The organism is Agromyces italicus DSM 16388 (genome assembly GCF_000421545.1).
Taxonomy (GTDB): Bacteria; Actinomycetota; Actinomycetes; order Actinomycetales; family Microbacteriaceae; genus Agromyces; species Agromyces italicus.
The window spans coordinates 112,513-225,456 of the sequence record NZ_ATXF01000009.1; the positions used below are offsets into that span (position 1 = coordinate 112,513).

111 protein-coding genes and 1 pseudogene (2 of these 112 cut by a window edge) are annotated in these 112,944 nt (G+C 70.0%); 43 read left to right on the forward strand and 69 right to left on the reverse strand.

All coding sequences use genetic code 11. The annotated features are described in order from the left end of the window. The 3 genes from H516_RS20295 to H516_RS0114205 form a co-directional block, all read left to right on the forward strand. On the forward strand, positions 1-309 hold the 3' portion of the coding sequence (locus H516_RS20295; protein ID WP_022890372.1) for a hypothetical protein. Its footprint begins 87 nt before the window's first position; only the last 309 of its 396 coding nucleotides appear in the window; its start codon lies off the left edge, out of view; the stop codon is at positions 307-309. 49 nt (positions 310-358) lie between these two features. Next, the gene (locus tag H516_RS0114200) at positions 359-961 is read left to right on the forward strand and encodes a hypothetical protein (protein WP_022890373.1); all 603 of its coding nucleotides are present in this window, start codon (positions 359-361) and stop codon (positions 959-961) included. 274 nt (positions 962-1,235) lie between these two features. After that, positions 1,236-2,591, forward strand: coding sequence for an HNH endonuclease signature motif containing protein (locus tag H516_RS0114205; protein ID WP_245561836.1), 1,356 nt, complete (start codon positions 1,236-1,238; stop codon positions 2,589-2,591). 308 nt (positions 2,592-2,899) lie between these two features. Here H516_RS0114205 and H516_RS0114210 read toward each other — a convergent pair whose 3' ends face one another. Beyond that, on the reverse strand, positions 2,900-3,061 hold the full coding sequence (locus H516_RS0114210) for a hypothetical protein (protein WP_157432272.1): 162 nt from the start codon (positions 3,059-3,061) through the stop codon (positions 2,900-2,902). A 98-nt stretch (positions 3,062-3,159) separates the two neighbouring features. On the opposite strand from H516_RS0114210, the gene H516_RS22890 reads away from it, so the two are divergent. Continuing rightward, complete coding sequence (locus H516_RS22890; RefSeq protein ID WP_211217100.1) at positions 3,160-4,434, forward strand: aminoglycoside adenylyltransferase domain-containing protein; 1,275 nt, start codon at positions 3,160-3,162, stop codon at positions 4,432-4,434. A 30-nt stretch (positions 4,435-4,464) separates the two neighbouring features. Here H516_RS22890 and H516_RS0114225 read toward each other — a convergent pair whose 3' ends face one another. Beyond that, complete coding sequence (locus tag H516_RS0114225) at positions 4,465-4,971, reverse strand: hypothetical protein (RefSeq protein ID WP_033197227.1); 507 nt, start codon at positions 4,969-4,971, stop codon at positions 4,465-4,467. A 214-nt stretch (positions 4,972-5,185) separates the two neighbouring features. Here H516_RS0114225 and H516_RS0114230 point away from each other — a divergent pair, with 214 nt between their 5' ends. The 4 genes from H516_RS0114230 (at position 5,186) to H516_RS0114245 (ending at position 7,598) form a co-directional block, all read left to right on the forward strand. Beyond that, positions 5,186-5,842, forward strand: coding sequence for a hypothetical protein (locus H516_RS0114230; RefSeq protein ID WP_157432273.1), 657 nt, complete (start codon positions 5,186-5,188; stop codon positions 5,840-5,842). Beyond that, positions 5,839-6,615, forward strand: coding sequence for a PspA/IM30 family protein (locus tag H516_RS20305; protein ID WP_022890378.1), 777 nt, complete (start codon positions 5,839-5,841; stop codon positions 6,613-6,615). Before H516_RS0114230 ends, H516_RS20305 begins: the two co-directional genes overlap by 4 nt. A 61-nt stretch (positions 6,616-6,676) precedes the next feature. Beyond that, positions 6,677-7,165 carry a hypothetical protein gene (locus H516_RS0114240; protein ID WP_022890379.1) on the forward strand — a complete coding sequence of 163 codons (489 nt, stop codon included), beginning with the start codon at positions 6,677-6,679 and terminating at the stop codon, positions 7,163-7,165. A gap of 10 nt (positions 7,166-7,175) precedes the next feature. Continuing rightward, positions 7,176-7,598, forward strand: a complete 423-nt coding sequence (locus H516_RS0114245) for an acyl-CoA thioesterase (RefSeq protein ID WP_022890380.1) — start codon at positions 7,176-7,178, stop codon at positions 7,596-7,598. Positions 7,599-7,659: 61 nt separating this feature from the next. Here the strand turns inward: H516_RS0114245 and H516_RS0114250 are convergent, their stop codons facing one another. After that, positions 7,660-8,010, reverse strand: a complete 351-nt coding sequence (locus H516_RS0114250; protein WP_022890381.1) for a metallopeptidase family protein — start codon at positions 8,008-8,010, stop codon at positions 7,660-7,662. A gap of 53 nt (positions 8,011-8,063) precedes the next feature. Here H516_RS0114250 and H516_RS0114255 point away from each other — a divergent pair, with 53 nt between their 5' ends. Continuing rightward, a complete protein-coding gene (locus H516_RS0114255) occupies positions 8,064-8,363 on the forward strand; it encodes a hypothetical protein (RefSeq protein ID WP_022890382.1) in 300 nt (99 codons plus the stop codon). A 1-nt stretch (position 8,364) separates the two neighbouring features. On the opposite strand, the gene H516_RS0114260 is transcribed toward H516_RS0114255, so the two are convergent. From H516_RS0114260 to H516_RS20310, 5 genes are all read right to left on the reverse strand, one after another. Continuing rightward, positions 8,365-9,261 (reverse strand): TerC family protein, encoded by an 897-nt coding sequence (locus tag H516_RS0114260; protein WP_022890383.1) that lies wholly within the window; start codon positions 9,259-9,261, stop codon positions 8,365-8,367. Between the two features lie 29 nt (positions 9,262-9,290). Continuing rightward, the gene (locus tag H516_RS0114265) at positions 9,291-10,166 is read right to left on the reverse strand and encodes an RNA polymerase sigma-70 factor (RefSeq protein ID WP_022890384.1); all 876 of its coding nucleotides are present in this window, start codon (positions 10,164-10,166) and stop codon (positions 9,291-9,293) included. Further along, positions 10,163-10,780, reverse strand: coding sequence for a carboxymuconolactone decarboxylase family protein (locus H516_RS0114270; RefSeq protein ID WP_022890385.1), 618 nt, complete (start codon positions 10,778-10,780; stop codon positions 10,163-10,165). Before H516_RS0114270 ends, H516_RS0114265 begins: the two co-directional genes overlap by 4 nt. Positions 10,781-11,417: 637 nt before the next feature. After that, the gene (locus tag H516_RS0114275) at positions 11,418-13,010 is read right to left on the reverse strand and encodes an ABC-F family ATP-binding cassette domain-containing protein (RefSeq protein WP_022890386.1); all 1,593 of its coding nucleotides are present in this window, start codon (positions 13,008-13,010) and stop codon (positions 11,418-11,420) included. A gap of 145 nt (positions 13,011-13,155) precedes the next feature. Beyond that, on the reverse strand, positions 13,156-13,848 hold the full coding sequence (locus tag H516_RS20310) for a hypothetical protein (RefSeq protein WP_022890387.1): 693 nt from the start codon (positions 13,846-13,848) through the stop codon (positions 13,156-13,158). 47 nt (positions 13,849-13,895) lie between these two features. Here H516_RS20310 and H516_RS20315 point away from each other — a divergent pair, with 47 nt between their 5' ends. After that, positions 13,896-14,657, forward strand: coding sequence for a TetR/AcrR family transcriptional regulator (locus H516_RS20315; RefSeq protein WP_022890388.1), 762 nt, complete (start codon positions 13,896-13,898; stop codon positions 14,655-14,657). A gap of 35 nt (positions 14,658-14,692) precedes the next feature. Here H516_RS20315 and H516_RS0114290 read toward each other — a convergent pair whose 3' ends face one another. Together H516_RS0114290 and H516_RS0114295 are read right to left on the reverse strand one after the other, a co-directional pair. Next, positions 14,693-16,042, reverse strand: a complete 1,350-nt coding sequence (locus H516_RS0114290; RefSeq protein ID WP_022890389.1) for an MFS transporter — start codon at positions 16,040-16,042, stop codon at positions 14,693-14,695. Positions 16,043-16,082: 40 nt separating this feature from the next. After that, a complete protein-coding gene (locus H516_RS0114295; RefSeq protein ID WP_026378816.1) occupies positions 16,083-17,111 on the reverse strand; it encodes an MBL fold metallo-hydrolase in 1,029 nt (342 codons plus the stop codon). 101 nt (positions 17,112-17,212) lie between these two features. Here H516_RS0114295 and H516_RS20320 point away from each other — a divergent pair, with 101 nt between their 5' ends. Further along, positions 17,213-18,124 (forward strand): LysR substrate-binding domain-containing protein, encoded by a 912-nt coding sequence (locus tag H516_RS20320; protein WP_084620715.1) that lies wholly within the window; start codon positions 17,213-17,215, stop codon positions 18,122-18,124. Between the two features lie 72 nt (positions 18,125-18,196). Here the strand turns inward: H516_RS20320 and H516_RS21425 are convergent, their stop codons facing one another. Continuing rightward, the gene (locus H516_RS21425) at positions 18,197-19,270 is read right to left on the reverse strand and encodes a winged helix DNA-binding domain-containing protein (RefSeq protein WP_022890392.1); all 1,074 of its coding nucleotides are present in this window, start codon (positions 19,268-19,270) and stop codon (positions 18,197-18,199) included. Between the two features lie 102 nt (positions 19,271-19,372). On the opposite strand from H516_RS21425, the gene H516_RS0114310 reads away from it, so the two are divergent. Beyond that, positions 19,373-19,834 (forward strand): hypothetical protein, encoded by a 462-nt coding sequence (locus tag H516_RS0114310; RefSeq protein ID WP_157432274.1) that lies wholly within the window; start codon positions 19,373-19,375, stop codon positions 19,832-19,834. Positions 19,835-19,893: 59 nt separating this feature from the next. Here H516_RS0114310 and H516_RS0114315 read toward each other — a convergent pair whose 3' ends face one another. Genes H516_RS0114315 through H516_RS0114330 form a run of 4 tightly spaced genes read right to left on the reverse strand, consistent with a single transcriptional unit; the run spans position 19,894 to position 23,465 of the window. Further along, complete coding sequence (locus H516_RS0114315) at positions 19,894-20,523, reverse strand: response regulator transcription factor (protein WP_022890394.1); 630 nt, start codon at positions 20,521-20,523, stop codon at positions 19,894-19,896. After that, entirely contained in the window at positions 20,516-21,781 is a 1,266-nt protein-coding gene (locus H516_RS20330) for a sensor histidine kinase (RefSeq protein ID WP_022890395.1), read from the reverse strand. The genes H516_RS0114315 and H516_RS20330 overlap by 8 nt, the downstream gene beginning before the upstream one ends. Positions 21,782-21,786: 5 nt before the next feature. Continuing rightward, complete coding sequence (locus tag H516_RS0114325; protein WP_022890396.1) at positions 21,787-22,494, reverse strand: ABC transporter permease; 708 nt, start codon at positions 22,492-22,494, stop codon at positions 21,787-21,789. Between the two features lie 53 nt (positions 22,495-22,547). After that, complete coding sequence (locus H516_RS0114330) at positions 22,548-23,465, reverse strand: ABC transporter ATP-binding protein (RefSeq protein ID WP_022890397.1); 918 nt, start codon at positions 23,463-23,465, stop codon at positions 22,548-22,550. 211 nt (positions 23,466-23,676) lie between these two features. On the opposite strand from H516_RS0114330, the gene H516_RS0114335 reads away from it, so the two are divergent. Further along, positions 23,677-24,948 (forward strand): glycosyltransferase, encoded by a 1,272-nt coding sequence (locus H516_RS0114335; RefSeq protein WP_022890398.1) that lies wholly within the window; start codon positions 23,677-23,679, stop codon positions 24,946-24,948. Here H516_RS0114335 and H516_RS0114340 read toward each other — a convergent pair. The 5 genes from H516_RS0114340 to H516_RS0114360 form a co-directional block, all read right to left on the reverse strand. After that, positions 24,923-25,240: an ArsR/SmtB family transcription factor gene (locus tag H516_RS0114340; protein ID WP_022890399.1), complete on the reverse strand. Its 318-nt coding sequence runs from the start codon at positions 25,238-25,240 to the stop codon at positions 24,923-24,925. The two genes, H516_RS0114335 and H516_RS0114340, sit on opposite strands and share 26 nt — an antisense overlap. Further along, positions 25,237-25,719, reverse strand: coding sequence for an SRPBCC family protein (locus H516_RS0114345; protein WP_051138849.1), 483 nt, complete (start codon positions 25,717-25,719; stop codon positions 25,237-25,239). The genes H516_RS0114340 and H516_RS0114345 overlap by 4 nt, the downstream gene beginning before the upstream one ends. A gap of 110 nt (positions 25,720-25,829) precedes the next feature. Next, a complete protein-coding gene (locus tag H516_RS0114350; protein WP_022890401.1) occupies positions 25,830-26,717 on the reverse strand; it encodes a LysR family transcriptional regulator in 888 nt (295 codons plus the stop codon). A gap of 303 nt (positions 26,718-27,020) precedes the next feature. Continuing rightward, positions 27,021-27,521: an FBP domain-containing protein gene (locus H516_RS0114355; protein WP_022890402.1), complete on the reverse strand. Its 501-nt coding sequence runs from the start codon at positions 27,519-27,521 to the stop codon at positions 27,021-27,023. Between the two features lie 224 nt (positions 27,522-27,745). After that, positions 27,746-28,234, reverse strand: a complete 489-nt coding sequence (locus H516_RS0114360; RefSeq protein ID WP_022890403.1) for a GNAT family N-acetyltransferase — start codon at positions 28,232-28,234, stop codon at positions 27,746-27,748. A 101-nt stretch (positions 28,235-28,335) separates the two neighbouring features. Between H516_RS0114360 and H516_RS22440 the strand changes: the two genes are divergently transcribed. Both H516_RS22440 and H516_RS0114370 read left to right on the forward strand, forming a co-directional pair. Continuing rightward, positions 28,336-29,019, forward strand: coding sequence for a TetR/AcrR family transcriptional regulator (locus tag H516_RS22440; protein ID WP_022890404.1), 684 nt, complete (start codon positions 28,336-28,338; stop codon positions 29,017-29,019). Positions 29,020-29,036: 17 nt separating this feature from the next. Beyond that, a complete protein-coding gene (locus H516_RS0114370; RefSeq protein ID WP_026378820.1) occupies positions 29,037-29,783 on the forward strand; it encodes an SDR family NAD(P)-dependent oxidoreductase in 747 nt (248 codons plus the stop codon). Positions 29,784-29,798: 15 nt separating this feature from the next. On the opposite strand, the gene H516_RS0114375 is transcribed toward H516_RS0114370, so the two are convergent. Together H516_RS0114375 and H516_RS0114380 are read right to left on the reverse strand one after the other, a co-directional pair. Next, positions 29,799-30,173, reverse strand: a complete 375-nt coding sequence (locus tag H516_RS0114375) for a cupin domain-containing protein (RefSeq protein WP_022890406.1) — start codon at positions 30,171-30,173, stop codon at positions 29,799-29,801. A gap of 62 nt (positions 30,174-30,235) precedes the next feature. Continuing rightward, entirely contained in the window at positions 30,236-31,606 is a 1,371-nt protein-coding gene (locus tag H516_RS0114380; RefSeq protein ID WP_022890407.1) for an NAD(P)/FAD-dependent oxidoreductase, read from the reverse strand. Between the two features lie 106 nt (positions 31,607-31,712). On the opposite strand from H516_RS0114380, the gene H516_RS20340 reads away from it, so the two are divergent. Then, positions 31,713-32,324: a TetR/AcrR family transcriptional regulator gene (locus tag H516_RS20340; protein ID WP_022890408.1), complete on the forward strand. Its 612-nt coding sequence runs from the start codon at positions 31,713-31,715 to the stop codon at positions 32,322-32,324. 19 nt (positions 32,325-32,343) lie between these two features. On the opposite strand, the gene H516_RS0114390 is transcribed toward H516_RS20340, so the two are convergent. Beyond that, a complete protein-coding gene (locus H516_RS0114390) occupies positions 32,344-33,216 on the reverse strand; it encodes a bile acid:sodium symporter family protein (RefSeq protein WP_026378821.1) in 873 nt (290 codons plus the stop codon). A 187-nt stretch (positions 33,217-33,403) separates the two neighbouring features. Here H516_RS0114390 and H516_RS0114395 point away from each other — a divergent pair, with 187 nt between their 5' ends. From H516_RS0114395 to H516_RS0114420, 6 genes are all read left to right on the forward strand, one after another. Continuing rightward, a complete protein-coding gene (locus H516_RS0114395) occupies positions 33,404-35,395 on the forward strand; it encodes a cell wall-binding repeat-containing protein (RefSeq protein ID WP_084620717.1) in 1,992 nt (663 codons plus the stop codon). 53 nt (positions 35,396-35,448) lie between these two features. Beyond that, the gene (locus tag H516_RS0114400; RefSeq protein WP_022890411.1) at positions 35,449-36,024 is read left to right on the forward strand and encodes a GNAT family N-acetyltransferase; all 576 of its coding nucleotides are present in this window, start codon (positions 35,449-35,451) and stop codon (positions 36,022-36,024) included. 136 nt (positions 36,025-36,160) lie between these two features. Continuing rightward, a complete protein-coding gene (locus tag H516_RS20345; protein WP_022890412.1) occupies positions 36,161-39,355 on the forward strand; it encodes a glycosyl hydrolase family 95 catalytic domain-containing protein in 3,195 nt (1,064 codons plus the stop codon). A 129-nt stretch (positions 39,356-39,484) separates the two neighbouring features. Continuing rightward, positions 39,485-39,796, forward strand: a complete 312-nt coding sequence (locus H516_RS0114410; RefSeq protein WP_022890413.1) for a hypothetical protein — start codon at positions 39,485-39,487, stop codon at positions 39,794-39,796. After that, positions 39,768-40,973 (forward strand): aminoglycoside phosphotransferase family protein, encoded by a 1,206-nt coding sequence (locus H516_RS21435; protein ID WP_022890414.1) that lies wholly within the window; start codon positions 39,768-39,770, stop codon positions 40,971-40,973. The genes H516_RS0114410 and H516_RS21435 overlap by 29 nt, the downstream gene beginning before the upstream one ends. A gap of 91 nt (positions 40,974-41,064) precedes the next feature. After that, positions 41,065-41,472 (forward strand): hypothetical protein, encoded by a 408-nt coding sequence (locus tag H516_RS0114420; protein WP_022890415.1) that lies wholly within the window; start codon positions 41,065-41,067, stop codon positions 41,470-41,472. A gap of 85 nt (positions 41,473-41,557) precedes the next feature. Here the strand turns inward: H516_RS0114420 and H516_RS0114425 are convergent, their stop codons facing one another. The 3 genes from H516_RS0114425 to H516_RS0114435 form a co-directional block, all read right to left on the reverse strand. Continuing rightward, positions 41,558-42,214 carry a response regulator transcription factor gene (locus tag H516_RS0114425; RefSeq protein WP_022890416.1) on the reverse strand — a complete coding sequence of 219 codons (657 nt, stop codon included), beginning with the start codon at positions 42,212-42,214 and terminating at the stop codon, positions 41,558-41,560. Then, positions 42,211-43,677, reverse strand: a complete 1,467-nt coding sequence (locus H516_RS0114430; protein ID WP_022890417.1) for a sensor histidine kinase — start codon at positions 43,675-43,677, stop codon at positions 42,211-42,213. The genes H516_RS0114425 and H516_RS0114430 overlap by 4 nt, the downstream gene beginning before the upstream one ends. Before the next feature lie 61 nt (positions 43,678-43,738). Next, positions 43,739-44,728 (reverse strand): ArsR/SmtB family transcription factor, encoded by a 990-nt coding sequence (locus H516_RS0114435; RefSeq protein ID WP_026378822.1) that lies wholly within the window; start codon positions 44,726-44,728, stop codon positions 43,739-43,741. 107 nt (positions 44,729-44,835) lie between these two features. Here H516_RS0114435 and H516_RS0114440 point away from each other — a divergent pair, with 107 nt between their 5' ends. Further along, on the forward strand, positions 44,836-45,222 hold the full coding sequence (locus tag H516_RS0114440; RefSeq protein WP_022890419.1) for a cupin domain-containing protein: 387 nt from the start codon (positions 44,836-44,838) through the stop codon (positions 45,220-45,222). A gap of 41 nt (positions 45,223-45,263) precedes the next feature. After that, positions 45,264-45,554, forward strand: coding sequence for a DUF4287 domain-containing protein (locus H516_RS0114445; RefSeq protein WP_022890420.1), 291 nt, complete (start codon positions 45,264-45,266; stop codon positions 45,552-45,554). Between the two features lie 9 nt (positions 45,555-45,563). Here H516_RS0114445 and H516_RS0114450 read toward each other — a convergent pair whose 3' ends face one another. Both H516_RS0114450 and H516_RS20355 read right to left on the reverse strand, forming a co-directional pair. Then, the gene (locus tag H516_RS0114450) at positions 45,564-47,345 is read right to left on the reverse strand and encodes a sulfatase (protein WP_022890421.1); all 1,782 of its coding nucleotides are present in this window, start codon (positions 47,343-47,345) and stop codon (positions 45,564-45,566) included. A gap of 54 nt (positions 47,346-47,399) precedes the next feature. Beyond that, the gene (locus tag H516_RS20355) at positions 47,400-48,674 is read right to left on the reverse strand and encodes an MFS transporter (RefSeq protein ID WP_022890422.1); all 1,275 of its coding nucleotides are present in this window, start codon (positions 48,672-48,674) and stop codon (positions 47,400-47,402) included. A 232-nt stretch (positions 48,675-48,906) separates the two neighbouring features. Here H516_RS20355 and ectB point away from each other — a divergent pair, with 232 nt between their 5' ends. Both ectB and H516_RS20360 read left to right on the forward strand, forming a co-directional pair. Beyond that, positions 48,907-50,181 (forward strand): diaminobutyrate--2-oxoglutarate transaminase, encoded by a 1,275-nt coding sequence (gene ectB / locus H516_RS0114460; protein ID WP_022890423.1) that lies wholly within the window; start codon positions 48,907-48,909, stop codon positions 50,179-50,181. 22 nt (positions 50,182-50,203) lie between these two features. Continuing rightward, positions 50,204-50,623 carry a CHY zinc finger protein gene (locus H516_RS20360; protein WP_022890424.1) on the forward strand — a complete coding sequence of 140 codons (420 nt, stop codon included), beginning with the start codon at positions 50,204-50,206 and terminating at the stop codon, positions 50,621-50,623. A gap of 48 nt (positions 50,624-50,671) precedes the next feature. On the opposite strand, the gene H516_RS0114470 is transcribed toward H516_RS20360, so the two are convergent. Continuing rightward, positions 50,672-53,263: an MMPL family transporter gene (locus H516_RS0114470; protein WP_022890425.1), complete on the reverse strand. Its 2,592-nt coding sequence runs from the start codon at positions 53,261-53,263 to the stop codon at positions 50,672-50,674. Positions 53,264-53,411: 148 nt separating this feature from the next. Here H516_RS0114470 and H516_RS20365 point away from each other — a divergent pair, with 148 nt between their 5' ends. Next, positions 53,412-53,969: a TetR/AcrR family transcriptional regulator gene (locus tag H516_RS20365; RefSeq protein ID WP_022890426.1), complete on the forward strand. Its 558-nt coding sequence runs from the start codon at positions 53,412-53,414 to the stop codon at positions 53,967-53,969. A 36-nt stretch (positions 53,970-54,005) separates the two neighbouring features. Here the strand turns inward: H516_RS20365 and H516_RS0114480 are convergent, their stop codons facing one another. From H516_RS0114480 to H516_RS0114495, 4 genes are all read right to left on the reverse strand, one after another. After that, the gene (locus H516_RS0114480; protein ID WP_022890427.1) at positions 54,006-55,451 is read right to left on the reverse strand and encodes an MFS transporter; all 1,446 of its coding nucleotides are present in this window, start codon (positions 55,449-55,451) and stop codon (positions 54,006-54,008) included. Between the two features lie 110 nt (positions 55,452-55,561). Beyond that, a complete protein-coding gene (locus H516_RS20370; protein ID WP_022890428.1) occupies positions 55,562-56,008 on the reverse strand; it encodes a recombinase family protein in 447 nt (148 codons plus the stop codon). Positions 56,009-56,084: 76 nt separating this feature from the next. Continuing rightward, positions 56,085-56,885 carry an alpha/beta fold hydrolase gene (locus H516_RS0114490; RefSeq protein ID WP_022890429.1) on the reverse strand — a complete coding sequence of 267 codons (801 nt, stop codon included), beginning with the start codon at positions 56,883-56,885 and terminating at the stop codon, positions 56,085-56,087. Positions 56,886-56,954: 69 nt separating this feature from the next. Then, complete coding sequence (locus H516_RS0114495) at positions 56,955-57,488, reverse strand: bifunctional nuclease family protein (RefSeq protein WP_026378825.1); 534 nt, start codon at positions 57,486-57,488, stop codon at positions 56,955-56,957. A 143-nt stretch (positions 57,489-57,631) separates the two neighbouring features. On the opposite strand from H516_RS0114495, the gene H516_RS0114500 reads away from it, so the two are divergent. Then, entirely contained in the window at positions 57,632-59,326 is a 1,695-nt protein-coding gene (locus H516_RS0114500) for a glycoside hydrolase family 13 protein (protein WP_022890431.1), read from the forward strand. Positions 59,327-59,357: 31 nt separating this feature from the next. On the opposite strand, the gene H516_RS0114505 is transcribed toward H516_RS0114500, so the two are convergent. After that, positions 59,358-59,717 carry a DoxX family protein gene (locus tag H516_RS0114505; protein WP_022890432.1) on the reverse strand — a complete coding sequence of 120 codons (360 nt, stop codon included), beginning with the start codon at positions 59,715-59,717 and terminating at the stop codon, positions 59,358-59,360. Between the two features lie 125 nt (positions 59,718-59,842). Here H516_RS0114505 and H516_RS0114510 point away from each other — a divergent pair, with 125 nt between their 5' ends. After that, a complete protein-coding gene (locus H516_RS0114510; RefSeq protein ID WP_084620719.1) occupies positions 59,843-60,271 on the forward strand; it encodes a winged helix-turn-helix transcriptional regulator in 429 nt (142 codons plus the stop codon). Positions 60,272-60,305: 34 nt separating this feature from the next. Here H516_RS0114510 and H516_RS0114515 read toward each other — a convergent pair whose 3' ends face one another. Next, positions 60,306-61,214, reverse strand: a complete 909-nt coding sequence (locus H516_RS0114515) for a lytic transglycosylase domain-containing protein (protein WP_022890434.1) — start codon at positions 61,212-61,214, stop codon at positions 60,306-60,308. A gap of 198 nt (positions 61,215-61,412) precedes the next feature. Between H516_RS0114515 and H516_RS0114520 the strand changes: the two genes are divergently transcribed. Continuing rightward, the gene (locus tag H516_RS0114520) at positions 61,413-62,591 is read left to right on the forward strand and encodes an acyl-CoA dehydrogenase family protein (protein WP_022890435.1); all 1,179 of its coding nucleotides are present in this window, start codon (positions 61,413-61,415) and stop codon (positions 62,589-62,591) included. Here H516_RS0114520 and H516_RS0114525 read toward each other — a convergent pair. Genes H516_RS0114525 through H516_RS0114540 form a run of 4 tightly spaced genes read right to left on the reverse strand, consistent with a single transcriptional unit; the run spans position 62,542 to position 66,435 of the window. Continuing rightward, positions 62,542-63,126 carry a TetR/AcrR family transcriptional regulator gene (locus tag H516_RS0114525; RefSeq protein ID WP_022890436.1) on the reverse strand — a complete coding sequence of 195 codons (585 nt, stop codon included), beginning with the start codon at positions 63,124-63,126 and terminating at the stop codon, positions 62,542-62,544. The genes H516_RS0114520 and H516_RS0114525 overlap by 50 nt on opposite strands. Position 63,127: 1 nt before the next feature. Continuing rightward, entirely contained in the window at positions 63,128-64,651 is a 1,524-nt protein-coding gene (locus H516_RS0114530; RefSeq protein ID WP_022890437.1) for a cytochrome b/b6 domain-containing protein, read from the reverse strand. Between the two features lie 6 nt (positions 64,652-64,657). Continuing rightward, positions 64,658-65,647, reverse strand: a complete 990-nt coding sequence (locus H516_RS0114535; protein WP_022890438.1) for an electron transfer flavoprotein subunit alpha/FixB family protein — start codon at positions 65,645-65,647, stop codon at positions 64,658-64,660. 11 nt (positions 65,648-65,658) lie between these two features. Further along, the gene (locus H516_RS0114540) at positions 65,659-66,435 is read right to left on the reverse strand and encodes an electron transfer flavoprotein subunit beta/FixA family protein (protein ID WP_022890439.1); all 777 of its coding nucleotides are present in this window, start codon (positions 66,433-66,435) and stop codon (positions 65,659-65,661) included. Positions 66,436-66,603: 168 nt separating this feature from the next. Here H516_RS0114540 and H516_RS0114545 point away from each other — a divergent pair, with 168 nt between their 5' ends. Next, a complete protein-coding gene (locus H516_RS0114545; protein WP_022890440.1) occupies positions 66,604-68,394 on the forward strand; it encodes an acyl-CoA dehydrogenase C-terminal domain-containing protein in 1,791 nt (596 codons plus the stop codon). 66 nt (positions 68,395-68,460) lie between these two features. Here H516_RS0114545 and H516_RS0114550 read toward each other — a convergent pair whose 3' ends face one another. From H516_RS0114550 to H516_RS20380, 8 genes are all read right to left on the reverse strand, one after another. Then, entirely contained in the window at positions 68,461-69,516 is a 1,056-nt protein-coding gene (locus H516_RS0114550; RefSeq protein WP_022890441.1) for an ABC transporter permease subunit, read from the reverse strand. Then, a complete protein-coding gene (locus H516_RS0114555) occupies positions 69,513-70,613 on the reverse strand; it encodes an ABC transporter permease (RefSeq protein WP_022890442.1) in 1,101 nt (366 codons plus the stop codon). The genes H516_RS0114550 and H516_RS0114555 overlap by 4 nt, the downstream gene beginning before the upstream one ends. Then, complete coding sequence (locus H516_RS20375; protein ID WP_022890443.1) at positions 70,610-72,253, reverse strand: sugar ABC transporter ATP-binding protein; 1,644 nt, start codon at positions 72,251-72,253, stop codon at positions 70,610-70,612. The genes H516_RS0114555 and H516_RS20375 overlap by 4 nt, the downstream gene beginning before the upstream one ends. Before the next feature lie 129 nt (positions 72,254-72,382). Continuing rightward, positions 72,383-73,381: an ABC transporter substrate-binding protein gene (locus H516_RS0114565; RefSeq protein WP_022890444.1), complete on the reverse strand. Its 999-nt coding sequence runs from the start codon at positions 73,379-73,381 to the stop codon at positions 72,383-72,385. Positions 73,382-73,575: 194 nt separating this feature from the next. Next, entirely contained in the window at positions 73,576-75,120 is a 1,545-nt protein-coding gene (locus tag H516_RS0114570; protein WP_022890445.1) for a sugar ABC transporter ATP-binding protein, read from the reverse strand. Further along, positions 75,117-76,145: a LacI family DNA-binding transcriptional regulator gene (locus tag H516_RS0114575; protein ID WP_026378829.1), complete on the reverse strand. Its 1,029-nt coding sequence runs from the start codon at positions 76,143-76,145 to the stop codon at positions 75,117-75,119. Before H516_RS0114575 ends, H516_RS0114570 begins: the two co-directional genes overlap by 4 nt. Before the next feature lie 162 nt (positions 76,146-76,307). Further along, positions 76,308-77,252, reverse strand: coding sequence for a LysR family transcriptional regulator (locus H516_RS0114580; RefSeq protein WP_022890447.1), 945 nt, complete (start codon positions 77,250-77,252; stop codon positions 76,308-76,310). 226 nt (positions 77,253-77,478) lie between these two features. Then, the gene (locus H516_RS20380) at positions 77,479-78,129 is read right to left on the reverse strand and encodes a TetR/AcrR family transcriptional regulator (RefSeq protein WP_211217101.1); all 651 of its coding nucleotides are present in this window, start codon (positions 78,127-78,129) and stop codon (positions 77,479-77,481) included. Between the two features lie 64 nt (positions 78,130-78,193). Between H516_RS20380 and H516_RS0114590 the strand changes: the two genes are divergently transcribed. Next, positions 78,194-79,003 carry an SDR family oxidoreductase gene (locus H516_RS0114590; protein WP_022890449.1) on the forward strand — a complete coding sequence of 270 codons (810 nt, stop codon included), beginning with the start codon at positions 78,194-78,196 and terminating at the stop codon, positions 79,001-79,003. A gap of 265 nt (positions 79,004-79,268) precedes the next feature. Here H516_RS0114590 and H516_RS20385 read toward each other — a convergent pair. Further along, positions 79,269-79,646 (reverse strand): annotated as a pseudogene (locus H516_RS20385) (LysR family transcriptional regulator); the annotation flags it as partial. Positions 79,647-79,723: 77 nt separating this feature from the next. Here H516_RS20385 and H516_RS0114600 point away from each other — a divergent pair. The 4 genes from H516_RS0114600 (at position 79,724) to H516_RS0114615 (ending at position 83,706) form a co-directional block, all read left to right on the forward strand. Further along, positions 79,724-81,472, forward strand: a complete 1,749-nt coding sequence (locus H516_RS0114600; protein ID WP_022890451.1) for an L-aspartate oxidase — start codon at positions 79,724-79,726, stop codon at positions 81,470-81,472. A gap of 115 nt (positions 81,473-81,587) precedes the next feature. Continuing rightward, positions 81,588-82,514, forward strand: a complete 927-nt coding sequence (locus H516_RS0114605) for a hypothetical protein (protein WP_022890452.1) — start codon at positions 81,588-81,590, stop codon at positions 82,512-82,514. Continuing rightward, entirely contained in the window at positions 82,511-83,278 is a 768-nt protein-coding gene (locus H516_RS20390; protein WP_022890453.1) for a hypothetical protein, read from the forward strand. The genes H516_RS0114605 and H516_RS20390 overlap by 4 nt, the downstream gene beginning before the upstream one ends. A gap of 20 nt (positions 83,279-83,298) precedes the next feature. Continuing rightward, on the forward strand, positions 83,299-83,706 hold the full coding sequence (locus H516_RS0114615; RefSeq protein WP_022890454.1) for a VOC family protein: 408 nt from the start codon (positions 83,299-83,301) through the stop codon (positions 83,704-83,706). Positions 83,707-83,709: 3 nt separating this feature from the next. Here the strand turns inward: H516_RS0114615 and H516_RS0114620 are convergent, their stop codons facing one another. Continuing rightward, entirely contained in the window at positions 83,710-84,723 is a 1,014-nt protein-coding gene (locus H516_RS0114620) for a helix-turn-helix transcriptional regulator (protein ID WP_022890455.1), read from the reverse strand. A gap of 103 nt (positions 84,724-84,826) precedes the next feature. On the opposite strand from H516_RS0114620, the gene H516_RS0114625 reads away from it, so the two are divergent. Beyond that, positions 84,827-85,288: a VOC family protein gene (locus tag H516_RS0114625; protein WP_022890456.1), complete on the forward strand. Its 462-nt coding sequence runs from the start codon at positions 84,827-84,829 to the stop codon at positions 85,286-85,288. Between the two features lie 131 nt (positions 85,289-85,419). Here the strand turns inward: H516_RS0114625 and H516_RS0114630 are convergent, their stop codons facing one another. Further along, positions 85,420-86,508 (reverse strand): sensor histidine kinase, encoded by a 1,089-nt coding sequence (locus H516_RS0114630; RefSeq protein ID WP_022890457.1) that lies wholly within the window; start codon positions 86,506-86,508, stop codon positions 85,420-85,422. After that, positions 86,501-87,196: a response regulator transcription factor gene (locus H516_RS0114635; protein WP_026378833.1), complete on the reverse strand. Its 696-nt coding sequence runs from the start codon at positions 87,194-87,196 to the stop codon at positions 86,501-86,503. The genes H516_RS0114630 and H516_RS0114635 overlap by 8 nt, the downstream gene beginning before the upstream one ends. A 33-nt stretch (positions 87,197-87,229) precedes the next feature. Between H516_RS0114635 and H516_RS0114640 the strand changes: the two genes are divergently transcribed. Further along, a complete protein-coding gene (locus tag H516_RS0114640; RefSeq protein WP_245561837.1) occupies positions 87,230-87,928 on the forward strand; it encodes a M15 family metallopeptidase in 699 nt (232 codons plus the stop codon). Between the two features lie 88 nt (positions 87,929-88,016). Further along, a complete protein-coding gene (locus tag H516_RS0114645; protein ID WP_022890460.1) occupies positions 88,017-88,280 on the forward strand; it encodes a hypothetical protein in 264 nt (87 codons plus the stop codon). On the opposite strand, the gene H516_RS0114650 is transcribed toward H516_RS0114645, so the two are convergent. The 7 genes from H516_RS0114650 to H516_RS0114680 all read right to left on the reverse strand — a co-directional run bounded on the left by H516_RS0114650 (position 88,277) and on the right by H516_RS0114680 (position 94,907). Continuing rightward, a complete protein-coding gene (locus H516_RS0114650) occupies positions 88,277-88,762 on the reverse strand; it encodes a nucleoside deaminase (RefSeq protein WP_022890461.1) in 486 nt (161 codons plus the stop codon). The genes H516_RS0114645 and H516_RS0114650 overlap by 4 nt on opposite strands. A gap of 56 nt (positions 88,763-88,818) precedes the next feature. Further along, positions 88,819-89,562 (reverse strand): formylglycine-generating enzyme family protein, encoded by a 744-nt coding sequence (locus H516_RS0114655; RefSeq protein ID WP_022890462.1) that lies wholly within the window; start codon positions 89,560-89,562, stop codon positions 88,819-88,821. Positions 89,563-89,934: 372 nt separating this feature from the next. Continuing rightward, complete coding sequence (gene nrdF, locus H516_RS0114660) at positions 89,935-90,957, reverse strand: class 1b ribonucleoside-diphosphate reductase subunit beta (RefSeq protein WP_022890463.1); 1,023 nt, start codon at positions 90,955-90,957, stop codon at positions 89,935-89,937. An 87-nt stretch (positions 90,958-91,044) separates the two neighbouring features. Beyond that, positions 91,045-93,171: a class 1b ribonucleoside-diphosphate reductase subunit alpha gene (gene nrdE / locus H516_RS0114665; RefSeq protein ID WP_022890464.1), complete on the reverse strand. Its 2,127-nt coding sequence runs from the start codon at positions 93,169-93,171 to the stop codon at positions 91,045-91,047. 5 nt (positions 93,172-93,176) lie between these two features. Further along, entirely contained in the window at positions 93,177-93,596 is a 420-nt protein-coding gene (nrdI, locus tag H516_RS0114670; protein WP_022890465.1) for a class Ib ribonucleoside-diphosphate reductase assembly flavoprotein NrdI, read from the reverse strand. 73 nt (positions 93,597-93,669) lie between these two features. Continuing rightward, positions 93,670-93,903, reverse strand: coding sequence for a glutaredoxin-like protein NrdH (gene nrdH / locus H516_RS0114675; protein ID WP_026378836.1), 234 nt, complete (start codon positions 93,901-93,903; stop codon positions 93,670-93,672). Between the two features lie 419 nt (positions 93,904-94,322). Further along, a complete protein-coding gene (locus H516_RS0114680; protein WP_022890467.1) occupies positions 94,323-94,907 on the reverse strand; it encodes an HhH-GPD-type base excision DNA repair protein in 585 nt (194 codons plus the stop codon). A gap of 82 nt (positions 94,908-94,989) precedes the next feature. On the opposite strand from H516_RS0114680, the gene H516_RS0114685 reads away from it, so the two are divergent. Beyond that, a complete protein-coding gene (locus H516_RS0114685; protein ID WP_022890468.1) occupies positions 94,990-97,245 on the forward strand; it encodes a transglutaminase domain-containing protein in 2,256 nt (751 codons plus the stop codon). Positions 97,246-97,351: 106 nt separating this feature from the next. Continuing rightward, the gene (locus H516_RS20395) at positions 97,352-97,756 is read left to right on the forward strand and encodes a VOC family protein (protein ID WP_022890469.1); all 405 of its coding nucleotides are present in this window, start codon (positions 97,352-97,354) and stop codon (positions 97,754-97,756) included. A gap of 79 nt (positions 97,757-97,835) precedes the next feature. On the opposite strand, the gene H516_RS0114695 is transcribed toward H516_RS20395, so the two are convergent. The 11 genes from H516_RS0114695 to H516_RS0114745 all read right to left on the reverse strand — a co-directional run bounded on the left by H516_RS0114695 (position 97,836) and on the right by H516_RS0114745 (position 111,889). Beyond that, positions 97,836-98,951 carry a substrate-binding domain-containing protein gene (locus H516_RS0114695; RefSeq protein ID WP_022890470.1) on the reverse strand — a complete coding sequence of 372 codons (1,116 nt, stop codon included), beginning with the start codon at positions 98,949-98,951 and terminating at the stop codon, positions 97,836-97,838. A 96-nt stretch (positions 98,952-99,047) separates the two neighbouring features. After that, entirely contained in the window at positions 99,048-100,403 is a 1,356-nt protein-coding gene (gene mmsB / locus H516_RS0114700) for a multiple monosaccharide ABC transporter permease (protein WP_022890471.1), read from the reverse strand. Next, on the reverse strand, positions 100,400-101,944 hold the full coding sequence (mmsA, locus tag H516_RS0114705; protein WP_026378837.1) for a multiple monosaccharide ABC transporter ATP-binding protein: 1,545 nt from the start codon (positions 101,942-101,944) through the stop codon (positions 100,400-100,402). Before mmsA ends, mmsB begins: the two co-directional genes overlap by 4 nt. Before the next feature lie 160 nt (positions 101,945-102,104). Then, positions 102,105-103,145, reverse strand: a complete 1,041-nt coding sequence (locus tag H516_RS0114710; RefSeq protein WP_022890473.1) for a LacI family DNA-binding transcriptional regulator — start codon at positions 103,143-103,145, stop codon at positions 102,105-102,107. A 272-nt stretch (positions 103,146-103,417) separates the two neighbouring features. Beyond that, entirely contained in the window at positions 103,418-104,875 is a 1,458-nt protein-coding gene (locus H516_RS0114715) for an MFS transporter (protein ID WP_022890474.1), read from the reverse strand. A gap of 63 nt (positions 104,876-104,938) precedes the next feature. Further along, positions 104,939-105,769, reverse strand: a complete 831-nt coding sequence (locus H516_RS0114720; RefSeq protein WP_022890475.1) for an aldo/keto reductase — start codon at positions 105,767-105,769, stop codon at positions 104,939-104,941. A gap of 27 nt (positions 105,770-105,796) precedes the next feature. Then, positions 105,797-106,759, reverse strand: a complete 963-nt coding sequence (locus H516_RS20400; protein ID WP_022890476.1) for a cyclase family protein — start codon at positions 106,757-106,759, stop codon at positions 105,797-105,799. Further along, a complete protein-coding gene (locus tag H516_RS20405; RefSeq protein WP_245561841.1) occupies positions 106,756-108,132 on the reverse strand; it encodes an APC family permease in 1,377 nt (458 codons plus the stop codon). Before H516_RS20405 ends, H516_RS20400 begins: the two co-directional genes overlap by 4 nt. Positions 108,133-108,210: 78 nt before the next feature. Continuing rightward, positions 108,211-108,996 carry a slipin family protein gene (locus H516_RS0114735; RefSeq protein ID WP_022890478.1) on the reverse strand — a complete coding sequence of 262 codons (786 nt, stop codon included), beginning with the start codon at positions 108,994-108,996 and terminating at the stop codon, positions 108,211-108,213. 218 nt (positions 108,997-109,214) lie between these two features. Beyond that, positions 109,215-110,390, reverse strand: coding sequence for a cystathionine gamma-synthase (locus H516_RS0114740; RefSeq protein ID WP_022890479.1), 1,176 nt, complete (start codon positions 110,388-110,390; stop codon positions 109,215-109,217). A 125-nt stretch (positions 110,391-110,515) separates the two neighbouring features. Continuing rightward, complete coding sequence (locus tag H516_RS0114745; protein ID WP_022890480.1) at positions 110,516-111,889, reverse strand: cystathionine beta-synthase; 1,374 nt, start codon at positions 111,887-111,889, stop codon at positions 110,516-110,518. A 311-nt stretch (positions 111,890-112,200) separates the two neighbouring features. Here H516_RS0114745 and H516_RS0114750 point away from each other — a divergent pair, with 311 nt between their 5' ends. Beyond that, a complete protein-coding gene (locus H516_RS0114750) occupies positions 112,201-112,896 on the forward strand; it encodes a thioredoxin-like domain-containing protein (protein ID WP_022890481.1) in 696 nt (231 codons plus the stop codon). Next, positions 112,893-112,944, forward strand: partial view of a DUF305 domain-containing protein gene (locus H516_RS20410; RefSeq protein ID WP_022890482.1) — the beginning only. Its footprint extends 683 nt past the window's final position; 52 of the gene's 735 nt are visible here — the first part of the coding sequence; its start codon is at positions 112,893-112,895; its stop codon lies beyond the right edge, outside the window. The genes H516_RS0114750 and H516_RS20410 overlap by 4 nt, the downstream gene beginning before the upstream one ends.

Below are 112,944 nucleotides of genomic sequence, written 5' to 3' on the forward strand. Positions count from 1 at the left end.
ATCGAGGGCATCTGCGCGATCATGGAGGGCGGTCGGGGCGCCGTCCACGTCCTCGTCGACGACGTCTCAGGAGCGAGGGCGGCGCTCGAAGGCGCCGGCATCACGGTCGACGCCGAGACCGACGTCATCGTCAGTCCGGCACTGCCTGATCCCGACTTGGACACACCGGGCGTGTTCGGCGGGATGGCGCGAGCCCTCGCCGACGCGGACATCAACATCTCGCTCGTCTACGTGGCTTCGCGCAACCGGGTCGTGCTCGCGACGAGCGACAACCAGCGGGCGACGCAACTGCTGCAGTCGATGATGTGACGGGCCGACCGCGCACCGACGGCACAGGAGCGCCTCGTAGGCTGAGACCGTGCCCCGTCTTCACACCGAACCCGATCGATCCAAGTGGGTGCCCGTCACGGACTCCCTCGGATTCCGCGGCCGCCGCGCCCGCAAGCAGGCGATCGGCATGCTGCTGTCGCAGGCCAAGGGGCCGGGCGCAGGGCCGGATGCCACGTCGTCGAAGCGCGGCGGCGGCTTCAGCGCGTGGGCGATGAGTCAGGCCGTGCCGTTCCTGATGCGCAAGGCTGCGGGGAGGGTGCTCGTGTGGGTCTGGAAGGCGGAGCCCGACCTGCTGGTGGTGATGGCCCAGGTGCAGGCGGCGACGCCCGAGATCCGGATCGCGCGAGCCTCGATGCCCATCGAGTACGACGACACCGAGGAGTTCCGCGGCACCTACCTCGGCATGGGTGAGAAGCTCGCCATGCCGCTCCCACCCGGCGGTCGCCCGCCGTTCGCCACGTACACGTGGGACCTCGGCACGCACCTCGTGACCGTCACGGCCGTGTGCCGCGATCGCGAGCGGTTCGGCACCGTCATCGGTGCGGTCGACGAGCTCGCACGCGACATCCGCATCGTGGACGACCTCACCGTCGGCGAATCGGCGCCGGTGCTGCGCATCGACCCCGCCTGATCCCGCCGCCCTGCCTCGGCCGCGGCTGGAGGAATCCGCGACGAGGCCCCGGGCGCGCCGGCGAGCGCCGGCCGCGGGAAGTGACCTCTCCTCCACAGGGGCCGTTCCACGCGAACTTTCCACAGGCAGAATCGCAGATCATCTCGGATTTCAGTCGAGATGGAATGTCGGTGGGTGCGTGCAGGATGGGGGTATGGAAGAACCCCGGCGACCGGCGCGGCCGACGCGATCGGCGCAGTCCGCGCTGCACGCGCTGGTTGCCCTCGATCGCGATGTGGCAACGCTCCGTGAGGCGTGGGCCGGCGCGATGCCGGCATGGGGCGCGATCGACGGCACGGCTCAGGTCGACCTCGAACAGATGAGCGACCCGGGTCTCATCCGTGTGACCGATGCCCTCGCGAAGACGCGACGCGAGGTCGACGCCATGCTCGCCCGGGTCGCTGCCGAGGTCGCGAGACGTTCCGGGCCCGAGTTCGGCGAGACCGGGCTCGCGAAGGCGCAGGGGTTCCACAATCCGGTACGGCTCCTCGCGGCATCCACCGGGGCGTCGCGCACCGACGCGCAGCGGCTGATCGCCGTCGGCACCGCCACCGCCGATCGGCAGACCTTCAGCGGCGAACGCGCACCCTCGCGACATCCGCATGTGGCAGCCGCTCTCGCGGCGGCGGCGATCGGGCTCGACGCGGCCTCCGCGATCACCTCAATGCTCGATCGGGCGTCGGCGCGGGCGACTGCCGCGCGAATCGACGTCGTCGAAGCAGCGCTCGTCGGCCTGGCAGCGCAGGTCCCGCTCGAAACCCTCATGCGCGGCGTTCGCGAGGCGGAGGCGCGGCTCGATCCCGACGGCGTCGAACCCCGCGACGACGACCTCCGCACCGAGCGCTCACTGACGATGCGCGAAGACCGTCACGGCATGGTGCACCTGCACGCCTGGCTCGATCCCGAGAGCGCCGCCCCGGTCAAGGCGGCGATCGAGGCCCTCGTCAGCGATGCACTGCGCCGACGCGATCCCGCCGACATCGGCCTCGCGCCAGTCGTGGAAGACCGACGATCGATCGCGCAGATCCAGGTCGACGCGCTCGCCGCGCTCGCACGCCATACGCTCGGTTGCACGCAGACGCTCACGCCACTCGCCAAAACCACCGTGATCGTGCGCGTCGACCTCGACACGCTCGTGAGCGGCCTCGGGCACGCCCGCATCGACGGGATCGAGCAGCCCATCTCGGCCTCCACGGCTCGACGCATGGCCGCCGACGCCGAACTGATTCCCGCCGTGCTCGGCGGCGAGAGCCTCCCGCTCGATCTGGGAAGGTCCGCCCGACTCTTCACCAGAGCACAACGCCTCGCCCTCGGCGAGCGCGACGGCGGCTGCGCCTCGTGCGGCCAGAACATCGGCTACGTCGAAGCGCACCACATCAGCTGGTGGGAGCGAGATGCCGGCCCGACCGACCTCGCGAACGGGGTGATGCTCTGCAGCTTCTGCCATCACAGGATCCACCGCGACGGGTGGAGGATCGACGCGGGCCCGACCGAAGTGTGGTTCATCCCACCGCCGCACATCGACCCCGATCGATTGCCGCGGCTCGGCGGGCGGGCGCGATTCGCGCTGCCGGTGGACCGAGTGGCGTGATCGCGGGCGGGTGCTGCCGAGAGCTCCATGAGCGCCGAGTGCGCTGGGTTCATGGCGCGCCGCGTTCCATCTGTCGCGCCCGCACCGCACGGGCTCGCCGAGCGACCTCAGTGCCCGGGTCCTTGCGCCGAGCCGGCCCCGACGCGTCCGCGAAGCGCTTCGGCAGGCTGTCGTTGACAGTCCGATCATCGCGCGTCGGACCGCTGCCGGCGCACGCGCTTTCGGCGGTCATCGTGGGCCCCGGCGGCCCAGGCTCGTACCCATCGCGGCGTTTCATCGCGAATGCGCCGGTAGCGCGGCGGGCGGCGTCAGCGCTTGCCGCCGTCGACCCACCTCGTGTGCGCACGGAGCCCGTGGAACACGCCCTGACGAATGACCAAGTAGAGAAGCAGCAGACCGATGATCGTTCCAAGAATGAATGCCGCCCATGAGGCGACAGTCGCCAGAATCATCTGCTGCCCGATATCCACAACTGCAACCGTACTGCCCGAAGACGCCACCAGGCGCGACGCCCGCGTGATCGAGCTCCACACGCACCGCCGCCGCCGCCGCTTGCTACCGTGGCCGGATGGAGGAGCAGCTCGCACCCGTCCTCGACCACCTCGACCGGGTAGACCCGGGCGAGATCGTCGGCGCCTACCTGTACGGCTCCGCCCAGTCGGGCGGGCTCCGCCCCGACAGCGACCTCGACCTCCTCGTGCTGACACGACGGTCGCTCACCCGCGACGAGCGCGAGGCGCTGACGCAGGTGCTGCTCGACGCCTCGAGCGGGTCGGCGCACTCCCGTACGCTCTCGGACGGCACGGCCGGCCGGCCGCTCGAACTCACGTGCGTCGTCATCGGCGCGAATCGCCGGTGGCCTGATCCGGCCGAGCACGACTTCCAGTTCGGCGAGTGGATGCGCGCCGACATCCAGGGCGGCCATACCCTGGAGCCGACCATCGACCCCGACGTGCCGATCCTGCTCACGACGGCGCAGACCGCGCACCGGGTGCTGCGAGGCCGCCCGCTCGCCGAGGTCGTCGACCGGGTTCCGCCCGGCGAGCTGCGCGAGGCGATGCTCGCGAGCATCCCCGACATCCTCGGTGAGATCGTCGGCGACGAGCGCAACACGCTGCTCGCGTTCGCGCGCATCGTCACGACGCTGCGCACGGGCGAGATCGTGCCGAAGGATGTCGCGGCCGCATCGGCGGCGACCACGCTGGCGCCGAGAGACCGGATGCTCCTCGAGCGCGCACGGGCGGGCTACCTCGGCGAGGTTGACGACGACTGGACGGGCTTCGCCGACGAGGTCACCGCGCTCTCCCACGCGCTGGCGGCGCAGGCGCACGAACTGGCGGCCCCGGGAGTGATGCCGAACGCCCCCATCGACCACGACGCCGCCCTCTCGATGTGGTCCGAGTACCGCGCCGCGCACCCGGCGATCGCGACCGACGCCGAGACGCCATCGGTCGAGCGGTTCGGCGATCACCCCGAACTGACCGACGGACTGCTCGCGCTCGTGCTCGACGGCACGAAGCGTGCGACCGCGACCCTCGTCGCCGAGTTCGCAGCCGAGCGTCAGCCGCTCCCCCGCATCGGCAGCCACTGGATCGCGTGCGACTCGACCGGCGCGCCCCGCGTCATCCTGCGCAGCACCGAGCTGCGCGTCGGGCCGTTCACCAGCGTCGACGCCGCCTTCGCGCACGATGAAGGCGAAGACGACCGCTCGCTCGACTCCTGGCGCGAGAACCACGCGAGATATTGGCAGCGCACCGCAGCGACGATCGGCATCGACTGGACCGAGCAGCACGAGGTCGTCTTCGAACGGTTCAGCGTCGTCTGGCCGCCCGAGGCCGTCTGAGACCGAATCGTCGAACCCGCGCTGACGACGTCACGCCCGCTCGAGCGGGGCTGTCCGGAGATCTCGAACGAGCCGCGGAGTGCGCCACTGCCCGATGGTCGCGATCCACGTGGCGACGGGGTATGCCAGGCGCACCACGAAATAGTTGACGTACTCGAGCAGGCCGAACAACCAGATGGCCGACACGACGAGCGCGGCGCCGACGGAATCGGGCCACCACGCGATCACTCCGAGGAGGCCCAGTGCCAGCATCACCGGATCCGCCGCCCGGAACACGCGGTACACCCCGGCCCATGCAGCGGGCATCGGCCGGTGTTCCACCCAGCTGCGTGCCGCGAGCCAGTACACGCCCGCCTGCACGAGGATGACGAGCAACGGGATGAGTGCCGACCACAACGCAATGGAACCCGAACCGCCCCCGAGTCCCGGCGCGACCACGAGCGCGGCGACGACCGCGAAGACGAGCGCGGCGGCCAGCTCACCCAGACCGAGGCTCAAGTACTTCCGGCGCAGCACTCGTCGCCGTTCGGTTGACACCCGGACAGGATACCGGCGCGCACCGCCCACGCTCCGAATTCGCAGTGAGGGCTAGGGCTTCCGGCGAGTCGCGCGTAGATTGCGTTATATCGCGTTTCAGGCCTGGCTGCGGCGCCAGGCCACGGCTCGACGAAGGCGGGGACATGAAGGTGGATCACGAACGACGGCTCGTCACGAACGACGCGCTCGGACGCGCCGACGGGAGGTGGGAACCGTGGAGGTACTGCTCTGGATGTTCATCGCGTTCCTGATCCTCGTCGCCGTCTCGATCACGACAGTCGTGCTCGCGCTGCGGGCGATCTCCCGGCGGATCCGCCGGAACCGCGCGGTCGCCGCGACGGCGCTGCGCACGCGGGCCGGTTTCAGCCGGGGTCCGCGCCGGAAGGTGCTCGCGCTGCGCGTGCAGCTCGCCGACACGCTCGACAGCGGGCGGGCGGCGATCGATCTCGCCGAGCAGAGCGGCGGCGCGCACGGCGAGCTCCCTCGGCTCTTCGCTCGCATCAGGGCAGAGGGCGGCGCGCTCGACCTCCAGCTCCGCCTGCTCGAGAGCGAGAGCGCACCGTCGGTGCTCGCGGTCGAACTGCCACTCGCCGCCGATCGCGTCGAGCAGGTGACGGCGCTCGTGCGCCGCCTGCGCGCCGCCGTCGCGTCGGGCCTCGCCGGCTCCACCGACGACACGCTCGGCACCCTCCACTCCGAGATGGAGCGCGAGGTCGCCGCCCTCGCCGCGGGGGTGCAGGAGCTGCAGCGCCTCAACCGTCGCGACGAGGTCGTCGCCCCCACCCGCTTGCCGGCACGACCGCAGACGCGTTCCGCGAGCGCCGTGCGCCGCCCGAATCCGACGTTCGACCTGAAGGAGAACCGACCATGAGCGACAACACCTCGCGCGTCCGCACCATCTTCCGCAGCAAGACCAAGAAGGCCCTCGACAAGATCGAGGACCCGCGCGAAACCCTCGATGACAGCTACGAGCAGCAGCTGAAACTGCTTCAGCAGGTGCGCCAGGCGGTCGCCGACGTCGCGACGGCGAAGAAGCGCGTCGATCTGCAGGGGCAGGAGATGGGCACCCGGTACCAGCGCCTCGGCGAGCAGGCCCGCGAGGCGATGGCGCAGGGGCGCGAAGACCTCGCCCGGGCGGCCCTCGAGCGGCGGGCCCTGCTCGAGTCCCAGGTCGCCAAGCTCCAGGACCAGTACAGCGCCATGCAGCAGCAGACCGCGCAGCTGCAACAGCGCGAGCGTCAGCTGTCCGAGCAGGTCGCCGCATTCCGCATCGAGAAGGAGACGATCAAGGCGACGTACACCGCCTCCGAAGCGCAGGTGAAGGCGAACGAAGCCGTCGCCGGCATCGGGTCGAGCATCGACGACGTCGGCGCCGGCCTCGAGCGCGCCCGCGACCGGGTCGCGCAGATGCAGGCGCGCGCCGCTGCGACCGATGAACTGCTCGCGAGCGGCGCGCTGAAAGACCTCACCGCCGCTCCCGACGCCGACATCGAACGCCAGCTCGCGGTGCTCTCGGCGAAGGCCGAGGTCGATCGCCAGCTCCAGTCGATGAAGCACGATGGCTCGCCGGGCGGCGGGCCGCAGCAGCACCGCGATGGCCCCGACGGGTGGCTGAGCATCGGGCAGGGATCGACGACGCCCTGAGGTAGCGGAGAAGCGTTGCCGACTGCCACGATGCCAGTACACCGAGGTGACGGGAGAATCGATGGCCGAGACGATCGACCGCCCAGCATCGCTCTCGACCCTGCCCGGCGCGACGGTCATCCGCCGCATCCGGAGGATGGCCTTCGCGGCGCTGGGCACGGCGCTCGTCTATTCGGTCATCGGCGCGGCGACCCGAGGCGGATGCGTGGGCGGCTCGACCGCCGACGGCTTCATGGAGGTGAACGGCAGCGCCGCCGACATCACTCCGACGTGCGTGCAACTCACCCTGCGGCCGAGCTGGATCGTGTTCGTCGCGATCGCCGTGACGGTCATCGTGGCGATCACCCTCATCCTCCGGCCCGGGCGGTCGGAGGCATCCGCCCTCCGCATCATCGACCGCGCGGTCGCCGTCATGATCGCCGGCACGCTCGCCTGGGCGGCGTTGACGATGGTCTCGTTCTTCGCGATCCCGCTCGACCCCCCGAGCCCAGGTGAACCCTTCATGATCCCGTTCACGCTCGGCCAGGTCGAGGTCGACCTCACTCCGTAGGAGGGTCATCATGGTGAGCGCGCCGATCATCTACGAGACCACGCACCAAGTGGGCTTCTCCGAGCTCGACCCCTTCCAGCACTTGAGCACGGGCAACTACGCAAGGTACTTCACCGACCAACGCATGGAGGGCCTGGCGAAGAACGCCGGCTGGAACCTGCCGACGCTCAGCACCCTCGGGTTCATGACCTGGGTGCGTCGCATGGAGGTCGACTTCCTGCGCCCCGTCGACGGCGACCAGTCGGTCACGATCACCTCATTCGTGCGCGAGTTCCGCGGGCACGACGCGATCATCGAATGCACGATGACGGATGCCTCGGGCACGACCGTCGCCACCTGCCTCATGATCGTGGCCTACGTCGACGCCCGCACGCGGCGCGGCGCCGACTGGCCCGCCGAGCTGCAGGCGCTGTTCTTCGAACCGGCAGAGTGACGGTGGCGCGACGCAACCGACGTGTCGCTCACGAAGGGGCATCGCTCCGGCTGGACCCGAACTACGCCCAGCCCAGCTCGCCCAGCCTGGTGTCATCGAGCCCGAAGTAGTGACCGATCTCGTGCACGAGCGTGATGCGCACCCGCGTGCGCAGCGCATCGAGGTCGGCGCTGTGCGCCTGCATGTTGTTCTTGAACAGGGTGATGCGGTCGGGCAGCTCGCCGTAGCCGTACACCCCGCGCGTCTTCAGCGGACGCCCGCTGTACAGGCCGTACAGCCGCGGCCGCTCCCCCGGCGGCTGGTTCGCGATGAGGATCGCGACGTTCTCGACGCCCCGCACCATGTCGTCGGGCAGCGCATCGAACACCTCGGAGACCATCTGCTCGAAGTCGTCGTCGGAGATCTCGACCATGCGGCAATTCTGCCCGGTTCGGTCGCCGAGCGCCCGCGGCCTAGACTCGCCGGATGACCGACGCCCCCGCCACCCGCCGCATCGAGCTGACGCTGCACAAGCCCTGGTTCGCGCTCTACTGGGGCGTCAAGCCGACCCTCGTCATCGACGGCCGCGGCCAGCCGAGCCAGTGGGGAGTCGGCACCTGGCAGGTTCGCGCCGACGAGCCGGCGGTCATCGGAGCCTACGTCTTCAACCGCGTGTGGCGCTTCGGCACGGCCGAGTTCGCGCTCGCCCCGGGGCATCCAGCAGCGCTCGTCTATCGGGCCCCCGCCCTGCCCTTCCTTCGCGGGCGCTTGCGCCCCGCGGCATAGCTCAGCCGAGCCCGGCGCGCTCCTCCGAGGCATCCCGCTCGCCCTCGACGGGGCGGTTCGAGAGGCCGACCGAGCCCGCCCCGGGTTCGCCCTTCGACAGCGCCGCCGACACCGCGACCGACTCGTCGACGTCGGGGTACTGCGGGCGCAGCTGCACGGGCTCGCGCCGGCGCTCCTCGCGCTTCGCCTTGCGCGAGGAGGCGATGAGGTTCAGCGCCTCGACGAGGATCGCGAACGCCATCGGCGCGTAGATGAGCGCCTTGTCGATGTGCACGCCGAAGCCCTCGGCGATGAGGAACACGCCGATCAGCAGCAGGAACGAGAGGGCGAGCATCTTCACCGTGGGGTGGCGGTTCACGAAGGTGAAGATGAAGCGCGCCGCGAACAGCATGAGGCCGAACGACAGCACCACGACCGTCACGATCACGACGAGATTCTCGGTCATGCCGACCGCCGTGATCACCGAGTCGAGCGAGAACACGATGTCGAGCGCGAGGATCTGCGCAAGCACCGAGCCGAAGGTGATCTTCTTCGGCGCCGCGCCGTGCTCCTCTTCGGCACCCTCGAGCTTGTGGTGGATCTCGGTGACCGCCTTGTACACGAGGAAGAGGCCGCCGGCGATCAGGATGAAGTCCTTCACCGAGAAGCCCATACCCCACAATTCGAGGACGTCCTCCTTCAACGTGATGATCCAGCCCGCGAAGAACACGAGGATGACCCGGATCACCATCGCGAGCGTCAGGCCGAGGTTGCGTGCCCTGGCCTGCTGCGCCTTCGGGAGCTTCGACGCGAGGATCGAGATGAAGATGACGTTGTCGACGCCCAGGACGATCTCGAGCACGAACAGCGTGACGAAGACGGCGATCAGGTCGGGCGTGAAGGCGAAAGAGAAGTCCACCCGCTCATGCTAGGGGGCGCGACCCCTGATCAGCGCGACAGCTCGGCCTCCTCGTCGAGGCGCCCGAGTTTGTACGGGTTCGCGACCGAGAATATGCGCGTGATGCGCCCGCCCTCGATCTCGAAGCTGATCGAGCCGGCCAGCGCACCGTCGACCTCGCCGCGGATCGCCGGGTGCCCGTTCACCCACGTCGGCCGCGCCTCGAACGGGAGTCCGAGCTTCGCGAGCCCGCCGAGCAGATAGCGGGCGATCTTGTCGGCGCCGACGATCGGCCGGCGAGCCGCCCCCTTCACGAAGCCCCCGCCGTCGGCGACCGACACGACGTCGGGCGCGAGCACGTCCATGAGGCCCTGCAGGTCGCCCGAGTTCACCGCGGCGACGAAGCGGGCGACCACGGTCTCCTGCTCGGCGCGGTCGACCGCCACCCGCGGCCGCCGGGCGGCGACGTGCTCCTTCGCGCGGTGGGCGATCTGTCGCACCGCGGCGGGCGACTTGCCCACCGCATCGGCGATCTCGTCGTACGACACGTCGAACACCTCGCGCAGCACGAACACCGCGCGCTCGGTCGGCCCGAGCGTCTCGAGCACGGTCAGCATCGCGATCGACACGCTCTCGGCGAGCTCGACGTCGTCAGCCACATCGGGGCTCGTGAGCAGCGGCTCGGGCAGCCATTCGCCGACGTACGACTCGCGGCGGCGCGACCGGGTGCGCAACTGGTTCAGCGCCTGGCGCGTGACGACCCGCACGAGGTACGCGCGCTCGTCGCGGACCTCCGTGCGGTCGACGGCGTTCCAGCGCAGCCACGACTCCTGCAGCACGTCTTCGGCGTCGGCCGCCGAACCGAGCATCTCGTAGGCGACGGTGAAGAGCAGGGCGCGGTGGGTGACGAACGGGTCGTCGGTCATGACGCCGAGCCTACGGCCTCGGGCGAAGCATCCGTCGTCGTCGTCGCCCTCATCGCAAGCGGCGGCAGCTCGCACGAATCGGCGTAGCCCTCGGAGTGGATGCCGAGGGCGACGTTCATGCGCGAACTCATGTTCATGAAGGCGATCTTCGCGGTGAGTTCGATGAGCGCGGCCGGGCCGAGCTCGTCGAGCAGCGCCGCCGACAGCTCATCGGTGACGGCGGGCGGGGTCTGGCTCATCGCCTCGGCGTACTCCATGACGTCGCGTTCGAGGGGCGAGAAGACGGATGCCTCGCGCCAGACCGGCACCTGACGGGCCTTCGCCTCGTCGAGGCCCTCGTTGTGCGCCTTGTAGTAGTTGAAGTCGAGGCACCAGCTGCAACCGATGTACGCCGCCGTCGCCATCACGGCGTAGCTCGCGAGGTTCTCGTCGAGTTCGTCGAGCGCCTCGATCTTGCGCCCGATGCCCATCGAGGCCCGCATGAGCGCGGGGTGGTGCGCGAGCACGCCCATCGAGTCGGGCACCCGGCCGACCATCCGACGGGCGGCGATCTTCACGACCGTGCCGAAGACGCCGGTGAGCTCGGTCGGCGGAATGCGGGTCTGGGTGGTCATCGTGTCCTCCTGCGATCATCGACGGCCCCGGGTTTTCGGTTTCCGGGATCATCCCGTCGCACATGAAGACACCGGCCGGCGTGCGGGTGTGACATCTCCGACGAACCCGGCGGCACACCGGCCGCCGGTGAGGCGCCATCGTCCGCCGGAGCGCAGCCCGACAGCAGCCCGACAGCAGCCCGATGAGCACGAGCCCGCACACTGCGGACGCGGCGGATGGAATCGGGCACTCGTCGCATGAGCTGACCGCCCGATCGTGAACGATGCTCGAGTACTCGTCGCGAACGTGGCACCGCGTGATTCCGGCGTCGAGTGCGCGGGCCGTCCCCGCTCGGAAATCCGGGCACATTCGCCCAGGGGATTCTCCGTTCGAGCTATGTCAGTTCTCCCGCATCCCGAGGCGTGGAGTCTCACGAGGAAACGGCACTTGATGAGGGGATGGAAGAGCGGATCGAAAGATGAGGGGGACTGAATGAGGGGAAGCGAACGAGGGGGAACCGAATGAGGGGGAACCGAATGAGGGGGAACCGACATGGCTCTTTCCGACGCTCTCAGAGGCCGCGCATGAGGGGGAACTGACACAGCAGTTCTGGAGAAGGACTTGCAAGCCGAACCTGCGCCCCCGCCCGGCTTCGCGCTAGAGCGCCCCGGTCGCGGGCTTCTCGACGACCCGCCCGTCGCCCTCGAACACGAGCAGCCGGTCGGCGAGCTTGTCGACGAAGAAGCGGTCGTGCGAGACGACGACGACCGCGCCCGGGAAGTGTGTGAGGGCGCGCTCCATCACCTGCGTCGAAGTGATGTCGAGGTGGTTCGTCGGCTCGTCGAGCACGATCACCGCGGCGCCCGAGAGCAGGCACTGGGCGATCGCGACGCGGGCCCGCTGGCCCCCCGAGAGCGTGCCGATCTTCTGCTTCAGGTCGGCCTCCGAGAACTGCAGCATCGCAAGGAATCGGCCGACGCTCTTCTTCGTCGCCGTAAAGGCGAGCGAGTCGGGGTAGGCGTTCACCGCGTGCCCGACGGTGTCGGTCAGGTCGAGCGCGGCGTACACCCGGTTGTACGACACGAAGCGGGCGCCCTTGGCCCAGCGCACGCTGCCCGCGTCGGGCGTCGTCTCCTCGGTGAGCACGTCGAGCAGCGTCGACTTTCCCGAGCCGTTCGAGCCGATCACGGCGACGCGGTCACCGCGCTGGAGTTCGAACGAGACGCCCTCGAAGAGCGGCGCCCCACCGAAGCCCTTCGCGAGCCCGGTGACGGTGAGCAGGTCGTTCGAGACCTTCAGCCCGTCGTAGATCGAGGTGATGATCTGGTCGATGGGGCGTGGCGCCTGGCGCTTCTTGATGTCGGCGAGCCGACGGGCCACGGCGTTCGACGGGTTGCGAGCAGCCTCTCGGCGGGCCGTCGAGGCGGCCTGCTCGTAGGCGAGCAGCTCCTCTTCGTGGGCGAACTGCTTCTCGAGCATCTTGAGACGCGACTGCTTCGCGTGCACGTACGCCGAGTAGTCGCCCTCGTACTCCTGCAGGCGGTAGTTCTCGAGCTCGATGATGCGATCGACGACCCCGTCGAGGAACTGCCGGTCGTGCGAGACCACCAGCACGGCACCCGCGAAGCCCTGGAGCCAGTTCTCGATCCACTTCACGCCGTCGAGGTCGAGGAAGTTGGTGGGCTCGTCGAGCAGCAGCACGTCAGGCGCCTGCACGAGGATCTGCGCGAGCGCCGCCCGGTTGCGCCAGCCGCCCGAGAGCCGGTCGACGGGCAGCGCACGACGCCCGGCGTCGAAGCCGAGCCGGGTGAGCACCGTGTCGATCGTCGTCTCGTAGGTCCAGCCGCCGATGTGGTCCATGCGCTCGAACAGTTCGCCCTGCTCGGTGAGCAGCCTCGTCATCTCGTCGTCGGCCATCGGCTCGGCGAGCGCGAGGCCGATCTCGTCGAGGCGCGCCTGCGTCTCGTGCACGTCGGCGAAGTGCGCGCTCAGCGTCTGCTGGATGCTCTGCTCGCCGTCGAGCTCCGAGAACTGCGAGAAGTAGCCGATGGTCGTGCCGAGCGTGACGTCGCGCGTGCCGCTCGTCGGCTCGCGGCGGCCGAGCACGACCTCGAGCAGGCTCGACTTGCCGGTGCCGTTCTTGCCGATGAGGCCGACCCGGTCGCCCTGCTTCAGCTTGAGGAACGCCTCTTTCAGCACCGGCCGCCCGTCATAGTCGATGCTGACGTCGTTCAGTCGGATCAGGCTCACGGGCGTCCTCGGTTTCGGGGTGCGGTGCGGTTCGCAGGGGGTGAGATGCGGCGAGACGGATGCCTCGAGCCGGCGCCCACTCTATCGAGCGCGCCTGCGCGCTCGCAGTGACGTCGAGGCATCCGCCCGAACCGATCTCGCGGGGCTATCCGCGTCGCGCACGGAGCACGGCGATTCCGACGAAGGCGAGCCAGACTGCGGCGATGCCGTTGAACATCGGCACGGCACCCCAGCCGTTCGACGCGTAGAACTCCGAGGAGTTGTAGCCGAAGAACATCGACGGCACCCCCGCGAGGTGGAGGGCGGCGACACCGAACGACGACCAGCCGACCCAGCGGGACAACGCACCCGAGCGGAGCACCGCGTAGCCGAACGCGAGCCCGAAGACGACGAGGAGGAGATGGCTGATCGTGCCGTAGAGCAGGTAGGTGGGCACGGTGCGGGTCGGGTCGATCCATTCCTCGGTCTGGATGGCGCTTCCGCCCTCGAGCCCCTTCGCGACCATGTCGACGACCGTCCATGCGACGCCGGCGCTGCCGGCCAGGGCGCCGAACCACTCGAAGCGAGCGTCCTTCTCGGCGATCAGGAATCGCACGCCCGTCATGAAGATCAAGAACATGGTGAGCGCGATGAAGTTGAAAAGGGTTCGAGTGAGGATCAGCCCGTCGGGCATGAGCGAGCCCGTCTCGACACCGCAGGTGGCGGCGTCGCAGGCGGGCACGACGAAGTAGAGCGGAAGTTCGGCGATCGCGAAGACGCCGCCGACGACCGCTGCCCAGCCGACCCAGCGGCCGACGAGGACGGATGATCGAAATTGTGTACGTGATGCACTGTTCATGCCATGCACAATAACTCGAATTGTGTAAGCCGTCTACTATTTCTTTCATGGGCATCGACGACCACTCCGAACTCGACGCGCTGCCGCCCGGACTCGCCTCGGCCTGGGACGTCGTCGACACGTCGACCAGGCGCGGACGCAAGCCCGCGCACAGTGTCGATGAGATCGTGGCGGCCGCGACGGCGCTCGCCGACCGCGACGGCATCGCCGCGGCATCCCTGCCGAAGGTCGCGGCCCGCGTCGGCGTGACGACCAACGCGCTCTACCGCTACGTCTCCTCCAAGGAAGAGCTCATCGTGCTGGTCGCCGATCGGGCGTGGGGTGCGGCCCCCACGTTGCCCCTCGATGACTGGCGCGGCGCAGCGACGCTCTGGCCGCACCGGTTGCGCGATCGCTTCCTCGCTCGTCCGTGGCTGCTCGACGTGCCGACGACCGTCCCGCTGACGCCGCACACCGCCGCGTGGCTCGACGCGCTCATCGTCGCCCTCGCACCGACCGGCCTGCCGGCGCGACAGGTGCTGTACTCGGCCTATCTGCTCGACAGCCACGCACGCTATGACGCGAACCTCCGGCGCAATGCTCCGACTCCGTCTGCGCTGAGCGCGGCGCACCCAGATCGCCGGCGGAGGGTGCGTGGCTTCCTCGACACCCAGCTCCGCGCACGCAGTCTCGATGCGGTCGCCGACGTGATGCAGGACCCGTCTTTCGTCGCCGATGCGACGACGAACGACGGGTTCGAGTTCGGGCTGGCGCGCATCCTCGACGGCATCGAGGCGCACGTTTCGGGCGGTAGTCCTCCGGCCCGTTAGCCGGCGCATCCGGGCGGGTCGCTCGACTCGCGGGCTCAGCGGGCGTGGATGTCGACGTCCTTGCTCTCGCGGGCGAGCAGCACGGCCGCCGCGCTCCCGGCGAGCACGATCATCCAGAACAGGGCGACCGGCCAGGTGGCTCCGAACCCGATCACGAGGCTCGTCGCGATGAGCGGCGAGAAGCCCGCGCCGATGGTCGATGCCGACTGGTAGGCCACCGAGGCGCCGGAGAAGCGCAGCGAGGTGGGGAACTGTTCGGCGACGAACGCCGCGATCGGTCCGTAGACCATGCCCTGGACGAGCCCGTTGCCGAGAATGATCGCGATCGCGAAGCCCCACACCGTTCCGGTCTGCAGCAGCCCGATGATCGGCGGCGCGAGCACGATGCCGACGAGGCATCCCACGACGATGACCGTACGGCGACCCACCCGGTCGCTCATGCGGGCGGCGAGGATCGATACGACGACCGTCGTGACGGCGGCGACCGCCTTCCAGTTGAGCACGCCCGTCGGGTCGGCGCCGGCGCCGACCGCCTCCGAGACGCCCCAGACCGTCATGAGGCCCTGCGAGGTCGTGAACGAGAGCACCACGACGAACGCGACGAGCACCGTACGCCAATGGTGCCGCAGCACCTCGACGATCGGCACGCGGCGACGGGCGCCGATCTCCTCGAGCTCCTGGAACATCGGCGTCTCGGCGACACGCAGGCGGATCACGAGTCCGACACCGAGCAGCGCGACGCTGAACAGGAACGGCACGCGCCAACCCCATGCGAGGAACTGATCCTCGGGCAGCAGCGAGAACAGGCTCAACATGAGCGTCGCGAGCACCGCGCCGACCGGCCCGCCCGCATTCGCGAAGCTCGCCGCGAGACCGCGGCGGTTCTGCGGCGCATGCTCGAGCGCGACGAGGATCGCGCCGCCCCACTCGCCGCCGACCGCGACGCCCTGCACGACCCGCAGCAGCACGAGCAGGATCGGCGCGATGATGCCGACCGATTCGGTCGGCGGCAGGAGGCCCATGATCGTCGAGGCGACGCCCATCAGCACCATCGAGATGATGAGCACCTTCTTGCGGCCGCGGGTGTCGCCGAAATGCCCGAAGAGGATGCCGCCGAGCGGCCGGGCGAGGTAGCCGACGGCGAACGTCGCGAACGAGGCGAACGTCGCGAAGCCCGGGCCGAGCCCGGCGAAGAAGACCTGGCCGAACACGAGGCTCGCGGCCGTCGCGTACAGGATGAAGTCGTAGAACTCGATCATGCTGCCCATGAAGCTCGACGCGATGATGCGACGCATGTCTCGCGTCGTCATCGACAGCTGGGTGCCGTCAGCGGCCGTCGTGGGGGCAGTCATCTCGGGGGGTGCGGTGGGGGTGATGCGGGTCATCGTCGACCTCTCTCAGTGTGTCAGAACGGAAGCGGGAGTTTCAGAACGCGAGCGCTCGCTGACGGGCGAACGACACGGTTTCGAGGTCGGCGGGCACGACGACCTCGAGCTCTGCGCCGGCGACGGCGACGGCGCGCAGCCAGCTCTCGGTGGGCAGGTGCCCGGGAACGAGGTGATGCAGGGCGAGGCGAGCGGCACCGGCCTCGTGGGCGACGGCGATCGCCTCCTCGACGCTGGTGTGCGACCTGCGGTGATGATCGATCGAGGCGCGGGATGTCTCGTCGTCGCGCCCGCCGTAGGTCGAGGCCACCCAGTCGAAGCTGATGGCCTCGTGCAGCAGCAGGTCGACGCCCTCGGCGAGGCGCACCATGTTGTCGCACTTCGCCGTGTCGCCCGAGATCGCGACCGAGCCCTCATCGCTCGTGAAGCGGAACCCGAACGCGGGCGCGATCGGCGGGTGCTGCACGAGCACGGCGTCGACCCTGACGCGGTCGTCTTCGAAGACGGTGAACGGTGCCATGTCGGGGGTGGGTGCGTCGTTCGGGTGGTAGCCGAGCCCGCCGGGGATCACGATGTCACGCGCCTCGAACAGCTCGGTCGGCGAGGGGCGCAGCGCGTCGAGCACGCGGTCGTTGAGATCCGTCGCCTGCGACTCCATGAGCAGGCGGAACATGTCGGCGGTGCCCGGCGTCGGCAGCTGCGGGGCGACGGGTCGGGGCGGCACGGTCGCGCGCGCCGAGACCGGCGGCAGTGCCCCGCGATCGCCGGGGCCGATGATCGGAATCCGCGGCTCGTCGCCCGTGAGCCCGAACATGCCGAACAGGGCGAGGTTCAGCAGGTCGGTCGTGTGGTCGGAGTGCAGGTGGGTGAGGAACACACCGCCGAGCCGGTCCATCGTGAAGCCCGCGCGGGCGAACTGGCGCCCGGCGCCGAGCCCGGCATCGACGAGGTACACGCGGTCGCCGACGGCGACCGCGGTCGAGATGCCGAATCGCGAGTGGGCGTCGAGCGGGGTCCACCATCGGGGCCCGCCCGCGGTTCCAAGGGTGACGATGCGGTGGTCGCTCATGCGTGTGACTCCTTCGGCGGTGCGCGTGATGCCATCCATCGTCCGTCGCGCGTAATGTTCTGTACAGCAGATGTTCTGGATGTACTTCATAAGGAGGATCGATGAATGGCGTGACGCTGCGTCAGCTCGAGTACTTCGTCGCGGCCGCAGACGCCGGCACGGTGAGTGCCGCCGCCGAGCGCTGCTCGGCCTCGCAGGCGGCCGTGTCGACTGCGCTCGGCGAACTCGAGCGCTCGCTCGGCCTGCAGCTGCTGGTGCGGCGCCCGGCGAAGGGGGTCGTGCTGACCCGCAGCGGCGAGCGCATGCTGCCGGTCGCCCGCCGCATCCTGGATGACGCGACCGAGCTCGTCCAGCTCGCCGGCGCCGAGCACGACGAGGTGGCCGGGCCCCTGCGCATCGCGTGCACCGTCGCGCTGTCGCCACGGCTGCTGCCGTCGCTCGCGGCCGCGTTCAGCGATCGGCACCCGCGGGTCGAGCTCGACCTCGCCGACGGTCTCGCGAGCGAGGTGCAAGACCTGGTGCGCACCGGCGCCGCCGACGCCGCACTGCTGTACCGCCGGCAGCTCTCGCCCGGATTCGATGCACGCACCATCCGTTCGCTCGCGCCCTACGCGGTGCTGCCCGAGGCGCACCCGCTCGCCGGCGCCGACGACGTCGCCCTCGCCGAGCTCGCCGACGAGCGGCTCATCCTCGTGCAGGCCGCCGGTTCGCGCGGGGTCATCGAGGCGCTCATCGAGGAGGCCGGCATCGTGCCGCGCGCAGGGTGGGCGTTCACGAACCCCGAGACCGTGCGGGCGATGGTCGCGCGCGGGCTCGGCTACTCGGTGTTCAGCGGCCGGCCGCGCGGCACGCAGAGCTTCGACGGGCGGCACGTCGCGTACGTGCGGGTGCGCGACGCGGTGAAGCCGAACGACGTGGTGCTCGCGCTGACACACGGCCAGCGCCGCACCGCCCGACTCGACGCGCTCGTCGCGCTGCTCGCCGAGCCCGAGCTGCAGGAGGCGCTGGGCTGAGCGAGCCGCCTCGACCGACGCAGCTCTCGGGCCCGGCCGAGATGGCGAGACTGCTGCGCCGAGCCCGGCGACTCAGGCGTCGAACACCACACGCGGTTCGAGCCCGAGGAAGGCGGCGTAGCGCGCCGCCGCATCGTCGATCGCCTGCCGCTCGTGCGCGGCGAGCGCACGGTGCGGGCGCAGCGAGAACGTGACCGCCTTCGCGGTGACCGTGCGCTTCATCGCGGCGACGAGCTGCGCATCGACGAGAGCCACCCCGATCGCCGTCTCACGCTCGCGCGGCACGACGCCCTCTGAATCGATGACCCAGCGCGAGTCCTGATACCCGCGGTACATCTCGTCGAGCAGCTGAAGCAGGTGGCCGGCGGGCTCCGGCGCCTCGGCCTGCGAGGGCGGCCCACCTGGCGCGTGCCAGAAGGTGCGCCCGTCGTGCTCGAACGACTCGAGCCGGTCGGCGACCGCGGCGATGCCGCGCCGGGCGTCGGTCACGGTGAGCGTCGCCCAGTACGCGAGGTCGCGCTCGGTCGCCGGCCCGTGCCCCGTGCAATAGCGCAGCGCGAGCTCGGCGAGCGCCTCGTCGCGGTCGAACGGGCGCCCGGCCGGCACGCGTGCGTCCATGGGCGCGTATGTGTGCTCGCCGTCGCGCGGCGCGCCGCTGCACACGAGCCCGAGCATCTCGAGCCTGCCGACGACCAGCATGAGCTGCTGCCCCGTGAGCTCCGTCCCGCGTCCGGCGAGCGCCGCCCCGAGTTCGGAACGGGTGCGGTCGGATGCCTCGCCGAGCACCTCCTCGATCGTGTCGGTGATCGCCGTCATGCGGCCGGCGATCGGCCGCAACTGCTGCTCGAACACCGGCAGCACGCGGGGCGCGGTGAGTTCGACGAGCCGGCGCACGTCGTCGGCGTGCACGTAGTGCCAGGTCGGCCGCAGCACGTGGGTGCGGATCACCCGGCCGCTCGCGAGGGCGACGGCGAGGTCGGCCGCCTCGGACGACGACGTGCGGGTCGCGACGGCCCACGCCGACTGCGAGGGGTTCTCGGCCTGCACCGCGAGCAGCGACCGCACGACCTGCTCGGCATCGTCGAGGGGCGCAGCGAGCGACTGCGACCGCAGCCGCCACCGGGCGATGTCGCGATCGGTGATCATCTCTCGAGCGTAGGACGGGCTGCCGTCACGGCGCCCGTCCCACGCGGCGCTTGCCCTCACTCCACCGGCGCGACAGCATGGTCCGGACGAACCGGAGGCATGATGACGGACACCGCTGCATCAGTGCGGACGGCCACCCCCGCAGCCTGGGTGACACTGCTCCTGCGAGTCCGGGGGCTGATGCTGAGCGGCGCGTTCGCCGCGATCGTCTACGGGATGCTCACGAACGCGAACCGCACCGCGTGCCCGACGCCGACGGGCGGCCTATCCACCGCGCAGTGCGAAACGTACACGCTCGGTCCGAGCGGGATCGTCGTGGCTGCGATGGCGATCGCACTGCTGGCCGGCCTCGGGGCCGCGACCCGACGCACCGATGCGCCTGCGGCGCTGCGCGCACTCGATCGCACCGGCATCGTCATCATCGCGATCGCGCTCGGCTCGGTCGTCATCAGCCTCGTCTGGTTCTGGCTGCTGCCGGTGCAGCAGGTGCTCGACCACGGCGGCAGCCTCTGGTTCCCCTTCCCGTTCGGTTCGGTGACGAGCGACTTCGACACGGCGGGCTGACGAGCCGATCGTCACCTGGTCTCGAGCGCGAGGGCTGACGAACACCCGACCGGCGTCGCTCAGCTCAACAGCCCGCGCTGGAACCCGACCGCGACCGCGGCCGCCCGGTCGTTGACGCCGAGCTTCTCGAAGATGTGCAGCACGTGCGTCTTCACCGTCGCCTCGCTGATGAACAGCTCCGCGGCGGATTCGCGGTTCGTGTTGCCCGCGGCGACCAGCCGCAGCACCTCCAGCTCACGTTCGCTCAAGACCACCTCGGGGCCGCGAACGCGCCCCATCAACCGCATCGCGACCGACGGCGCGAGCACTGCCTCGCCGCGGGCGGCCGAGACGACCGCTCCCATGAGCACCTCGCTCGGGGCATCCTTCAGCAGGTAGCCGGTGGCACCCGCCTCGATCGCCGGCAGCACCTCGCTGTCGGTGTCATACGTCGTGAGCACGAGCACTCGTGCGCGAACCCCGAGCTCCCCGAGCCGCCGGATCGCGGTCACGCCGTCGGATCTCGGCATCCGCAGGTCCATCAGGATGACGTCGGGATCGAGCGCGCGGGCCAGCTCGACCGCCTCGGCGCCGTCGCCGGCCTCGCCGACCACGTCGAAGCGGGCGTCGCCCGTGAACATCCCGCGCAGGCCGTCCCTGACGATGGGGTGGTCGTCGGTGATGAGCAGTCGGATCGGGGTCTCAGGCATGCGGGTCCTCTTCGGAAGGGGCGGGATCGGCGGAAGCGACGGCGTCGGCGTCTCGCGCGGGAACGGCGGGAACCGTCGCAGAGATCGCGGTGCCGCCACCCGGCTCGGACTCGACCTCGAGCGTGCCCGAGAGCCGGTTCGCCCGCTGGCGCATCGAGGTGAGGCCGAAGCCGCCCGACGCCGTGGCGCGCGCCGCGTCGAACCCGGCTCCGTCGTCGCGGACGTCGAGGGCGACCGTGTCGTCCATGTACGACAGGGTGAGTCCAACCCGGCTCGCACCGGCGTGCTTTCCCGCGTTGGCGAGCGCCTCCTGGGCGATGCGCAGCAGGGTCACCTCGACCTCGGGATGCAACGGCCGCACCGTGCCCGTCGCGGTGAAGCCGACCCGAACCCCGTGGCGTTCGCCCCAGGCGTCGGCGACCTCGGCGATCGCATCGGGCAACCGGGCCGACTCGAGCTGTTCGGGCCCGAGCGCGTGCACCGACCTCCGCGCCTCGGCCAGGCTCTCGCGGGCGAGCCGCGTCGCGGCATCGAGGTGCCGGCGTCGTTCGTGCTCGGGGATCTCGGGGCGTTCGGCGGCCTGGAGCTGCGTGACGATGCCCGCGAGGCCCTGCGCGATGGTGTCGTGGATCTCCCTCGCCAGCCGCTGCCGCTCGTCGAGCACCCCGGCCTCGCGAGCCTGCACGAGCAGCTGCGCCTGCAGGCCGGCGTTCTCTCGGATCGTCTCCTCGAGACGCGTCACCATCTGCTTGCGCTCGGCGCTGCGCTCACTGGTGACGTCGCCGACGACGCTGAACAACGAGACCAACGCCACGAGCGCGCCGATGAAGAACAGATAGGTCAGGATCGCGACGGGCGTCGGTTCGGGCAGCCCGCCGAGGAAGGCGGTGATGCTGACCGCGGCCGTCGCCGTGACGCCGACGAACCGCCAGATTCCGTGGAGCCGGTGCCAGGAGTGCAGGTAGCCGACGAATGCGAAGAAGCTCGCGAACCACACGTCGCGGCTGCACAGTGCCGCGATCACGACGACGAGCCCGGTGACGTACAGCGGGCCGAGCGTCGCGCGCCGTCCGAGCGCCCACATCCACGCCGCGGCGAGCGCGGCGAGCGCGACGATGACGAGCCGGTCGGTCGCGCTGTGATCGCCCGTGAGCAGCGAGAGCGTCGTCGAGACCACGAGCAGCAGATAGGGCACGACGGCCATGCCGCGCTCGAGCTGACGTTCACGTCGGTCGAGGAGTTCGTCCGAGGCCGTCATTCCCATCACTCCCAGCGGAAGAACTTCGCCGCCGCGAGGCTGACCACGATCGCGTACGCGGCCATGACGCCCAACAGCACCGGGTCTGCGGCACCGCCGGTCCAGACGTCCTCGAGGGACTTGCGGAAGGCGCCGAGCGGGGTGAACTCCCCGATCTGCACCACGATAGCGGGCATCTGCCCCGCGGGCTGGATGAGGCCGGCCAGGAACGCCATCGGGAAGTACAGCAGCACCCCGATGCCGTTCGCGGCCCGACCGCTCGGGGCCACGGCCGCGATCAGCAGCCCGACCGCGAACATCGAGGCGGTGCCGAGCACGAAGACGGCGGTGAAGCCGATGAGGTTCGCCGGCATTGCGGCCCGCAGGGCGAGGGATGCCACGGCCAGCAGCGCACCGCAGCTGACGAGCGCGAGCACGAACTGCAGCAGCAACTGCACGACGAGGAGGTTTCGCGGGCGCAGCGGCGTGGTCGACAGCCGGCGCAGGATGCCCTTCTCGCGGTAGGTCGCGAGCGCGGTCGGCATCAGGTAGAGGCCGACCAGGCCGATCGCGATGGCCAGGGTCATCGGCACGAGCGTGGTGTCGCCGGGCCCGATCGAACTGCCGAACACGATCAGGATGAACAGCGGGATGAGGAAGGTGAACAGCGAACCGGGCTCGCGGAGGAGCAGCTTCGATTCGACGACGGTGAGCTTGGCGGTCGCGGTGGCCATGGGAATCTCCTGCTTGGTGGTCGGTCTCGGTCGGGCGGAATGCGGCCCGCGGATCAGCGTTCGAACGCGCGCCCGGTCAGCGCGACGAACGCGTCGTCGAGCGTGCGCCGGTCGATGCGCAGATCGGCGGCGAGGACGTGCTTGCGGGCGAGCACCGCGGTCACGGCGGTCGCGAAGTCTCCGCGGCCGGTGACGGTCACCTGCGCGCCGTCGACGGTCACCGCCGACACCCCGGCGAGCTCGCGCAGCGCCGAGAACAGTTCCTCCGAGGCATCCGCGACCACCGTGAAGTGCATCGCGTGTTCGGCGTCGACGCCGGCGATGAGGCCGGCCGGCGAATCGATCGCGGCGATGCGCCCCCCACTGAACACCGCCACCCGGTCGCACAGCTCCTCGACCTCGTCCATGAAGTGACTGACGAGCACGACGGTCACGCCCGTGTCGCGGATCTGCTTGATGAGCTCCCACGTCGCGCGCCGCGCCTGCGGGTCGAGGCCGGTCGTCAGCTCGTCGAGAAAGGCCACGCGGGGGTTGCCGACGAGCGCGAGCGCGATGATCAGCCGCTGCTTCTGCCCGCCCGAGAGCTTGGCGAAGCGCGTGTTGCGCTGCTCGGCGAGCCCCCATTCGTCGAGAAGCTCGCGCCAGTCGCGCGGATCGGCGTAGAACGAGGCGTAGAGGTCGAGCGCCTCCCACACCTTGAGGTTGTCGGGCAGCTGCGTGTGCTGCAGCTGCACGCCGATGACCTCGCGGAGCGCGCGGCCGTCCTCGACCGGGTCGAGGCCGAGCACCCGCACACTGCCGCGGTCGGCGCGTCGGAGGCCCTCGATGATCTCCACCGTCGTGGTCTTGCCGGTGCCGTTCGGGCCGAGGATGCCGAAGATCTCGCCCTCCTCGACGGAGAAGGTGATTCCGTCGAGCACGGTGCGGCCGGCGTAGTGCTTGCTGAGGTCGGTGACGTCGATGACTGGCATGGCTCCAGCCTCGCGAACACGAGGCCCCCGTCCATCGGCCGTGCGGTCATCGTCGGGCGCGGCGCGGTGGATCCGCGAATCAACCGAACGGTGGATCACCGGCGGACGTCGCAGCCGCGCTGCGACGCTCGTCCCCCGAGCCTGCCGAGCGAGCGTTCATCTCCGCGCCAGCACGGATGCTCCGCGTCGACGCCGCACCTACGCTGCCCACATGAGCGGCCCGCAGTCGCACCACTATCTCGTCGCGCTCGCCGACGGCGGCGGCACGGTGCCCGCCGAACTCGGAGTGGTGCGCCGGCTCGTCGAGCGCGGCCACCGCGTCACCGCGCTCGTCGACGAGTCGATGGCGGGCGCGAGCCGCGCGACGGGCGCCGCGGTGCGCACCTGGGGCGCCCGGCCGAGCACCGAGTTCCGCGACTGGGCGATCAAGAACCCGCTCGAGCTCGCGAAGAGCATGTCGGAGCACTACCTGTCGGGTCCGGCCGCCGGTCACGCGGCCGACACGCTCGCCGCCATCGACGGCGGGCGCCCCGATCTCATCGTCACGACGTTCTTCACGCTCGGGGCGATGATCGCCGCCGAGGCGCGCGCGGTGCCGTTCGACGTGCTGATGCCGAACGTCTACATCGCCCCGGTGCCGGGTCGCCCTCCGGGAGGCGCCGGCATGCGGCCGATGCGCGGTCCGCTCGGCGCGATGCGCGATCGCATGGCGGCCGCGGCCACCACGAGACTGCTCGATCGGTACACCATGGATCCGCTGAACGCCGTGCGGGTGCGGCACGGTCTCGACCCGATCGTGCACGTCTGGGATCAGGTGCACCGGGCGCGGCGCGAACTCGTGCTCACGACCGCCGAGTTCGAGTTCGACGGCGAGTTCCCTCCGAACGTGCGCTTCGTCGGCCCGGTGCTCGACGACCCCGCCTGGGCCGTCGCCGAGCGTTTCGACCCGCCCCCCGGCGACGCCCCGCTCGTGCTCGTCGCGCTCTCATCGACCTTCCAGAATCACGCCGACTGCCTGCAGCGCATCGCCGACGCACTCGGAACCCTGCCGGTGCGGGGGTACCTGACGACCGGGCCGTCGATTCCGCCCGAGCTCATCGACGCGCCCGTCAACACCGTCGTCGTGGCATCCGCCCCCCATCGCGAGGCGATGCGCCGGGCGAGCCTCGTCGTGACGCACGGCGGCCACGGCACGGTGATGAAGGCGCTCGCTGCGGGGCTTCCGCTCGTCGTGCTCCACCATGGACGCGATCAGGCCGACAACGCCGCCCGCATCGTGAAGCGGGGCGCCGGGGTCACTGTGCCGCGTCGGGCGCCCGCCGACGAGATCGCCGCCGCGATCGAGAAGGTGCTGGGCCACGAGCGGTACCGGGCGGCCGCGGCCCGGCTCGGCGAGGCGATCAACCGGGATGTCGCGGCGAACGCCCTGCTCGCCGAACTCGAGCAGCTCGCTCCCGTCACAGCCCCTCCGCGATCTCCTTGATCGCGGCCAGGCGGCGCTCCCAGTCGCGACCGACGGCGTCGAGCCTCGCGGCGGTCGCGCTGAGTTCGGCGCCGAGCACGCGGTAGCGCACCTCTCGGCCGACCCGCACCGGTTCGACGAGGCCGACCTCGGCGAGCACCGCGAGGTGCTTGGCGATGGCCTGCCGGGTCACCGGGAGGCGTTCGGCGAGGGCCGACGCCGAGGCATCCCCCTCGCCGAGCGCCGCGAGGATGCTCCACCGCGTCTCGTCGCCCAGGGCGGCGAACACGGGAACCAGCGCCGCACTGCTCATACGCCGCCCTCGAGCAGGGCGACGAGCTTGTCGAGTTCTTCGACCCACCCCTCGGCGTGATCGGCCATGTTCGCGGCCGGGTCGCTCGTTCGGTCGAACCCGGTCTCGACGACGGTGAGTTCGGTGCCGCCGTCGAGCTCGTCGAGGGTGAAGGTGAAGACGGTCGTGGTCGCCTCGTCGATCGCGCCGCCCGCGCGGCGGGCCGCGTCGTCGTTGCCCCAGCGGTACGAGACCGTGCGCGGGGCGTCGATCGCCTCGACGCGCAGCGGGATGACCCCGTACCCCTCGAAGCTCATCGTGCCGGTTGCGCCGGCTCCGGCGCCGTCGAGCACGGTCCGACCGAACCAGCGGGAGATGTGCTCGGGCTCGGTGACGGCGCGCCACACCTTGGCGACGGGGGCGGCGATGCGGATCGTGCGTCGCACCGTGAAGGCCCCTTCATCGATGACGGATGCTTCGTTGCGGGTCATGCTCACCATGATCGCGCTCCTTCCGGCGAATGCAGCAGTGGATGTCTCGGCGATCACTCGATCACCTGCAACTCAATAGTTGCAGAAGATCGATGGAAATGCAACCATCCGGTTGCGTTTCATGCGCGCGGTTCGAATTCGCGGCACAGAGCGGCGAACGCCCGCACGGCCGGCTCGTCGGCCCCGGATCGCCACACGAGCACCCAGTCGAGCGGGGGCGCATCGGCGATCGGAACGAACTCGACGCCGGGCATGGCCGCGTAGTACGCCGCGTGGGCCCCGGCCGGCGACACGCAGCGACGCGCCGCGACGAGCGTGAGCAACTCGTGGAACGTCGCCGGCCGCGGCCCCGTTCGCGGGATCGCGCGACCACTCGGCGTGCGGCTCGGCAGCATCGCCTCGATCCAGTGCTCGGGCAGCGACCCCGGATCGACGTGCGCGTGCACGGCCAGATCCTCGAGCGACACCGAGTCGCGGTCGGCGAGCGGATGTCCCGACCACACCATGAGGACGCGACCCGCGCTGAAGACGACGGGGCCTTCAGCGAGGTCGGACTCCTGTACGGGCCGCCAGATCACGACGGCGTCGACCTCGCGGCGTCGCAGCGGCCCGAGCGCATCGCTGAAGTGGATCTCGTGGGTCTCCACGACCGAGCCCGGATGGCGTCTCCGGAACTCCTCGATGCGATCGAGGAACATCGCGCCGTCGTTGCCCATGACCCCCAGGCGCAGCGTCCCGACGACGCCCCGGGCGGCCGCCTTCGCCTTCGCGACACCGGCGAGGATCGCACCGTGGCCGGCCGCGAGGTCGTCTCGCAGTACCGAGCCGAGCGGGGTCAGCTCGACGCGACGACTGCTCCGGTCGAACAGTCGGCCGCCGATCTGCCGCTCCTGGCCGAGGATCGCCTGGCTCACCCGCGCCTGCGACACGTGCAGCCGCTCAGCCGTGCGGCCGAAATGCAACTCCTCGGCGAGAACCAGGAAGATCTCGATGTCGCGCAACTCCATCAGCGCACCTCCAGCGATAACCCACAGGTTATCGCAACGAATACGATTCACCCGTTGATCTGGGAATCCTGTCGGCGTCACTCTGAAGACGGGCACAGTTCCGCCCGATGACGAGGAAGGGAAACGACCATGCGACGACCGCGGCGCAGCATGACCGTCTGGACTCCGCACGGCCGCACCGTCCGTATGGCCCGACTACGCCGTACCCTGTGCATGATCGCGGCGAACCCGTCGAACCTCCGGCTGGTCATCGACGGGTGGCTCGAGGACGCCCGTCGCAGCATCGCACCCCGGCTGCGTCGCTCAGCCGCCGAGCGGCTCCCCGGCGACTTCGCGGATGAAGCCGATCACGTGCTCGCGCAGCGACGCGACGCGGCGGTCGCGAGCGGCCTCGACGTCGAAGCCGAGGTACGCGACGGGTGGGCGCCTGCGCGCATTCACCGAGCATTGGAAGTCGGCGCACACGAGCGTGCCGACGGTGTCGCCCTTCCGGCCGGTGGCGCCGGCGCGGCGCGCCACGAAGAAGAGCACGTCGTTCGGCAGGTGCACGTCCTTGCACCACGAGCACTGCGGCCGCGAGCGCAGTCGACCCTCGGCGCGCCTCAGCATGACGCCGACGAGTTCGCCGCCGATCGGGGCCACGACGTAGGCGACGTTCGGCAGCTTGCGGTCGCGCCAGCCGAGGAAGTCGCAGCGATCCCAGTCGAGCGGGGCGAAGTCGGCCGGCAGGGTGAGGGCGGCGCGCTCGCGCACGCTGGCATTGATGAGCGAGGCGCGGATCTGCGCGTCGGTGATGGGGAGCACGGAATCTGAACCTGTTCTGTTCGCCGCCGAGACGGGCGGCACGCTGACGTGGGGGTGACCGGTCGCAGGCGCGACCGACCGCGGTCGCGGCATGGACTGCCACGACCCGGGGCGGGGTCACCTCATCGCGGCGCACGAAGCGCCCGCGACCCCCTCACGCCCGCGCACGACGGCGGGCATCTCAGCTCGATTCACAATCGGGCAGTCTACGCGCCGCCGCCCGCTCACAGGTACCGCTTGAACCCCACATGGGATGCCTCGAAGTCGAGCCGCTCGTAGAAGCGATGCGCGTCGTCGCGGCGCGCATCCGAGGTCAACTGCACGAGGCGTGCGCCGTGCAACCGCGCGTGCTCGACCGCCCACTCGATCATCGCCGAACCCACGCCGCCACCGCGGAGGTCTTCGGCGACGCGCACGGCCTCGATCTGCATCCGCATCGCGCCCCCGCGCGAGAGGCCAGGAATGAAGGTGAGCTGCATCGTCCCGACGATCCGTCCGTCGGCGGCTTCGACCGCCACGAGCAGCTGCGCGGCATCCGCGTCGATCGCGTCGAACGCACGCCGGTAGCCGGCGCGCGTCTCGTCGTCGAACGCGAACTCAGCCGCGCGAAGTCCATCGGCCGCCATGAGCGCGACGACGGCATCGACGTCGTCGCGGCGGGCCCGGCGCAGGGTGTACGAGGAGCGGGGGGTCGCGATCGTGGTGAGGCTCACCCGCCAACGCTCTCACGACGGCGGCCCCGTGGCGTACGGCGCGAGGTGTAGACTGATGATGTTTACAGCGTAAGCATGAGCACCGAGGAGGTGGGCCAACCGTGCGCACGACCATCGACGCCGACGCGATCACCGATGCCGCCGTCTCGATCGCCGACCGCGACGGACTCGGCGCCGTCTCGATGCGTCGAGTCGGCACCGAGCTCGGCGTCTCCGGCATGGCGCTCTACCGTCACGTCGCCGACCGCGACGACCTCGTCCTGCGAATGGCGGCCCGCACCGCGAGCTCTCGTGCACTTCTGCCACCCGCCGACGCCGCATGGCGCGAAAGCCTCGAACACCTCGCCGAGCGCGTCTGGGACTCGTTCGAACAGCATCCCTGGCTGCTCGGGGTCGTCGTCAGCCCGACCCGCATGCTCGACCTGGCGAGCGCCGAACAGACCGGCACGCTGCTCGCCCGGCTCGGCGATGCGGGCGTCGACGCCGACACCGCGGGCGACCTGCTCGTCGGCGCGACCGCCATCGTGATCGGCGTCGCGTGCCTGACGCTGCCCCCGCTCCCCCGCGGCATCGACTTCACGCTCGATCGACTCGCGCCGCGTGACGCGGCCGTCGACGACGCCGACGCAGCCGACGCCATCGCCGATGCCGCTCGCTTCCGCGCCCGCCCGTTCGACGCCGCGCGCGGGCGCGACATCCTGCGTGCGACCTTGACCCCCTTCCTCGACGGCATCGAGGAGAGCCTCACCCCGCCCCGCACGCCGCACCGCGACGCCGGGGCATGAACCGAAAGGACACCATCATGCGTCTCGAGAACAAGGTCGCCATCGTGACCGGCGGAGCCGGCGGCATCGGCCAGGGCATCGTGCGCCACTTCCTCGCGGAGGGCGCGAAGGTCGTCATCGTCGACATCGTCGACCAGCAGCAGGGCGACGAGCTCGTGGCCGGCCTCGGCGACGCGGTGCGCTACCTGCAGTCCGACATCTCGAGGGCCGAGAACGCGCCGACGATCATCGCCTCGGCGGTCGACGCGTTCGGCAGGCTCGACATCCTGGTGAACAACGCCCACGCCTCGAAGCAGGCCCCGATCCTGGAGACGACCCAGGAGATGTGGGACCTCTCGCTCGGCTCCGGCATGTACGCCACGTTCCACCTCATGCGCGCAGCCCACCCCGAACTCGTGAAGACGAAGGGCGCGATCGTGAACTTCGCCTCGGGCGCGGGCATCAAGGGCCTGCCCAACCAGGTGACCTATGCCGCCGCGAAAGAGGCGATCCGCGCGATCACCCGGGTCGCCGCGAACGAGTGGGCCGCCGACGGCGTGCGGGTGAACCTCGTCTCGCCCGTGGCGCTCACCCCCGGCATCAAGGCGTGGGGCGAAGCGTTCCCGGCCGAATTCCAAGAGGTCGTCGGCGGCGTGCCGCTCGGCCGGCTCGGCGATCCCGAGACCGACATCGCCCCGGCCGTCGCGTTCCTCGCGAGCGACGACGCCAAGTACATCACCGGCCAGACGCTCATGACCGACGGCGGCTCCATCATGATGCCGTAGGGCCGTCGACCGACCTCAGGCGCGCACGTCGTCGATGATCACGAAGAGCTTGCGCACGGCCTCGTGCACGTGCCACACACCGCGCCAGCCGCTCGGGGTGATCAGCGTGTCGCCGGCGCCGAACGTCACGGGTTCTTCGCCGTCGACCTCGATCGTCACGCGACCCGAGAGGAACTGACACACTTCGGTGTAGCCCTCACGGGTCGCGGAGAACCGGCCCGGTGAGCACTCCCAATACCCGACGTCGAGGCCCGGCACCTCCCACAGCGAACCGGATGCCTCGAGCACGCCGTCGGTCAGGGCGGTGGGCTTCGGGGCGGCGGGGCCGAGGTCGCGCGCGAGCGGGGCGAGCCCCGCGACGGTCGACACGGTGTCTGGCCGGTCGGTCATCGGTTCCTCATCGGTGCTTCGTGCCCGCGCAACTGCCTCTGCAGGAAAGGTGTCACGACGCCTCAGCGCCCCGCGACGAGGTCGGCGAGGCGGGCGATGGGCGAGGTCGTCGCCCGGCCGCGCTGCTCGCCTCGATCGGCGGCGTGGTACGCCGTGTAGATCGCCTGTACGGCGAGCCAGCGCAGCGGCTCGACCTCCCACCTGCGGGCGCGATGGCCGACCCAGGGCAGCCGGGTGAGCTCGGTGTCGCGGCCGAGCACGAGGTCGCGCAGCGTTCGCCCGGCGAGGTTCGTCGCGGTGACTCCCGTGCCCACGTAGCCGCCCGCCCAGCCGAGGCCCGTCGCGGGGTCGTGGCCGACGGTCGCGGCCCAGTCGCGCGGCACGCCGAGCACCCCCGACCAGGCGTGCTCGATCGAGGCATCCGCGGCGCTCGGGAAGAACCGTGCGAGCAGGGCACCGAGCCCCTCGATGGTGCGCTGCCGGGTCTCGCCGTCGCGGTCGACGTGCGAGCCGTAGCGGTAGGGCACGCCGCGGCCTCCGAACGCGATGCGGTCGTCGGCGGTGCGCTGCGCGTACATGTAGACGTGCGCGAAGTCCCCGAGGGCGTCGCGGCCGTTCCAGCCGATCTCGTCCCACACCGCGGGAGCGAGCGGCTCGGTCACGATGAGCGAGGAGTTCATCGGCAGCCAGGTGCGGTGCAGGCCCTTCAGGTCGGGCGTGAATCCCTCGGTGGCGCGCAGCACGTGGCTCGCCCGCACGGTGCCGTGCTCGGTGCGGGCCTCGCCCGGCCGGATCTCGGTGACGGCGGTGCCCTCGTAGATCGCGACCCCGAGTCGTTCGACCGCTTCGGCGAGGCCCTTGACGAGCTTCGCGGGGTCGACGCGGGCGCAGTGCGGGTGCCAGAGGCCGCCGAGGGTGCCGGCCACGTTGACCCGGGCGGAGCTCTCGCGGGCGCCGAGCAGCTCGACGTCGGTCGCCGGCCATGCCTGCTCGTCGGCGGCGGCGGCCTTCAGACGCGCGAGCTGGGCGGGGTTCAGCGCGATGTCGAGCTCGCCGCCCTTGTGGATGTCGGCCTCGATGCCCTCGGCCGCGGCTGCGGCGATGACCTCGTCGACGGTGTCGTTGAGGGCGCGCTGCTGGGCGATGGCGGCGTCGCGCCCGTGCTGCTGCACGTATTGCGCGCGCCCGCCGGTGACCGAGTTGGTGAGCCATCCGCCATTGCGACCCGAGGCGCCGTACCCGGCGAAGCTGCGCTCGAGCACCGCGATGCGGAGGTCGGGCTGCTCGCGCTTCAGGTAGTACGCCGCCCAGAGGCCGGTGTAGCCGGCGCCGACGATCGCGACGTCGACGTCGAGATCGCCGCCGAGCGCGGGGCGCTGGGCGGGCAGGCCGAGGCGCTGCCACCAATACGAGACGCCGCCGTTCGCGGTCATGCGGAAACCCTCTTCGTCGCGGCCTGGGCCGAGCGTGATAAAACAGTGTTTTGAAACCTAGCGCCCGCCGTGGCAGGCTGTCAACCGACGAGAGAGGGGAGCCGCCGTGCCGATCGAAGTCGACCAGGACGAACGTCTCGCCGATCTCGCCCGAGCGACGATCGAGATCGCCCGCGAGTCGGGCACGCGTGCCGTGACGATCCGCGCGGTGGCCGCGAGACTCGACCGCTCCACCGCGTACATCACGAACTTCGTGCCCTCACGTGCGCACCTCATGGCGAACGCGCTCGAGCACGCCCGCGCCCAGTGGGACGAGGAGCGCGCCGCCCATCTCGGCGACCTGGTCGGCGTCGAGCGCCTCGCCGCGCTCGCCCGGTGGATGTGCACCTCCTCCCCCGAGGAGAACGTGCTGCGCAGCCTCTGGATCGAGGTCATCGCCGACGTGCGCGGCGCCAACCGCCGCGCCTACGAGGTCGTCAGGGGCGTGACGGATGCCACGTACGCCAAGTTCCTCGCGGGCGCCGAGCACATCGTGGCCGGCGGCGAGCCGGTCGATCGGGTCGCCGCCGCGCACATCGCCGACATCCTCTACCTGTACTGCCGCGGCTCCGAGGTGAAGGCGGTCGAAGACCCCGACGCCTGGACCGACGAGCGCGTGCAGCGCTCGCTCGAAGTGCTGCTGCGGGCACTCGTCTTCGACGGCGAAGCGGTGCACTGACCCGCCCGCCCCGCAGACCTCAGGCGGGCGCTGCGACCTCAGCTGGCTTCCGCTCGCGGATGAGGAACCCGAACCCGAGCGCCACGAAGAACATCAGCACGCCGTAGACCGCGGCGGGCAGGCTCATCTCCACGCTGCCGATGACGGTCTGCGCGATGACGATCGCGAGCGTCGCGTTGTGGATGCCGATCTCGAAGGAACTCGCGACCGACTGCGCACGCCCGACGCGGAGCAGGCGCGGCACCGCGAACCCGACGGCGAGGCTCAGCACGCAGAAGAGCACGGTGATGAGCGCGAGCGTGCCGGCGTTCGCGAGGAGCAGTTCGAGGTTGGTCGCGATGGCGCCCGCGATGACGATGACGAGGATGATCACCGAGGCGATGCGCACCGGCTTGTCCATGCGGTCGGCGAACGCCGGCTTCCACCAGCGCACGAGCATGCCGAGCACGACCGGGCCGAGCACGATGGCGAACACCTCGATCGTCTTCGCGAACTGCAGCCCGAGGCCGTCGTCGCCCGGCAGGAAGTACGCGATCGCGAGATTCGTGATGAGCGGCAGTGTGAACACGGCGAGCACCGAGTTCACCGCGGTGAGTGAGATGTTCAGTGCGACGTCGCCGCGGAAGAGATGGCTGTAGAGATTGGCGGTCGTGCCGCCGGGGGATGCCGCGAGCAGCATCATGCCCACCGCGAGCACCGGCGGCAGGCGGAACAGGAGCACGAGCCCGAAGCAGATGAGCGGCAGCAGAACGAGCTGGCAGCCGAGCGCGACGAGCACCGCCCGCGGCTCCTTCGCGACGCGGGTGAAGTCTCGCGGGGTGAGCGAGAGTCCGAGGCCGAACATGATGATGCCGAGCGCGACGGGCAGCCCGATCGTGGTCAAAGGACCCATGTGATGATCACTCCTTCGTGATGACGGTGGGAGACAGTCTCGTGGACGGGACAGCCCGCTGTCACCCGCGACTTCCGGGGCGCTCCGCGGCGTGCGCGGTGCAGCCCCGGTGGCGCGAATCCGCCGGTGATTCGTCTCGGTTAGAGTCGAGGCGAGTGCGCCGTCGCGACGCGCCGGAGGGAGCACGATGTCGGCGAGAGTTCGTATCGCGATGCTCGCGGCGTTCGGAGCGCTGCTGCCGCTGGCGGTGACCGCTCCGGTCGACACCGCGAACGCCACGGCCGCACCGACGAGCGTCATGGCCGCGGCCGCCGCGCCCGCGACGGCGGACTTCCCCGACGGCGTCACGCGTCTGAGCGGCGTCGACCGCTATGCGACCGCCGTCGCGGTCGCCGAGCGGTACTCACCCGGCGTGCCCGCCGTCTTCGTCGCCACCGGAGCCGACTTCCCCGACGCCCTCGCCGCGGCGAGCGGCGCAGCCGCAGCGGGCGGTCCGCTCCTCCTCACGACTCCGACCCGGCTGCCCGACACCGTGCGCCTCGAACTCCAGCGCCTGAAGCCGGCCCGCATCTACATCGCCGGCGGGACGGCGGTCGTGTCCACGGGCGTCGAGACGGCGTTGCGCAGAATCGCGCCGACGAAGCGGCTCGCGGGGGCCGAACGCTATTCGACGGCGCAGGCGATCGTCGATGCGAGTTTCACGAGCGCTGATCACGCGGTCATCGCGACCGGCCGCACCTTCCCCGATGCGCTCGCCGCGACCGGCGCAGCGGGCTCGCGTCGCGCCCCCGTCCTCCTCGTCGACGGCAGGTCCCCGCGCGTCGGCGCCCCCACCGTCGCAACCCTCCGCCGCCTCGGCGTACGGTCGGTGACGATCACCGGAGGAGCGAGCGTGGTGAGCAGCGGCATCCAGTCGCAGTTGACGTCTGCCGGGTACGCCGTCACCCGCTACGGCGGGACCGACCGCTACGAGACGGCCGCCCTGATCAACCGCGCCTACTTCCGCCCCGGCTCCTCGGCGACGAGCTTCCTCGCCACCGGAGCCGATTTCCCCGATGCGCTGGCGGCGGCGGCACTCGCCGGCCGGCTCGGCGCACCCCTCGACCTGACCTGGCGCAGCTGCGTCCCGCCGGCCGTGAACGACGGCATCCTCTCGGTCGGCGCGACGAGGCGTGCCGTGCTCGGCGGCACCGCCGTCGTCTCCCGAGCCGCGGCCGAGAACGTGCGCTGCGTCATTCCGACGACGAGCGAGCCCCTGGCCGATTGGGCCGTGTCGTCGTGGGACTTCGACGCAGACGCGCCCGCCCCGTACTCGGATCGGCCTCCCGTCGACGTCCGGAGCGATTCGATCACGCTCGACTCGACCGGGCTGCTCGTCTACCTGCGCATCGACAACCGGAAGCGCGCCGACCATCCCGTCGCATATGCGCAGTACGGCATCTCGGCGATGCTCGAATACGAGCGGACCGGCGACCAGATCTGGCTCGACCGGGCGATCCGCCACGGCCGGCAGCTCATCGCGATCAGGGTCGAGCGCGGCGAGGCCTGGTGGTACCCCTACCGATTCCCATGGACGTACTACGAGCGGACCCTGTCATCCCCCTGGTATTCGGCGATGGCGCAGGGACAGGCGCTCTCCCTCTTCGTCAGGCTCGCTGAGGCGACCGGCGAAACCCGCTGGGAGACGGCCGCCGACAAGACGTGGACGAGCTTCACCCAGCGCTACTCGTCGACCGCCCCCTGGTCGAGTCTCGTGATCGACGATCACCTGTACTTCGAGGAGTACGCGGGCGATCAGGTGCCGCTCACGGTGCTCAACGGGCAGATCTTCGCGATGTTCGGGCTCTACGACTACTGGCGGCACCGCGGCGGCGACCCGAAGGTGGGCGCCTACCTCGACGGCGGCGCGACGACGGTGCTCGCACGGATGATGCCGGCCGTTCGCGTGCCAGGTGGCGTCTCGTACTACTGCGTGCAGGCCGCGTACTGCCAGAACTCGCGCTGGCAGCACAAGACCTATCACGTCATCCACTCCTGGCAGCTCGACACGTTGTCGCGCCTCACCGGTGACGACCGATTCTCCACATGGGCGGCGCGGCTCCGCGACGACTGGGCACCCGCCGACGCTGCGCAGAGCTTCGAGCGGGCACAGGACGAGTGGATGCTGCCGGCGGGGTGACCCGTTGCCGCTGACCGATGGCAGCTCCCGGCGGTCGATGGCAGGCTGGGCGCATGGCGATCGAAGTACGGCCGGCGACGGTGTTCGACGACGCGGCCGCGGTGATCGGGCCGAAGAAGCCGACGTCGAACGTGTGCTTCTGCCTGAGCTACCGGCTGCGCTCCTCGAAGGAGAATCTCGCGCTCGTCGGGCCCGCTCGCGGCGAACGCGTGCGGGAGCTGTGCGCGCAGGCTCCCCCGCCGGGCGTGCTCGCCTACGACGGCGACGAACCGGTGGGCTGGGCGGCGGTGCATCCGCGTGCCGACACCGCCTTCGCGACGAACCGCAAGATCCCCCACGTCGACGAGCTCGACGTGTGGTCGGTCTGGTGCTTCCGTGTGCGGCCCGGCCATCGCGGCGAGGGGATCGTGCACCACCTGCTCGCGGGCGCGGTCGAGTTCGCGCGAGCGGGCGGCGCCCCGGCGATCGAGGGCTACCCGGTCGACAACGGGGGCGCGAAGGTCGACCTCACGATGGCGTACGTGGGCACGCGGAGCCTGTTCGAGCATGGCGGCTTCACGAAGGTCGCCGACACCGAGTCGGTGCTCAACCGCTTTCCGCGGGTGCTGATGCGGCTCGACCTCAGCTGAGACGACGTCTCCAGCGAAGTGGGCTATACATCCGATCTTTAATCGGGCAGTATGAGCGAGAGTCGCAGATTGACGATGATTCGCGACGATTCCGCACCGAAACACCAGATCAATGATGCTCCGGAGGTCCCCCCGCATGCTCGAACGCGAGATTCCGCGCCGCCGCGCCCTGCAGCTCGGCGGGCTCGTCGCCCTGACCCCGCTCGTTCCCCAGTTCCTCGCCGCCCAGCCGGCCGCCGCGCTCGTCGCCGGCCGGTCGGCCGCCGTCGGCGACGGCATCCCCGTCCCCGAGCTCTCGCCGAAGGCGCTCTGGTACGGCACGCCCGCGACCGACTGGGAGTCGCAGGCCCTGCCGATCGGCAACGGCCGTCTCGGCGCGAAGCTCTTCGGCAACCCCGACGAGGAGGTCGTGCAGTTCAACGAGCAGAGCCTCTGGGGCGGCCTCAACGACTACGACAACGCCCTCGCCGGCAGACCCGACGGCGCCTACGACACGAGCGTGACCGGCTTCGGTTCGTATCGCGACTTCGGCACGCTCACGATCGCGTTCGGCGGGCGCCCGAAGGTCACCGCACCGGGCGGCCCGTACAAGATCTGGGGCGCCGAAGACGTCGACAAGACCTACGACGGCAACAGCCAGACGAAGTGGTGCATCGACGGTCCGCCGGCGCACGTACTCTGGCAGGCCGAGCTGCCGACGGCCGCGGTCGTCACGTCGATCAGCCTCACGAGCGCGAACGACGTGCCCGACCGCGACCCGCAGGAGTGGCGCGTGCTCGGCTCGAACGACGGCAGCACCTGGGCGACGCTCGACGCGCGCACCGGAGCGCCGTTCGAGCAGCGCTTCCAGACCAAGAGCTACGAGTTCCAGAACACGAACGCCTACCGCATCTACCGCATCGACTTCGTGCCGAAGGCGGGGGTGAGCCACTTCCAGCTCTCCGAGATCGGGCTCGGCGGCGTCGAGCTCGCGCAGGGCGGCAGCGTCTACGTGTCGTCGCCCACCGACCACGCCGACTCGCTCGTCGGCAGCATCGACGGCGAGGCATCCACCGTCTGGCAGGTCGCCGACGCCGGGTCGGGTGCCGCGTGGCAGCTCGAGCTCGGCGCGAAACGGGCGCTCACCGGCTATGTGCTGACGAGTGCGCCCGACGCGCCCGAGGCCGACCCCCGCGACTGGGTGCTCGCCGCCTCGAACGACGGTGTCGCCTGGAAGACCCTCGACACGAAGTCGGGCGTCTCGTTCGCCGGCCGCGGCGAGGCGAAGAGTTTCTCCTTCGCGAACGCCACGTCGTACTCGCACTACCGGCTCACGTTCACCGCTCCCGGGGCGTTCCGTCTCGCCGGCGTCGCGTTCACCGGCAGTGGCTTCACCACCCGCGGCCAGCGCGCCGTGGTCGGGTACCGCCGCGCGCTCGACCCCACGGTCGGCGTGCACACCGCCCATTTCGCGACCGTCGCCGGCACCGTGCTGCGCGAGGCCTTCGCCAGCCGCGAGGCCGACGTCATCGTGCTGCGCTACACGAGCGACACCGCGGGCGCGCTGACCGGCACCGTCGGCCTCGCCTCCGAGCAGGCGAACTCGCCGACCTCGGTCGACGCGGCGGCCGGACGGCTCGGCTTCGCCGGCACGATGGCCAACGACCTCAGCCACGCGGCGACCGTGCGCATCGCCGAGACCGACGGCGTGGTCACCGCAGACGGCGCGGGCCTCCGTGTGACCGGGGCGTCGACGATCACCCTGCTCCTCGATGCGCGCACGGACTACAAGCTCAGCGCAGCCGACGGCTGGCGGGGCGCCGCACCGCAGCCGGGCATCGACGCCGCCCTCGACGCGGCCGGCGGGCGCAGCTTCGACGAGCTGCGCGACGAGCACGTCGCCCAGGTCTCGGAGCTCATGTCGCGTGCGGCGGTCCAGTGGGGCGAGACGGATGCCTCGGTGTTGGCGCTTCCCATGACGGCACGCCTCGCGCGGTACGGCGCCGGCGAGTCCGACCCGACGCTCGAGCAGTCGATGTACGACTTCGGCCGCTACCTGCTGCTGAGTTCGTCGCGGCCCGGCGGGCTGCCCGCCAACCTGCAGGGCCTCTGGAACAACAGCAACCAGCCGGCGTGGGCGAGTGACTACCACACGAACATCAACGTGCAGATGAACTACTGGGGTGCCGAGACGACCGACCTGCCCGAGGCGCACGAGGCGCTCGTCGCGTTCGTGCAGCAGGTGGCGGTGCCGAGCCGGGTCGCGACCCGCAACGCGTTCGGCGAGAACACCCGCGGCTGGACCGCCCGCACCTCGCAGAGCATCTTCGGCGGCAACTCGTGGGAGTGGAATACCGTCGCGAGCGCGTGGTACATGCAGCACGTGTACGAGCACTGGGCCTTCACGCAGGACAAGAAGTACCTGCGCGACGTCGCCTACCCGATGATCAAGGAGATCTGCGAGTTCTGGGAGGACCGCCTGAAGGAGCTGCCCGACGGCACCCTCGTGGCGCCCGACGGCTGGTCGCCCGAGCACGGGCCCCGCGAAGACGGCGTCATGTACGACCAGCAGATCATCTGGGACCTCTTCCAGAACTACCTCGACTGCGCCGACGCGCTCGACATCGACGCCGAGTACCGGGCGACGATCGCCGACCTGCAGTCCCGCCTGGCGCCGAACAAGATCGGCGGCTGGGGGCAGCTTCAGGAGTGGCAGGCCGACCGCGACAGCCCGACCGACATCCACCGCCACACCTCGCACCTGTTCGCGGTGTACCCGGGCCGGCAGATCACGACCTCCTCCCCCGAGTTCGCGGCGGCGGCGCTCGTGTCGCTCAAGGCGCGCTGCGGCGAGAAGGAGGGCGTGCCGTTCACCGCGGGCACCGTCTCGGGCGACAGCCGGCGCTCGTGGACGTGGCCGTGGCGCACCGCGCTCTTCGCCCGCCTCGGCGACGCCGAACGCGCGGGCATCATGGTGCGCGGGCTCATCACCTACAACACCCTGTCGAACCTGTGGTGCAACCACCCGCCGTTCCAGCTCGACGGCAACTTCGGCATCACCGGCGCGATCGCCGAGATGCTCGTGCAGAGCCATGACGGGGTCATCCGCCTGCTGCCGGCGCTGCCGGCCGACTGGGCGGCCTCGGGCTCGTTCACGGGGCTGCGCGCGCGCGGCGGCTACTCGGTGAGCTGCACATGGAAGGACGGCGGAATCGTCTCGTACGACATCGTCGCCGACCGCGCCCCGAACATGCGCAACGTCACGGTGGTCGTCGACGGCGAGCGGCGAAAGGTGAAGCCGGCGAACCCGAAGAACGGCAGGCCGATGCGCGAACTCGGTTCGGCCGATTGAGTCGCTCCCCGACGTCGTGAGCGAGGATGCCCCGGGCGGGAGCCCGGGGCATCCTCGCGTCTCGCGCCGCTTGATGAGAGTTCACTCATGCCTGGCCATCACCCGCCCGGGCCGCGGCAGACTGTTGGCATGAGACGCGGCGCGACGATCGCCGCCGTCACGGCCGCGGTCGCGACGGCGACCGTCGTCGGCGGGTTCACCGCGAATGCGCTGACTCCGCGCGACGAGGCCGGGCGGCCGGTGGAGGTCGCCCCGATCGAGGTCGAGGCACCGGCGACGACGGCTCCCCCGACGCCGTCCCCGACCGCTCCGGCACCACCGCCCCCCGACGATGACGACGACGAACCCGCGACCGTGACTCCCGCGCCGCCCGACGAACCCGACGACTCCGACGAGCCCGACGGCGACCCCGATGACGACGACCCCGATGCCGACGGCTGACCCCGAGTACGAGCTGCTGCATGCGGTCGCCGAGCTCAGCCGCCTGCACCTGCTCGACGCCGTACGAGTGCACGGCGAAGCCGGCCCCGACGGATTCGTCACCGGCTACCGGGTGCGGCTCGGCGACGAGACCGGGCAGCAGATCGAACGCCATGTCTACGTGACGACGTCCCCGCGCGGCGGCGAACGGCAGGGGGTCCTGCGGCTGCGCGACGAGTCGGGCGATGAACGGGCCGTCTGGGTCTACCCCAACGACCCCCGGCTGCCGGCACTCGTCGAGGCGGTCGTGCCGCCGCGAGCGCGACAGCTGCTCGCCGGGTTCGATCCGGCGTGGGCTGACGACGACGTCGACCCTCTCGACCTCACAATCGCGGCGTACCGCCCGGGCAAGCGCGCGGTCGTGCGAGCCGTGCGCGGTTCGCGGCGGGCCTACCTGAAGGTCGTGCGTCCCGGCGGTCGGGCCGAACGCATCCACGACCGCCATCGCGCCTGGCTCGCCGCCGGAATTCCGGTGCCGCCCGTACTCGGCTTCGTCGAGCGGGGAGTCATCGGTCTCGCCGAACAGCCCGGCCTGCCCGCCGTCGAAGTTCTCGACCGGGCCGACCCCGCATCGCTGCTCGGCGACGTCGACGCACTCCGACGGCGGATCGGCTCGGTGCCGAGCGAGGTCGAAGCCCGTGCCTCGCTCAGCACGCGCGTCGACTGGTACGCCCGCCGCGCCGCCGAACTCGCACCCGAGCTCGACAGGCGCATCCGAGGCATCCGCCGCTCGGTCTCGGCGAGGCTCGGCGCATCGACGCCCGATCGCGTGACGATCCACGGCGACCTCCATCTCGGTCAGCTCTTCGTCGACCCGGCCGCCCCAGAGCGCGTGGTCGGCCTCATCGACATCGATACCGCCGGCCTGGGCGACCCGGCCGACGACGAGGCCGCGCTGTGGGCGCATCTCGTCGCGACGGCGGCGCATGCGAGGGCGAGCGGTGCCGCCGCCACTGCGGCTCGGGCAGATCTCGTGGCCGACGCGGCGCAGGCACGGTGGGCGGGCGAGCACGACGATGCCGACCGTGCGCGGCGCATCGGCGCCATCGCGGCGACGCACCTTCTCGGCCACGCCCTGACCGGCAGCGTCGCGCCCCACGACGCCGTCGAGGGGGCCGAACTGCTCCTCGCTCGATGAGAGCTTCCTCATCGAGGCCTCCTCGTGCTCTCATCCGGCGCAACGACGCTGGGTGCATGGAGGGTTCGCCTCCCGGACAGAAGGAGAGATCATGCGCACCAGGACGAAGTGGATCGCGATCGGCGCGGCATCGACACTCGGACTCGGCATCACCGGGTTCGGCAGCATGGCGGCGTTCGCCGCCGACCGCGACGACACGAGCGGCGCGGTCGTGACCGACTCGACCGACTCGACCAAGCAGATCGGCAGCGCCGCGACCTCGACGACCCTCTCGGTCGCGACGCCGTCGACGGCCGCGTCACCGACGACCGCACCCACTCCCGCGACCGCGGTGACGCCGACGACCGCGGCCTCCCCGACGACCGCGGTGACACCGGTGACCCCCGCCTCGCCTGCCGAGCCCGCCTCGGCAACGACGCCCGCGACTCCGGCCTCGGCAGTGACCCCCGCGACTCCGGTCTCGCCGGTCTCCCCCGTGTCGCCCGCGTCGGCGAGCTGAACCCGCCGCTCGGCCGCCCGCGCCGGGGCCGCCCTCGCGGGCGCCCCGGCGTCTCGGCCCGGCCTGACGCGACGCCCCGCCGGCGTCAGACGAGGCGGTAACCGGCCCCGCGAACGGTCTCGATGCGTTCGGCTCCGAGCTTGTTGCGCAGGTACCGCACGTACACGTCGACGACGTTGCTGCCGGGGTCGAAGTCGACGCCCCAGACCCGGCTCAGCAGCTGCTCGCGGCTCAGCACCTGATCGGGGTGTCGCAGGAACTCCTCGGCGAGCGCGAACTCGCGCGCCGAGAGCTCGACGGTGCGACCGACGACCGACGCCCGTCTCGTGCGCAGGTCGAGCCGCAGCGTCCCGCGCCCGAGCTCCGAGCCGGTGCCGCTGTCGGCGTCGCGGAGCCGACTGCGCACTCGTGCGAGCAGCTCGTCGAACTTGAAGGGCTTCGGGATGTAGTCGTTCGCCCCGCCGTCGAGACCCGCGACGGTGTCGCTCGTCGAGGTGCGGGCGGTGAGCATGATGATGGGTACCGTCGCTCCCTCGCCGCGAGCGCGGCGCAGCACGGTGAAGCCGTCGAGCCCGGGAAGGCCCACGTCGAGCAGCACGAGGTCGATCGTGTCGCCGCGGATGAGTTCGAGCGCCTCCGTTCCGGTCGGGGCGACGACGACCTCGTATCCTGCGGCCCGGAGCCCCCGTTCGACGAAACGGGCGATGCCGGCCTCGTCCTCCGCTACCAGGATCCGACTCATGCGCCGTCCCCTCCGTCTGCGCGATCCCCGCGGTCGTTCGGCAGGATGATGACGAATCGCGACCCGACACTCGAACTCGACACCTCGACCCGCCCGCCGTGGGCGAGGGCGATCCCTTCGACGAGCGGCAGTCCGAGACCCGACCCGCGGATGCCTCTGCCGGTGTTCACCCGGCCGAACCGTTCGAAGATCCGGGCCTCCGCGCCGGGCGGGATGCCGGGGCCCTCGTCCTCCACCCAGAGCTGCACCGCGCCTTCGGCGCGCGAGCTGCCGATGCGCACCGGTGTGCCCTCCGGCGAGTACTTGGCGGCGTTGTCGACGAGCTGAAGCCACGCCTGGGTGATGCGTCGCGGATCGAGGTCGACGACGACGTCGGCGGTCGCGGCGAGCACCCAGTCGTGCCCGGCGATGACACTCGACTTGGCGTGCACCTCGCGGGTGAGCGCCGCGACGTCGACCGGCTCCACCGCCGGAGCGTCGTCGGGCAGTTCGGCGAGCAGTTCGATGCGGTCGACGAGCTCGGCCATGCGATCGAGCTCGTCGATCGCGAGTTCGCGGGTGGCGCGCACCTCCTCGGCGTCGGCCGGGTCGAGCAGTTCGAGATGGCCGCGAACGATCGTGATCGGGGTCTTCAGTTCGTGGCGCACGTCGTCGAGCAGGCGGCGCTGGCTCGTGATCGACCGGTCGAGCCGGTCGAACATGCCGTTCACGGTCTCGGTCAGGCGGCTGACCTCGTCGCGGCCGTGCACGGGGATTCGCTCGTCGAGCGCGTTCACCGTGATCCGCGAGGCCGCCGAGCTGAGGCGGCGCACCGGCTGGAGGAGCCGGCCGGCGACGAACCAGCCGACGAGGCCCGTGGCGATGACTGCGCCGGCCGCGATCACCGCATAGCTCGTGAAGGCCGCATCGAGGTCGGCGTGCGCGGCATCGAGGTCGAGCGCCACGACGTAGACGCCACGCTGCGGGTCGCCGGGAGCCGCGAGCGGGGCGGTCATGTAGCGCAGCCAGACGCCCGAGTCGACGAAGGTGCCGAGCTGCACCGCGTCACCCTCGACGGTCTCCGCCGCCGCGCGCTCGGCGAACCCCGGCACCGACTCGAGGTGGATCTCGCTCGCGACGCCGGGCACGAAGGCGACCCGCCCGTCGACGAGGCCGAGCGCGCCCTCGTGCTCGCCGGGCACGATGCGTTCGAGCACACCCCGCAGCGCGTCCCGGGTGGTCGCATAGCCGCCTCCGTGCGTCACCGCGGCTTCAGCCGATCCGACCGCGTCGCCGGAGTCGGGCCTGTCGTCGCCGACGACGGCGCGGGCACTCTCGACCCGCTGGAGCAGGCGGTCGTCGACCGCGTGGGCGATGCGGTCGCGCTGCACGAGGTACGCGGCGCCCCCGGCGAACACGAGGCCGACGAAGGCCACGCCGATGATCGACACGAGGATCCTCGTGCGCACCGAGCTCAACCCCATCGCTCCAGTATCCTCGCGCGTCCGTGGGGAGGGTCGGAAGATGAGAGAGCTCTCACGACGATCAGAGCATCGCGCCGACGAGCGCCTCGCCGAGCGGCGTGCGGAGGTGAATCATCTTCGCCCCGTCTCGGGTCGAAGTGACGAGACCGCCCTCCCTGAGCATGGAGAGGTGGTGCGACGCGGTCGAGACCGCGAGTCCCACGTCGGCCGCGACCTGCGACGTGGTGCGCGCGGTGTGTGCCCCGAGCAGGATCTCGGCGCGCGCCGCGCCGATGAGCGCACCGAGCGCAGCCGCGGTCGACGCAGGGTCGCGCGCCCACGTCTCGGTGACGCCCTGCGCAGGGTAGAACACGGTGGGCTGCGCGGGCGGCTCGGTGAGCACCATGCAGCCGTACGACGACATGACCGAGGGCACGAGCACGAGGCCTGAACCACGACAGTCGAGCACTTCGTGGTGGAGGCGCAGTTCGACACGCACGGCATCGTCGCTCCAGCTCACCGCGGGGTGCAGCTCGCCGACCATGGCCCCGACGCCGGCGGTCGCGATCCTCCGCGAACGCACGGCGATGTCGGCGCGCAGCAGGCGCTCGAGCTGGGTCCACACGGGCGCGAGCACCGACGCCCACACCTCGCGCCACGCGTCGGCGATCATCGCCCGCGCCCGTTCGGGCTCGTCGATCATCCGCCGGATCGCCTGCTGCCGCGCCCCCTCCGACCGCGCGACCATCTTGTGCAGGTCGACGAGCATCGGCTCGACGGGCGCGACGCGCATCCTGGCCGCCTCCTCCTCGGGTTCGAGATCCCAGCCGGGCTCGGAGGTGAGGAAGTCGGGCATGTACCCGTCGACACCGATGACGACGGCGAGCAGTTCGAACGCGTCGCGCGGCACCCCTGCCCGTACCGCACGCAGCCACCCCCATTGCAGCGGGTGCGCCTCGGGGCGCTGCAGCACGCGCACCGCGTGGCTGAGTTCGTGCCCCGGTGAGACGCCGAACCTGATGGCCGAGATATCGCCCGGGGCCAACCGGAACTCCGCATAGTTTCGAGTCACATCGAAACTCTAACGCTCGAGGATGCCTCGGGCGGAGGCTGTTCGCAGAACGAACCGGGGCCGACGCCGAGGCATCCGACCCGACCGAACCGACCGAAGGAGCCACCGTGAACGCCGCCGAGATCACCCTCTCCCCCACCATGACCCCGACCGTGACGCCACGGGTCGTGGCCGCCGACGAACTGCGCATCGGCAGCGGCCGCACCCGCCGCTTCGTCGGCCTCGAGCACGGCGCGCGCATCTCGTACTTCTTCGTCGACAACGAGCCCGGCGAAGGTGCCGATCTGCACTGGCATCCGTACAGCGAGACGTGGATCGTGCTCGAGGGCACAGCGCGCATCACCGTCGGCGACACCGAGCTCATCGCCCGAGCCGGCGACACCGCCACCGCACCGGCCGGAGTCTGGCATGGTTTCACGAACGCCGGAGACGGGCGGCTCAAGCTCATCGGCATCCACGCCGCCGAGACGATCGTGCAGACCTGGGCCGAGTGACCCGACAGACCATCCGACCAGACCCGCCGAAGGAGAACCCCATGTCGTTCCAGTCCTACCTCGACAACATCGAGGCGAAGACCGGCCTCACGCCGCGCCAGATCGTCGACCTCGCCGGTGAGCGCGGCTTCGACGCTTCGACGAAGGCCACCCCGATCGTCGCGTGGCTGAAGGAGGACTACGGCCTCGGGCAGGGCCACGCGATGGCGCTCGTGCACGTCATCACGAAGGGACCGCAGATCAGCATCAAGCACGTCGGCACCGACGGCGTGCACCGCGACGCCACCGACACGCTCTGGCTCGACGGCAAGGCGACGAACCCGAACCGGTAGGCCGCCGGCTCAGAGCCGTTCCGCGATGCGCTGCAACGCAGCAGGCGGCACGAGCCCCGCGGTCACGGTCGCGATCTGCACGAGCGTCATACCGAGCGCTTCGTCGGGCAACGGCCCGTCGACGATCGCACCGAGTTCGTCGCGCAGCACGGAGCGCACGGCCCCATCGGCGAGGAGTTCACGCACGGTGCGCGTTCCGAGCACGGTGTCGGCGAGCGCGGCGAGGTCGAAGGCATCGGCCGCAGTCGCGACCGCACCGACGCCGGCGGATGCCTCGAGCTCACGCCCGAGCACGAGGTGCTCCGCGCCGGGCTCGCTGTCGAGCGGCAGCCCGAGCCGTTCGTACTGCTCACGCGGAGCATCGCTCGCCCGCATCAAGTCGACGAGCAGGCCGAGCATGCGCAGCTCGAGCTCGTCGTCGACGAGCGGAGACTCCTGGAGGGGGTCCTGCTCCAGGTCGAAGAGCATCGACCCGAACGCCGCGGAGTTCACCGGCGACAACGCCGGCACCTTGAGCAGCGGCATCCCCTTGGTGAACCCGGACGGGCCGGCGAGGGTCGCCGACGCGAGCAGCTCGGTGCCGAACCGACCGCGCATGTTCGTCGGCATGAGCGTGTATTCGGCGAGCGGCTGGTTGTCCGGCGTGGTCGATGCCCGCATGTAGACGTGGCGCCCGTCGGTCACGCTGACGTGCCCTCCATGGATGCCGAAGAGCGCTGCCTCGCGCAGCGGGGTGTCGTCGGCGATCACCGGCGCGAGCGAGCGACCCTGCATGTCGCGGGTGCGGTCCAGCCCGAAGAACTCGAGCAGGGTCGGGCCGAAGTCGATCGTCTGCACGAGCCCCTGGCGGGTCTCGCCGGCGACGCCGGTCCGCGGGTCCCAGACGAACAGCGGCGTGTGGATCGTCTCGTCGTAGAACGGCGGCACGTTCTTGCCGAGCCACTCGTGCTCGCCGAGGAGCAGCCCGTGGTCGGTGCACACGATCAGCATCGTGTCGTCCCACAGTTCATGCTCGTCCATCGCGTCGAGCACCCGCCCGAGCGAGCGGTCGCACATCGACAGGAGTGCTCTGTACCGGTCGCGGAGGTGCTCGAGTTCGCCGTCCGACTCGGTCACCGGCTTGTAGTCGGGCCAGTCGAAGTCGAAGCCCGACTCGACGGTGGGGGTGGCGTAGAGATCGTGGTACCGCGCGTAGCTGAAGAAGGGCTCGTGCGGGTCGAATGTCTCGATCTGCAGCATCCACCCGTCGTCGGCATGGTTCACCTCGATGAACTCGAGCCCGGCGTCGAAGGTGCGCGTCTGCGGGTGGTCGCTCTCGTCGCGGAAGTGCTGCCGGTTCACCGCGTCCTGCCGGCGCAGCGTCCGGTTGCTCGCGTACGGCGAGACGTTCGCGAGGTCGGGGTCGGCCAGCTGCCCCTTCCACTCGTCGCCCTCCTGGCCGCGGAAGAACTCGAACGTCGAGAACCGCGGGTGATACGTCGCCCCGCCGTCGAGCCAGTAGTGCTGGTGGTCGGTGACGAGATGCGTGTGCACGCCGGCCTCGCCGAGCAGTTGCGGCACCGAGTCGTCGAACGGCTCGAGCGGCCCCCAGCCCCGATGCAGGAAGTTGTACCGGCCCGTGTGCATCTCGCGGCGGCTCGGCATGCACGGCATGCTGCCCCCGTAACAGTGCAGGAACTGCGCGGTGCGGGCGGCGAGCCGATCGAAGTTCGGGGCGTGCACGCCCTCTGCTCCGTACGGCGGCAGGAATCGCCGGTTCAGGGTGTCGAACATGACGACGATGGCCTTCACGTGGTGCTCCTCAGGGGTCGAAGGGGGTCGAAGGGGGTCGAAGGGGGTCGGCGCTCAGCGAACGGAGCGCACCCGGAAGACGGCAAGCCCCCCGAGCAGGATCACGACCGCCGCGGCGACGTAGAGTTCGCTGAAGCCGGCCGCGGCGAGCGCGGCCCAGCCGATCAGCGGTGCGATGGGCAGATGCTGGATCGCGTTGACGATGCCGAGGTCGCGCGCGCGGGTGCGCTCGTCGGGCAGCACATCGGTGAGCAGTGCCTGGTCGACCGCGAGGAAGAGCCCGTAGCCGAGCCCGAGCAGCACTGCGGCGACGATGCTCGCGGGCCAGCTCGGTACGAATGCGAGCACGAGCGCCGCCGCCGCCTGGAGACCGGCCGAGATCGCGACGAGCACCCGGCGCGAACGGAACCGGTCGGTGAGTCGACCGCCCGCCCACGAGGCGAGCCCCGAGGCGACGAGGTATACGAGGATGAGCGACATGAGCGCTCCCTCGGCGTCCGGGAGACCGAGCGCGTCGGAGAGGAAGAAGAGCAGATACGTCGTGCCGACGAGATTGCCGGCGTTCACGAGCACTCGCGAGACCGTCACCCAGCCGAAGTCGCGGTACGCGGCGAGGGGAGGCCGACCCCGTCGTGGGGCGGTGAGGGCGGCCTCGTGTCCGTCGGTCTCGGCGCGAGCGCGCGCGACGGGCTCGCGGAACCCCAGCAGGAACGGCAGGGGTGCCGCGAGGGCGATCATCGCGATGACGGCCCAGCTCCACGCGACATCGGTGACGAGTTCGGTGACGATGAGCATGCCGCCTGCGAGTGCGATGACCTGCGGAATGCCCATCGCCGCCGACGCGCGCCCGCGCTGGGCGATGGGCACCTGGTCGGCGATCATCGCCGAGAGCGAGACGAGCACGGCCGACTGTCCGAGGGCGACCACGCCGAGCAGCACCGCGGCCGACTGCCACGAGACCTGGGCGCCGACGAGTGCGAACGGCACGGATGCCACGACGAAACCGCCGAGCGCCCAGGATCGACGACGGCCGAACCTCGGATTGCTGCGATCGCAGAGCCAGCCGATGACGGGTACCGCGAGGAGGACGACCACGCCGGTCTCGGCGATGAGGAACGATCCGACGCCGACCTTTTCGGCCGGGTCGAGAATGCTCGCGAGCTTCACGATGAGGTACTGGCCCGGCAGCATCATGAGCAGCCAGAACGCGAACCAGGCGCCGCCGAATCCAATGAACCACCAGCGGCTCAAAGGCGTGCGGGCATCGGCGGAGAATCCCCTGCCGGCGGCTTCTGCGGCGAGCGTGGCGGGGGTGAGGTCGTGCGTCATTGCGCTCCCGGGGCGGACCTCGATGTCCGCTGATCGACTCAGCAAGTGGGACAAATGACCCACTTCATCGACTGTAGGCGCCGGCCCGATCGAGCGCAAGGGACGGATTCGGCACCCGACCGTCGCAGGGCGGACGGCGTCCATGCGTGGCATCCGCTCGCAGCCGACTCACCGTTCGAGGCCCTAGGCTCGATGGCACCGCAAACCTGATCTGCAGAGGAGCCCGCCTGCCATGAGCGACGCCGCGAACCTTGACGTCTTCGACCGCCGCGAGTCCGAGGTGCGCGGCTACGTGCGGTCGTTCCCGACGGTCTTCGACCGCGCGACGGGCTCGACCCTCGTCGACGCCGACGGCCGCGAGTACCTCGACTTCTTCGCCGGCGCGGGCGTCCTGAACTACGGGCACAACAATCCGGCGTTCACGAGCGCGCTGATCGAGTACCTCGAGCGCGGCGGCATCATCCACGGGCTCGACATGGCGACCTCGGCCAAGCGGGCCTTCATCGAGGCGTTCGAGCGGCTCATCCTCGAGCCCCGCGGCCTCGACCACAAGCTGCAGTTCACGGGCCCGACCGGTGCGAACGCCGTCGAGGCGGCGCTCAAGGTCGCTCGCCAGGCGACCGGCCGTTCGACGGTCGTGGCGTTCACGAACGCCTTCCACGGGTTGAGCCTCGGCGCACTCGCCGCAACCGGCAACAGCCACTACCGCGCGGCCGCGGGCGTCTCGCTCGACGACATCGTGCGCCTCCCCTACGACGGCTACCTCGGCGACGACGTCGACACCCTCGACCTCTTCGAGAAGATGCTCGACGACCCGGGCTCGGGCCTCGACCTGCCCGCCGCGGTCATCGTCGAGGCGGTACAGGGCGAGGGCGGCATCAACGTCGCGAGCGTGCCGTGGCTCCAGCGTCTCCGCGCGATCACGGCCGAGCGCGGCATCCTGCTCATCCTCGACGAGATCCAGGCGGGCGTCGGCCGTACCGGCGCGTTCTTCGCGTTCGAGGCCGCGGGCATCGTGCCCGACCTCGTCACCGTGTCGAAGTCGATCTCGGGCTCGGGCCTGCCGATGTCGCTCGTGCTGCTGCGCCCCGAGGTCGACGTGTGGAAGCCGGGTGCCCACACCGGCACCTTCCGCGGCAACAACCTCGCCTTCGTCTCGGCGCGCGTCGCCCTCGAGAACTACTGGGCCGACGACGAGTTCGTCGACGTGATCGCCCGCACCTCCTCGCTGCTCGCCGCCGAGCTCGAGGAGATCGCCGCGGCCAACCCCTCGCTCGGCCTCACGGCGCGCGGCCGCGGCCTCATGTACGGCCTCGTCTGCGATGCCGACCCGACGCTCGCCGGCCGCATCTCGAAGGAGGCGTTCACACGCGGCCTCGTGATCGAGACCTCGGGTGCCCACGACGAGGTGCTGAAGTTCCTGCCCGCGCTCACGATCGGCGAAGACGAACTGCGTCGCGGGCTCGCGATCGTGCGCGAGAGCCTCGCCGCGGTGCTCGAGGCCTGAGCAAGCGATCGCGGTCGACGACATGACCGAGCCGGATGCCTCGGGCACGCCCCGCGTGCTCGGGGCCACCGTCGACGACGAGACCCGGTGCGTGCACTACCGCACCGAGCTCGACATCGTCGCGATCCGCTTCGCCTGCTGCGGCGAGTACTACCCCTGCCACGCCTGCCATGAGGAGGCCGCCGATCACCCGGCCGAGCAGTGGCCGCTCTCCGAGCGCGGGCGCGAGGCGGTGCTCTGCGGTGTGTGCCGCGCCGAACTGACGATCGACGCGTACCTCGTGGTCGACGCCTGCCCCGTGTGCGCGTCGCGCTTCAACGAGCGCTGCCGCTTGCACACCCACCTCTATTTCGAGACCGAGCGCGGGGCCGCGGCGGCCGCGCTCGCGACGGCGCCGACCCGCAGCGTCGCGAGCGAAGGGTCGACGGCCCCGCGAACGTAGCCCCGCCGTCGCCGCGAGTCACCGGTCTCGGCCGGCGGGGGGCGGAGCTCAGCCGCGCTCGACGCCGGCCGCCGCCGGCTCCGGCGCGGGCGCGGACGACCCGGCCGCGGTGGCGTCGGCCGCGCCGTGCACCGGGTGCGTGCGCTCGAGGGCCGCACCCTCGACGTCGACGTCGGGCAGAATGCGGTCGAGCCACTTCGGCAGCCACCACGCCTTCTCACCGAGCAGGTGCATGATCGCGGGGATCAGCAGCATGCGCACCACGAAGGCGTCGAGCAGCACGCCCGCCGCGAGGCCGAAACCGAGCGGGCGCACCATCGTGAGGTGCGAGAACACGAAGCCGCCGAACACCGACGCCAAGATGATGGCTGCCGCAGTGACCACCGCTCGACCGCCCCGCAGGCCCGCGACCACCGCCGTGCGTGCCGGCGCGCCGTGCACCCAGGCCTCGCGCATGCCCGAGACGAGGAACAGCTGGTAGTCCATCGCGAGCCCGAACAGCACGCCCATGACGATGATCGGTGCGAAGTTCAGCACGGGCCCGGGATCGTGCACGTCGAAGAGCGCCCCGAGCCATCCCCATTGGAAGATCGCGACGACCGCGCCGAACGCGGCGAACAGCGAGAGCACGAAGCCCGCGGTCGCGATGAGCGGCACGAGGATCGAGCGGAACACGAGGATGAGGATGAGCATCGACAGGCCGACGACGAGGCCCAGGTAGAGCGGCAGCACGTTCGCGAGCTTCTCGGAGATGTCGATGTTGCCGCTCGCCTGGCCCGCGACGCCGAGTGCGAGTCCGCCGGAGCCGTCGAGGCCCGCGTCGGCGGCGTCGAGCGGGGTCAGTGCCCGGAGTTCGTGCACGAGCGCTTCGGTCGACTCGCTCGAGGGGCCGTCGCTCGGCACCACCTGGAAGGCCAGGAAGTCACGGTCGTCGGAGACGCCGACGGGCGCGACCGCGACGACGCGGGGCTGGTCGAGCAGCAGCTCAGCGAGCTCCGCCTGCGCCGGCGTCACGCCGTCGTCGTCGAGCTTCTCCGGCAGCGCGACCGTCACGAGCAGGGTGCCGTTCTGTCCGGCGCCGAACGCGTCGGCGACGGCCGTGTACGCCCGGTACTGCGTCGAGTCCGCGGCCTCGGACGAGCCGTCGGGCAGGCCCAGCCGCATCGACAGCGCAGGGATGGCGACGACGAGCAGTGCGACGATCGCGATGCCTGCGCGCAGCAGGGCGCGCGAGGTCTTCATCGGCTTCAGCTCGGGCTCGGTGTGCGCGGCGTGCCCGATCTGCGCGCGAGCGCGACGGCTCAACACCCGCAGGCCGATGAGACCGAGCAGCGCGGGGCTCAGGGTGACCGCGACGAGCACGGCGATGAGCACGCACACCGCACCGACCGTTCCCATGACGCCGAGGAACGGGATGCCCGTGACGTTCAGCGCGAGCAGGGCGACGAGCACGGTCGAGCCGGCGAAGACGACGGCGTTGCCCGAGGTGCCGTTCGCGAGCGCGATCGACTCGTCGAGCTCCATGCCGGCGAGCAGCTGGCGGCGGTGACGGTTGAAGATGAAGAGCGCGTAGTCGATGCCGACGGCGAGGCCGAGCATCACGCCGAGCACCGGGGTGACCGACGACATGTCGACGACGCCCGAGAAGGCGAGCGAGCCGGCGACGCCGACGCCGACGCCGACGAGCGACGACAGGATCGGCAGCACCGCGGGCAGCAGTGCGCGGAACATCACGATGAGCACGAGGAGCGCGAGCACGACGCCGATGACCTCGCCGGGCCCGATGAGGCCGGCGATCGAGGCGGCGATCTCGCTCGAGTAGTCGATGCTCACCCCCTCGATGTCGGCGCCGTCGAGTTCGGCGGCGACGGCCGACTTCTGCTCGTCGGGGAGGCTGAACAGGTCCTCCTCGAACATTACCGCGCCGAGGGCGGTCGTCTCGTCGTCGGAGACCGTCTGAATCTCGGATGCCGCCTCGGCGAGCCGCACGCCGGCGTCGAGCTGCACGCCCTGCGCCGCGAGCTCCGCGGCGCCGGAGCTCAGTTCGGCCCGGTTCGCGTCGAGCTCGGCCTGTCCGGCGTCGAGCTGAGCCTGCTGGGCCGCGAACTGCTCTGCGGCGAACTCGAGGGTGCCGTCGGCATCGGCTTGGGCGACCGCCGCGTCGAGCTGGGCCTGGCCCGCGTCGAGCTGCTGCTGAGCGGCGTCGAGCCGGGCCTCGCCGGCGTCGAGCTGCTGCGCCGCAGCATCGAGCTGCGCGGCGCCGTCGTCGAGCTGGGCCTGCGCCTCGTCGCGCTCGGCCTGTGCGACGAAGGGGTCGACGACGGTCGCGACACCGTCGAGCTTCGCGATGCGCCCGAGCAGCGCACCGATCTCGGCCTGCTGCTCCTCGGTGAATGCCTCGCCGTCGTCGGCCTGGAAGACGACGGTGCCGGTTGCGCCGCCCAGGTCGTCGAGCTCGCCCTGCAGTTCCGCGGTCACCCGGTCCGTCTCGGTGCCGGGAATGCTCATGCTCGAGGTCAGGGTGCCGCCGAAGGCGAGGAAGCCGCCCGCGGCAAGCCCGAGCGCGACGACCCAGGCGACGACGATGCGCCACGGCCGGTGGGCGGCGAAGCGCCCGAGGCGATAGAGGAGTTCGGCCATGGCGATGCTGCCCTTTCGAGTCGCGGAGGAGGCGGCGCTTCGTCGGGCCTCGTCAAGAGGAACCGACATCTGTCGGATTTCCGACCAATGTCGGAGAACTTCGGGCGGGCGGCACCGGAGAGCGCCGCCCGACTGAAAGAATCCCCGTATGGACGTCCGCATCGAACGCACTCGCCGTGCGCTGCAGGCGGCCCTCTTCGACCTCGCCCGCGAACGCCCGCTCGACGAGCTCACGGTCGCCGACATCGCGGCGCGTGCCGGGGTCAACCGGTCGAGCTTCTACCAGCACTACGCCGACAAGGAGACGTTGCTCGCCGACGCGCTCGACGCCGCGGCGGAGGCGGCGGGCGCCTCGGTCCCCCGCGTGCTGAGACCGGGCTCCGCACCGCCGCAAGCCCTCTTCGACTACCTCCGGCACTTCGACGAGAACGCCGAGGTGTACCGGCGGGTACTCGGCCCGCAGGGCTCCGCGGTCGTGATGAGCCGCCTCCGCGCACGCCTCGAGACCATCGTGCGCGAGGGGATCGAAGCCTCCGGATCCCGCGTGTTCGACGGGCTCCCCCTCGACGTCGTCGGGGCGGGCATCGCGGGTACCGCGCTCGGCGTGATCGAGGCGTGGCTCGCACGCGACCCCCGGCCGCCGGTCGAGACCGCCGCCGAGTGGCTGTGGCGGGTGCTCCTCGGCCCCGGTGACGCCTGGCGGTGAGTGACGGCAGCCCGGCCGTAGGGCTGCCGAGCGGCGTCAACCGAGGTGTGCGACGGCAGCGCCCGCCTGCGGCATGAGCTCCTCGCGCGAACCGCGGACCATGGTCAGTGCGACGACCGAGGCGAGCACCATGCCGACCGCGGCCGCGATGAACGTCGCCGAGTACCCCTCGGTCAGCGCGGCGAGGTAGGCGGCGCCGTCGGCCGGCGAGGCTCCCGCGCCGGCCATCGCCGCCGCGTAGATCGCCGTGAACACCGAGAGGCCGATCGACCCGCCGATCTGCATCGACGAGTTCGCCACGGCCGAGGCGACCCCCGCGTCGTGCGGTGCGACGCCCGTCAGCGCGAGGTTCTGGAGCGGCACGAAGACGAACGCCATCCCGGCACCCATGATCGCGAGCGGAATCGCCACCTCCGTGAGGTACGCACCGTCGGGGGTGACGAAGCCGAGGTACACGAGTCCCGCCGCGACGAGCAGCGGCCCGCCCACGAGCAGCGGGCGCGGGCCCGACGACGGCAGCAGCTTCGTCACGAGCGGAGCGACCAGCATCGTGCCGAGCGGCAGCGGCAGGCTCGCGAGGCCGGCGGCGAGCGCGGACATGCCGAGCACGATCTGCAGGTGGAAGGTCAGATAGAGGGTCGCCCCGATCATCACGCTGCCGGCGACGAGCTGGATGAGGAAGGCCCCAGCACGGGCGCGGTGCGTGACGATCCGCAGGGGAAGGAGCGGCTGCGCGACCTTCGATTCGATCCACACGAACAGGGCGAGCAGCAGCACGCCGAGCGCGAGGAACCCGATCGTGTCGACGCGACCCCAGCCGAGCTCGGCCAGGCTGAACCCGTAGACGAGCGCGCCGAGGCCGAGGGCGACGGTGACGGCGCCGAGCACGTCGTATCGGTTCTCGCCTTCGGCACGGCTCTCGCGCAGGAAGAGCGCGCCGCCGATGAGCCCGACGACGACGAAGACCACGTTGACGAAGAGGCACCAGCGCCAATCGACCAGTTCGGTCAGCAGTCCACCGAGCACGAGGCCGACGGCGGCGCCCGCGCCGGCGATCGTGCCGAAGACGGCGAAGGCGGTGTTGCGATCCCGGCCACCCGGGAAGGTGACGGTGAGCAGCGCGAGCGCGGCGGGTGCGAGGAGGGCCGCGAACGCGCCCTGCAGGCCGCGGGCGAGGATCAGCTGCATCCCGTCGGCGGCGAAGCCGCCCCACGCCGAGACGACGCCGAACCCGAGCATGCCGACCAGGTAGGTGCGCTTGCGCCCCCAGTAGTCGGAGATGCGGCCGCCGAGCAGCAGCAGGGCGCCGAACGCCAGCGCATACGCCGTGACGACCCACCCCCGCTCGCCGTCGCTGAGGCCGAGCTCGAGCTGCGCCGCGGGCAGCGCGATGTTGACGATGGTGCCGTCGAGGACGACGACGAGTTGCGTGAGCGAGAGCACGACGAGTGCCGCCCACCGGTTCGGGACGCGCGAGGACATGGAAAAACCTCCGGGATTCTTGGGGATTCCGGAGGTTTCGAGCCTCGGACCGGGCGATGACTCGCCACGGCCGCCCTGACGAACAGACTGTCAGGCAGGCGTCCAGTTTATCAGGCGTCGAGTGCGGTGTCGGCGAGGTGCCGTGCCCCGTGGCTCAGCACCTTGACGACGACCCCGCGCCGGCGCAGTTCGGCGAGCGTGCGCAGCTCCTCGTCGACGTCTCGCCCGAGCGCATGCACGTTCGCCACGACGAGCACGTCGCCGCCGTGCAGGGTGCCGAAGAACCGCGCGAGCCGCTGCTCCCACGATTCGCCGAGGTTCTCGGGGGCCGGGTAGCGGAAGTCGAGGATCTGCACCCCGAACGCGAGCAGGTCCTGGCGCTGCTCGAGGATCGGCGGCATGTCGTCGCGGGCGACGACGAGGCCGACGAGCCGGGAGCCCTCGGGCCGCGCCATCCACCAGTGGCCGTCGTGGCGCACCTCGACGAAGCACTCGGGGCACTCGGTCGGGGTGTGGGTCGACGGTCCCGTCTCGATCGTGGGATTCTCGTCGCTCATGGTCTCGCTCGCTCCTCGCAGGGGTCGGGCTTCATCGTACGCGGTCGGGCGCGGTGCGACCCCCTCGCCGGCCCCCTCACTGCGCGCCGAAGAACCCGATCGCCGCCGTGCGGAACACCCGCGACCCGGGTGCATTGAAGTGGTGCCGCCCGGGCAGCTCGACGAACTCGCCGTTCGGCGTCGCCTCGGCGAGGAGTCGCGACTCCTCGATGATCGCGTCCTTCGTGCCGGTCGCGAAGAGGATGCGCTGGCGCGGAGGCCTCGACACGTCGGGGTCGGCGTCGCCGCCGTGCCGCATGCCCTCGGCGAGCGCGATCAGCGCGAGCAGGTCGTTGCCCTCGACCCGTTCGGCGAGCGTCGCGTAGTTGCGGGTCACCGGGTCGTCGATGGGGGTGCCGTGCAGGGCGTACTCGCGCGCCTGACCGATGTCGAGGCGCGCCAGCGGCCGCCCGTCGGGGATCCCGCCGAGCACGGCGCGATCGACGTGCTCGGGCGCCTGCACGGCGAGCTGCCAGCCCACTCGCGCGCCGAGCGAGTAGCCCGCGTAGCGCACGCTGTCGAGGAGATAGGTGTCGAGCACGGTCACGAGATCCTGCACGAGCGCCGCCATCGCGTATTCGGATGCCTCGCGCGGCTTGTCGCTCGCGCCGTGCCCGAGCTGGTCGACGCCGAGCACCCGGTACCCGGCGTTCAGCAGGTCGCGCACCCACCCCGTGTTCACCCAGTTGTCACGGCAGCTCGAGGCGAAACCGTGCACCGCGAGCACGGTCGGCGCCGACTCATCGCCCCACGAGTACGTCGCGATGCGCCGGCCCTCGGCGGTCATCACGAACTGGGGGTCGGGCATTGCGGTCGGCTGCGGAAGCGAGGCATCCATGTTCGCCATTCTCCCGGTTGTGGATGCCTCGCGCTGCACGCCGCCCGGTCGCCGCGCGGAACCGCCCGCTCAGCCCTGGAAGTCCTCAGGGTCGACGTCGTCGAGGAACCGCTTGAACTCGGCGAGCTTCGCTTCGTCGTCACCGCCCTCATCACCGGCCGCGCCGTCGGCGCCCTCGTCGCCGGCGAGCTCGGCGGGGATCCCCGCCTCGTCGAACACCTCGTCGGCGACGAAGATGGGTGCCGCGGCGCGCAGCGCGAGGGCGACGGCGTCCGACGGCCGGGCATCGACGACCTGCCGTCCGCTGGGGGTCGTGAGCGTGAGCTCGGCATAGAAGGTGCCGTTCTCGATGCGGGTCACGTCGACGCGCTCGACCCGCGAGTCGAGGGTCGCGAACAGGGTCGTGATGAGGTCGTGCGAGAGTGGCCGCGGCGCCTGCTCTCCCTCGAGCGCGATGAGGATCGAGGTCGCCTCCTGCGCGCCGATCCAGATCGGCAGCACCCGCGGCGCCCCGGGCTCGAGCTCGTCGTCGAACGGCTTCAGGAGCACGAGGTGCTGCTGCGCGGCGTCGAGCGCGATGCCGAGCACACGGACCTGGACCATCTTTCGAGGGTAGGCGCGTTCGCCGCTCGCCGACAGGGCGGTGCGCCGACTCGCCCCGAACGAGGCGTAGCCCGGCGGCACCGGCTCGGCGAGAATGGCGGATGCGCGCGGCGAGCGACCGCACCGCATTGAAGGGGACCCGTATGACGAACGAGGGCGAGCACGTGGCATCCGACGCGGACTGGTGGCGGCAGGCGGCGGTCTACCAGATCTACCCGCGCAGTTTCGCCGATGACAACGGCGACGGCATCGGCGACCTCGTGGGCATCATCTCGCGGGTGCCGTACCTCGCCGAACTCGGCGTCGACGCGGTGTGGCTGAGCCCGTTCTACCCCTCGGCGCTCGCCGACGGCGGCTACGACGTCGACGACTACCGCGACGTCGACCCGAGGATCGGCACGCTCGCCGAGTTCGACGAGCTGGTGGCGGCGCTGCACGGGGTCGGCATCAAGGTGGTCGTCGACATCGTGCCGAACCACAGCTCCGACCGGCATGAATGGTTCCGCGCGGCGCTCAGCGCAGGCAGGGGCTCGCCCGAGCGCGAGCGCTACCTCTTCCGGGACGGGCACGGCGCGAACGGCGAACTGCCGCCGAATGCCTGGCCCTCGATCTTCGGCGGCAGCGCCTGGGAGCGGGTGACGGAACCCGACGGCACTCCCGGCCAGTGGTACTTCCATCTCTTCGCGAAGGAGCAGCCCGACTTCAACTGGGAGCTGCCCGAGGTGCACGAGGACTTCCGGCGCACCCTGCGATTCTGGAGCGACCGGGGGGTCGACGGCTTCCGCGTCGACGTCGCCCACGGGCTGAAGAAGGACCTGGACGCCTCGCACGACGACCTCGCGACGATCCACCGCGCCGACCTCGACGCCTTCGGCTCGCACCCGCTCTGGGACCGCGACGACGTGCACGAGGTCTACGCGGGGTGGCGACGGGTGTTCGACGAGTACGATCCGCCGCGCACCGCGGTCGCCGAGGCCTGGGTGCACCCCGATCGGCGCGCCCGCTACGCCTCGCCCGAGGGGCTCGGCCAGGCGTTCAACTTCGAGCTGCTGCAGGCCGGGTTCGACGCCGCGAGCTTCCGCGAGATCATCGCGAGGAACCTCGCGGAGGCCGCCGCGACGGGCGCCTCGTCGACGTGGGTATTCTCGAACCACGACGTCGTGCGCCACGCGACCCGCTACGGCCTGACGGTCGATTCGGGCGCGGTCGGCGGCACCCCGACCGGCGCGGAGGGAAAGGCCTGGCTGCTCGCGGGCGGCGAACCCGAGTTCGTCGACACGGCGCTCGGCCTCCGCCGGGCTCGCGCGGCGACGCTGCTGATGCTCGCGCTGCCCGGCTCGGCCTACCTCTACCAGGGCGAGGAGCTGGGCCTGCCCGAGGTCGGCGAGATCCCCGACCTCGATCGGCAGGATCCCGCCTTCTTCCGCAACACCGGCGTCGAGATCGGTCGAGACGGATGCCGCGTGCCGCTGCCATGGACGGCCGGCGGCACCTCGTTCGGGTTCGGCCCCGCGGGCGCGGCCGCCCCGCACCTGCCGCAGCCCGAGTGGTTCGCCGACTACGCCGTCGAGGTCGAGGCGGGGGTGCCCGGCTCGACCCTCGAGCTCTACCGCACGGCGCTCCGGCTGCGCCGCGAACTCCAGGGAGCCGAGACGCTCGAGTGGCTCGAGGCATCCGGCCCGTCGGTGCTCGCCTTCGCCAGACCGGGCGGCTGGCGCACGGTGACGAATTTCGGTGACGACGCCGTGCCGCTGCCCGCGGGCGACGTGCTCGTCGCGAGCGGCCCGCTTCGCGGCGACGGCGCCCTGCCGGGCGCGACGACGGTCTGGCTGCGCTGAGCCCGGCCGCGCCGGCGCGCCGGCGCGGACCTCACGCGAAGATCAGCCACCCGATGCCGACGGCGAGCGCGATAATGCCGAGGACGAGGCTCGGGGCGAACGGCTCGCGGCGGCGGATGTGCAGGCCCACGGCGACGGCCATCATGCCGGCGAGGCCGAAGGCTGCGACGGGTGTGAGCCAGGGCGCGATCCCGGTCGCAGCGGGCAGGATCAAGCCGATCGCGCCGATCGCCTCGAGCACGCCGATGCCCTTGAGCTGCGCGGGGTTGACGTCCTCGACCCAGGGCATCTTCTCGCCGACGCGCTCGTAGGGGGTGACGGCCTTCATCGTGCCGGCCATGACGAAGGCGAGGGCGAGCATGGCGGTGACGATCCAGAGGGCGATGATCATGGGGATCCCTTCTCGGTTACGAAGAGTTCGTAACGCACGATCTGATATCGTAGCTCTCGGTACCCTCGCACTTCTCGGTGCGTCACGCACCTGCGAGTGCGTATCGCCCCACGAAAGGAATCGCGATGCCTGCCAGGCCCCCACGGGTGCTCGCCACCCGGTCGATCGACGCCGCCGTCGGTCACGAGGGCACCGCCGCGTGCAGCGTCGACAACCCGGAGAGCGGCGTGATCCGCGAAATCCTCTCCCGAGTCGGCGACAAGTGGAGCATGCTCGTCATCGGCGTGCTGCATGACGGGCCGCTGCGCTTCACCGAGTTGCAGCGCAAGGTCGACGGCATCTCGCACCGCATGCTCACGCAGACCCTGCGCAGCCTCGAACGCGACGGCCTGGTCACGCGCACGAGCTACCCCGAGATCCCGCCCCGGGTCGAGTACGCGGCGACGCCGCTCGGCCGCTCGCTCTCCGAGCCGGTCATCGAACTCGCCCGGTGGGCCGCGGCACATCGCACCGACATCCTCGACGCGCGCGAGGCGTACGACGCCGAGCGCTGAGCCGAGCCCTGAGCCGCGACTCCTGTGTTCGCGGTCAGCCGACCAGGTCCGCGTACTCCTGCGCGACCCGCGCCACCTCGTCGACGTAGTCGTCGTCGTGGTTGTACGAGTACACCGCTGCACGCCAGCCCTCGGGGCTGGTCATCGAGCCCGCAGCGCACAGGTAGCGCCCCGTCGTCAGCGCGGCGTCGTCGAGCTGGTGCGGGTCGGCCACGTCGTCGCCGTTCGCGTCGCTCGCCCACCGCTCCCAGGTCGTCGGGATGAACTGCATCGGTCCGACCGCCCGATCCCACGTGGTGTCGCCGTCGAGCACGCCGTCGTCGGTGTCGGCGATCTTCGCGACCCCGTCGCCGTCGAGGGCCCGGCCGATGATCGGCGGGCTCACGTCGCCCGACTCGTCGAGCACGGAGTCGCCGTGGCGGCCGTGGTCCGACTCGATCGCGCCGATCGCGGCGATCGTCGCCCAGTCGACCCCGCACTTCGGCTCCTCTTCGGCGACTGCGACGTGCGCGAGCGTGTACGCCGCGAGGGCCCGTTCGGGGATCCCGGTGGTATCGGCCACGGTCTGGAGCCAGTCGCCGTCGACCACTGGCAACGGCAATGCCTCCGGGCCCGAGCCCGACAGCCCTGCGAGATCGTCGGGCCTCGAACCGACGCCGGCGGAGGCGTCGCCCTCTCCCCCGTCGAGTTCATCGGGCTGCGAGGTCGTCGGGGGCAGCGCCACGTACGAGCCGTAGGCGGCCGGCGCAGCGAACCCGCCTGGGTTCCTTGCCGTGCCGATCAGGTTCACGGCGACGACGACGCCGACCACCAGCGCGACGACCCCGACCGTTGCGCCCAGGTAGATCGCGACGCGGGCCGCGGCCCACCCCCAGCCGGGCGGGGTGCGCGCCGACCGACGCGCGACGCGATCGTCGGCGTCGAAATCGTCGTCCCAAGACATCGTTACTCCGTTCGGGCGTTGGTTCAGGTGCCCGTGGGGCCGCCCGGCCACTCGTTCGAGCGCGGCGGCGACGACCCCGCAACCACAGTACGCGTCCATCGTGTTCCGCGCCCGCAGATCGTGCCAGTCGGCTCTCGTGAATCGCAGCCTGCCCGACTAGGCTCGGCCACGTCGGCGCGAAGAAGGGCTGATTGAGTCATGTCGAACACATTCTCCGAAGATCAGCTCGCAATCGTGGCCGCCGTCCGCGAATTCACCGCGGCCGAGCTCGCCCCCTTCGCGAACGAGCGAGACCAGACGAAGCAGTTCCCCGTCGACGCCCTCGAGCGGGCCGGCCGGCTCGGCCTCGGCGGCATCTACGTCGGTGACGAGGTCGGCGGATCGGCGCTCAGCCGGATGACCGCGGCGCTCGTCTTCGAAGAGTTGGCCAGAGGCGACACGGCGATCGCCGCATACCTGTCGATCCACAACATGGTTGCGTGGATGATCGATCGCCACGGCGACGACGTGCAGCGCGAGCGATGGCTGCCCCGCATGTGCTCGCTCGTCGATCGCGGAAGCTACTGCCTCACCGAGCCGTCGGCCGGGTCGGACGCCGCGGCGGTCACGACCTCGGCCGCGCGAGAGGGCGACGGGTACGTGCTGAACGGAGTGAAGCAGTTCATCTCGGGCGCGGGCTCCTCCGCGGTCTACCTCGTCTTCGCCCGGACCGGTGAGCCCGGCCCCCGCGGAATCAGCGCGTTCGTCGTTCCGGGCGGAGCATCCGGACTCTCGTTCGGCGCCGAGGAGAAGAAGATGGGGTGGAACGCCCAGCCGACCCGCCAGGTCGTGCTCGACGGGGTGCGGGTCCCCGTCGCCGACCGGCTCGGCACCGAGGGCGAGGGCTTCTCGATCGCGATGTCGGGGCTCGACGGCGGGCGGGTGAACATCGCGGCGTGCTCGCTCGGCGGCGCGCAGTGGGCGCTCGACCGCACGGTGCGGTACGTGCGGGAGCGTGAGACCTTCGGCCGCCCCCTCGCCGAGCACCAGTCGGTGGTGTTCACCCTCGCTGACATGGCGACCGAACTCCACGCCGCCCGCCTGCTCGTGCACGACGCCGCCGAGGCGATCGACGCGGGCGACGACGACGCCACGTCGAGGTGTGCGATGGCCAAGCGCTTCGCGACCGATGCGGCATTCACCGTCGCGAACAGCGCGCTGCAGCTCCACGGCGGGTACGGCTACCTGTCGGAGTACGGCATCGAACGGGTCGTCCGCGACCTTCGGGTGCACCAGATCCTCGAGGGCACGAACGAAATCATGCGCATGATCGTCGGCCGGCGGCTGCTCAGCTCGCGAGCAGCCCCGAGTGCAGCAGCTCGAGGTAGTTCGCGCTGACGCTCGCCGCCGTGTGACGACCGCCGGGGCGGTACCAGCGGACCGTCGACCACACCGCGTCCCTGATGAAGCGGAACGCGAGCCGGGGGTCGATCGACGCTCGGAAGACGCCGTCGCGCTGGCCCGCAGCGATCTGCTCCAGCCACAGTTCCTCGATGCGCGCGGCGCCGTCGACGAGGAACTCGAACCCCGGCTGGGTCATCAGGAACCCGGTCTCGTTCTGGTAGATGCTCACCTCGTCGGGGCGCTGCTCGATCGTGAGGAACGCGTGCTCGATGAGTCGATCGAGGTGCTCGCGGGGGCTTCCGCCGCTGCCTGCGATCTGCTCGAACGCGGAGAGCGTGTCGTGCTGGAACGTTCGCAGGATCTCCTGGAGCACCGCCTCCTTCGAGGCGAAGTGATGATACAGGCTGCCAGAGAGGATGCCGGCCTCGTCGGCGATGTCGCGCACGGTCGTCGACGAGTATCCGCGCGACGCGATGAGCCTCGTCGCGATCGCGATGATCTGCTCGCGCCGCCCCGGTCCGTCGCCCACGTCAGCGCCCGCTGACCTTGCCGAACAGGCGCGCGATGGGCGCCAGCACGAGCGGTCGCGCGGCGACCCAGGCCGCGGCGATCACGGCGAGCGAACCGACGAAGATCCAGAATCCCGCCCAGTTCACGACGTCCTGGCTCGCGTACATGTGGTTGAGGTTGCGGAGCGCACCCGTCGCGAAGACGAGCCCGACGTGCACGATGATGAACAGCACGAAATAGAGCATCACCGGGAAGTGCACGGCGCGCGCCCACTCGACCGGGTAGAGGCGGTTCAGGGTCTTCGCGTTCTTCGGCCACAGGCCCGACATGCGCACGCCCGTGATCGCCGCGAGCGGGGCGGCGATGAAGACCGTGAGGAAGTAGGCGATCTGCTGCAGGCTGTTGTAGTTCACCCAGCCGTTCTCGGTCGGCCAGTCGAGCGAGAGGTACTGGAGCAGGGCCGAGAGCGCGTTCGGGAAGACCTCCCAGCTCGTCGGCACGATCCGCATCCACTGCCCGGTCGCGAAGAGCAGCACGACGAACACGAGCCCGTTGACGAGCCAGAGGATGTCGAGCGACTGGTGGAACCAGAGCGCCAGGCTGATCTTGCGCTTGGCGTTCCACCGCGGCGACCAGAACGCGGTCGGCCGCTTCTGCGTGCGCACCTGGAGGCCCGACCGCATGATGAGCACGATCAGGAACACGTTGAAGAAGTGCTGCCACCCGATCCACGCCGGGATCCCGACGGGTGCCGACTCGGGCAGGTGGTACTCGCCCGGGTACGCGGCGATGAAGTCCTGCATCGGCGCGAGGGCGAGCAGCCAGTTGACCACGACGACGACGCCGGTCGCGGCGAGCAGCAGCCCGAATCCGCCGATGGCGAGGGCACCGGCCCATTCGGCGCGCGTGTACGGTCCGTACAGCTTCGGCCACGGTTCGGCGGCAGGGCGGTCGGATGCCAGGACCCGCGCCGCACGACGGGGCTGCGCGGCCGGGGTTCGCTGGGGCGCCGGTGCCGGGGTGCGCGTGGCGGTCGATGCCGGCCCCTCCTCCACGACGGACGCGACCTCGACGGCCGGCGTCTCGACGACCGGCGCTTCGACGACGCGTTCTGCCCGCACGGGCGCGGTGCCTGCGGGCGGCCACGGCTCGCCCCCGGCCACGCGGGGCAGGCCGCGGCGCAGTGCGACTCCACCCCCGGCGGCAACAGCCGCGCCGACGGGTGCAGCTGCGACCGCTGCCGCCGGTGCGGCCTCGGGAGCGCTCGCGCTCGTGGCATCCGCGGTGCTCGTCGGAGCCGTGATCGCCACCGAGCCGGCCGGAGGCCAGGGCTCACCGCCGGCCACGCGGGGGAGGCCCCGCCGCAGCGCTCGACCCGCGACGACGGTCTCGGCGGCCGGCGCAACAGCCACCGGTGCAGCAGCCGTGGCGGCGGTCGGAACAGCCGCCGTCGCCACGACCGCGATCTCGACCACCGGCGGCCAGAGTTCGCCGCCCGCGACCCGGGGCAGCCCCTGCCTGGTCGTTCGCCCGTACGTCGCCATCGGGGGTTACGCCTTCCGCGCCTCGAGCGCCGAGATCAGCTGCGGCACGACCGTGAACAGGTCGCCCACGATGCCGAAGTCGGCGATCTCGAAGATGGGGGCGTCGGCGTCCTTGTTGATCGCGACGATCGTCTTCGCGGTCTGCATGCCGGCGCGGTGCTGGATCGCGCCCGAGATGCCGAGCGCGATGTACAGCTGCGGCGACACCGAGACGCCGGTCTGCCCAACCTGGTACGACTGCGGGACGTAACCGGCGTCGACGGCGGCGCGCGAGGCGCCGACGGCCGCGCCGAGCACGTCGGCGAGCTGGTCGACGAGGGCGAACTGCTCCTCCGAGCCGAGGCCGCGGCCGCCCGAGACGACCTTCGCGGCGCCCTTCAGCTCGGGGCGCGAGGAGGTCACGACCTCCGCGTCGATGCTGCCGACGACGGCGGCCCGGCGATCGGATGCCACGACCGCGAGCCGCTCGCTCGACGCGGGCTGCGCCTCGGCGCGCGCATCCACCGCGCCCTCGCGCACGGTGACGACGGGAGCGCCCCACGTGACGGCGGAGTCGACGTTGTACGCGCCGCCGTAGACCGAGTGGTGGGCGATGACGCCCTCGGCGTCGCGGGAGACGCCGACCGCGTCGACGGCGAGGCCCGAGCGGGTGCGCGCGGCGAAGCGCGCGGCGATCTCGCGACCCTCGATGGAGTTCGAGACGAGCACGGCGTCGGGCCGCACGAGTTCGGCGGCGGCGGCGAGCGCGTCGGCGGCGGGCACGGTGAGCTGCGCGCCGATCCCGGCGTGCTCGGCGACGAGCACGTGGGTCGCGCCGAGCGCGGCGGCATCCGTTGCGAGGCGGTCGCCGTCGGTACCGGAGCCTGCGACGACGACCGCGACGGGCGTGCCGACGCCGGCGGCGGCGCCGAGGAGGCCTGCGGCGCTCTTGGCGAGCTCGCCCGCCGGCGTCGTGTCGAGGAGAACGAGGATGGAGTCGGGCTGGAAGTCAGTCATCGTCGCTTTCCTTACGCGAGCCGGTTCTGGACGAGGTACTCGGCGAGGCGCTCGCCGGCATCGCCCTCGTCGACGATCTTGGTGCCTGCGGTGCGCGGCGGCTTCTCTGCGAGCGAGATCATGATCGAGCGCGAGGCCTCGGCGGTGTCGGCGTCGACTCCGATGTCGGCGAGCGAGAGCGTCTCGAAGGGCTTCTTCTTGGCGGCCATGATGCCCTTGAAGTTCAGGAACCGGGCGTCGGGCAGCCGCTCGGTGATCGAGATCACCGCGGGCAGGGTCGCCGTGACCTGCATCGTGCCATGGTCGCTCGCGCGCTCGCCGCGCACCTCGCCGTCGGCGATCTCGACCGAGTTGAGGCTCGTGGCGTTCGGCACGTCGAGGAGCTCGGCGATCATCGCGGGCAGCACGCCGCCCGATCCGTCGGTCGACTCGTTGCCGGCCAGCACCAGGTCGAACCCGATGCGCTGCAGCGTCGCGGCGAGCGCTTCGGCGGTCAGCCCGAGGTCGGCCCCGGTGAGCGCGTCGTCGACGAGCTGCACGGCCGACGACGCCCCCATGGCGAGCCCCTTGCGTACGGTCGCCGCCGCCGATTCGGGCGACATCGAGAGCACGACCACTTCGGTGTCGGCATGACCGTCGGCGTACGAGAGCGCCACTTCGAGTGCGCGCTCGCCGATCTCGTCGAGCACCGTGTCGCTCGCCGCGCGATCGGCGAGGCCGGTCTCGAGGTTCAGCTTGCGGTCCCCGTAGGTGTCGGGGACCTCCTTGACCAGGACGACGATCTTCATTCCGCTCCTTCGACGAGAGACGCTTCATCCTAACCAAGCACTTGCTTGACTGGGAACGGCACTTTTTTGTGGCGGATCACCAAAGCGAACCCGAGCAGCCACGAACCGCTTGGTGGAATCCGCACAGTTTCCGGCGGGCGCTCGGCATGCCGGGGCTACGCTGCGGGCATGAGCGGATTCCGACCCCCTGTTGCAGACATCGCCTTCGCACTCGAGCACGTCGTCGACTACGACGCCGTCGCGCAGCTGCCCGGCTTCGAGCACGCCGACCTCGAGACGGTCACCGAGATCCTCGACGAAGCGGGCAACTTCATGGCCGAGATGGTCGCCCCCACCAACCGTGCAGGCGACCTCGAGGGTTCGACGCTGAACCCCGACGGCAGCGTCACGACCGCGACCGGCTTCAAGGAGGCGTACTCGGCGTACGTCGACGCCGGCTGGGGCTCGGTGCCCCTGCCCGAGGCGTTCGGCGGCGGCGGGTTCCCGCGTACCGTCGGCCTCGCGCTGCAGGAGCTCATGGCGACCGCGAACATGGGCTTCGCCCTCGCGCCGCTGCTCACCCAGGGTGCGATCGAGGCGCTCCTCCACTACGGCAGCGACGAGCAGAAGCAGCAGTGGCTGCCCAAGATGGTCTCGGGCGAGTGGACGGGCACCATGAACCTCACCGAGCCGCACGCCGGCTCCGACGTCGGTGCGCTCACGACCAAGGCGGTCAAGCGCGAAGACGGCACCTACGGCATCACCGGCCAGAAGATCTTCATCACCTTCGGCGACCACGACCTCAGCGAGCAGATCGTGCACCTCGTGCTGGCCCGCACCCCCGACGCACCCGCTGGCACCAAGGGCATCTCGATCTTCATCGTGCCGAAGTTCCTCATGAACGAGGACGGCTCGATCGGCGAGCGCAACAGCGTGCACACCGTCGGCGTCGAGCACAAGATGGGCATCCACGGTTCGCCCACCTGCGTGCTCTCCTACGAGGACGCCACCGGCTACCTCGTCGCCGAGGAGAACATCGGCATGCGCATCATGTTCGTCATGATGAACAGCGCCCGCCTCTCGGTCGGCATGCAGGGCCTCGCCGTCTCCGAGCGCGCCTACCAGCAGTCGCTCGACTACGCCCGCGAGCGCATTCAGGGCCGTGCCATCGGCGCCACCCAGGACTCCCCCATCATCGACTTCCCCGACGTGCGCCGCATGCTCATGACGCAGAAGGCCTACATCGCCGCGATGCGCCGCATGATGTTCCTCGTCGCGACGTACACCGACGTGTCGACCCACCACCCCGACGCCGCAGTGCGCGCCCGGGCCAACGAGATCGTCGGCCTGCTGACCCCGATCTCGAAGTCGTTCGGCACCGACCTCGGCAACGAGCTCACCTCGCTCGCCCTGCAGATCCACGGCGGCATGGGCTTCATCGAAGAGACGGGTGCCGCCCAGCACTACCGCGACGTGCGCATCGCCGCGATCTACGAGGGCACGAACGGCATCCAGGCCGCAGACCTCGTCGGCCGCAAGCTGCCGGTCCGCGACGGGGCATCCGCCCTCGAATTCATCGCGACCATGCGCGAGCTCGACGCCGACCTCGCCGCGGCGGGCGAGGAGTTCGCCTCGATCCGCAGCAACCTGAGCGCGCAGCTCGACGTGCTCGAGCGCACGACCGGGTGGATGCTCCGCACCGGCGCGACCGACCCGAACGCGGTGCTCTCGGGCTCGAGCCCGTACCAGCGCATCTGGGGCCTCGTCGTCGGCGGCTGGCTGATGGCCAAGTCGGCCCTCGCCGCACGCGGTCAGGGCGACGACGGCATCGCCGAAACGCAGCTGCCGCTCGCGCGCTTCTACGCCGAGCAGTTGCTGCCGCAGGCGGCGGGCCTCGTCGGTGCGGCGACCGCAGGCTCGCGCGACCTCTTCGCCCTCGACGCCGACGCACTCGGCGACGCGGTCCGCGCGCGCGTCTGACCCGAACCAGCGAACGACGATGCGCCCGCCCCTTTCGGGGCGGGCGCATCGTCGTTGTGCGATCGGCTACGTCTGCCGCTTCGAGGTCACCGCCCGCTGGAGCAGAACGAAGACGAGCAGGATGCCGCCGGTGATGATGGTGGTCATCTCCGGCGGGATGCCGCCGTCGCGGGTGATGAGCACGTTCATGAGGCCGAGCACCAGCGCGCCGACGACCGAGCCGAGCACGTAGCCGTACCCGCCCGTGAGCAGGGTGCCGCCGATGACGGTCGCCGCGATGGCGTCGAGCTCCCAGCCGATGCCCGTGATGTTCTGCGCGATGCCGAGGCGCGAGGTGTAGACCACCGCCGCGATGCCCGAGAGCGTGCCGCTGATCACGTACACGAGGATCTTGGTGCGGGGCACCGCGAGGCCCATGAGCGCCGACGAGCTCTCGGAGCCGCCGATCGCGTACACGGTGCGCCCCGTGCGGGTGCGGTGCAGCACGAAGAAGGCGACGAGCACGACGACGAACGCGATGATCACCCCGGGCGTGATGACGACGTCGTTCACCTTCTCGCCGTCGATGAGCTTGAACTGCTCACCGAGCCAGAGCAGCTGCGAGTCGTCGGCCAGGCGTTCGGGCTGCGTGCTGAGCAGCGACGCGAGCCCCCGCCCGAGGAACATCATGGCGAGCGTCGCGATGAACGGCTGCACGTTGAAGTACTGGATCAGGATGCCGCTCGCGAGGCCGAACACCGTGCCGATGAGGATCATCAGCACGATCACGACCCACGGATTCCATCCCGCGTTCGCGAGCATCACCCCGGCGACGCTCGAGAACGCGATGACCGAACCGACCGACAGGTCGATGCCGCCCGTGAGGATCACGAACGTCATGCCCGCGGCGAGGATGATGAGGTGTGCGTTGTTGATCAGCAGGTTCGACAGCGTGTTGTACTGCACGATGCGGCCGTAGGCCACCTCGCCGTAGATCACCATGCCGATGAAGATGACGATCGCGGCGACGGTAGGGAGCACCGAAGGGTTCGACGCGATCACGCGCTTGATCGTCGACCCGAGCTTCGAGCCTCCGGGGCCGTCGACGGGTGCGTCGACGCTGGGCGTCTGAACGGCGGTCATGCCGTCACCTCCTGCTTCTGCTGCGGCTTCTCCGACGGAACGGCGCTCGGCGCGGCCGACGCGCGCGGGGGCTTGCGCCGCTGGACGAACCAGCTGCGCACACGCTGCGACTGCAGCAGGCAGAGCACCACGATCACGATCGCCTTGAAGGCGGGCGTTGCCGACGAGGAGATGCCGAGGAACACGATGGTCTTGTCGAGGGTCGCGATGAGGAGGCCCCCGACCACGGCGCCGCCGATCGAGAACTTGCCGCCCGAGAGCGACGTCCCGCCGATGACGACCGCGAGGATCGCGTCGAGCTCCATCTGGTAGCCCGTGCGCGAGACGTCGACCGTCATGACGGTGCCCACCGACATGATGCCGGCGACGCCCGCGAGCACGCCGCTCAGGATGTAGACCGTGAGCAGCAGCCCGTTCGGCTTGATGCCCGCCATCCGGCTCGCCTTCGGGTTGATGCCGATCGCCTCGATCATCAGACCGAGCGCGCTCCGGCGCACGACCAGGCCGACGACGATCGCGATCGCGATCGCGAGCAGGAAGACGACCGGCAGTCCGATGAGGAAGCCGTTGGCGATCCACCGGAACGGTTCGTTCGAGGCCGAGGTGTTCTGGCCCTCGGTGATGACCTTCGCGATGCCGCGGCCGGCGAGCATCATGATGAGGGTGCTGATGAAGGGCTGGAGGCCGACGTAGGCGACCAGCACGCCGTTGACGGCACCGAGCACCGCGCTGATCAGCAACGCGAGCCCGATGGCCCCCAGCGCGACGAGAACAGAACCCGAATCACCGGCATCCTTCATGAGCACCATCGCGACGGCGCCCGACACGGCCATCACGGAGCCGACCGAGAGGTCGATACCGCCGGTGGCGATGACGAGCGACATCCCGACCGCGATCATCAGGATCGGCGCGGAGGCGCGCAGGATGTCGACCACGTTGCCGACGAGGCGGCCCGTCTCAGGGTCGTACGAGATCGCGAGGTAGTTCGGGTCCTTCAGGACGTTGAGGACGAGGAGCGCGACGATCGCGACCAGACCCCAGAAGAACGGCTTCCGAACGAGCTCGCGCAGCCACGACGTTCGAGCACCGGTGCTCATGATTCCTCCTCCGTCGCGGCAGTCGCCGGCACGGTCGTGTGCTGCGCGTCGCCCGGGTGCGACGCATCGTTCGTGTGCGGCGCCTCGGCATCGATGATGTCACGCTCGGCAGCTTCGACACCGTGTGCGGCGATGACGTCGACGACCATCTGTGCGGTGACGTCGGCGCCGTTGACGATCTCGCCGATCTTCTGGTGGTCTTTCAAGACGACGATGCGCTCGCTGAGGCGCACGACCTCCTCGAGCTCCGAGGAGATGTAGACGACCGAGACGCCGTCCTCCGCGAGCTGCGCGACGGCCTCCTGGATCTCGGCCTTCGCGCCGACATCGATGCCGCGCGTGGGCTCGTCGAGGATCAGCAGTTCGGGCTTCGTCGCGAGCCACCGGCCGAGCAGTACCTTCTGCTGGTTGCCGCCCGAGAGGTTCTTGATGAGTCGGTTCGGGTCGGGCGGGCGCACGTTCAGCGCCTCGATGTACTGGTCGACGAGCTCGTCCTGCTCCTTGCGCGGGATCGGCCGGGCCCAGCCGCGCTCGGCCTGTACCGCGAGGATCATGTTCTCGCGCACGGTGAGGTCGCCGATGATGCCCTCGTCGCGGCGGTTCTCGGTCGAGAAGGCGATGCGCTTGCCGAGTCCGTCGGCGGGCGCCCTCAGGTCGACCCGCTTGCCGTGCAGCGTCACCTCGCCGTCGTCGGCTCGGTCGGCGCCGTAGAGGAGCCGGGCGAGTTCGGTGCGTCCGGATCCGAGGAGGCCGGCGAAACCGACCACCTCGCCGCGGTGGACGTCGAGATCGGTCGGCTCGATCGAGCCGCGACGGCCCAGCCCCTTCGCTGAGAGCAGCGGCGCTTCGGCTGCGTAGTCGCGCGCGTCGACGCGGCGGTTGCCGCCGAGCGAGGCGAGCGAATTGAGGTCCTTGCCGATCATCTTCGAGATCAGTGCGTGCCGGTCGAGGTCGCGGGTCAGGTACTCGCCCTCGTAGCGGCCGTTGCGCAGGATCGTCAGGCGGTCGCTGATGGCGTAGATCTGGTCGAGGAAGTGCGAGACGAACAGGATCGCGACCCCCTGGTCGCGCAGCGTCCGCATCACGCGGAACAGACCCTCGACCTCGGCCGCGTCGAGGCTCGAGGTCGGCTCGTCGAGGATGAGCACCTTCGCCTTGATCGCCATCGCGCGGCTGATCGCGACCAGCTGCTGCATGGCGATCGACAATGTCGAGAGGGGCCGATGGGTGTCGAGGTGCTCGAGCCCGAGCCGGGCGAGCGCCTCGGTCGCGGCCTCGTGGGTGGCCCGCCAGTTGACGCCGAACGCGCCCCGCACTTCGTGGCCGAGCATGACGTTCTCACCGATCGTGAGGTTCGTGACCAGGTTGACCTCCTGGTACACCGTCGAGATGCCGGCGCTCTGGGCGTCGCGCGTTCCGTGCAGCTGGCGCTCCTGGCCGGCGACGACGATGGAGCCGCCGTCGATCTTGTAGACGCCGGTGAGCGCCTTGATGAGCGTCGACTTGCCGGCGCCGTTCTCGCCCATCAGCGCGTGTACCTCACCCTGGAAGAGGCGGAAGTCCACCCCGTCCAGCGCCCTGACGCCGGGGAACTCGATCGAGATGTCGCGCATCTCGACGATGGGCAGTGCTTCACTCATGGGAATCGCATTCCTGTGCTCCGGGCGCGTCTGGACGACCGGACTTCGAGTCGGATGGTGCGGGGCCGGCGTTCGAGCCGGCCCCGCACCGCGGGTGCTGCGCGCCGCGACCGCGGCGGCGGGCGACGATCAGTACTGACGGTCGGCGAGCACGGCCTCGGCGGCCTCGGGCGAGTCGAACGCCTCGCTCGGCACGATGATGTACGAGTCGACCGACTCGCCCTCGAGCGTCTTGTTCACGACGTCGAGCGCGGTCTCGCCGAACAGCGGGTTGTACTCGTGCACGTAGCTCAGCTGACCGGCGGCGAGCGCCTCCATCGCGGCGAGCGTGCCGTCGATCGTGGCGATCTTGACGTCGGTGCCGGGCTTCAGACCGGCCTCCTCGACCGCCTGCGCCGCGCCCAGACCCATCTCGTCGTTCTGGGCGAAGATCAGCTGGATGTCGTTGCCGTTCGCCTTGAGCAGCGTCTCAGTGACGCTCTTGCCCTCTTCGGCCGACCAGTTCGCGGTCTGCGCGGCGACCTCGACGAGCTTCGAGCCGTCGACCGAGGCATCCCAGCCCTCGTTGCGTTCGTTGACCACGCCGACGCCCGCCGGGCCCTCGAGGGTGATGTAGTTGCCGCCGTCGGGGAACTGCTCGACAGCCCAGGCTCCGACCTCCTTCGCGACCTCGACGTTGTCGGGGGCGATGCGGGTGACGTACAGGCTCGTGTCGTCGGGCTCGATGCCGCGGTCGAGCAGGACGACCGGGATCTCGGCCTCCTGCGCACGCTTGAGCGAGTCCTCCCAGCCCGAGGCCTCCGTGGCCGAGAGCAGGATGACGTCGACACCCTCGTCGACGAACGACGTGAAGGCGTCGATCTGCGACTTCTGGTCGAGGTTCGTCGCCGGGGCGTACTTGAGCTCGAAGCCCGCGTCTTCGGTGAACGTCTCCTGGATGTTCTTCTCGTTGGCCTCGCGCCAGGCACCCTCGGGGCCGACCGCGACGAAGCCGACGGTGGTGAGGTCGTCGCCCTCGCCGCCCGAAGCACCGTCGCCGCCGCTGCTCGAGCACGCGGCAAGGCCGATGCTCAGCGCGCCGACGGCCGCCAGGCCGAGGAACTTCACGAACCGCCTCTGAACTGACATGAGATCTCCTCCTTGAGATCCGGCACGCTTGCGCCGGCTACGGGGTCTGCGCTGTGCCGACGCCCGGGTGATTGCAGTGGCGCTCGGTGCGGCGCCGTATGAATGTTACCGGGAACAAGAGCGGGATGGCAAACCGAATGTTCCCGGAAACACTCCGAGTCCGGCAAGCATGGGCGGCGAGCCCGCGGCGGACGCTACGCGTCGTCGTCGTCGTCGGCGGCGATCATCTCGATGATGGTGTCGACGCTGAGCCCCGGCCCGTTGCTCACTTCGCCGATCTTCCGCCGATCCTTCAGGATCGCGATGCGGTCGCTGAGCCGCACCACCTCGTCGAGCTCCGACGAGATGAACACCACGGCGACGCCGTCTCTCGCCATCTTGGCGATGCGCGCCTGGATCTCGACCTTCGCGCCGATGTCGACGCCGCGTGTGGGCTCGTCGAGCACGAGCACGTGCGGCCGGGTTGCGAGCCAGCGGGCGAGCAGCACCTTCTGCTGATTACCGCCCGAGAGCCGGCGCGCCGGCGCCTCGGGCCCGGGGGCGACGATCGCGAGCGACTCCATGAAGCGGTCGACGAGGCCATCGCGCTCGGCTCGCGAGATCGGCCGCGCCCATCCCCGCATCGCCTGGAGCGCGAGCACGATGTTGTCGCGCACGCTCAGTTCTTCGATGATGCCGCCGTCACGACGGTCCTCGCTCGCAAAGGCGATTCGGTGACGCAGCGCGGCGGCCGGGTTCGGCAGCGCGACCGTGCGTCCGTCGATCTCGATCGTGCCCGAATCGCGGCGTGCGACGCCGGCGAGCAGTTGGCCGAACTCGCTGCGGCCCGATCCGCGCAGACCACCGAGACCGACCACCTCACCGCGATGGAGTTCGAAGTCCGTCGCCTCGAACTCGCCGCGGCGGCCGACGCCGACCGCCCGGTACACCGGGGCTCCGGTCGGGTCCGCGCGGTGCGCCCGTCGCTCTGAACCGATCCGGCGGAGCTCGGCCAGGTCCTTGCCGATCATCTTCGAGATGAGCACGACGCGGTCGAGCTCGCGCGTCGGGTACTCCCCCTGGCCACGGCCGTCGCGCAGCACCGTGATCCGGTCGCTGATCGCGTACACCTGCTCGAGGAAGTGCGAGACGAACAGGATCGCGACGCCGTGCTCGCGTAGCCTCCGCAACGCACGGAACAGCGTGGCCACTTCGTCGGCGTCGAGGCTCGAGGTCGGCTCGTCGAGCACGAGCACCTTCGGATGCGTCACCATGGCCCGCGCGATGGCGACGAGCTGCTGCATCGCCGGAGGCAGCTCATGCACCGCGAGCCGCGGGTCGAGGTCGCCGAGTCCGAGCTCGTCGAGCACGGCCTCGGCCCTGCGCCGGGTCGCCCCCCACGAGATGCCGTACCAGCGCCGCTCCTCATGGCCGATCATCACGTTCTCGGCGATCGAGAGGTTGCCGCACAGGTCGACGTCCTGGAAGGCGGCCGCGACACCCGCCCCCTCCGCCTCGGCGGGCCCCGCGAGCGACACCGGCTCACCGGCGATCCTCACCTCGCCGGCGTCGATGCGGTACGCGCCCGTCAGCGCCTTCACGAGCGACGACTTGCCCGCTCCGTTGCCGCCCATGAGCGCGTGGATCTCGCCTGCGAACAGGCGCAGACCCACGTCGTGGAGCACGGTCGTGCCGTCGATCTCGACGGTGATACCGGTCATCTCGACGACCGGTCGCGCCGAAGCATCCGTCTTGATCATGACGACCTCGGCGGCGCGGTCGACGAACGGACCACGAGCTCGCTCGGGATCTTCGAGCGCTGCGGGATCTCGCGGCCCTCGAGGGCCGCTCGCAGCACCTCCATCGCCTTGATGCCGAGCGCGTGGAAGTCCTGCCGCACCGTCGTGAGCGGCGGAATGAAGTGCCGGGTGAGCGGGAGGTCGTCGAAGCCGACGACGCTCACGTCATCGGGAACGCGGATGCCCCGGTCATGGAAGCCGTGGACGACGCCGAGCGCCATCTCGTCGTTCGCGGCGAACATCGCCGTGTACTCGGGCACGCCCTTCAAGCCGGCCGCGTAGTCGTAGCCGAAGTCGCTCGTCCAGTCGCCGACGACGATCGGCCGTGCCCTGATCCCCCATTGCTCGACACGCGCATGGAACGCACGCTCCCGGCCACGCGCGTCGAGCCAGTCGAGGGGACCTGCGAGGTGGAGGATGTCGCGATGCCCGAGCGACACCAGGTGGTCGACGGCGAGCTTCGTGCCGAGCTGCTGATCGACGCTCACGGTGAGGAAGTTCGGGTCCTTCGCCGCCTTCACGACGAGCACCGGCACATCGATCGAGACGCGCCGCAGCGCTGACACCGATGACGAACGCGGCGCGACGATGCACAACGCGTCGACGCCCTGCGCGGTGAGGTGGCTCACCGCACCCTCGGGGGTGAGGCTCGCATCGTCTTGCATGGCCACCGAGGTCACCGAGTACCCGCCGGATCGTGCGGCGAACTCGAGCCCCCGCAGCGTGCTCGTCGGCCCGTACTCGACCGAGCTCTCGACGATCACGCCGATGCGCTGCGTACGCTGCGTGGCGAGCGCGCGGGCGGCGCTGTTGGGCCGGAAGTCGAGCTCCTCGATGACGTCGAGCACGCGCTGCCGGGTCGCCGGGCGGATGTTCGGATGCCCGTTGAGCACGCGGGAGACCGTCATGTGCGACACACCGGCGAGCGCGGCGACCTCGCGGATGCCGAGCTTCTCGGGGCGTTCGCCCGTCTCGAGGTCACTCACCACCGATCTCCTGCCTCACCACTCTGCCGCTGCGTCTGGGTCGCCGAGCGCACACGGCCGCGCACCGGCGCCTCGACGGCACCAGCCTATTCGTTCGTTCCCCGTGCCCACGCGCCTGAGCCCCTTTCGCCGTGTTCGCCGATCGGAGCCCGGTCTGCCGGATCAACCGCCTTCGTGCGACGTCGGGGCGAGTCGCATCGTCTCGCCCGCGCGCGCCGCGAACGCCCTCGCGGTCGCAGCGATCGTGCGCTGCATGACCTCGACGGCCGCCGTCGGCGCGACGCCCGCCGGGCGCGCGAGACTGATGGTGCGGTCGAGCGAGGCGGCATCGAGCCGCACAGACCGCAGACCCTGGCGGTCGAGAAGCACCATCGCCGGCACGATCGCGACACCGAGGCCGCGCTCGACGAACCGCAGCACGGTGTCCATCTCGGCACCCTCGAGCACGACCTCGGGGGTGAGACCGGCCGCGGCGAAGGCATGATCGGTCGCGGCGCGCAGGTCGTAGCTCGAGCTGAAGACGATCTGCGGCAGCGCGGCGACGTCGCCGAGCGTGATGCGGTCGTGGATCGTGATCGGCGGTGCACCGGCCGACGAGATCACGACCAGCTCCTCCACGAGCAGGGGCGTCACGGTGAGCCGCTCGGCCGACGAGGCATCCGTCGTGGTGATCAATGCCAGGTCGAGCTCGCCGCCGGCGAGCTCGTCGAGGAGGCGCCGCGACCCCTGCTCCGAGAGGTGCAGCTCGATCCCCGGATGGTCCGCGTGGAACGCGCTGAGCACCTCGGCGACAAGGCTGATGCAGAGCGTCGGCGTGGCGCCGAGCCGCACCCGCCCGCGCTCGAGGCCGGCGAGCTCGGCGAGCTCCCTGCGCACCGATTCGGCGTCGGCGAGCATGCGGCGCGCGAGCGGCAGCAATGACTCGCCGGCGACCGTGAGGGTGCTGCCGCCGCGAGCACGGTGGAACAGCTCGGCGCCGAGATCCTGCTCGAGCGCGGCGATCTGGCGACTCAGCGAGGGCTGCGCGAGGTAGAGCTCTTCGGCTGCGCGGGTGAAGTTGCCGAACCGGGCCACCTCGACGAAGCCGCGCAGTTGTTCGAGATTCATATCGATAGCCTAGGCGCACCTTCACTACACGAACGATGCATTCGAGTAATCGAACTCCCGAACCTACCGTTGAACGCATGACCACCTCAGTCAGCACCGCGTCAGAGGCGGTGCGACCGTGCTGCTCGACGAGCTCGGCTGATCGGGCGGGTCGGCGCCGTGGCGTCCACCCGGGCGACCGCGAGGTCGGTAGCCTGCCTCCGCTCGGCTGCGGCGCGCCCGTGGGTCAGTCGGAACCGGCCGCCGGTCGGGAGAAGTCGATCCAGGCGAGCGCCTGATCGACGGCGTCGGCCGGATCCCCCTCGGCGCCCGCCTCGACCCAGCCCGTGAGCGCTGCGAAGGTCGCCGCTTGCAGGGCTGCGGCGAGCACACGGCAGATGCCCGTCGACGCACCCGGCAGCCGGCTGCCGAGGTAGTCGGCGAGCCGCCCCGTCCAGGCCCGCGCGGCGGCCGCCGCCGTGGCGGCGAGCTCGGGCTCGCTCGCGATCAGGCCGAACCAGGCCGCCGCGCTCCGGCGCACGTGGGCATCATGCGAGACCGAGTCGACGACCGCGCGACGAACCGCCTCACCGATCGACAGTTCGTCGCCGAGCTCGGCGATCGATCGCGCGAACCGGTCGTTCGCCTGCTCGACCTCGCCCCAGGCGATGCGATCACGGGTGCCGAAGTGTCGCATGAGTGTGCGCGTGCTCACTCCTGTGGCGTCGGCCAGCTCCCTCCAGCCAGTCGCCGCGTAACCGCGCTCCGACCAGAGGGCGAAGGCCGCCTCGGCGACCGCGTCGACGTCGACGACGCTCGGCCGACCGCGGCCCCGAGCGGGGGCGGCGCCGGTCGCAGTGCCGGCCGCAGCGCTGGTCGGCGAGGTTTCCACAGCCACCTCCGAGGATTATTGGCGTATTGTGTCAAATATAGTCTTCGCTCCGCGAATCGGAAGGAACATCATGACCCGCACCTACGTCGTGACCGGATCGGCCTCGGGCATCGGGGCCGCCACGAAGCGAGCGCTCGACGCGAAGGGCGCCCGCGTGATCGGCGTCGACCTTCGCGACGCCGACGTCGAGGCCGACCTGTCGACCACCGAGGGGCGCGACGCGGCGATCGCACGCGTTCTCGAACTCTCGGGCGGGGTCGTCGACGGCGTCATCGCGTGCGCCGGCATCTCGGCACCCGCCCCGATCACCGTCTCGGTCAACTTCTTCGGCGTGACGGCCATGCTCGAGGGCCTGCTGCCGGCGCTCCGCGCCTCCTCGGCCCCGCGTGCCGCCGTCGTCTCGTCGATGGCCTCGCTCCAGCCCGTCGCCCCGTCGATCGTCGATGCCGCCCTCGCCGGTGACGAGCCGGGCGCCCTCGCCGCCGCCGCGGCACTGGCCGAGCAGGGCCCCGCGCTCGGGTACCTCGCGTACCCGTCGTCGAAGCGCGCGCTCTCGCGCTGGGTGCGCCGCGAGTCGATCAGCGAGGCCTGGGCCGGTTCGGGCATTCCGCTCAACGCCGTCGCACCCGGCACCGTCATCACCCCGATGACGCAGGGCCTGCTCGACAACCCCGAGGGACTCGCGCTGGTCGACGCCTCCGTGCCGATGCCGCTCAACTACCACCAGCCGGCCGAGTCGATCGCGAACCTGCTCGTCTGGCTCACGAGCGTCGAGAACACGCACATGGCGGGGCAGACGATCTACTGCGACGGCGGCGCCGACGCGACGCTGCGGGGCGACGACATCTGGTCGTGGAACGACTCCGCACCCACCGCCTAGCCCTCCTGCGAACGAACCCGGCCCGGCACCTCCGTGTGAGGTGTCGGGCCGGCGTCGTCCGCCCGTCTCAACCGGTTCACCCGGTTTCGGCACCCCGCTCGACCGGTTACGCCGGGCCCGCTCCACCTCATCGGCCGGGCGCATGGTCACCCCGGCACGCGCGGCGAACCCGGCCGCCGTCGACGCGATCGTGCGCTGCATGACCTCGACGGCCGCCGTCGGCGCGACGCCCGTCGGACTGGCGAGGCTGATGGTGCGGTCGAGCCTCCGAGAGGTGCAGTTCGATGCCCGGATGCTCCGCGTGGAACGCGCTGAGCACCTCGGCGACGAGGCTGATGCAGAGCGTCGGCGTGGCGCCGAGCCGCACGCGGCCCCGCTCGAGGCCGGCGAGTTCGGCGAGCTCGCGGCGCACCGATTCGGCGTCGGCGAGCATGCGGCGCGCGAGCGGCAGCAGCGATTCGCCGGCGACGGTGAGGGTGCTGCCGCCGCGGGCGCGGTGGAAGAGCTCGGCGCCGAGATCCTGCTCGAGCGCGGCGATCTGGCGGCTCAGCGAGGGCTGCGCGAGGTAGAGCTCCTCGGCGGCACGGGTGAAGTTGCCGAACCGCGCCACCTCGACGAAGCTGCGCAACTGCTCGAGGTTCATATTCATAGCCTAGGCGCATCGTTGCCAATCGAATGATGCATTGGAGTAATCCGAACTGCGAACCTACCGTGGAACGCATGACCACCTCAGGCAACCCCGCTCCCGAGCGTCAGATCTCCACCACCGTGCTCGTGATCGGCACGGGCGGCTCGGGTCTGCGCGCCGCCATCGAACTCGCCGAGGCGGGCGTCGACGTGCTCGCCCTCGGCAAGCGACCCAGGCACGACGCCCACACCTCGCTCGCCGCCGGCGGCATCAACGCCGCCCTCGCGACCATGGACCCGGGCGACAGCTGGCAGCAGCACGCCGCCGACACCCTGAAGGAGAGTTACCTCCTCGCCGACCCGCGCACGGTCGAGACCGTCACGAAGGGCGCCGCCCAGGGCATCGACGATCTCGAGCGCTACGGCATGCCGTTCGCGCGCGAGGCCGACGGCCGCATCTCGCAGCGTTTCTTCGGCGCGCACACCTACCGCCGCACGGCCTTCGCGGGCGACTACACCGGCCTCGAGATCCAGCGCACGCTCGTCAACCGGGCCGCGCAGCTCGACATCCCGATCCTCGACACCGTCTACGTCACCCGCATCCTCGTGAACGACGACGGCGCGGTGTTCGGCGCCTACGGCTTCGACCTCGAGACCGGCACCCGGTACCTCATCCACGCCGACGCCGTCATCCTCGCCGCCGGCGGCCACAACCGCATCTGGCGACGCACCTCCTCGCGGCGCGACGAGAACACGGGCGACTCGTGGCGCCTCGCCGTCGAGGCGGGCGGTCGAGTGCGCGACCCCGAGCTCGTGCAGTTCCACCCCTCGGGCATCATCGAGCCCGAGAACGCGGCCGGCACGCTCATCTCCGAAGCCGCCCGCGGCGAGGGCGGCATCCTCACCAACGGCCTCGGCGAGCGCTTCATGCACAAGTACGACCCCGAGCGCCTCGAGCTGTCGACCCGCGACCGCGTGGCCCTCGCCTGCTACACCGAGATCAAGGAGGGGCGCGGCACCGCGAACGGCGGCGTCTGGCTGGATGTCTCGCACCTGCCCCGCGAGACGATCATGCAGCGCCTCCCCCGCGTCTACCAGACCGTGCTCGAACTGCAGATGCTCGACATCACGAAGCAGCCGATCGAGATCGCACCCACCGCGCACTACTCGATGGGCGGCGTCTGGGTGCGCCCCGACGACCACGGCACGGATGTCCCGGGCCTCTACGCCATCGGCGAGGCATCCAGTGGGCTGCACGGCGCGAACCGGCTGGGCGGCAACTCGCTCATCGAACTGCTGGTCTTCGGACGCATCGTCGGGCGGGCCGCCGCGGCCTACTCGGCGTCGCTCGACGCCCAGCGCCGCTCGGCCGCCGCGGTGCAGACGGCGCGTTCCGAGATCTCCGCGCTCCTCGAGTCGGACGGCACCGAGAACGTGCGCGCCCTGCAGCGCGCGATCCGCGACACGATGACCGAGCACGCCGGCGTCGTGCGCGACGAAGAGGGCCTGCGCGCCGGCCTCGCCGAGCTCGACGCGATCGAGGCGCGCATGGCCGACATCGGCGTGCACCCCGACATCGCGGGCTACCAGGACCTCGCGCACGCGTTCGACCTGAAGTCGGCCGCGCTGGCCGCTCGGGCGACTTTGGAGGCAGCGCTCGAACGGCGCGAGACCCGCGGATGCCACAACCGCAGCGACTACCCCGAGACGGATGCCTCGCTGCAGGTGAACCTCGTGTGGTCGCCCGCGACCGGCGTCACCCGCGAGGAGATCCCGCCCATCCCGGCAGAGATCGCAGCCCTTATGCGCGACGTCTCGGTGGTTGGCAAGCTCGTGGAGTAGATCTCGGTTCCGTCGACCGAGGGGGCGGATGTCACGTGGCATCCGCCCCGGCACTCACGGAATATAAGAGTTTGCACCAAAAACGTGGTAACTCTTATACCGGAGGTCTTTTGTCATGGAGATCAGCGAAGCGATCAGCAGGCTCCGGGAGGCCGGGGTCAACGTCACACCGACCGGCCCCGACACGGTTCGAACCGACGACGGTGTGCCCATGCTGGTGCGGAAACTCGCGAAAGCTCCCGGGCGTCGCACCGTCGAACACGACCTCAGCCGCACCGAAGATCACCTGCTGCTCTACATTCTGGGCACGACCCCACGAAAGCTCGACCGACTCACGTCAGACCCCAGGGTCGCGGTCGTCTCGCCGGGGGCCATCTGGTACGGGAAGGACCTGACCGAGACGCCGGCCATGGCGACGAAGGCCATCGGTCGCGGCCCGCGGCCGTACACGAAGTTCGCGGTCGCCCGGGCATTGCTCGCACCAGAGCGGCTCCCCCAGACCATGCTCGCCGCGAGATTCCACGTTTCCCAACCGGCCGTGTCCAACGCAGTCGCGAAGCTTGCCGACGAGGTTCCGCCCCGCACGACGGGCGACGATCACGGCGCGCTGTTCGACTACGCCCTCACCCGGTATCCCGGCCCCGGCGGCATCACCACCTACTGGTGGCGGGACGACCCACTTGACCAGCAAGCCGCCACAATCCTCGAAGCCGACGCCGGCGCCCTGCTCAGCGGAGATCTCGCTGCCCGGCAGATCAGCGCTTGGCGGGTGCCGGAACACGCCACCGTGTACACGGTGAACGAGCTGAATCCTGCCGCACTCGGTTTCGCCGCGGCCACTGCCGACGACTACACGCTCAGCATTACCGTCCCCGCAGACACGACCCTCTGGGCAACCTCGAAGCTGCACCACCGTCCAGGTACCGCCGACCCGGTGATCGTCGCCCACGACATCCTGAACACCGGCACCACCGGCGACCAAGACGAGGCCGCGGGCATGATCCGAGCCGCCACACTACGGCTGCTGCCGGAGCAGCGATGAGAACCGCACACCTCGTCGCCGTCGGAGCAGAAGACGATGCAGCCATCGAGTCGTTATCCGACATCGCTCGGATCCTCGCACCGTTCGACGATGTCGTCGTCATCGGCGGGCACATGGTGTCGATCCTCACGGCCGCCTACCCATCACCCGGATTCATCGAACGACGTACCGGTGACTCCGACGCCGGCCTGTCCGTCGAACTCGCGGCCACCGGTCAGGTGCATGACGCGTTGACCGCTGCCGGGTACGTCGCCGAATCGGGCAACCGGTACACGAAACACGACCGAGAAGACGCGCGACCGACGATCGATCTGCTCATCCCCTCCTTGAACGGCGCCTTCCACCGCGAGGAGCACGGCGGGCGGGCCTTCGACGCTTCCCCAGGCCTGTCGGTGGCGTTGCACGCTGCCTCCCCAGTCCGTGTGGTCGCCACCACCCTGTCGGAAGACGAGGTCGCATTCGAGGTGAACGTTCCGACCGTCGAAGCTGCGGTGCTGCTGAAAGCCCATAGCTGGGCGAGCCGCCTGGCCCAGAAAGATGTCATCGACCTCAGTAACCTGCTGTCGATCGTCGACCACAATGGCTACGACACCATCGCGCCGTGGCGCCTCAACGAGCCCGGACTCATCGGGTCTCGTCGTGATGCTGCACGATACCTGCATCGCCTTGCGGGTCTCGCAGAAGCGAACCGACTCTCCCGGTCGCCGATCGACCCGCGGAGACTCACCGTGCTCATCCGGCGGCATATCACGCTCGCGGAGTAGGCGAGTCATAGGATGTCCAGATGCCTCTTTTCGACCATCTCGGAATCTCCGTCGACGACCTGCCTCGCTCGATCGCACAGTTCGATCCGGTGATGCAATCGCTCGGCTGCACGCGGCAAGATGCTGACGAGTCGGTGTCCTGGTACAAGGGCGAAGAGGAGCTGATCCTCTTCCCCGCTCGCGAGACGGGCACTGGACCGCACCGGCACGGCCGTGTCGGTTGGCAGCACCTCGCATTCGCCGTCGACACGCGTGCCGACGTTGATCGCCTGCACGAGATCGCACTCGGCGCAGGTTGGACGGCCGTCCGCGAGCCGAAGGTGTACCCGCGGTTCAACGACCGCTACTACGCGTCCTTCGTCGAGGACGACAACGGCATCCGCCTCGAGTTCATGCACAACCCGCCCCGAGAATCGGCCGCAGACTGAATCTCACGGTCGCGACCGGACTTGCGGTCCCGACTCGCGAGCCGCCGTCGAGGCATTGCGGGCCGCGAGCAGGGTGAATGCCGCGGTGAGTTCGGGCGGGCCGATGACGTCGATCTCGGTATCGAAGCGATTGAGTGACGCAGCGAGGGCTATCCAGGACCACGATCCGACTTCGAGGCTGCACCGCTCGGGGCCGAGATCTTCGACGATGCCGTCGCCGGCGAACGGCAGCACGTCGCCGGCCGGCCGGTGAAGGACGACCTTGCCGTTGCAGGGCCACCGGTTGATCTGGTCGGATCCCTTGAATCGTGCGGACACGAATTCGGCGACATCGCCTCCCGGGACCTCTCGGGGTGCGAAACGTGGCCCGGTGGGGGTGCGCGGGGAGACGCGATCCGCGCGGAAGATTCGCCAATCGTCGAGCTCGAGATCCCACGCGACCAGGTACCAGCGTCCGCGAGACGTGACGAGGTGGTGCGGCTCCACCCTGCGCGGCGGAGCTGATCGGGGGTCGTCGCCCGAGCGGCGACTCGCGTAGTCGAAGCGCAGCACCTCATGAGCCCGGGCAGCGGCCGACAGCGCGACGAGCACATCCGGCGATACCGAGTCGGATGCCGCGTCGCCCGGCTGGCCGGGGATTGCGGTGAACGCGAGGGCGTCGAGACGATGGCGCAGGCGCGACGGCATCACCTGCCGCACGGTGGTCAGCGCCCGCATCGCCGCTTCCTCGATCCCGGCGCCGGTGATGGTTGCCGCCTGAAGCGCGACAGCCAGTGCGATGACCTGTTCGTCGTCGAACAGCAACGGTGGCAGCTCGCTTCCGGCGTCGAGGCGATACCCGCCATCGGGCCCCATTGTGGCGTGGATGTTGTAGCCCATCGCCCGCAGGCGATCGACGTCGCGACGTACGGTTCGATGGCTGACGTTCAGCCGTTCGGCGAGGACCGCGCCCGGCCAATCACGCCGGGCCTGCAGCAGCGACAGGAGATCGAGCAGCCGCGAGGTGGGCGTCGTCATTTCTCGATACTAGGGCCGGTCTAGGACCAGATCTGCCCTACACGCCTGCGAACGTAGGAGGTGCCGGGGAGATGCCCCGGCGACCGCCTCACGAGGAGCAGACATGAGCATCGCGACAACCACCCACCTCAACTTCCGCGGAGACGCCCGCGGCGCACTGGAGTTCTACCGATCCGTCTTCGGTGGCCAGGTCGTGATCGCGACCTACGGCGACTTCGGTATGCCGAAGGACGCGCCCGGCGCCGACAACGTCGTCTTCGGTCACGTCGAGACGAAGGACGGATTCCGCGTGATGGCCTACGACATCCCCGGCCAGTCCGGAGGATCGGTGGGCAACGCGGGTTCCACCCACCGTGAGAACGGTGTCACCATCACCGATCAGTCGTTCTTCGTCTCGGTGCGCGGCGAATCCCTCGAGGAGGTCCAGGGCTACTGGAACACGCTGTCGGACGGCGGGACGATCATCGAGCCCCTCGCCGCCTCGGCGTGGAGCCCCGGTTTCGGCATGCTCACCGACAGGTTCGGCGTCACCTGGGTGATCGACGTCGCCGCTGCCGAGAACTAGGCCCTCGCGAGCAAGCCGAACGGGTCGGCCGCCACCCACTACTGGGGCCTCTGACGTACGCTGCGTCGGAGTCATCCTCGGGCCTGCCCGGCGCGAATCGCCTCGGCGGCAACTCGGTCATCGCTCTTCAGCTACGCGCTGTGCTGATCGGCGGGCAGTTCCACCGTGATCCGGAGGCCGCCTGCGGCACGCGGCGCGAGGGTGAGCGTTCCGTCGTGCGCCTGGGTGATGCTTGCGACGATCGCCAGGCCCAGGCCGACTCCCGCGCCGTCGGTGTGCACGCGTTCGGTGCCCCGCTGGAACGGTTCGGTGAGCGTCGCAGCCAACTGCGGCGAGAGCTTCTCACCGGTGTTCTCGACCGTGAGCACCGCCCTCGCTCCGTCGACGCCGGTGCTGATCCACACGGTGCCGTCGTGCGCGAGGTTGTGGACGATGGCGTTGTGCACGAGGTTCGTCGTCAGCTGCAGCAGCAGCGCGTGAGAGCCGATCGTCGGCGTGATGTCGCCGGCGTTCTCGATGGTCACGCGGCGCTGCTCGGCGAGTGGCAGCAGCGTTTCGGCCGCTTCCTCCGCCGTGAGCGACAGATCGACCCGCTCTCGAGTGAACGAGCGTTGGTCGGCGCGGCTCAGCAGGAGCAGCGCTTCGGTGAGGTTGATCGCTCGCGTGTTGACGGCGTGGAGTCGATCGATGAGCGTGCCCCTGACGCTACTCGGATCGTTGTGGGCGACCTCGAGCAGGGTCTGCATGATCGCCAGCGGGGTGCGCAGTTCGTGCGACGCGTTGGCGGCGAATCGCTGCTGTTCGGCGACGTGCGCTTCGAGCCGCGCGAGCATGGCGTCGAAGCTGTCGGCGAGCTCACGGAACTCGTCGTTGCGGCCCTCGAGTTCGATGCGATACGAGAGCGACCCGTTCGCGGCCCGGCGCGTGGCATCCGTGATTCGTGTGAGCGGGGCGAGCATGCGGCCGGCGAGAATCCAGCCTCCCAAGAGGCCGAACAGCAGCAGGAAGAACAGTGCCCACGCCGCCGGCGGCACGAAGGCCCGAATGAGGTCGGAGCGACCGGGAATGATTCCTTCGGGCGTCGCGATCGCGCTGGCGGGCACGTACCGCAGCAGGAACAGCCACACGACGGCGAGCAGCAGAATGCCCGCAACCATGAGGAACCCCGCGTAGCTGAGGGTGAGCTTGAGGCGAACGCTCAGCCCGGGAGCCCTACTCACTATCGTCGCCCGGCCCGGCGGCGTTCGGTCCGGAATCGATTCGGTAGCCCACGCCGGGCACCGTGGCGATCGCCCACGGTTCGCCGAGCCGCTTGCGCAGGGCCGACACCGTGATGCGTACGGCGTTGGTGAACGGGTCGGCGTTCTCGTCCCACGCCCGTTCGAGCAGTTCCTCGGCGCTGACGACGCCGCCTTCGGCAGCAACGAGCACCTCGAGTACGGCGAACTGCTTCCGCGTCAGTGCGACGTAGCGGTCGTCGCGGTAGACCTCACGGCGGAACGGGTCGAGACGCAGGCCCGCGATCTCGCGCACGGGCGGCCGGTTGTGCGCGCGGCGTCGGTCGAGCGCCCTGAGCCTCAGCACGAGCTCTTTCAGTGCGAACGGCTTCGTGAGGTAGTCGTCGGCGCCGAGCTCGAACCCGGAGGTCTTGTCGTCGAGCCGGTCGGCAGCGGTGAGCATCAGGATCGGCATGCCGCTGCCGGAGGCGATGATGCGCTTGGCGACCTCGTCACCCGACGGGCCCGGGATGTCGCGGTCGAGCACGGCGATGTCGTAGGCGTTGATGCTCAGCAGCGCGAGCGCGGTGTCGCCGTCGCCAGCGATGTCAGCCGCGATCGCCTCGAGGCGCAACCCATCGCGAACGGCCTCCGCCAGGTACGGCTCGTCCTCGACGATCAGCACGCGCATGGTGTTCATGCTACGAACTCGCGCATATCGCCGGTGTATCGAAACCCGCATACGTGCTGGCAACAACGTGCCGAATTGACTGGCAGGATGACTCGAAACCGACCTTCGGCACGAACGACGACGCTGCGGATTCGCCGGCTCCTGGTCGTCGGATTGGTCGTCGTCATCGCGGCGATGACGGCGGCGATCTGGTACCAACTGCCCAGCTCCTCGTCGGCATCACCGTCGTTGTCCCCTGGTGGCGTACCTCCCGCACCCGGTGGCGAGAACCGTGGTGCGCTCGACGAAACCGGCCGCGTGCCAGACGGCCTGACAGTGTTCGACGGCGAGATTGCGGCGCTCGCCAACCTCGATCGAGCGCTGCTCGACGCCCTTCGCCAGGCCGCGGCCGACGCCGCAGGCGACGGAGTCGAGTTCATCGTCAACAGCGGCTGGCGCTCGCCCGAGTACCAGGACGAGCTCCTGCGCGAGGCGATCTCGGAGTACGGCTCGGAAGAGGAAGCGGCGCGGTGGGTGGCGACCGCGTCGACGTCGCCGCACGTGTCGGGAGAGGCGGTCGACATCGGGGAGTTCGATGCGACGTCGTGGCTGTCAGAGCACGGCGCCGGCTATGGGCTGTGCCAGATCTACGACAACGAACCGTGGCACTACGAGCTGCGTCCCGACGCCGTCGAGCAGGGATGCCCCGTTCCGTACACCGACCCGACCGAGGACCCGAGGATGCAGCAGTGACCGGCCGCTCGGGCATTCGCGTTCTGTTCGTGCTCTACCTCGTACTGCTCGTCTGGCTCGTGCTGTGGAAGCTCGAGATCCCCTGGCGGTGGGGAGTTCAGACGTCACCGACGTCGTCGTCACCGACGTCATCGTCAACACCGCCGGAGGCCTGGTCGGGCTGGGCCTGCTCGCCGTGATGCGCCACCCGCGTCAGGACCGAACCCGCACCGTCCTGACGCGGGTGGCTTCCATCGGAACCGCAGTCGCCCTGCTCGCGGCCGTGCTGTTCGTCGCCTCCCCGATGCACTACGCGCCACTTCGCGACATCCGAAACCCGGTCGTCTCAGGCGTGAGCGAGACATCCGGTTAACGCAAGCGAACCGCTCGCTCGATGAGCGCGCGCACCTCTGGAACGAGTTCGTCGACCGGCCCTTCGACCGGCAGGCCCGGCGCGACGGCCGTGATCGGCAGCACGCTGACCTGCGACGGCTCGGCGCCGAGGTCCCGGCGCCATCCGGTGATCTGTTCCGCCGACGCGACGTACACGATTCGGCCGAGCCCGACCCATGCGTGCGCCGCCGAGCACATCGGGCAGTGCTCCCCAGACGTGTACACCGTGGCATCCGCCCGTTCGTTCGCGGTCAGGTTCGCGGCCGCCCAGCGTGCGATCTCGAATTCCGGATGCCTCGTCGGGTCGCCCGTGCTCACTTCCCGGTTGCGGTCGGCGAACCGCTCGACGCCGGCACCGTCGACGAGCACCGACCCGAACGGACCATCGCCCGCGGCGAGCGCTTCACGTGCGAGCTCGACCGCGCGGCGCAGGTGAACGAGGTCGGTCTCGGAGATCGTCATGATTCAAGCTTGGCGCGAGAGGCTGCGGATGGCGACTCTCGTCGCGACGCCGCAGGTCAACGACGTGGCGTCCACCCTGACGGGAGCGGCCCGTCGATCGCGGCGCGCTCGCGGTCCGCCTCCGCGGACCATCCCTGCGCAGTATCCGTCGCCTCGAAGCCGCCGCGCGCGACACGGAACCCGACGTCCTCATGGTGCATACGCGGCGCCCCGCCCCGCCGGGTCGACGCCCTGACGCTCCAAGCGTCATCCGCGAACCCGCCGCCGCGGAATACGCGGTAGTCGTCGTAGCGGGCGGGATCGAGCAGGTCCCAGCACCACTCCCACACGTTGCCGAGGGTGTCGAACAGTCCGTTGAGGTTCGGCAGCTTCGCACCGATCTCCTGCGGAGTCGTGACTCCGTCGGCGCTCGTCCAGGCGACTTCGTCGAGCGGGCCGTAGTGCGGACCGATCGACCCGGCCCGGCACGCGAACTCCCACTCCGCCTCGGTCGGCAGGCGGTACCCGTCGGCGTCGACGTGCCACGTGACATCCTCGCCGTCGAAGGTGTACACGGGGTCGAGCCCCTCCCACTCGGATGCCGCATTGCAGAACCGGATCGCACGCAGCCAACTCACGTCGGCCGCGGGTCGGCGCGGATGCGACGCGGTCTCGCCGATCATCTCGGCGAGCTGCTCCTGCGTCACCGGGTACACCCCGATCTCGAACGGCTCGAGCGCGACGCTCCACCGCATCTTGCGGCGCGCGTCATGCAGGGCCGCGGTGCCGCCGCCGATGCTCGCCATCTCGATGTCCGTCACCGAGGCAGTCTCGCACGCTCCGGCCGCGTCGTCAGTCGTGTGACCACGGTCCACCAGGCCTTCGCGCGCCCACCGATTGACGGCAGAGTGGCCGGCACGCCGTTGACCGCCCGCATTCCTTATCGCTCGGCTGAACGGCGGGATGATTCCGCCACGAGGTTCCGGGCATGCTCGACCAGCGCCGCAGCCGCCTGCTGTCGCACGAACGACAAGCGCATCGTCGTGGTTCCCGCTCCTCGAGCACTCACCGAGGACGACGCCGCAGATCACATCCGAAGCCGCGATGCCGGCGTTCACGGCGTTGGAGCCGGCGACCTTCCATGAGGCGACATCTTCCTCGCCAAGATACAGATCTGCGGCATCGAGAAGCCCTTAGAAGTCCCAGTCCTCATCCTCAGTGACAACGGCCTTGCCGATCACGTACGAGCTCCCCGACCCCGAGAAGAAGTCGTGGTTCTCGTCGGCGTTCGGCGAGAGCGCCGACAGGATCGCCGGGTTCACGTCGGTGACCTGCTTGGGGAACATCGGCTCGTAGCCGAGGTTCATGAGGGCCTTGTTCGCGTTGTAGTGCAGGAACTTCTTGACGTCTTCAGTCAGGCCGACGCCGTCGTACAGGTCTTGCGTGTACTGCACCTCGTTGTCGTAGAGCTCGTAGAGCAGCGAGAAGGTGTAGTCCTTCAGCTCGTCGCGCTCGGCCTGCGAGATGCGCTCGAGGCCCTTCTGGAACTTGTAGCCGATGTAGTACCCGTGCACGGCCTCATCGCGGATGATGAGGCGGATCAGGTCGGCCGTGTTGGTGAGCTTCGCCCGGCTCGACCAGTGCATCGGCAGGTAGAAGCCCGAGTAGAACAGGAAGCTCTCGAGCAGGGTCGACGCGACCTTGCGCTTCAGCGGCGAGTCGCCCTGGTAGTACTCCATGACGATCGCGGCCTTCTTCTGAAGGTTCGGGTTTTCGACCGACCAGCGGAACGCGTCGTCGATGTCCTTCGTCGAGCACAGCGTCGAGAAGATCGAGGAGTAGCTCTTCGCGTGCACCGACTCCATGAACGCGATGTTCGTGTAGACGGCCTCTTCGTGCGGGGTGATCGCGTCGGGGATGAGCGAGACCGCGCCGACCGTGCCCTGGATCGTGTCGAGCAGGGTGAGCCCGGTGAACACGCGCATCGTGAGGGTCTGCTCCTCGGCCGTCAGCGTGTTCCACGACTGGATGTCGTTCGACAGCGGCACCTTCTCGGGCAGCCAGAAGTTGTTCACCAGGCGGTTCCAGACCTCGAGATCCTTGTCGTCCTGGATGCGGTTCCAGTTGATGGCGTTGACGTGGTCGACGAGCTTCAGCTTGCCGCCGACGTGCGCCGGGTCGTTGCTGGCCGAGTTGACCGGGTCGGTGAGGGTCATGTCGTTTCCTTCGAAGAACGGGTGGATGTCTCGGGGCTAGTGGGTCTCGATACGCTTCGCTACTCGACCACCGGAGGCTGAGCGGCGCTACAGCGCGCAGCTGACGCACATCTCGAGCTCGGTGCCTTCGAGGGCCATCTGGCGCAGACGGATGTAGTAGATCGTCTTGATCCCCTTCTTCCACGCGTAGATCTGTGCGCGGTTGATGTCGCGGGTCGTCGCCGTGTCCTTGAAGAACAGGGTGAGCGAGAGGCCCTGGTCGACGTGCTGCGTCGCCGCGGCGTAGGTGTCGATGACCTTCTCGTAGCCGATCTCGTACGCGTCCTGGTAGTACTCCAGGTTGTCGTTCGTCATGAAGGCCGCCGGGTAGTACACGCGCCCGAGCTTGCCCTCCTTGCGGATCTCGATCTTCGACGCGATCGGGTGGATCGACGCCGTCGAGTTGTTGATGTACGAGATCGAGCCGGTCGGCGGCACCGCCTGCAGGTTCTGGTTGTAGATGCCGTGCTCCTGGATGGAGGCCTTGAGCTCCTGCCAGTCCTGCTGCGTCGGGATGTGCACGCCGGCGTCGGCGAAGAGCTGCGTGACCTTCGCGGTCTCGGGCACCCACGCGGCATCCGTGTACTTGTCGAAGAACTCGCCCGACGCGTACTTCGAGTCGGCGAAGCCGTCGAAGGTCTCGCCGCGCTCGATCGAGATCTTGTTCGACGCGCGCAGCGCGTGGAACAGCACCGTGTAGAAGTATATGTTCGTGAAGTCGATGCCCTCTTCGGACCCGTAGAAGATGCGCTCGCGGGCGAGGTAGCCGTGCAGGTTCATCTGGCCGAGGCCGATGGCGTGCGACTTGTCGTTGCCGTCTTCGATGGATCGGACCGAGGAGATGTGGCTCTGGTTCGACACCGAGGTGAGGCCGCGGATGGCGGTCTCGACGGTCTTGCCGAAGTCGGGCGAGTCCATCGTGAGGGCGATGTTCAGCGAACCGAGGTTGCAGCTGATGTCCTTGCCGATCTGGTCGTACGAGAGGTCTTCGTTGTACGTGGTCGGCGTGTTCACCTGCAGGATCTCGGAGCAGAGGTTCGACATGTTGATGCGGCCCTTGATCGGGTTCGCCTTGTTCACCGTGTCCTCGAACACGATGTAGGGGTAGCCCGACTCGAACTGGATCTCGGCGATCGTCTGGAAGAACTCGCGCGCGTTGATCTTCGTCTTCTTGATGCGCGGGTTGTCGACCATCTCGCGGTAGTGCTCGGTGATCGGCACGTCGCCGAAGGGCTTGCCGTAGACCTTCTCGACGTCGTACGGCGAGAACAGGTACATGTCCTCGTTGTTCTTCGCGAGCTCGAAGGTGATGTCGGGCACGACGACGCCGAGCGACAGCGTCTTGATGCGGATCTTCTCGTCGGCGTTCTCGCGCTTCGTGTCGAGGAACCGCATGATGTCGGGGTGGTGCGCCGAGAGGTACACCGCGCCGGCGCCCTGGCGGGCACCCAGCTGGTTCGCGTAGCTGAAGCTGTCTTCGAGCAGCTTCATCACGGGGATGATGCCCGACGACTGGTTCTCGATCTGCTTGATCGGGGCACCAGACTCGCGCACGTTCGAGAGCAGGAGCGCCACGCCGCCGCCGCGCTTCGAGAGCTGCAGCGCCGAGTTGATGCCGCGGGCGATCGACTCCATGTTGTCTTCGATGCGGAGGAGGAAGCACGAGACGAGCTCGCCGCGCTGCGCCTTGCCCGTGTTGAGGAAGGTCGGGGTCGCCGGCTGGAAGCGGCCGCCGATGATCTCTTCGACCAGGTCGATCGCGAGCTGCTCGTCGCCCTGCGCGAGGCCGAGCGCGGTCATCACGACGCGGTCTTCGAAGCGCTCGAGGTAGCGCTTGCCGTCGAAGGTCTTCAGCGTGTAGCTCGTGTAGTACTTGAACGCGCCGAGGAACGTCTCGAAGCGGAACTTCTTCGAGTACGCCAGGTCGTTGAGCTTCTGGATGAACGCGAAGTCGTACTGCGCGATGACCTCGGGCTCGTAGTACTCCTTCTCGACGAGGTAGTCGAGACGCTCCTTGAGCGAGTGGAAGAAGACCGTGTTCTGGTTGACATGCTGGAGGAAGTACTCGCGCGCCGCCTCACGGTCTTTCTCGAACTGGATCTCGCCGTTCTCGCCGTACAGGTTCAGCATCGCGTTGAGCGAGTGATAGTCCATCGCCGTGCGCGGGGCCTCCATGAGGGCTACGCCGTCCGTTGCTGCTGCTGACTTCGCCAAAATGCGTCCAATCCATCGTCGACGGCGCGAACGTCGTCTGGGGTTCCGAATACTTCGAAGCGGTAGAGGTGCGGTACCCCGGTCTTCGCGGCGATGATGTCGCCGGCCAGACCGAAGGCCGACCCGAAGTTGGTGTTGCCTGCGCTGATCACGCCTCGGATGAGTGCGCGATTGCGCTCGTCGTTGAGAAATCTGATGACCTGCTTCGGCACGGCGCCTTTGCCGTCGCCGCCGCCGTAGGTCGGCACCACGAGCACGAACGGCTCGTCGGCCTGGAGAGCCGGCTCCCGGGCGTGCAGCGGAATGCGCGCAGCCGGGCGACCCAGCTTCTCGATGAAGCGCTTGGTGTTGCCCGAGACGCTCGAGAAGTAGACCAGTTTCGTCATGATGCCTCCCCTCGCCGGTGGGACTCGGTGGTCGAGTAGGCGCCCCAGCGCCGTATCGAGACCCCGTGCCCGACTAGGCGAGTCGCGAGGCGAGTTCGTCGATCTTGTCGGGGCGGAAGCCCGACCAGTGGTCTTCGTCGGTGATCACGACGGGGGCCTGCAGGTAGCCGAGCTCCTTGACCTGGGCGAGCGCGTTCTCGTCGGCCGAGAGGTCGAGCACCTCGTACTCGATGCCCTTGCTGTCGAGAGCGCGATACGTCGCGTTGCACTGGACGCAGGAAGGCTTCGTGTAGACCGTGACCGTCATGGTTTTCCCCTCGTTCCCGGGCTTTTCAAGGCCCATCCCCCGTATTGCTGATTGACACTTCAATACTACATCTAGTGCCCTCGGAACTGAACCGCCACAACATGATGTAGTTACAGTCGTGTAGTTATCCACCGAGTTCTCCACCGGTTGTGAACAACGGATGTCGCGATGATCGGCCTGTTTACGCGGGCGCCGGGCGGTTATCCACAGACGAACGAAAACGAGATCGCACGGCTGTGGATGAACGCCCCCGGCGTGTCGCGTCGCACGACACTTGGGGGCACTCGGATGCCGCAACCCCTACATGTGGTGTTGTGCTCCCACCATCCCACCATCCCACCATTCCATCACCCACCGACATCGGCGGGGCGGCGCACGGCGGGTTGTGCGCGACCGGGCGAACCCACCGCGTCGAACGATCAGGCCTTCGCGGCCTTCGCCGCCGCCTTGGCCGCCTGCTTCGTGGCGCGCACCTTCGCAAGCGACTCGGGGCTCACGATGTCGGCGACCGAGGAGAACGAGCCCTCGTCGCCGTACGCCCCCGCTGCTTCGCGCCAACCCGACGCGTCGAGCCCGCATTGCTTGCCGAGCAGCGCGAGGAAGATCTTCGCCTTCTGCTCGCCGAAGCCGGGCAGCGCCTTCAGTCGCTTCAGCACTTCGGCACCTGACGGTCCCCCCGCGGTCCAGATCGCCGTCGCATCGCCTCCCCAGTCGTCGCGCACGGCGGCGGCGAGCGCCTGCACCCGCCCGGCCATCGACCCCGGGTATCGATGCACGGCGGGAGTCTCTTTGAACGCATCGACCACGCGCTCGGGATCGGCCGCGGCGAGCTCGGCGGGGTCGATCGTGCCGAGCCGCTCGCGGATCTTCTCGGGCCCGGCGAAGGCCGTCTCCATCGCGACCTGCTGATCGAGCAGCATGCCGGTCAGCAGCGCGAACGCGTCGTTCGAGAGCAGCTCGTCGGCCGCCTTGTCCCCCGTGATGTGCAGTGCCATGCGTTCCATCCTCGCACCGGACGTCGCGAATCGACGTGCGTCGCGTGAGAGGCTGAGGTCTGTTTGCGTCCTTCCCTCCCGAGGAGCCCCGGTGACCGATCCCACCCTTCCGCCCGCGGCATGGCATCCCGACCCGAGCGGGGCGCCGCAGCTCCGTTTCTGGAATGGGCGGGAATGGACCGATCATGTCGCCCCGCTGCCGGGCGGGCGGCCGCTCGCCCCGTCGGCACCTGCACCGGCGGCCGCTCCGATCGTCGAACCGCTCACCGGTCGACGACGCCGCGGCCCGATCATCGCGTGGGTCGCGGCAGGGGCCGCACTGCTGCTCGGCGGCGGCACTGCTCTCGCGTTCGGCATACCCGCGATGATGGGCGCGGCGACCGCAACGCCCGAGGGCGCCGATCCTCGCTACGCCTACGCCCAGCCGCTCCTCGAACTCGATCGCGATCACGAGTTCGAGATCCCGGCCGAATACGATCTCGAGGCGGTCGCCGGCGAACACACCGAGGTGCTCGACAACGGCGTGTTCGACTCGTCGTTCGCCGTCGCCGTGTACACCGACGCCGCGCTCACCCGACGCGCCTCCTACTATGCCTTCCAGCACAAACCCGGTGAGCCGATCAGCATCTACTCGGCCGAGCTTTCGACCGCGCACCGGATCATCGACGTCGAGACCGGCGCAGGCGGCGACGAGGTGCGGGTGAAGACGGAGGAGCTCTCCCGATGGGGACTCTCCCCGAGCTACTATCTCGTGCAACGCCTCGATGCGCGCGGTGAGCCGCTCGCGAAACCGATCGTGACGAAGTTCACCGTCAAGCAGCAGCTCGCCGCGCCGAGTGTCACGATCGACGCAACGCTCCCGGGCGGCGAGATCGCCCTGAACTGGAGTGAGATCGACGGTGCCGACGAGTATCTCGTCGTCGCGACCAGACGGTCCGCCGACTTCCTCGGCGGCGACGTCAGCCAGGTACTGGCCACCACCAGCCAGACGGAGTGGTCGAGTGATGACCTCGCCCTCACGGCCGGCGATGATCGCCCGTGGGTGCTCAGTCAGAATGAGGCGCTGCGCCAGTTCAGGGGCGACAGCGAGGATGGCGAGGTCAGCGGTGCTTCGTTCACCGACACTTCGGATGCCTACACCATCGGCGTGATCGCACGCGATGGCGAGAAGTTCTCTCCGATGCTCGACCATGACCTGGTCGAGATCGCCGGCGCGCTTCCCTACGAGATCGCGCACAGCACGGCACAGGTGACCCAGCGCTACGACTCCGACAAGTGCGCCACCGGGCTCGACGAGATCTCGCCCTCGTTCTTCTACACCTCGCTCGATGGGCGCACCCGAGCGGCCGTCGCCGAGATCGACGAGGGTTACCTCGGAGAACTGGGCGGCTGTTGGCGGCTCGCCCTCACCGGTCAGGGCACGCGCCTCGGCGACTTCCTCTGGGTCGACAAGGAAGCGGTACCCGACCCCGCCCCGCTGATCGCCGAGTTCAATGCGGCCGCCCGCGCCGCTGCACCTCCGACGGGTGATCAGTCGCTCATCATCGCGCGAGAGGCGCTCGACACCGCCGAGGAGGCGATGACGACCGCTCCGCCGACGGAGTACCCGATCTTCGGCAGTTCGCCGATGGTGCGCTACCTCGGCCAGCACTTCGTCGGCCAGACCCGGATGATCGACCTCAGCGAGTACACCTCGGCGCTCGGCGCGCCCGACCCGTACGACGCGATCCACGAGGCCATCGAGCAGAACCCCTACGCGCCGCGCATCGAGAACCTCGTCCTGTCACCTGACGGCACGCGGATCAGCGTGACCTACCACGGCGCCCGGAGCGAGAACACCGCGACGCAGGCGGCGATCGCGACCAAGGTCGACGAGGTCGTGTCCTCGGTGGTGGACCCGAGCACGAGCGACGCCGACAAGGCGATCGCGCTCAACGACTGGCTCATCGGCAACGCCGAGTACGACCACGACTCGTTCGACCTGCTGATGGCCTCCCCCGACAAGCAGGTACCCGACGGCCGAGAGTACGCCTGGTCGCCCGAGGGTGTGCTGCTCCGAGGCGCCGGCGTCTGTGCGAGCTACGCGGGCGCGTTCAAGCTGCTCGCCGAGGCCGCCGGTCTCGAGACGGTCGTCGTGCGGGGCGATGTGCTGTCGGGAGGCCCGCACGCCTGGAACAAGGTCAGAATCGACGGCGCCTGGCGCGCGGTCGATCCGACGTGGAACGACTCGCCCGACCCGAATCGATACCTGCTCATCTCCGATGCCGGGTTCACCGACGCCGCGGAGCGGGTCGAGGATGGCCTTTGGATGCTCGACGGCGCCCTCGCGGACTACGCGGCCCGATAGCGGGCACCGGAATCGTGACCGGGGTCGCGGATGTCGGCGGTCGGTGGTGGAATGACCCCGACCCGGATTCACCGACGAGACGGAGCAGCGCACCATGTCACTCGAGATGGACGTCAAGATCGAACTCATCCACGTGCCCGTGACCGACGTCGACCGCGCAAAAGCCTTCTACGTCGAGCAGTGCGGCTTCAACGCCGACCACGACACCCGCGTGAGCGACACGATGCGCTTCGTGCAGATCACCCCGCCGGGCTCGGCATGCTCGATCGCCTTCGGCGAGGGCCTCGGGGGCACGATCGAGCCGGGTGGGCTCGACGTGATCCAGGCCGTCATCGCCGATGCCGACGCGGCGCTCGCACAGCTGCGCGCGGCGGGCGTCGATGCGGAGGGTGTCGACGAACAAGCCTGGGGCCGGTTCGTCACCTTCGCCGATCCCGACGGCAACCGGTGGACGCTGCAACAACTGCCCGACTGGTCGCAGCAGCAGCAGCAGCAGACGTCGGGCGACTGAACCCGCCTGCCGCCGAGACGACGACGGCCCCCGTTCTGAAGAACGGAGGCCGTCGTGCCGTGCGATGCGAAGAGCGCGACTAACCCGCCGCGTTCACGATGTCGAGGAGGTTCGGGTTGTTGGCGTACGCCTCTGCCGCGTTCGCCTTCGTCACGATCACCGGGGCGAGCAGGAACGCCGGAACGACCTTCACGCCGTTGTCGTACTGCTCGGTGTCGTTCACCTCGGCCTCTTCACCCTGCTGGAGCTGCTGGATCATCTTGATCGTCTGCTCCACGAGGAGGCTCGTGTCCTTGTTGATGGTCGAGTACTGCTCACCGGCCATGATCGACTTCACCGACTCGACCTCGGAGTCCTGACCGGTGACGGTCACCTTCGCGATGTCCTTGCCGGCCTGCTTGGCCGAGGTGATGATCGCGCGGGCGAGGTTGTCGTTCGGCGAGAGCACGCCGTCGACGTCCTTGTCGGCATAGTTCGCGGCGAGCAGCGAGTCCATGCGGCTCTGCGCGTTCTCGGCCTCCCAGCCCTGCGTCGCGGTCTGCGCGATGTCGGTCTGGCCCGAGACGACCACGAGGGTGCCGTCGTCGATCTTCGGCTGCAGCACCTCCATGGCGCCGTTGAAGAACACGGCCGAGTTCGCGTCGTCGGGCGAGCCCGAGAACAGCTCGATGTTCCACGGAGCCTCGTGGCCCGAGCGCTCGGCGAGGCCGTCGAGCAGCGCCTGGCCCTGGAGCTTGCCGACCTCGAAGTTGTCGAACGCGACGTAGTAGTCGACGTTCTCGGTGTTCTCGATCAGGCGGTCGTACGCGATGATCTTGACGCCGGCGTCGGCGGCCTGCTGGAGCTGCGTGCCGAGCTGCTTGCCGTCCTTCGCACCGATGACGATGACCTTCGCACCGTTGGTGACCATGGCCGAGATCTGGTTCTGCTGCTCGGCGACGGTGTTCGAGGCCGGCGCGTACTGCACGTCGCCCGTGAAGCCGGCCTCGCGCAGGCCGTCCTCGAAGAGCCCGCCCGCGAGCACCCAGTTCTCACTGGTCTTGTCGGGAAGGGCGATGCCGATCGTGGCGTCGGCCGCGAACCCGGCCGAGCCGGACTCGTCACCGGCCTGGCCGCCGCGGTCGGCCGAGCAGCCCGCGAGCGCGAGCGCCGCGACCGCTGCGACTGCTGCGGCCGTCAGAGTGAGCTTCTTCATTGATCATTCACTTTCTCGTTGGGATTGCTGACTTCTCTTGGAGGGGAAGGGTCGGGGTGGATGCCACGGCGTCGCCGCCGTGGCATCCGTTCGCACTCAGCGCGGCAGGTCGCTCGGCTGGGAGGACTCGTTGGACGCGACGGTCGGAGCGACGGCGGGGGCCTCGACGGGGGCCTCGGACTCGAGCTTCGCCTTGCGTCGGTTCGACCAGATGCCGAAGATCGACGGCCCGCCCTGGCGCTTCGACCACACGTCGACCGCGACGGCGAGGAGGAGCACGAGGCCCTTGATGATCTGCACCACGTCGGCTCCGGCGCCGATGAGCTGGAGGCCGTTGTTCAGGAACGCCATCACGAGACCACCGACGATCGAACCGATCACGGTGCCGATGCCGCCCGAGACCGCGGCGCCGCCGATGAACACGGCCGCGATCGCGTCGAGCTCCCAGCCGTTGCCGTCCTGCGGACCGGAGGCGGTGGAGCGGGCGACGAAGATCATGCCCGCGAGTGCGGCCAGCACCGACATGTTCATCATCACGAAGAAGTCGACCCGGCGGTCCTTCACGCCCGACAGCGTCGCCGCGAGACGGTTGCCGCCGACCGCATAGATGTGGCGGCCGAAGATCGTGTTGTTCGTGACGAACGAGTAGACGATCACGAGCACGACGAGGATGATGCCCGAGATGGGGAAGCTCGTGCCGGGGCGGCCGGTCGCGAACAGCCATGCGGCCCAGAGGAGCACGCCGGCGAGGACGACCACTTTGACGACGCTCACCCAGACCGGCGCCATCTCGGAGCCGAGCTTCTTCTGGGCGCGGCGCAGGCGGAACTCGTTCCAGACGATCCAGCCCGCGCCGAGCACGCCGAGCAGCATCGTGAGCACGTTGAACGCCAGCGGCAGCGCGAGTTCGGGCAGGTAGCCGGCGCCGATGACGCCGAACTCCTGCGGGACGGGGGTCGTGGTCGACTGGCCGATGAGCTGGTTGCCGCCGCGGAAGATGAGCATGCCCGCGAGCGTCACGATGAACGCCGGCACCCCGACGAACGCCACCCAGAAGCCCTGCCAGGCGCCGATCGCCGCGCCGACCGCGAGGCCGAGCACGATCGCGAGCGGCCAGGGCAGGTTCCACTCGGCCATCGACTTCGCCACGATGATGCCGGTGAACGCCGCCACCGACCCGACCGAGAGGTCGATGTGGCCCATGATGATGACCATCACCATGCCGATCGCGAGGATCAGGATGTACGAGTACTGGTTGACGACGTTGATCAGGTTCGTCGGCGAGAGCGTGAGCCCGTCCGTCCAGATCTGGAAGATCACGATGATGACGATCAGGCTGCCGAGGATGCCGAACTGGCGGAGGCTCGACTGCCCACCGCCGAAGACCTTGCGGATGTCGGCGAGGCCGCCCTTCTTCGGTGGGGTGCTCGCGGGGGTGCTCGCCGTGCTCATGCGTTCGCCTTCTTCTTCGCCGAGGTCATGCTGCGCATGAGCGCCTCGGGGTTCGCCTCTGATGCGGGGATGTCGTCGGTGATCTGGCCCTCGAAGACCGTGTAGATGCGGTCGGCGATGCCGAGCAGTTCGGGCAGCTCGCTCGAGATGAGGATGACGCCCTTGCCCTGCGCCGCGAGCGACTGGATGATCGTGTAGATCTCGTACTTCGCGCCGACGTCGATGCCGCGAGTCGGCTCGTCGAGGATGAGCAGGTCGGGGTCGGTGAACATCCACTTCGCCAGCACGACCTTCTGCTGGTTGCCGCCCGACAGCTTCGACACGCCCGCCTCGACGCTCGGCGTCTTGATGCGCAACTGCTTGCGGTAGTCCTCGGCGATGCCGAACTCCCGCGAGTCGTCGATGACCCCGCGCTTCGCGATCTTCGAGAGCTTGGCCGCGACGATCGAGCGCTTGATGGTGTCCAGGAGGTTGAGACCGAGCTGCTTGCGGTCCTCGCTGACGTAGGCGAGGCCGTGGTTGATCGCGGACTCGACGTCCTTCAAGACGATCTCCCTGCCGTCCTTCACGATCGTGCCCGAGACGTAGTTGCCGTACGAGCGGCCGAAGACGCTCATCGCGAGTTCGGTGCGCCCGGCCCCCATGAGCCCCGCGAGCCCGACGATCTCGCCGCGACGCACGGCGAAGCTCGATCCCTTGGCGACGAGTCGCTCCGGCACCTGCGGGTGCTGGATCGTCCAGTCCCTCACCTCGAAGAACACCTCGCCGATGTGCGGGGTGCGATCGGGGAAGCGGCTCTCGAGCGAGCGGCCGACCATGCCGCGGATGATGCGGTCCTCGTCGACCCCGCCGGCTTTCACGTCGAGCGTCTCGATCGTGTGGCCGTCACGGATGATCGTGATCTCGTCGGCGATCTCCTCGATCTCGTTGAGCTTGTGGGAGATGATGATCGAGGTGATCCCCTTGCCCTTGAGGCCGCGGATCAGGTCGAGCAGGTGCTCCGAGTCGTCTTCGTTGAGCGCGGCGGTCGGCTCGTCGAGGATGAGCAGCTTCACGTCCTTCGCGAGCGCCTTCGCGATCTCGACGAGCTGCTGCTTGCCGACGCCGAGGTGCTTGATCTGCGTGTCGGGGTCCTCGGCGAGACCGACCCTGGCGAGCAGGTCGATGGCACGGAGCTTCGCCGCGGCCCAGTCGATGCGGCCGCCGCGGGCGATCTCGTTGCCGAGGAAGATGTTCTCGGTGATCGAGAGCTCGGGGATGAGCGCGAGCTCCTGGTGGATGATCGCGATGCCCGCCTGCTCACTGGCCCGGATGTCGCGGAACTGCACCTCTTCGCCGCGGAAGATGATCTCGCCCGTGTAGGTGCCGTGCGGGTAGACGCCCGAGAGCACCTTCATGAGCGTCGACTTGCCGGCGCCGTTCTCGCCGCAGATCGCGTGGACCTCGGCCGGCATCACCGTGAGCGAGACCTCGGAGAGGGCTTTCACGCCCGGGAACTCCTTGGTGATGGATCGCATCTCGAGGATCGGCGGCGCGCTCATCGGCGGCCTCTCGGTGCTGCGGTCATCATCGACGGGTACATTCGCGACCTCGGTGTCAGTGGTTCGGGACTCGATGTGACGCGTGTGACCGTTCACATCGAGACCAATGGTGCATCCGCCGTGCGCCGCTGTCAAGCGCGGGTCGCAATACGGCGCGACGTCAGGCACGGGTGACGGGCTTGCTCACCGGCGCTTCGGCCGTCGAACCGCGCACGACGAGGCGGGGCACGATCTGCTCGACCTCGAGCAGCCGCTCGCCCTGGAGCTGGTTCAGGAGCAGCGCGACCGCACGCCTTCCGCTCTCGCGGTGGTCCTGGTACACGGTGGTGAGCGGCGGCCAGACATGCTGCGCGACGGGGATGTCGTCGAAGCCGACGACGCTGATGTCGCCCGGGACGTCGAGCCCGCCGTCGCGGAAGGCGTGCATGAGCCCGATCGCCATCTGGTCGTTGGCCGCGAACACCGCCGTGAAGTCGCGGTGGCGCAGCAGCTCGCGGCCGGCGAAGTAGCCGAAGTCGGCGCTCCAGTCGCCGAGGATCGGCGGGTGCAGGTCGAGCTCGGCGTCGCCGATCGCGTCGAGGAAGCCGCGCATGCGCGCCTCGGCCTCGATCCAGTCCTGCGGGCCGGCGAGGTGCACGATCTCGCGGTGGCCGAGGTTGATCAGGTGCTGCGTCGCGCGTCGCGCGCCGGTGACCTGGTCGACCGAGAGCGCGAGGTGGTCGCTGCGACCGGTCGACTGCAGGCTCACGAACGGCACCCCGACCGGCGAGGAGGCGAGCACCTCGAACACGCGCACCTGCGGGGCGATGACCACGAGACCCTCGATCGCCTGCAGCATGAGGTGCTCGAGCGCATCGGCGATGCCCTCGGGCGAGGAGTCGGCGATGTTCGCGGTGTTCACGTAGTAGCCGTGCTCGCGCGCCGCGTCCTCGATCGCGGCGATGCTGGTCGCGGGGCCGTACTCGGTGCTCGTCGCGGCGAGCACACCGATCGTGTGCGAGCGACTCGTGACGAGCGCGCGTGCGGCGCGGTTGGGCCGGTACTGCAGCGTCTCCATCGCGGCGATCACACGGTCACGGGTCTCGGGTCTGATGCTCGGATGGTCGTTCAGCACCCGGGAGACGGTCTGGTGAGAGACCTCCGCGAGGCGCGCGACATCACGGATGCTGGGCGCCCGCCCCTTGGGAGAATCAGGATTCACTGCCAGACCGATCGACGTCGATGTGCACGTTCACATCGAAGGTGATTCCATTATGCACGCCCGGCGCGATCGCACAACGTCGCCATGTGACAGTCACATCGCGGAGTCGATTCGATTCGACCCGCGGGTCCTGCTGAGCCGCCGCTCAGAAGGCGATTTCTGCGACCGAACCCCGTTCGAACGGGGTTCGGTCGCAGGAACCTGCTTCAGAGAGGGGCGGACGGGCTGCCCGGCCGGGCGGGCGGCGGCCGGGCGGGCGGCCGGCCGGCCGCTCAGTCCGCGGATGCCGCGGGCAGCGGCCGCACCCGCGGGGCGAGCACCACCGCCACGAGCGCGATGACGACCGTCACGGCGAAGTCGGCCGTGAACGCCGAGGCGACGACGGCGCTCGAGACGAGCGCGGTGACGGCGAGCGCCGTCGATGCGCCGAGCGATTCGCCGATCGAGAGGGCGGCGCTGTTGAAGCCCTGCGCCGAGACCGGCGAGAGACCGAGCACCGCGACCGAATGGCGAGGGTACATGAACCCCATCGCGCCGCCCGCCACGGTCCACGCCACGAAGGCGATCGCCGGGTGCAGCGCGAACGCCGCCACCGCGAACACGCCGACGAGCGAGATCGTGAGCAGCACCGAGCCGATCATCACGGCTCGTGCGTTCGAGACGCGATCGCCGAGGCGCCCCTGCAGCCACGACGCGACCGCCCAGCTCACCCCGGCGCCGGTGAGCACGGCGCCCGCGAGGCTCGCCGGGAACCCGTAGCGCTCCATGAAGAGATACGGCAGGTAGATCTCGCTGCCGAAGAACGCTCCCGCGACGATGAGCCGCAGCAGCACGGTGGCCGGCAGTCCGCGTGCGGCGCGCAGCGTGCCGCGCGGCAGCAGCGGGCGTGCCGAGATGACGATGAGGGCGATCGCCGCGGCGGCGACCACCCAGCGCCACGGGTCGACGAACTCCTTCGAGAGCGACAGCCCGAGTGCGGCGGCGGCGGTGAGCACCGCCCACCCCATGCGGCCGACGCTCCACGCGACCGCGGAGTCGCCCTGGATCTTCTCGCGGACCCGCAGGATCGGCGGCACGACCATCGCCGCCGCGGGGGCGACGAGGGCGATGACGCCGAGGAACACCCAGTGCCAGCTGAAGACCTCGGCGATGACGCCCGCGACGGCCGGCCCGATGATCGACGGGATCACCCATGCCGCAGCGAACCCCGCGAACACGCGAGCGCGCAGCGCCTCGGGGTAGACGCGGGCGACGATGACGTAGAGCGGCACGATCACCGCGGCACCCGAGAGTCCGTGCACGAAGCGGCCGACGATGAGCGCCGTCATGTCGGTGGCCGTGCCGGCGATGAGGAGGCCGACCACGAAGAGCACCGCGGCCGTGATCAGCGAGGGCAGCGGCCCCGAACGGTCGGTCCAGTTGCCGGCGATCACCATGCCGACGATGCCCGCGGCGAGCGGCACGGCGAACGCGAGCGCGAAGAGCGCGACCCCGTCGAGGTCGCTCGCGACGATCGGCATGACGGTCGTGACCGCCATCGCCTCGAACGCCGCGAGGAAGATGAGCGAGAACATGCCGATCGACAGCCATCGGTACGGCTTCGAGAGCGGGCCCTTCGAATCGGCGGCGCGGCCTGAAGCCGCGGCGTCGCCTGCCTCCTCGACTTCGTTCGGATGCACTGACTCGGCGGGCGGTGCGGCCTCGACGGGCTCGGCGGTCGGTTCACTCACACGATCGAGCCTACGACTTCGAGTGCCCGTGAAGTCCAGCCGGATGCCGCGGGCTCGCGCCGCTCAGAACTCCTCATGGGTGTCGGGGTCGGCCCCCCAGATGCGCCCCCGCGAGAGTGCCGAGATCGCCGCGACCTCCTCGGCGCTGAGCGAGAACCCGAATACGTCGAGGTTCTCGCGACGACGCTCGGGGTCGGACGACTTCGGGATCGGCACGGCCCCGAGTTCGACGTGCCAGCGCAGCACCAGCTGCGCCGGGCTCACCCCGTGCTTCGCCGCGAGTTCGGCGACGACCGGCTCGCGCAGCAGTTCGGTGCGTCGCGCGAGCGGGCTCCAACTCTCGGTGCGGATGTCGTGCTCGTCATGGAACGCACGCAGCTCGTCCTGTGGGAAGTAGGGGTGGAGTTCGACCTGATTGACGACCGGCGCGACGCCCGTCTCGTCGATGAGCCGCTCGAGCATCGCCGGCGTGAAGTTCGAGACGCCGAGCGCCCGCACGAGCCCCTTCTCACGCAGCGAGATCATCGCACGCCAGCTCTCGACGTACTTGTCGATGCGCGGCAGCGGCCAGTGGATGAGGTAGAGGTCGACCCACTCGAGGCCGAGGCGCCCCCGCGACTCCTCGAAGCTCGCGAGCGTCTCGTCGAAGCCGTGGTGGCGTCCGGGCAGCTTCGTCGTGATGACGAGGTCGCTGCGGTCGACGTCGGTGCGCTCGATGGCTTCGCCCACCGCCTCCTCATTGCCGTAGTTGTAGGCGGTGTCGATGAGGCGGTAGCCGTCGGCGATGCCCGAGGTGATCGCCTCGATGCCGAGCTGATCGTTCAACCCGTAGGTGCCGAGCCCGATCGCGGGAATCGTGTTGCCGTCGCGAAGGGAATAGGCGGGAACGCTCATCCCTCAATACTCACGCACGCACGGCCCTCACGCCACCGGGCGCCCCGAGGGAAGCTCGGCGAATGCGCGCACCGGGAAGGTGCCGAAGCCCTCGACGCGCGGAGGCACCGCCGTGAACCGTGCGCCGTGCACCGGAACCCGTTCGAGCGCGGTCAGGTGTTCGATCACATGCACCCCCGCCTCGAGCAGGATGGAGTGCGCAGGCCGCTCGCCGCCCGACTCGGTGTCGTCGATGTTGAGCGAGTCGATGCCGACGGCGACGACCCCGACCGCGACGAGGTGTCGCGCCCCCGCCTCGGTGAGGAACGGCGACCCCGTCGCGTACTCGGGCCGCCCGAAGTGCCGGCTCCACCCGGTGTGGAGCAGCACGGCGGTGCCGGCCAGTTCGCGATCGAAGAAGACCTCGGCGGGGATGCCCCGCCCCGTGGCATCCGTCAGCCTGAACACCTCGGCCGGGAGACCGACGAGCGTCTCGAGCGACAGGCTCGCGAGATCGCCGCCGCCGGCGTAGCGGTGGAACGGGCTGTCGAGGTACGTGCCGGTGTTGCCGATCATCGTGATGACGTCCATCGCGAACTCGGTGCCCGGCGCGTAGCGCTCGCGCGAGGCCTCGCGGGTCAGATGCGGTGTGATCGTCGGCGCGGGCAGGCCCGGGTAGGTGACGAGGCCCGCCGAGATCGGGTGGCTGAGGTCGACGAGCGCGGGGCGTTCGGTGCGAAGCGCCGCGGATGCCTCGCGCGCCGCCCCGCTCGCGGACTCGGCGGCCTCCGCGACCCCCCGCGAGCCGCGATGCGGCTCGGCGATGATCTCGAGGTTCGCGAGCCCGACCCGCCCGACGAGCGCGAGCCCGAGATGCCGCACGAGCAGCTCGCCGATCGCGGCCTCACCGAGCTCGGGCGACGGCAGGTCGAGGCGGAACCCCTCCGCGCGCAGCCCTCCCCCGTTGACGAAGTCGATCTCGGCGTCGAAACGGGCGCGGTATTCGGTCATGCGTGCTGCTCCTCGGTGATGCGGTCGGGCGTGGTGGTCGTGGCGTCCGGGGCTGTGACTTCTTCGGTGCCGGTGGCGGTCCGTCGCGCTCGCCACCTGCGCACGACCGTCACCGCGACCGCGGCGAGCGCGAGCGCCGCGGGCACCAGGAGGTTCGCCCAGGCGAGCACCAGCAGCCCGGCGGTCATGACGGTCGCGACGACCGCGAGCCACCAGCCGAACGACCAGCGGCGCAGCAGCAGGGTCGCGGCGAGCATGCCGGCGGCGTAGATCGCGACCATGTTGCTCGTATGGATCAGGATGAAGCCCGACAGGTCGAGGTCGTTCGCGAGCATCAGTCCGTAGTAGATGAGGATGATCACGCCCGTCACCGCGAGTGCGCGGCGCGGCACCTCGCCGTCGGCGGCGCCCTTCGCGAGGAAGCGCGGCAGGTCGCCGTCGCGGCCGAGCGCTGCGCCGAGCTTGCCGAACGCCGGCAGGTACGCGTTCATCACGCCGACCGTGACGATACCCGCGATGATGGCGACGAGCACCGGGCCGATGCCGGGCGCGGTGGTCTCGACGAGGGCGAGCAGCGGCACCTGCCCGTCGCCGGCCCGGTCGCCGAGCACGGCGACGGTGACGAACTGGAGCGCGAGGTAGCCGACGCCGACCACGGCCACCGCGATCGCCGTCGCGATCGGAATCGTACGGCGCGGGTTCGTGAACTCGCCCGCGATGTGGGTGCCGACCTCCCACCCGGCGAAGGCCCAGACGAAGAGGCTGATGGCGACGCCGACGCCCGCCCAGCCGTTCGGCAGGAAGGGCTGGAAGTTCGACGCGTCGGCCGCGGGGAAGGTCACGGCCACGACGCCGACGACGACGGTGACGAGCAGGCCCGAGAGCACGAACTGCACCCACCCGGCGACCCGCACCCCGAACCAGTTCGCGATGTAGGGCGGCACGAACACCGCGAACCCGATGAGCGGCACGGCCGAGCGGTCGATGCCGAGCACGGCGACGACGTACTCGCCGCCGAGCACCGCGAGCACCGGAGCGCCGATGCACACGCCGAAGTAGAACCAGTAGCCCGCCATGCGGGCCGCGGTGTCGCCGAGCGCCCTCCGCACGAAGCTCGCGACGCCGCCGGCGTCGGGGTAGCGCGCGGCGAGCGCGGCGAAGGTGCCGGCGAGCGGAATCGAGAGCACGAGCACGGCCGCCACGGCGACGATCGAGGCGGGACCTGCGGCCTCGGCGGCGAGCCCCGGCAGCACGAGGATGCCGGTGCCGAGCACGCTCGCGATGTAGAGCGCCGTGCCCTGTCCGAGGCCGAGGCTGCCGCGGTGCGGCTGACCCGACTCCGACGGCCGGGCGGTGGTGGGTTTCGAGGTCACCCGCTCATTCTGGAGCATCCCGCCGATACTCACCGCTGGCAGTCATGACATAGGTCATCGATATTCTGCCAACACCGATCAGTGCCCCCGGGCGAGCGCGGCCTCGCGCTCGATGAAGGCGGTGAGATCGCCGATCGAGCCCATGAGCGGCGCCGGGAAGAGCACGAGCGTGTTCTTGTCGACACCGACCTCGACGAGCGTCTGCAGGGTGCGCAACTGCAGGGCGAGCGGGTGCGCCATCATCGTGTCGCTCGCGACGCCGAGCTGTGCGGCGGCGAGCGCCTCGCCCTCGGCGGCGATGATCTTCGCCCGCTTCTCGCGTTCGGCCTCGGCCTGCTTGGCCATCGCCCGTTTCATCGAGTCGGGCAGCAGGATGTCCTTCAGCTCGACGAGCGTGACCTCGACGCCCCACTCGGCGGTCGTGACATCCAGGATCTCGCGGATGTTCGCGTTGAGCTTCGCCGTCTCGGCGAGGGTCTCATCGAGATGGTGCTGGCCGACGACCCGGCGCAGCGTGGTCTGCGCGATCTGGTCGATGGCCGACTTCACATCCTCGATCGCGATGACCGACTTCACGGGGTCGACGACCCGGTAGTAGGCGACGGCCGACACGCCGACCGTCACGTTGTCGCGCGTGATGATGCCCTGCGACGCGATCGGCAGGGTGACGATGCGCATCGACACCTTGATCATCACGTCGACGATCGGGATGATGAAGCGGATGCCCGGATCGCGCACGTTGTGCAACCTGCCGAACCGCAGCACCACGCCCCGCTCGTACTGCTTCACGATCTTGACCGACATGAAGAACAGGATGATCGCGAGGATGCCGACGACGATCAGGGTGACCCAGAGCCAGACCATGGGAACCATCTCCGAGGCGCCGGTGACGTGCCGTACGCCACTCCCATTGTCCCACCCTCCGGGTCGCCCTCACCCGCCGGCGTCGGTGGTGAATGGGAGGAGAACGACGCGTTGGGAGGAGCGTTTCCGGGCTCGGCTCCTCCCGATCCGCCGATCTCCTCCCGATCGAAGCGAGCGGATGCCGCCGCGCAGCGACGCACGGGCGGCGAGGGATGCCGCTACAGGCGGGCGAGGGCCTGGTCGATGTCGGCGAGCAGGTCGTCGACGTCCTCGATGCCCACCGAGAGGCGCACCACCGACTCGGGCACCTCGGCCTCGGTGCCCTTGACCGAGGCGTGCGTCATCTCCGAGGGGTGGTTGACGAGCGACTCGACCCCGCCGAGCGACTCGGCGAGCTGGAACAGCTCGGTCGACTCCGCGAAACGGCGCGCCGCCGCACCGCCGCCCGCGAGCGCGATCGAGAGCATGCCGCCGAAGCCCGACATCTGCCGGCCCGCGAGCTCATGCCCCGGGTGCGACTCGAGCCCCGGGTAGTAGACCCGCTCGACGCCGGCGTGCTCCTCGAGGCGTCGCGCGATCGCGAGCGCGTTCTGGCTGTGCCGCTGCATGCGCACCCCGAGGGTCTTGATGCCGCGCGAGGTGAGGAATGCGTCGAACGGACCCGACACCGCGCCCGCCGCGAACTGGGTGAACTTCACCCGCTCGTGCACCTCGTCGAGCCGCTCGCCCGCACCGAACACGAGCGCGCCGCCGACCACGTCGGAGTGCCCGCCCAGGTACTTCGTCGTCGAGTGCACGACGACGTCGGCGCCGAGCGCGAGCGGCTGCTGCAACGCGGGCGAAGCGAAGGTGTTGTCGACGACCACGATGAGTCCCGCCTCGCGTCCGAGCTCGGCGAGCGCCGTGACATCCGACACCTTCATGAGGGGGTTCGAGGGGGTCTCGACCCAGAGCACCTTCGTGGTGCCGGGCTCGATCGCGGCGCGCACGGCGTCGACGTCGCTCGTGTCGACGGTCGAGTGGCGCACGCCCCAGTCGCCGAAGATGCGACGGATGAGTCGGTGTGTGCCGCCGTACACGTCGTTGCCGATGAGCACGTGGTCGCCCGGTTTGACGACCGTGCGCAGCAGCGCGTCCTCCGCTGCGAGGCCCGAGGCGAACGAGAGGCCGTGCGCGCCGCCCTCGAGGGCCGCGAGCTGGGTCTCGAGCGCGGTGCGCGTCGGGTTGCCGCCGCGCGAGTACTCGTAGCCGCCGCGGAGCCCGCCGATGCCGTCCTGCACGTAGGTCGAGGTCTGGTAGATGGGCGGGATCACCGCGCCGGTCGTCGGGTCGAACGCCTGGCCGGCGTGGATCGCGCGAGTGTCGAACCCCGCATGCTTCTCAGGAACGGACATGGCTGCGGCTCGCTTTCGCTTGAGTGAATGAAGTCTGGGAGGTTGATTTCAGGGAAATAGGGCCGATCTCGCGACCTCGGCTCCTGAGAAACACCGGTTTGCTCCTGAGAAACATGCTGGCTCGGTCAGTGCGAGAGGTAGTCGAGGAGGTCGGTGCGGGTGATCACGCCGAGCGCCTTGCCGCCGTCCGTGACGAGCATCGCGGGCGCCGCGGCGAAGGCCTGACGCGCGGATGCCACGGGCTCCTGAACCCCGATGAGGGGAAGCGACTCGCCGACGACGGCGCTCACCTCGTCGGTGAGCTTCACCACCCCCGAGAACACCTGGTCGAGCAGCACCTCTTCATGCAGTGCGCCGAGCACCTCGCCGAGCACGACGGGCGGCTCGGCCGACAGCACGAGGAGCTGCGAGACGCCGGTCTCGGTCATGCGATCGATGGCCTCTTTCACGGTGTCGCTCGGGTGCACGTAGACGAGCGGGGCGGTGCGGTCGGCCTTCGCCTGGAGCAGCTCGGCGATCGTGTGCCCGGCCGGCGCGTTGCCGAAGCCGTAGGCGCGCATCCACTTGTCGTTGAAGATCTTGCCGAGGTACCCGCGTCCGCCGTCGGGCAGCAGCACGACGAGCACGTCGTCGGCGGTGACTCCGGGCGCCGCTGCGGCCTCGAGCGCCGCCACGACGGCCATGCCGCTCGAACCGCCCACGAGGATGCCCTCCTCGCGGGCGAGCCGCCGGGTCATCGCGAACGAGTCGGCGTCGCTCACCGCGATGATCTCGTGCGGCACGCTCGGGTCGTACGCCGTCGGCCAGAAGTCCTCGCCCACCCCCTCCACGAAGTAGGGACGACCCGTGCCGCCCGAGTACACCGAGCCCTCGGGGTCGGCGCCGATGATGCGCACCCGATCTTCGGACACCTCGCGCAGGTACCGCCCGGTACCGGTGATCGTGCCGCCCGTGCCGACGCCGGCCACGAAATGCGTCACGCGGCCCTCGGTGTCGCGCCAGATCTCGGGACCCGTGGTCTCGTAGTGCGAGCGCGGCCCGTTCGGGTTCGAGTACTGATCGGGCTTGAACGCCCCGGGGATCTCGCGGGCGAGCCGGTCGGAGACCCCGTAGTACGAGTCGGGGCTGTCGGGCGCGACCGCCGTCGGGGTCACCACGACCTCGGCGCCGTACGCGGTGAGCACATTGCGCTTGTCTTCGCCGACCTTGTCGGGGCACACGAACACGCAGCGGTAGCCGCGCTGCTGCGCGACGAGCGCGAGACCGACCCCGGTGTTGCCGCTCGTCGGCTCGACGATCGTGCCGCCCGGCAACAGGTGCCCGTCGCGCTCGGCTGCGTCGATGATGCGGCCCGCGATGCGGTCCTTCGAGGAGCCGCCCGGGTTCAGGTATTCGAGCTTGACCAGCACCGTGGCATCCGTGACGCCCTTCGTGACGTGTTGGAGCTTGACGAGGGGGGTGTCGCCGACGAGATCGACGATCGATTCTGCGTACTTCATGGTGTCCTTGCGTATCGGCCGCGGCTGCTCAGCCGGCGGAATGGCGGGCGGCGAACGATCGGGCGAGAGTGCGTGCGTGGGGTCGGAGACGTCGGCGTCAGCGACAACACAGCGAGAGGATCACGTGCTCAACTCTAGCCCGGCGGCGCGCAGCCTGTCACGATATCGATGGTGCGAGGGGGATGCCGCGTGCCGCAGGTCGGCCTGCGGTGCGGCATTCTCCCAGCCGCATGCGTTCGTATGGTTCCCAGTCCCCGACGTCGACGGTGTCTCCCGCGCCGCCGACGTCCTCGAATCGAGAGAGGCCCCGCGTGAGCGCGACCCCGCCCATCCCCCCGAAGGCGAAGCAACAGGCGAAGCAGCAGAGCGTCAAGGAGCAGCGCGCCGCCGAGCGCCAGCGCAAGCTCGAGGAGTTCCGCAAGAAGGAGGCGCGCGCCAAGCGCAATCGCAAGATCGTGCTGTGGTCGAGCGTCACCGGCGGCGTCGCCGTCATCGCGCTGCTCGTCACCGCGATCGTGCTCACCCCGCAGCCGGTGAGCTACGGCGCCGGCGGCGACGGCGCGGCGATCGAGGGCGTCGAGACCTTCGAGAACGATGCAGGCCACGTCGAAGGCGTCGTCGACTACGCGCAGACGCCCCCCGCGGGCGGCGAGCACAACCAGATCTGGCTGAACTGCGGCGTCTACGACGAGCCCGTGCCGAACGAGAACGCGGTGCACTCGCTCGAGCACGGTGCGATCTGGGTCACCTACGACGCCGACGCCGTCTCTGACGACGAGCTCGCGACGCTGAAGTCGAAGCTGCCCTCGAGCTACGTCGTGCTGTCGCCCTTCCAGGGCCTGCCCTCCCCCATCGTGCTGAGCGGCTGGAACACGCAACTCCAGGTCGACGCCGCCGACGACCCGCGCATCGCCGCCTTCTTCGAGGAGTACTGGCAGAGCCAGAAGGTGCCCGAGCCCGGCGCATCGTGCACCGGAGCGTACGACGCCCCCGGCAAGGTGTCGTGACCGGTACCGCGCCGGATGCGACGACCCGGCGCGGCCGCGGCGGTCGCG

Bases quoted from the DNA above. Each gene is read 5' to 3' on its own strand.
- H516_RS0114340 (WP_022890399.1), bottom strand. From the start codon at position 25,240: ATGAGCAGTGCGGCGCTGGTTCCCGTGTTCGCCGCCCTGGGCGACGAG.
- H516_RS0114295 (WP_026378816.1), bottom strand. From the start codon at position 17,111: ATGAGCGACCACCGCATCGTCACCCTTGGAACCGCGGGCGGGCCCCGA.
- H516_RS21435 (WP_022890414.1), top strand. From the start codon at position 39,768: ATGACGACGACCCCGATGCCGACGGCTGACCCCGAGTACGAGCTGCTG.
- H516_RS0114395 (WP_084620717.1), top strand. From the start codon at position 33,404: ATGTCGGCGAGAGTTCGTATCGCGATGCTCGCGGCGTTCGGAGCGCTG.
- H516_RS20315 (WP_022890388.1), top strand. From the start codon at position 13,896: ATGGGCATCGACGACCACTCCGAACTCGACGCGCTGCCGCCCGGACTC.
- H516_RS20400 (WP_022890476.1), bottom strand. From the start codon at position 106,759: ATGACCGAATACCGCGCCCGTTTCGACGCCGAGATCGACTTCGTCAAC.
- H516_RS20395 (WP_022890469.1), top strand. From the start codon at position 97,352: ATGGACGTCAAGATCGAACTCATCCACGTGCCCGTGACCGACGTCGAC.
- H516_RS0114735 (WP_022890478.1), bottom strand. From the start codon at position 108,996: ATGGTCTGGCTCTGGGTCACCCTGATCGTCGTCGGCATCCTCGCGATC.
- nrdH (WP_026378836.1), bottom strand. From the start codon at position 93,903: ATGACGGTCACGGTCTACACGAAGCCTTCCTGCGTCCAGTGCAACGCG.
- H516_RS0114290 (WP_022890389.1), bottom strand. From the start codon at position 16,042: ATGACCCGCATCACCCCCACCGCACCCCCCGAGATGACTGCCCCCACG.
- H516_RS0114480 (WP_022890427.1), bottom strand. From the start codon at position 55,451: ATGTCCTCGCGCGTCCCGAACCGGTGGGCGGCACTCGTCGTGCTCTCG.
- H516_RS0114375 (WP_022890406.1), bottom strand. From the start codon at position 30,173: ATGACCGACCGGCCAGACACCGTGTCGACCGTCGCGGGGCTCGCCCCG.
- H516_RS0114495 (WP_026378825.1), bottom strand. From the start codon at position 57,488: ATGGTCCAGGTCCGTGTGCTCGGCATCGCGCTCGACGCCGCGCAGCAG.
- H516_RS0114380 (WP_022890407.1), bottom strand. From the start codon at position 31,606: ATGACCGCGAACGGCGGCGTCTCGTATTGGTGGCAGCGCCTCGGCCTG.
- H516_RS20305 (WP_022890378.1), top strand. From the start codon at position 5,839: ATGAGCGACAACACCTCGCGCGTCCGCACCATCTTCCGCAGCAAGACC.
- H516_RS22890 (WP_211217100.1), top strand. From the start codon at position 3,160: ATGGAGGAGCAGCTCGCACCCGTCCTCGACCACCTCGACCGGGTAGAC.
- H516_RS0114270 (WP_022890385.1), bottom strand. From the start codon at position 10,780: ATGACCACCCAGACCCGCATTCCGCCGACCGAGCTCACCGGCGTCTTC.
- H516_RS0114350 (WP_022890401.1), bottom strand. From the start codon at position 26,717: ATGGAGTTGCGCGACATCGAGATCTTCCTGGTTCTCGCCGAGGAGTTG.
- H516_RS0114430 (WP_022890417.1), bottom strand. From the start codon at position 43,677: ATGGGGTTGAGCTCGGTGCGCACGAGGATCCTCGTGTCGATCATCGGC.
- H516_RS0114510 (WP_084620719.1), top strand. From the start codon at position 59,843: ATGCCTGCCAGGCCCCCACGGGTGCTCGCCACCCGGTCGATCGACGCC.
- H516_RS0114550 (WP_022890441.1), bottom strand. From the start codon at position 69,516: ATGACCGCCGTTCAGACGCCCAGCGTCGACGCACCCGTCGACGGCCCC.
- H516_RS20365 (WP_022890426.1), top strand. From the start codon at position 53,412: ATGGACGTCCGCATCGAACGCACTCGCCGTGCGCTGCAGGCGGCCCTC.
- H516_RS0114565 (WP_022890444.1), bottom strand. From the start codon at position 73,381: ATGTCAGTTCAGAGGCGGTTCGTGAAGTTCCTCGGCCTGGCGGCCGTC.
- H516_RS0114470 (WP_022890425.1), bottom strand. From the start codon at position 53,263: ATGGCCGAACTCCTCTATCGCCTCGGGCGCTTCGCCGCCCACCGGCCG.
- H516_RS20310 (WP_022890387.1), bottom strand. From the start codon at position 13,848: ATGAACAGTGCATCACGTACACAATTTCGATCATCCGTCCTCGTCGGC.
- H516_RS0114580 (WP_022890447.1), bottom strand. From the start codon at position 77,252: ATGAATCTCGAACAACTGCGCGGCTTCGTCGAGGTGGCCCGGTTCGGC.
- H516_RS0114620 (WP_022890455.1), bottom strand. From the start codon at position 84,723: ATGACGACGCCCACCTCGCGGCTGCTCGATCTCCTGTCGCTGCTGCAG.
- nrdE (WP_022890464.1), bottom strand. From the start codon at position 93,171: ATGGAGGCCCCGCGCACGGCGATGGACTATCACTCGCTCAACGCGATG.
- H516_RS20320 (WP_084620715.1), top strand. From the start codon at position 17,213: ATGAATGGCGTGACGCTGCGTCAGCTCGAGTACTTCGTCGCGGCCGCA.
- H516_RS0114255 (WP_022890382.1), top strand. From the start codon at position 8,064: ATGACCGACGCCCCCGCCACCCGCCGCATCGAGCTGACGCTGCACAAG.
- H516_RS0114490 (WP_022890429.1), bottom strand. From the start codon at position 56,885: ATGGATGCCTCGCTTCCGCAGCCGACCGCAATGCCCGACCCCCAGTTC.
- nrdI (WP_022890465.1), bottom strand. From the start codon at position 93,596: ATGACGAAACTGGTCTACTTCTCGAGCGTCTCGGGCAACACCAAGCGC.
- H516_RS0114515 (WP_022890434.1), bottom strand. From the start codon at position 61,214: ATGTCTTGGGACGACGATTTCGACGCCGACGATCGCGTCGCGCGTCGG.
- H516_RS0114535 (WP_022890438.1), bottom strand. From the start codon at position 65,647: ATGACTGACTTCCAGCCCGACTCCATCCTCGTTCTCCTCGACACGACG.
- H516_RS20330 (WP_022890395.1), bottom strand. From the start codon at position 21,781: ATGACGGCCTCGGACGAACTCCTCGACCGACGTGAACGTCAGCTCGAG.
- H516_RS0114520 (WP_022890435.1), top strand. From the start codon at position 61,413: ATGTCGAACACATTCTCCGAAGATCAGCTCGCAATCGTGGCCGCCGTC.
- H516_RS20360 (WP_022890424.1), top strand. From the start codon at position 50,204: ATGACCGAGCCGGATGCCTCGGGCACGCCCCGCGTGCTCGGGGCCACC.
- H516_RS0114625 (WP_022890456.1), top strand. From the start codon at position 84,827: ATGAGCATCGCGACAACCACCCACCTCAACTTCCGCGGAGACGCCCGC.
- H516_RS0114410 (WP_022890413.1), top strand. From the start codon at position 39,485: ATGAGACGCGGCGCGACGATCGCCGCCGTCACGGCCGCGGTCGCGACG.
- mmsB (WP_022890471.1), bottom strand. From the start codon at position 100,403: ATGAGCACGGCGAGCACCCCCGCGAGCACCCCACCGAAGAAGGGCGGC.
- H516_RS0114315 (WP_022890394.1), bottom strand. From the start codon at position 20,523: ATGCCTGAGACCCCGATCCGACTGCTCATCACCGACGACCACCCCATC.
- H516_RS0114695 (WP_022890470.1), bottom strand. From the start codon at position 98,951: ATGAAGAAGCTCACTCTGACGGCCGCAGCAGTCGCAGCGGTCGCGGCG.
- H516_RS0114615 (WP_022890454.1), top strand. From the start codon at position 83,299: ATGCCTCTTTTCGACCATCTCGGAATCTCCGTCGACGACCTGCCTCGC.
- H516_RS21425 (WP_022890392.1), bottom strand. From the start codon at position 19,270: ATGATCACCGATCGCGACATCGCCCGGTGGCGGCTGCGGTCGCAGTCG.
- H516_RS0114240 (WP_022890379.1), top strand. From the start codon at position 6,677: ATGGCCGAGACGATCGACCGCCCAGCATCGCTCTCGACCCTGCCCGGC.
- H516_RS0114555 (WP_022890442.1), bottom strand. From the start codon at position 70,613: ATGAGCACCGGTGCTCGAACGTCGTGGCTGCGCGAGCTCGTTCGGAAG.
- H516_RS20355 (WP_022890422.1), bottom strand. From the start codon at position 48,674: ATGACGCACGACCTCACCCCCGCCACGCTCGCCGCAGAAGCCGCCGGC.
- H516_RS0114635 (WP_026378833.1), bottom strand. From the start codon at position 87,196: ATGCGCGTGCTGATCGTCGAGGACGAGCCGTACCTGGCGGAGGCCGTT.
- H516_RS0114265 (WP_022890384.1), bottom strand. From the start codon at position 10,166: ATGACCGACGACCCGTTCGTCACCCACCGCGCCCTGCTCTTCACCGTC.
- H516_RS0114390 (WP_026378821.1), bottom strand. From the start codon at position 33,216: ATGGGTCCTTTGACCACGATCGGGCTGCCCGTCGCGCTCGGCATCATC.
- H516_RS20390 (WP_022890453.1), top strand. From the start codon at position 82,511: ATGAGAACCGCACACCTCGTCGCCGTCGGAGCAGAAGACGATGCAGCC.
- H516_RS0114600 (WP_022890451.1), top strand. From the start codon at position 79,724: ATGACCACCTCAGGCAACCCCGCTCCCGAGCGTCAGATCTCCACCACC.
- H516_RS0114740 (WP_022890479.1), bottom strand. From the start codon at position 110,390: ATGTCCGTTCCTGAGAAGCATGCGGGGTTCGACACTCGCGCGATCCAC.
- H516_RS0114420 (WP_022890415.1), top strand. From the start codon at position 41,065: ATGCGCACCAGGACGAAGTGGATCGCGATCGGCGCGGCATCGACACTC.
- H516_RS0114250 (WP_022890381.1), bottom strand. From the start codon at position 8,010: ATGGTCGAGATCTCCGACGACGACTTCGAGCAGATGGTCTCCGAGGTG.
- H516_RS20370 (WP_022890428.1), bottom strand. From the start codon at position 56,008: ATGAGCGACGAGAATCCCACGATCGAGACGGGACCGTCGACCCACACC.
- H516_RS0114345 (WP_051138849.1), bottom strand. From the start codon at position 25,719: ATGGTGAGCATGACCCGCAACGAAGCATCCGTCATCGATGAAGGGGCC.
- H516_RS0114245 (WP_022890380.1), top strand. From the start codon at position 7,176: ATGGTGAGCGCGCCGATCATCTACGAGACCACGCACCAAGTGGGCTTC.
- H516_RS0114445 (WP_022890420.1), top strand. From the start codon at position 45,264: ATGTCGTTCCAGTCCTACCTCGACAACATCGAGGCGAAGACCGGCCTC.
- H516_RS0114310 (WP_157432274.1), top strand. From the start codon at position 19,373: ATGACGGACACCGCTGCATCAGTGCGGACGGCCACCCCCGCAGCCTGG.
- H516_RS0114570 (WP_022890445.1), bottom strand. From the start codon at position 75,120: ATGATCAAGACGGATGCTTCGGCGCGACCGGTCGTCGAGATGACCGGT.
- H516_RS0114400 (WP_022890411.1), top strand. From the start codon at position 35,449: ATGGCGATCGAAGTACGGCCGGCGACGGTGTTCGACGACGCGGCCGCG.
- ectB (WP_022890423.1), top strand. From the start codon at position 48,907: ATGAGCGACGCCGCGAACCTTGACGTCTTCGACCGCCGCGAGTCCGAG.
- H516_RS0114540 (WP_022890439.1), bottom strand. From the start codon at position 66,435: ATGAAGATCGTCGTCCTGGTCAAGGAGGTCCCCGACACCTACGGGGAC.
- H516_RS0114745 (WP_022890480.1), bottom strand. From the start codon at position 111,889: ATGAAGTACGCAGAATCGATCGTCGATCTCGTCGGCGACACCCCCCTC.
- H516_RS20375 (WP_022890443.1), bottom strand. From the start codon at position 72,253: ATGAGTGAAGCACTGCCCATCGTCGAGATGCGCGACATCTCGATCGAG.
- H516_RS0114605 (WP_022890452.1), top strand. From the start codon at position 81,588: ATGGAGATCAGCGAAGCGATCAGCAGGCTCCGGGAGGCCGGGGTCAAC.
- H516_RS0114720 (WP_022890475.1), bottom strand. From the start codon at position 105,769: ATGAGCGTTCCCGCCTATTCCCTTCGCGACGGCAACACGATTCCCGCG.
- H516_RS0114545 (WP_022890440.1), top strand. From the start codon at position 66,604: ATGAGCGGATTCCGACCCCCTGTTGCAGACATCGCCTTCGCACTCGAG.
- H516_RS0114500 (WP_022890431.1), top strand. From the start codon at position 57,632: ATGACGAACGAGGGCGAGCACGTGGCATCCGACGCGGACTGGTGGCGG.
- H516_RS0114505 (WP_022890432.1), bottom strand. From the start codon at position 59,717: ATGATCATCGCCCTCTGGATCGTCACCGCCATGCTCGCCCTCGCCTTC.
- H516_RS0114590 (WP_022890449.1), top strand. From the start codon at position 78,194: ATGACCCGCACCTACGTCGTGACCGGATCGGCCTCGGGCATCGGGGCC.
- H516_RS20345 (WP_022890412.1), top strand. From the start codon at position 36,161: ATGCTCGAACGCGAGATTCCGCGCCGCCGCGCCCTGCAGCTCGGCGGG.
- H516_RS0114335 (WP_022890398.1), top strand. From the start codon at position 23,677: ATGAGCGGCCCGCAGTCGCACCACTATCTCGTCGCGCTCGCCGACGGC.
- H516_RS0114530 (WP_022890437.1), bottom strand. From the start codon at position 64,651: ATGGCGACGTACGGGCGAACGACCAGGCAGGGGCTGCCCCGGGTCGCG.
- H516_RS0114680 (WP_022890467.1), bottom strand. From the start codon at position 94,907: ATGGAACGCATGGCACTGCACATCACGGGGGACAAGGCGGCCGACGAG.
- H516_RS0114370 (WP_026378820.1), top strand. From the start codon at position 29,037: ATGCGTCTCGAGAACAAGGTCGCCATCGTGACCGGCGGAGCCGGCGGC.
- H516_RS0114330 (WP_022890397.1), bottom strand. From the start codon at position 23,465: ATGCCAGTCATCGACGTCACCGACCTCAGCAAGCACTACGCCGGCCGC.
- mmsA (WP_026378837.1), bottom strand. From the start codon at position 101,944: ATGAGCGCGCCGCCGATCCTCGAGATGCGATCCATCACCAAGGAGTTC.
- H516_RS0114425 (WP_022890416.1), bottom strand. From the start codon at position 42,214: ATGAGTCGGATCCTGGTAGCGGAGGACGAGGCCGGCATCGCCCGTTTC.
- nrdF (WP_022890463.1), bottom strand. From the start codon at position 90,957: ATGACCCTCACCGACCCGGTCAACTCGGCCAGCAACGACCCGGCGCAC.
- H516_RS0114650 (WP_022890461.1), bottom strand. From the start codon at position 88,762: ATGACGATCTCCGAGACCGACCTCGTTCACCTGCGCCGCGCGGTCGAG.
- H516_RS0114325 (WP_022890396.1), bottom strand. From the start codon at position 22,494: ATGGCCACCGCGACCGCCAAGCTCACCGTCGTCGAATCGAAGCTGCTC.